The organism is Lentzea sp. JNUCC 0626 (assembly GCF_043632865.1).
Classification (GTDB): Bacteria; Actinomycetota; Actinomycetes; order Mycobacteriales; family Pseudonocardiaceae; genus Lentzea.
On the sequence record NZ_CP171635.1, the window covers coordinates 3717359 to 3830391 of the forward strand.

105 protein-coding genes, 1 tRNA gene and 2 pseudogenes (2 of these 108 running past the window's edge) are annotated in these 113033 nt (G+C 69.7%); 49 read left to right on the forward strand and 59 right to left on the reverse strand.

From position 1 onward, the window contains the following. Both JNUCC0626_RS15705 and JNUCC0626_RS15710 read left to right on the forward strand, forming a co-directional pair. On the forward strand, positions 1-305 hold the 3' portion of the coding sequence (locus tag JNUCC0626_RS15705; protein ID WP_394620494.1) for a MarR family winged helix-turn-helix transcriptional regulator. Its footprint begins 118 nt before the window's first position; 305 of the gene's 423 nt are visible here — the last part of the coding sequence; the start codon falls outside the window, past its left edge; its stop codon occupies positions 303-305. Beyond that, positions 305-973 (forward strand): CE1759 family FMN reductase, encoded by a 669-nt coding sequence (locus JNUCC0626_RS15710; protein ID WP_394620495.1) that lies wholly within the window; start codon positions 305-307, stop codon positions 971-973. The genes JNUCC0626_RS15705 and JNUCC0626_RS15710 overlap by 1 nt, the downstream gene beginning before the upstream one ends. 64 nt (positions 974-1037) lie before the next feature. On the opposite strand, the gene JNUCC0626_RS15715 is transcribed toward JNUCC0626_RS15710, so the two are convergent. Continuing rightward, positions 1038-1412: a YciI family protein gene (locus tag JNUCC0626_RS15715; RefSeq protein WP_394620496.1), complete on the reverse strand. Its 375-nt coding sequence runs from the start codon at positions 1410-1412 to the stop codon at positions 1038-1040. A 557-nt stretch (positions 1413-1969) separates the two neighbouring features. Next, a complete protein-coding gene (locus JNUCC0626_RS15720) occupies positions 1970-2221 on the reverse strand; it encodes a hypothetical protein (RefSeq protein WP_394620497.1) in 252 nt (83 codons plus the stop codon). A 105-nt stretch (positions 2222-2326) separates the two neighbouring features. Here JNUCC0626_RS15720 and JNUCC0626_RS15725 point away from each other — a divergent pair, with 105 nt between their 5' ends. Genes JNUCC0626_RS15725 through JNUCC0626_RS15735 form a run of 3 tightly spaced genes read left to right on the forward strand, consistent with a single transcriptional unit; the run spans position 2327 to position 4390 of the window. Continuing rightward, positions 2327-2743 (forward strand): XRE family transcriptional regulator, encoded by a 417-nt coding sequence (locus tag JNUCC0626_RS15725; protein ID WP_394622039.1) that lies wholly within the window; start codon positions 2327-2329, stop codon positions 2741-2743. A 4-nt stretch (positions 2744-2747) separates the two neighbouring features. Continuing rightward, entirely contained in the window at positions 2748-3221 is a 474-nt protein-coding gene (locus tag JNUCC0626_RS15730; protein ID WP_394620498.1) for a hypothetical protein, read from the forward strand. Then, positions 3218-4390, forward strand: a complete 1173-nt coding sequence (locus JNUCC0626_RS15735; protein ID WP_394620499.1) for an MAB_1171c family putative transporter — start codon at positions 3218-3220, stop codon at positions 4388-4390. Before JNUCC0626_RS15730 ends, JNUCC0626_RS15735 begins: the two co-directional genes overlap by 4 nt. Here JNUCC0626_RS15735 and JNUCC0626_RS15740 read toward each other — a convergent pair. The 4 genes and pseudogenes from JNUCC0626_RS15740 to JNUCC0626_RS15755 all read right to left on the reverse strand — a co-directional run. Further along, positions 4378-5922, reverse strand: a pseudogene (locus JNUCC0626_RS15740) (GMC oxidoreductase); the annotation flags it as partial. The gene JNUCC0626_RS15735 and the pseudogene JNUCC0626_RS15740 sit on opposite strands and share 13 nt — an antisense overlap. Then, positions 5919-6197 (reverse strand): hypothetical protein, encoded by a 279-nt coding sequence (locus JNUCC0626_RS15745; RefSeq protein ID WP_394620500.1) that lies wholly within the window; start codon positions 6195-6197, stop codon positions 5919-5921. The gene JNUCC0626_RS15745 and the pseudogene JNUCC0626_RS15740, both read right to left, overlap by 4 nt. A 73-nt stretch (positions 6198-6270) precedes the next feature. Beyond that, positions 6271-6603 (reverse strand): putative quinol monooxygenase, encoded by a 333-nt coding sequence (locus tag JNUCC0626_RS15750; protein WP_394620501.1) that lies wholly within the window; start codon positions 6601-6603, stop codon positions 6271-6273. 487 nt (positions 6604-7090) lie between these two features. Beyond that, on the reverse strand, positions 7091-7678 hold the full coding sequence (locus tag JNUCC0626_RS15755) for a DUF6928 family protein (RefSeq protein ID WP_394620502.1): 588 nt from the start codon (positions 7676-7678) through the stop codon (positions 7091-7093). 59 nt (positions 7679-7737) lie between these two features. Here JNUCC0626_RS15755 and JNUCC0626_RS15760 point away from each other — a divergent pair, with 59 nt between their 5' ends. Then, positions 7738-9702, forward strand: a complete 1965-nt coding sequence (locus JNUCC0626_RS15760) for a DHA2 family efflux MFS transporter permease subunit (RefSeq protein ID WP_394622040.1) — start codon at positions 7738-7740, stop codon at positions 9700-9702. Here the strand turns inward: JNUCC0626_RS15760 and JNUCC0626_RS15765 are convergent. Continuing rightward, positions 9699-12323 (reverse strand): AfsR/SARP family transcriptional regulator, encoded by a 2625-nt coding sequence (locus JNUCC0626_RS15765; protein ID WP_394620503.1) that lies wholly within the window; start codon positions 12321-12323, stop codon positions 9699-9701. The genes JNUCC0626_RS15760 and JNUCC0626_RS15765 overlap by 4 nt on opposite strands. 129 nt (positions 12324-12452) lie before the next feature. On the opposite strand from JNUCC0626_RS15765, the gene JNUCC0626_RS15770 reads away from it, so the two are divergent. Next, positions 12453-12824, forward strand: coding sequence for a hypothetical protein (locus tag JNUCC0626_RS15770; protein ID WP_394620504.1), 372 nt, complete (start codon positions 12453-12455; stop codon positions 12822-12824). 147 nt (positions 12825-12971) lie between these two features. Beyond that, positions 12972-14105, forward strand: coding sequence for an endonuclease/exonuclease/phosphatase family protein (locus JNUCC0626_RS15775; protein WP_394620505.1), 1134 nt, complete (start codon positions 12972-12974; stop codon positions 14103-14105). Here the strand turns inward: JNUCC0626_RS15775 and JNUCC0626_RS15780 are convergent. Next, a complete protein-coding gene (locus JNUCC0626_RS15780; RefSeq protein WP_394620506.1) occupies positions 14102-14392 on the reverse strand; it encodes a DUF1905 domain-containing protein in 291 nt (96 codons plus the stop codon). The genes JNUCC0626_RS15775 and JNUCC0626_RS15780 overlap by 4 nt on opposite strands. 11 nt (positions 14393-14403) lie before the next feature. Continuing rightward, a complete protein-coding gene (locus tag JNUCC0626_RS15785; RefSeq protein ID WP_394620507.1) occupies positions 14404-14928 on the reverse strand; it encodes a hypothetical protein in 525 nt (174 codons plus the stop codon). 85 nt (positions 14929-15013) lie between these two features. Here JNUCC0626_RS15785 and JNUCC0626_RS15790 point away from each other — a divergent pair, with 85 nt between their 5' ends. Both JNUCC0626_RS15790 and JNUCC0626_RS15795 read left to right on the forward strand, forming a co-directional pair. Continuing rightward, positions 15014-15565, forward strand: a complete 552-nt coding sequence (locus tag JNUCC0626_RS15790; RefSeq protein WP_394620508.1) for a TetR/AcrR family transcriptional regulator — start codon at positions 15014-15016, stop codon at positions 15563-15565. Positions 15566-15570: 5 nt separating this feature from the next. Beyond that, complete coding sequence (locus tag JNUCC0626_RS15795) at positions 15571-17742, forward strand: MMPL family transporter (protein WP_394620509.1); 2172 nt, start codon at positions 15571-15573, stop codon at positions 17740-17742. A 303-nt stretch (positions 17743-18045) separates the two neighbouring features. On the opposite strand, the gene JNUCC0626_RS15800 is transcribed toward JNUCC0626_RS15795, so the two are convergent. The 5 genes from JNUCC0626_RS15800 to JNUCC0626_RS15820 form a co-directional block, all read right to left on the reverse strand. Beyond that, positions 18046-18384: a DUF6292 family protein gene (locus tag JNUCC0626_RS15800; RefSeq protein WP_394620510.1), complete on the reverse strand. Its 339-nt coding sequence runs from the start codon at positions 18382-18384 to the stop codon at positions 18046-18048. Positions 18385-18463: 79 nt separating this feature from the next. Beyond that, positions 18464-19225: a TerC family protein gene (locus JNUCC0626_RS15805; RefSeq protein WP_394620511.1), complete on the reverse strand. Its 762-nt coding sequence runs from the start codon at positions 19223-19225 to the stop codon at positions 18464-18466. A 38-nt stretch (positions 19226-19263) separates the two neighbouring features. Next, a complete protein-coding gene (locus JNUCC0626_RS15810; protein WP_394620512.1) occupies positions 19264-20301 on the reverse strand; it encodes a sporulation protein in 1038 nt (345 codons plus the stop codon). 27 nt (positions 20302-20328) lie between these two features. Next, positions 20329-21426: a hemolysin family protein gene (locus tag JNUCC0626_RS15815; protein ID WP_394620513.1), complete on the reverse strand. Its 1098-nt coding sequence runs from the start codon at positions 21424-21426 to the stop codon at positions 20329-20331. Continuing rightward, positions 21423-22664, reverse strand: a complete 1242-nt coding sequence (locus tag JNUCC0626_RS15820) for a hemolysin family protein (RefSeq protein ID WP_394620514.1) — start codon at positions 22662-22664, stop codon at positions 21423-21425. The genes JNUCC0626_RS15815 and JNUCC0626_RS15820 overlap by 4 nt, the downstream gene beginning before the upstream one ends. A gap of 109 nt (positions 22665-22773) precedes the next feature. Between JNUCC0626_RS15820 and JNUCC0626_RS15825 the strand changes: the two genes are divergently transcribed. Together JNUCC0626_RS15825 and JNUCC0626_RS15830 are read left to right on the forward strand one after the other, a co-directional pair. Then, the gene (locus tag JNUCC0626_RS15825) at positions 22774-23169 is read left to right on the forward strand and encodes a MerR family transcriptional regulator (RefSeq protein ID WP_394620515.1); all 396 of its coding nucleotides are present in this window, start codon (positions 22774-22776) and stop codon (positions 23167-23169) included. A 58-nt stretch (positions 23170-23227) separates the two neighbouring features. After that, a pseudogene (locus JNUCC0626_RS15830) lies at positions 23228-24907 on the forward strand (dihydroxy-acid dehydratase); the annotation flags it as partial. A gap of 159 nt (positions 24908-25066) precedes the next feature. On the opposite strand, the gene JNUCC0626_RS15835 reads toward JNUCC0626_RS15830, so the two are convergent. After that, positions 25067-25249 (reverse strand): zinc transporter Slc39a7, encoded by a 183-nt coding sequence (locus tag JNUCC0626_RS15835; protein WP_394620516.1) that lies wholly within the window; start codon positions 25247-25249, stop codon positions 25067-25069. A gap of 113 nt (positions 25250-25362) precedes the next feature. Here JNUCC0626_RS15835 and JNUCC0626_RS15840 point away from each other — a divergent pair, with 113 nt between their 5' ends. The 5 genes from JNUCC0626_RS15840 to JNUCC0626_RS15860 are packed head-to-tail and all read left to right on the forward strand — an operon-like array spanning position 25363 to position 30274. Then, positions 25363-26928, forward strand: coding sequence for an ABC transporter substrate-binding protein (locus JNUCC0626_RS15840; protein ID WP_394620517.1), 1566 nt, complete (start codon positions 25363-25365; stop codon positions 26926-26928). Next, positions 26925-27905 carry an ABC transporter permease gene (locus JNUCC0626_RS15845; RefSeq protein WP_394620518.1) on the forward strand — a complete coding sequence of 327 codons (981 nt, stop codon included), beginning with the start codon at positions 26925-26927 and terminating at the stop codon, positions 27903-27905. The genes JNUCC0626_RS15840 and JNUCC0626_RS15845 overlap by 4 nt, the downstream gene beginning before the upstream one ends. Continuing rightward, complete coding sequence (locus tag JNUCC0626_RS15850) at positions 27898-28782, forward strand: ABC transporter permease (protein ID WP_394620519.1); 885 nt, start codon at positions 27898-27900, stop codon at positions 28780-28782. The genes JNUCC0626_RS15845 and JNUCC0626_RS15850 overlap by 8 nt, the downstream gene beginning before the upstream one ends. Next, positions 28776-29678, forward strand: coding sequence for an ABC transporter ATP-binding protein (locus JNUCC0626_RS15855; RefSeq protein WP_394620520.1), 903 nt, complete (start codon positions 28776-28778; stop codon positions 29676-29678). Before JNUCC0626_RS15850 ends, JNUCC0626_RS15855 begins: the two co-directional genes overlap by 7 nt. Continuing rightward, on the forward strand, positions 29672-30274 hold the full coding sequence (locus JNUCC0626_RS15860) for an ABC transporter ATP-binding protein (protein WP_394620521.1): 603 nt from the start codon (positions 29672-29674) through the stop codon (positions 30272-30274). The genes JNUCC0626_RS15855 and JNUCC0626_RS15860 overlap by 7 nt, the downstream gene beginning before the upstream one ends. Here JNUCC0626_RS15860 and JNUCC0626_RS15865 read toward each other — a convergent pair. The 4 genes from JNUCC0626_RS15865 to JNUCC0626_RS15880 all read right to left on the reverse strand — a co-directional run bounded on the left by JNUCC0626_RS15865 (position 30264) and on the right by JNUCC0626_RS15880 (position 33510). Next, the gene (locus tag JNUCC0626_RS15865; RefSeq protein ID WP_394620522.1) at positions 30264-30788 is read right to left on the reverse strand and encodes a class F sortase; all 525 of its coding nucleotides are present in this window, start codon (positions 30786-30788) and stop codon (positions 30264-30266) included. The two genes, JNUCC0626_RS15860 and JNUCC0626_RS15865, sit on opposite strands and share 11 nt — an antisense overlap. A gap of 1 nt (position 30789) precedes the next feature. Continuing rightward, positions 30790-31527 carry a DUF4397 domain-containing protein gene (locus JNUCC0626_RS15870; RefSeq protein ID WP_394620523.1) on the reverse strand — a complete coding sequence of 246 codons (738 nt, stop codon included), beginning with the start codon at positions 31525-31527 and terminating at the stop codon, positions 30790-30792. A gap of 82 nt (positions 31528-31609) precedes the next feature. Further along, positions 31610-32359 (reverse strand): hypothetical protein, encoded by a 750-nt coding sequence (locus JNUCC0626_RS15875; protein WP_394620524.1) that lies wholly within the window; start codon positions 32357-32359, stop codon positions 31610-31612. Positions 32360-32385: 26 nt separating this feature from the next. Further along, positions 32386-33510, reverse strand: a complete 1125-nt coding sequence (locus JNUCC0626_RS15880; protein ID WP_394620525.1) for a GAF domain-containing protein — start codon at positions 33508-33510, stop codon at positions 32386-32388. A 128-nt stretch (positions 33511-33638) separates the two neighbouring features. Between JNUCC0626_RS15880 and adh the strand changes: the two genes are divergently transcribed. The 6 genes from adh (at position 33639) to JNUCC0626_RS15910 (ending at position 39212) form a co-directional block, all read left to right on the forward strand. Continuing rightward, positions 33639-35162 carry an aldehyde dehydrogenase gene (gene adh / locus JNUCC0626_RS15885; RefSeq protein WP_394620526.1) on the forward strand — a complete coding sequence of 508 codons (1524 nt, stop codon included), beginning with the start codon at positions 33639-33641 and terminating at the stop codon, positions 35160-35162. Further along, positions 35162-35512: a DUF779 domain-containing protein gene (locus tag JNUCC0626_RS15890; RefSeq protein WP_394620527.1), complete on the forward strand. Its 351-nt coding sequence runs from the start codon at positions 35162-35164 to the stop codon at positions 35510-35512. The genes adh and JNUCC0626_RS15890 overlap by 1 nt, the downstream gene beginning before the upstream one ends. A gap of 183 nt (positions 35513-35695) precedes the next feature. Next, positions 35696-36550 carry a hypothetical protein gene (locus tag JNUCC0626_RS15895; RefSeq protein WP_394620528.1) on the forward strand — a complete coding sequence of 285 codons (855 nt, stop codon included), beginning with the start codon at positions 35696-35698 and terminating at the stop codon, positions 36548-36550. Then, complete coding sequence (locus tag JNUCC0626_RS15900) at positions 36547-37290, forward strand: hypothetical protein (protein ID WP_394620529.1); 744 nt, start codon at positions 36547-36549, stop codon at positions 37288-37290. The genes JNUCC0626_RS15895 and JNUCC0626_RS15900 overlap by 4 nt, the downstream gene beginning before the upstream one ends. Before the next feature lie 169 nt (positions 37291-37459). Continuing rightward, positions 37460-38731, forward strand: a complete 1272-nt coding sequence (locus JNUCC0626_RS15905) for a hypothetical protein (protein WP_394620530.1) — start codon at positions 37460-37462, stop codon at positions 38729-38731. A 94-nt stretch (positions 38732-38825) separates the two neighbouring features. Beyond that, positions 38826-39212, forward strand: coding sequence for an SgcJ/EcaC family oxidoreductase (locus tag JNUCC0626_RS15910; protein ID WP_394620531.1), 387 nt, complete (start codon positions 38826-38828; stop codon positions 39210-39212). 20 nt (positions 39213-39232) lie between these two features. Here the strand turns inward: JNUCC0626_RS15910 and JNUCC0626_RS15915 are convergent, their stop codons facing one another. The 3 genes from JNUCC0626_RS15915 to JNUCC0626_RS15925 all read right to left on the reverse strand — a co-directional run bounded on the left by JNUCC0626_RS15915 (position 39233) and on the right by JNUCC0626_RS15925 (position 42390). Beyond that, on the reverse strand, positions 39233-40252 hold the full coding sequence (locus JNUCC0626_RS15915; RefSeq protein ID WP_394622041.1) for a chitinase: 1020 nt from the start codon (positions 40250-40252) through the stop codon (positions 39233-39235). Between the two features lie 255 nt (positions 40253-40507). Next, the gene (locus tag JNUCC0626_RS15920; protein ID WP_394620532.1) at positions 40508-41449 is read right to left on the reverse strand and encodes an SDR family NAD(P)-dependent oxidoreductase; all 942 of its coding nucleotides are present in this window, start codon (positions 41447-41449) and stop codon (positions 40508-40510) included. Next, entirely contained in the window at positions 41446-42390 is a 945-nt protein-coding gene (locus JNUCC0626_RS15925) for an SDR family NAD(P)-dependent oxidoreductase (RefSeq protein WP_394620533.1), read from the reverse strand. The genes JNUCC0626_RS15920 and JNUCC0626_RS15925 overlap by 4 nt, the downstream gene beginning before the upstream one ends. Before the next feature lie 108 nt (positions 42391-42498). On the opposite strand from JNUCC0626_RS15925, the gene JNUCC0626_RS15930 reads away from it, so the two are divergent. After that, the gene (locus JNUCC0626_RS15930; RefSeq protein ID WP_394620534.1) at positions 42499-43056 is read left to right on the forward strand and encodes a TetR/AcrR family transcriptional regulator; all 558 of its coding nucleotides are present in this window, start codon (positions 42499-42501) and stop codon (positions 43054-43056) included. On the opposite strand, the gene JNUCC0626_RS15935 is transcribed toward JNUCC0626_RS15930, so the two are convergent. Then, complete coding sequence (locus tag JNUCC0626_RS15935) at positions 42992-43462, reverse strand: GbsR/MarR family transcriptional regulator (RefSeq protein ID WP_394620535.1); 471 nt, start codon at positions 43460-43462, stop codon at positions 42992-42994. The genes JNUCC0626_RS15930 and JNUCC0626_RS15935 overlap by 65 nt on opposite strands. Positions 43463-43527: 65 nt before the next feature. Between JNUCC0626_RS15935 and JNUCC0626_RS15940 the strand changes: the two genes are divergently transcribed. Genes JNUCC0626_RS15940 through JNUCC0626_RS15950 form a run of 3 tightly spaced genes read left to right on the forward strand, consistent with a single transcriptional unit; the run spans position 43528 to position 46702 of the window. Continuing rightward, the gene (locus tag JNUCC0626_RS15940) at positions 43528-44058 is read left to right on the forward strand and encodes an FAD-dependent oxidoreductase (RefSeq protein ID WP_394620536.1); all 531 of its coding nucleotides are present in this window, start codon (positions 43528-43530) and stop codon (positions 44056-44058) included. A gap of 11 nt (positions 44059-44069) precedes the next feature. Beyond that, positions 44070-45584: an alkaline phosphatase D family protein gene (locus JNUCC0626_RS15945; RefSeq protein WP_394620537.1), complete on the forward strand. Its 1515-nt coding sequence runs from the start codon at positions 44070-44072 to the stop codon at positions 45582-45584. Then, entirely contained in the window at positions 45581-46702 is a 1122-nt protein-coding gene (locus tag JNUCC0626_RS15950; RefSeq protein ID WP_394620538.1) for a hypothetical protein, read from the forward strand. The genes JNUCC0626_RS15945 and JNUCC0626_RS15950 overlap by 4 nt, the downstream gene beginning before the upstream one ends. Before the next feature lies 1 nt (position 46703). Here JNUCC0626_RS15950 and JNUCC0626_RS15955 read toward each other — a convergent pair whose 3' ends face one another. Beyond that, positions 46704-47744 (reverse strand): aldo/keto reductase, encoded by a 1041-nt coding sequence (locus tag JNUCC0626_RS15955; protein ID WP_394620539.1) that lies wholly within the window; start codon positions 47742-47744, stop codon positions 46704-46706. A 53-nt stretch (positions 47745-47797) separates the two neighbouring features. Between JNUCC0626_RS15955 and JNUCC0626_RS15960 the strand changes: the two genes are divergently transcribed. After that, on the forward strand, positions 47798-48187 hold the full coding sequence (locus JNUCC0626_RS15960) for a MerR family transcriptional regulator (RefSeq protein WP_394620540.1): 390 nt from the start codon (positions 47798-47800) through the stop codon (positions 48185-48187). Between the two features lie 10 nt (positions 48188-48197). Next, positions 48198-48863, forward strand: coding sequence for an MOSC domain-containing protein (locus tag JNUCC0626_RS15965; RefSeq protein ID WP_394620541.1), 666 nt, complete (start codon positions 48198-48200; stop codon positions 48861-48863). Between the two features lie 12 nt (positions 48864-48875). On the opposite strand, the gene JNUCC0626_RS15970 is transcribed toward JNUCC0626_RS15965, so the two are convergent. Together JNUCC0626_RS15970 and JNUCC0626_RS15975 are read right to left on the reverse strand one after the other, a co-directional pair. Next, positions 48876-49334: a hypothetical protein gene (locus JNUCC0626_RS15970; RefSeq protein ID WP_394620542.1), complete on the reverse strand. Its 459-nt coding sequence runs from the start codon at positions 49332-49334 to the stop codon at positions 48876-48878. 94 nt (positions 49335-49428) lie between these two features. Next, positions 49429-49842, reverse strand: coding sequence for a protein-tyrosine phosphatase family protein (locus JNUCC0626_RS15975; RefSeq protein WP_394620543.1), 414 nt, complete (start codon positions 49840-49842; stop codon positions 49429-49431). A 118-nt stretch (positions 49843-49960) separates the two neighbouring features. Here JNUCC0626_RS15975 and JNUCC0626_RS15980 point away from each other — a divergent pair, with 118 nt between their 5' ends. The 4 genes from JNUCC0626_RS15980 to JNUCC0626_RS15995 all read left to right on the forward strand — a co-directional run bounded on the left by JNUCC0626_RS15980 (position 49961) and on the right by JNUCC0626_RS15995 (position 54859). After that, the gene (locus JNUCC0626_RS15980) at positions 49961-50170 is read left to right on the forward strand and encodes a hypothetical protein (protein WP_394620544.1); all 210 of its coding nucleotides are present in this window, start codon (positions 49961-49963) and stop codon (positions 50168-50170) included. 1 nt (position 50171) lies between these two features. Beyond that, positions 50172-52700, forward strand: a complete 2529-nt coding sequence (locus JNUCC0626_RS15985; protein WP_394620545.1) for a histidine kinase — start codon at positions 50172-50174, stop codon at positions 52698-52700. Then, entirely contained in the window at positions 52697-53371 is a 675-nt protein-coding gene (locus JNUCC0626_RS15990) for a response regulator (protein ID WP_394620546.1), read from the forward strand. The genes JNUCC0626_RS15985 and JNUCC0626_RS15990 overlap by 4 nt, the downstream gene beginning before the upstream one ends. Before the next feature lie 189 nt (positions 53372-53560). After that, entirely contained in the window at positions 53561-54859 is a 1299-nt protein-coding gene (locus JNUCC0626_RS15995) for a tryptophan 7-halogenase (protein WP_394620547.1), read from the forward strand. On the opposite strand, the gene JNUCC0626_RS16000 is transcribed toward JNUCC0626_RS15995, so the two are convergent. Beyond that, positions 54822-55262, reverse strand: coding sequence for a VOC family protein (locus JNUCC0626_RS16000; protein WP_394620548.1), 441 nt, complete (start codon positions 55260-55262; stop codon positions 54822-54824). The genes JNUCC0626_RS15995 and JNUCC0626_RS16000 overlap by 38 nt on opposite strands. A gap of 103 nt (positions 55263-55365) precedes the next feature. Between JNUCC0626_RS16000 and JNUCC0626_RS16005 the strand changes: the two genes are divergently transcribed. Next, on the forward strand, positions 55366-56331 hold the full coding sequence (locus JNUCC0626_RS16005; RefSeq protein WP_394620549.1) for a helix-turn-helix transcriptional regulator: 966 nt from the start codon (positions 55366-55368) through the stop codon (positions 56329-56331). Here JNUCC0626_RS16005 and JNUCC0626_RS16010 read toward each other — a convergent pair. Then, positions 56285-56950, reverse strand: coding sequence for a Clp protease N-terminal domain-containing protein (locus JNUCC0626_RS16010; protein WP_394620550.1), 666 nt, complete (start codon positions 56948-56950; stop codon positions 56285-56287). The genes JNUCC0626_RS16005 and JNUCC0626_RS16010 overlap by 47 nt on opposite strands. A gap of 93 nt (positions 56951-57043) precedes the next feature. Between JNUCC0626_RS16010 and JNUCC0626_RS16015 the strand changes: the two genes are divergently transcribed. The 3 genes from JNUCC0626_RS16015 to JNUCC0626_RS16025 all read left to right on the forward strand — a co-directional run bounded on the left by JNUCC0626_RS16015 (position 57044) and on the right by JNUCC0626_RS16025 (position 61305). Continuing rightward, positions 57044-59110 carry a serine/threonine-protein kinase gene (locus JNUCC0626_RS16015; protein ID WP_394620551.1) on the forward strand — a complete coding sequence of 689 codons (2067 nt, stop codon included), beginning with the start codon at positions 57044-57046 and terminating at the stop codon, positions 59108-59110. 7 nt (positions 59111-59117) lie between these two features. Next, positions 59118-59855 (forward strand): SDR family NAD(P)-dependent oxidoreductase, encoded by a 738-nt coding sequence (locus JNUCC0626_RS16020; protein ID WP_394620552.1) that lies wholly within the window; start codon positions 59118-59120, stop codon positions 59853-59855. Between the two features lie 112 nt (positions 59856-59967). Next, on the forward strand, positions 59968-61305 hold the full coding sequence (locus JNUCC0626_RS16025; protein WP_394620553.1) for a glycosyl hydrolase family 18 protein: 1338 nt from the start codon (positions 59968-59970) through the stop codon (positions 61303-61305). On the opposite strand, the gene JNUCC0626_RS16030 is transcribed toward JNUCC0626_RS16025, so the two are convergent. Next, positions 61198-61596, reverse strand: coding sequence for a DMT family transporter (locus tag JNUCC0626_RS16030; protein ID WP_394620554.1), 399 nt, complete (start codon positions 61594-61596; stop codon positions 61198-61200). The genes JNUCC0626_RS16025 and JNUCC0626_RS16030 overlap by 108 nt on opposite strands. After that, positions 61597-61911: a DMT family transporter gene (locus JNUCC0626_RS16035; RefSeq protein ID WP_394620555.1), complete on the reverse strand. Its 315-nt coding sequence runs from the start codon at positions 61909-61911 to the stop codon at positions 61597-61599. Positions 61912-61962: 51 nt separating this feature from the next. On the opposite strand from JNUCC0626_RS16035, the gene JNUCC0626_RS16040 reads away from it, so the two are divergent. Further along, the gene (locus JNUCC0626_RS16040) at positions 61963-62835 is read left to right on the forward strand and encodes a 5'-nucleotidase (RefSeq protein ID WP_394620556.1); all 873 of its coding nucleotides are present in this window, start codon (positions 61963-61965) and stop codon (positions 62833-62835) included. Between the two features lie 5 nt (positions 62836-62840). On the opposite strand, the gene JNUCC0626_RS16045 is transcribed toward JNUCC0626_RS16040, so the two are convergent. The 4 genes from JNUCC0626_RS16045 to JNUCC0626_RS16060 all read right to left on the reverse strand — a co-directional run bounded on the left by JNUCC0626_RS16045 (position 62841) and on the right by JNUCC0626_RS16060 (position 69860). Continuing rightward, positions 62841-63248, reverse strand: a complete 408-nt coding sequence (locus tag JNUCC0626_RS16045) for a DUF2625 family protein (protein WP_394620557.1) — start codon at positions 63246-63248, stop codon at positions 62841-62843. A 59-nt stretch (positions 63249-63307) separates the two neighbouring features. Continuing rightward, positions 63308-68773 carry a carboxyl transferase domain-containing protein gene (locus JNUCC0626_RS16050; RefSeq protein ID WP_394620558.1) on the reverse strand — a complete coding sequence of 1822 codons (5466 nt, stop codon included), beginning with the start codon at positions 68771-68773 and terminating at the stop codon, positions 63308-63310. A 272-nt stretch (positions 68774-69045) separates the two neighbouring features. After that, entirely contained in the window at positions 69046-69537 is a 492-nt protein-coding gene (locus JNUCC0626_RS16055) for a Gmad2 immunoglobulin-like domain-containing protein (protein WP_394620559.1), read from the reverse strand. Between the two features lie 239 nt (positions 69538-69776). After that, positions 69777-69860, reverse strand: a tRNA-Tyr gene (locus JNUCC0626_RS16060). A gap of 146 nt (positions 69861-70006) precedes the next feature. On the opposite strand from JNUCC0626_RS16060, the gene JNUCC0626_RS16065 reads away from it, so the two are divergent. Further along, positions 70007-72568, forward strand: a complete 2562-nt coding sequence (locus tag JNUCC0626_RS16065; RefSeq protein WP_394620560.1) for an ATP-binding protein — start codon at positions 70007-70009, stop codon at positions 72566-72568. 50 nt (positions 72569-72618) lie between these two features. Beyond that, a complete protein-coding gene (locus tag JNUCC0626_RS16070) occupies positions 72619-72909 on the forward strand; it encodes a hypothetical protein (RefSeq protein ID WP_394620561.1) in 291 nt (96 codons plus the stop codon). Here JNUCC0626_RS16070 and JNUCC0626_RS16075 read toward each other — a convergent pair. The 4 genes from JNUCC0626_RS16075 to lnt all read right to left on the reverse strand — a co-directional run bounded on the left by JNUCC0626_RS16075 (position 72902) and on the right by lnt (position 76037). Further along, a complete protein-coding gene (locus tag JNUCC0626_RS16075) occupies positions 72902-73375 on the reverse strand; it encodes a TspO/MBR family protein (protein ID WP_394620562.1) in 474 nt (157 codons plus the stop codon). The genes JNUCC0626_RS16070 and JNUCC0626_RS16075 overlap by 8 nt on opposite strands. Positions 73376-73392: 17 nt before the next feature. Then, positions 73393-73680, reverse strand: coding sequence for a hypothetical protein (locus tag JNUCC0626_RS16080; RefSeq protein WP_394620563.1), 288 nt, complete (start codon positions 73678-73680; stop codon positions 73393-73395). Between the two features lie 61 nt (positions 73681-73741). After that, positions 73742-74506, reverse strand: a complete 765-nt coding sequence (locus tag JNUCC0626_RS16085; RefSeq protein ID WP_394620564.1) for a polyprenol monophosphomannose synthase — start codon at positions 74504-74506, stop codon at positions 73742-73744. Beyond that, positions 74490-76037 (reverse strand): apolipoprotein N-acyltransferase, encoded by a 1548-nt coding sequence (lnt, locus tag JNUCC0626_RS16090; RefSeq protein WP_394620565.1) that lies wholly within the window; start codon positions 76035-76037, stop codon positions 74490-74492. The genes JNUCC0626_RS16085 and lnt overlap by 17 nt, the downstream gene beginning before the upstream one ends. Before the next feature lie 37 nt (positions 76038-76074). On the opposite strand from lnt, the gene JNUCC0626_RS16095 reads away from it, so the two are divergent. The 3 genes from JNUCC0626_RS16095 to JNUCC0626_RS16105 all read left to right on the forward strand — a co-directional run bounded on the left by JNUCC0626_RS16095 (position 76075) and on the right by JNUCC0626_RS16105 (position 78398). Further along, a complete protein-coding gene (locus JNUCC0626_RS16095; protein ID WP_394620566.1) occupies positions 76075-77451 on the forward strand; it encodes a class I adenylate-forming enzyme family protein in 1377 nt (458 codons plus the stop codon). Between the two features lie 27 nt (positions 77452-77478). Continuing rightward, on the forward strand, positions 77479-78081 hold the full coding sequence (locus JNUCC0626_RS16100) for a TetR/AcrR family transcriptional regulator (protein ID WP_394620567.1): 603 nt from the start codon (positions 77479-77481) through the stop codon (positions 78079-78081). A gap of 122 nt (positions 78082-78203) precedes the next feature. Further along, positions 78204-78398, forward strand: a complete 195-nt coding sequence (locus tag JNUCC0626_RS16105) for a PspC domain-containing protein (RefSeq protein WP_394620568.1) — start codon at positions 78204-78206, stop codon at positions 78396-78398. Here JNUCC0626_RS16105 and JNUCC0626_RS16110 read toward each other — a convergent pair. Together JNUCC0626_RS16110 and JNUCC0626_RS16115 are read right to left on the reverse strand one after the other, a co-directional pair. Beyond that, on the reverse strand, positions 78361-78912 hold the full coding sequence (locus tag JNUCC0626_RS16110) for a hypothetical protein (protein WP_394620569.1): 552 nt from the start codon (positions 78910-78912) through the stop codon (positions 78361-78363). The genes JNUCC0626_RS16105 and JNUCC0626_RS16110 overlap by 38 nt on opposite strands. Before the next feature lie 91 nt (positions 78913-79003). Beyond that, a complete protein-coding gene (locus JNUCC0626_RS16115; protein ID WP_394620570.1) occupies positions 79004-79693 on the reverse strand; it encodes a phosphotransferase in 690 nt (229 codons plus the stop codon). 108 nt (positions 79694-79801) lie between these two features. Between JNUCC0626_RS16115 and JNUCC0626_RS16120 the strand changes: the two genes are divergently transcribed. Next, entirely contained in the window at positions 79802-80764 is a 963-nt protein-coding gene (locus JNUCC0626_RS16120; RefSeq protein ID WP_394620571.1) for a LysR family transcriptional regulator, read from the forward strand. On the opposite strand, the gene JNUCC0626_RS16125 is transcribed toward JNUCC0626_RS16120, so the two are convergent. Next, entirely contained in the window at positions 80712-81491 is a 780-nt protein-coding gene (locus tag JNUCC0626_RS16125) for a hypothetical protein (RefSeq protein WP_394620572.1), read from the reverse strand. The genes JNUCC0626_RS16120 and JNUCC0626_RS16125 overlap by 53 nt on opposite strands. A 262-nt stretch (positions 81492-81753) precedes the next feature. Between JNUCC0626_RS16125 and JNUCC0626_RS16130 the strand changes: the two genes are divergently transcribed. The 4 genes from JNUCC0626_RS16130 to JNUCC0626_RS16145 all read left to right on the forward strand — a co-directional run bounded on the left by JNUCC0626_RS16130 (position 81754) and on the right by JNUCC0626_RS16145 (position 87600). Next, entirely contained in the window at positions 81754-83811 is a 2058-nt protein-coding gene (locus tag JNUCC0626_RS16130) for a hypothetical protein (protein ID WP_394620573.1), read from the forward strand. Between the two features lie 74 nt (positions 83812-83885). Then, complete coding sequence (locus tag JNUCC0626_RS16135) at positions 83886-84440, forward strand: EF-hand domain-containing protein (RefSeq protein WP_394620574.1); 555 nt, start codon at positions 83886-83888, stop codon at positions 84438-84440. Position 84441: 1 nt separating this feature from the next. Beyond that, entirely contained in the window at positions 84442-85158 is a 717-nt protein-coding gene (locus tag JNUCC0626_RS16140) for a GNAT family N-acetyltransferase (protein WP_394620575.1), read from the forward strand. A 51-nt stretch (positions 85159-85209) separates the two neighbouring features. Beyond that, positions 85210-87600 carry an ATP-binding cassette domain-containing protein gene (locus JNUCC0626_RS16145; RefSeq protein WP_394620576.1) on the forward strand — a complete coding sequence of 797 codons (2391 nt, stop codon included), beginning with the start codon at positions 85210-85212 and terminating at the stop codon, positions 87598-87600. 4 nt (positions 87601-87604) lie between these two features. Here JNUCC0626_RS16145 and JNUCC0626_RS16150 read toward each other — a convergent pair whose 3' ends face one another. Continuing rightward, the gene (locus JNUCC0626_RS16150) at positions 87605-88021 is read right to left on the reverse strand and encodes an SRPBCC family protein (RefSeq protein WP_394620577.1); all 417 of its coding nucleotides are present in this window, start codon (positions 88019-88021) and stop codon (positions 87605-87607) included. Positions 88022-88195: 174 nt separating this feature from the next. Next, positions 88196-89329: a Glu/Leu/Phe/Val dehydrogenase dimerization domain-containing protein gene (locus tag JNUCC0626_RS16155; protein WP_394620578.1), complete on the reverse strand. Its 1134-nt coding sequence runs from the start codon at positions 89327-89329 to the stop codon at positions 88196-88198. A 93-nt stretch (positions 89330-89422) separates the two neighbouring features. Between JNUCC0626_RS16155 and JNUCC0626_RS16160 the strand changes: the two genes are divergently transcribed. After that, a complete protein-coding gene (locus tag JNUCC0626_RS16160) occupies positions 89423-90907 on the forward strand; it encodes an APC family permease (protein WP_394620579.1) in 1485 nt (494 codons plus the stop codon). Here the strand turns inward: JNUCC0626_RS16160 and rho are convergent. The 16 genes from rho to JNUCC0626_RS16240 all read right to left on the reverse strand — a co-directional run. Then, positions 90888-91913 carry a transcription termination factor Rho gene (gene rho, locus JNUCC0626_RS16165; protein WP_394620580.1) on the reverse strand — a complete coding sequence of 342 codons (1026 nt, stop codon included), beginning with the start codon at positions 91911-91913 and terminating at the stop codon, positions 90888-90890. The genes JNUCC0626_RS16160 and rho overlap by 20 nt on opposite strands. Before the next feature lie 240 nt (positions 91914-92153). Then, positions 92154-97136 (reverse strand): NACHT domain-containing protein, encoded by a 4983-nt coding sequence (locus JNUCC0626_RS16170; protein WP_394620581.1) that lies wholly within the window; start codon positions 97134-97136, stop codon positions 92154-92156. Between the two features lie 51 nt (positions 97137-97187). Then, positions 97188-98792 carry a thiamine pyrophosphate-binding protein gene (locus JNUCC0626_RS16175; protein ID WP_394620582.1) on the reverse strand — a complete coding sequence of 535 codons (1605 nt, stop codon included), beginning with the start codon at positions 98790-98792 and terminating at the stop codon, positions 97188-97190. Next, the gene (locus JNUCC0626_RS16180; RefSeq protein ID WP_394620583.1) at positions 98789-100774 is read right to left on the reverse strand and encodes an acetate--CoA ligase family protein; all 1986 of its coding nucleotides are present in this window, start codon (positions 100772-100774) and stop codon (positions 98789-98791) included. The genes JNUCC0626_RS16175 and JNUCC0626_RS16180 overlap by 4 nt, the downstream gene beginning before the upstream one ends. Further along, positions 100771-101937, reverse strand: a complete 1167-nt coding sequence (locus JNUCC0626_RS16185) for an acyl-CoA dehydrogenase family protein (protein ID WP_394620584.1) — start codon at positions 101935-101937, stop codon at positions 100771-100773. The genes JNUCC0626_RS16180 and JNUCC0626_RS16185 overlap by 4 nt, the downstream gene beginning before the upstream one ends. A 259-nt stretch (positions 101938-102196) precedes the next feature. Next, the gene (locus JNUCC0626_RS16190) at positions 102197-102550 is read right to left on the reverse strand and encodes a GntR family transcriptional regulator (protein WP_394620585.1); all 354 of its coding nucleotides are present in this window, start codon (positions 102548-102550) and stop codon (positions 102197-102199) included. 71 nt (positions 102551-102621) lie between these two features. Continuing rightward, positions 102622-102939, reverse strand: coding sequence for a hypothetical protein (locus JNUCC0626_RS16195; RefSeq protein WP_394620586.1), 318 nt, complete (start codon positions 102937-102939; stop codon positions 102622-102624). A 16-nt stretch (positions 102940-102955) separates the two neighbouring features. After that, the gene (locus tag JNUCC0626_RS16200) at positions 102956-104098 is read right to left on the reverse strand and encodes a nickel/cobalt transporter (RefSeq protein WP_394620587.1); all 1143 of its coding nucleotides are present in this window, start codon (positions 104096-104098) and stop codon (positions 102956-102958) included. Positions 104099-104323: 225 nt separating this feature from the next. Beyond that, positions 104324-105343 (reverse strand): tetratricopeptide repeat protein, encoded by a 1020-nt coding sequence (locus JNUCC0626_RS16205; RefSeq protein ID WP_394620588.1) that lies wholly within the window; start codon positions 105341-105343, stop codon positions 104324-104326. A 13-nt stretch (positions 105344-105356) separates the two neighbouring features. After that, positions 105357-106703 (reverse strand): DUF4331 domain-containing protein, encoded by a 1347-nt coding sequence (locus tag JNUCC0626_RS16210; protein WP_394620589.1) that lies wholly within the window; start codon positions 106701-106703, stop codon positions 105357-105359. 127 nt (positions 106704-106830) lie between these two features. Continuing rightward, positions 106831-107229 carry a hotdog domain-containing protein gene (locus JNUCC0626_RS16215; RefSeq protein WP_430623497.1) on the reverse strand — a complete coding sequence of 133 codons (399 nt, stop codon included), beginning with the start codon at positions 107227-107229 and terminating at the stop codon, positions 106831-106833. Further along, a complete protein-coding gene (locus tag JNUCC0626_RS16220) occupies positions 107226-107981 on the reverse strand; it encodes an OAM dimerization domain-containing protein (RefSeq protein ID WP_394620590.1) in 756 nt (251 codons plus the stop codon). The genes JNUCC0626_RS16215 and JNUCC0626_RS16220 overlap by 4 nt, the downstream gene beginning before the upstream one ends. Continuing rightward, on the reverse strand, positions 107974-109545 hold the full coding sequence (locus tag JNUCC0626_RS16225; RefSeq protein ID WP_394620591.1) for a lysine 5,6-aminomutase subunit alpha: 1572 nt from the start codon (positions 109543-109545) through the stop codon (positions 107974-107976). The genes JNUCC0626_RS16220 and JNUCC0626_RS16225 overlap by 8 nt, the downstream gene beginning before the upstream one ends. A gap of 3 nt (positions 109546-109548) precedes the next feature. Continuing rightward, a complete protein-coding gene (locus JNUCC0626_RS16230; RefSeq protein ID WP_394622043.1) occupies positions 109549-111096 on the reverse strand; it encodes an amidohydrolase in 1548 nt (515 codons plus the stop codon). Further along, a complete protein-coding gene (locus JNUCC0626_RS16235) occupies positions 111089-112099 on the reverse strand; it encodes an L-erythro-3,5-diaminohexanoate dehydrogenase (RefSeq protein WP_394620592.1) in 1011 nt (336 codons plus the stop codon). The genes JNUCC0626_RS16230 and JNUCC0626_RS16235 overlap by 8 nt, the downstream gene beginning before the upstream one ends. A gap of 70 nt (positions 112100-112169) precedes the next feature. Then, on the reverse strand, positions 112170-113033 hold the 3' portion of the coding sequence (locus JNUCC0626_RS16240; protein ID WP_394620593.1) for an alpha-amylase family glycosyl hydrolase. 645 nt of this gene lie beyond the right edge of the window; only the last 864 of its 1509 coding nucleotides appear in the window; its start codon lies off the right edge, out of view; its stop codon occupies positions 112170-112172.

A 113033-nucleotide genomic window follows, 5' to 3' on the forward strand; every position in this document is an offset into this window, starting at 1 on the left:
ACCAGCTGTCCAAATGCGACGGTCCACTCAGGATGAGCGAACTGAACCGCCACGTGCTGCTGAGCCAGCCGGCCCTCTCCCGCATGGTCGAACGCCTGGTAGAACGCGGCTACGTGGAACGCTGCCCCGACCAGGGCGACCGCAGGGGTGTGCGCCTGTCGCTCACCCCCGCGGGCCGCGCCACCCAGCGCCTGATCGGCCTCCCGCACGCCCGCAGCGTCACGCGCGCCCTCAGCGTGCTGTCACCACAAGAACTAGACCAGCTCGCCGCGATCACCGGCAAGCTCAGCCAGAGCGAGGAGTAATGGGCCAGAACTTCCAGCTGGTGGTGGTGTCCGCCGGCACCAGCGACCCGTCGTCCACCCGACTGCTCGCCGACCGCGTGGCCGGCCGAGTCACCACCCTCGCCGGCAAGAAGGCGCAGACCGTGGGCACGTCCGTGGTCGAACTGCGCGAACTGGCCTCCGAGATCGCCAACGCGCTGGTGTCCAACCACATCGGCCCCAAGCTGCAGAAGGCGATCGCCACCCTGCAACACGCAGACGCGATCGTGGCGAGCACCCCGGTCTACAAGGCGGGCGCGAGCGGCCTGTTCACGTCGTTCTTCCAGATCCTCGACAACGACCTGCTGATCGCGAAGCCGGTGGTGCTCGCCGCGACCGCCGGCACCGCCCGGCACGCACTGGTGGTCGACGACCAGATGCGCGGCCTGTTCGCCTACCTGCGCACCGTGGTGGTCCCGACATCGCTGTTCGCCGCGACCGAGGACTGGCAGGACAACGGCCTCAACAAGCGCATCGACCGCGCGGCCCTGGAACTCGTGGCGCTCATGACCTCGGGCTTCGAAAAGACCGTCCGCGACGAGTCGTGGGGCTCCTACCAGCACGAATACGGCAGCGCGGGCGGCACCGAACTGTCGATCGACCTCGACTCGGACCTGATGAAGCTGGCTGCGGGCGGCTCGGCCGGCTGACACTCCGCATCACGCGAGAGCTTCTCGCTCTCGCGTGATGCGCCCGGAGCGTGATCGTCGCGGACTACCGGGCCAGGTGGGCCTCGACGTCCTCGAACTCCACGACCTGCCGCACCTCGATCGACATCTCCTCGACGCCGACGAAGCAGGTGACGTACTCCTCCGCCACCGCCGTGGCAGCGGCCAGGTCCTCGGCGCCGATCAGCAAGAACCCGCCGACGACCTCCTTGGCCTCGGCGAACGGCCCGTCGGTCGACCGGACCGCAGCCCCACGCCGGCGCACCACCGCGCCGGTCGGCTGCACGCCCTCGGCGCCGAGCATCACGCCGTTCGCGGTGAGCTTCTCGACGAACGCGTTCATCCGTTCGACGAGCTCGGGCGTCGGCTCCCACGATGCCGGGTCGTCCTGCTGGACCCGGTGGATGAGCATGAACCGCATGGTCACTCCTCGTTGTCGACTGGCGGCGTGGATCACCGCCACCCCTGCGTCGATCGACGTCACGGAGCTTTCGACATTTCGGCCGTGATGGCCAGCCGAGATTTTCGCGGCCGCTCGTGCCCCTGCCCTGCGTCTTGGCGTGCGCGTGGCTGTTCGGCGACCTCTGCTGCGGGCAGGTCGTGTGGAATCCGCAGCTCTGGCGCATTTCGGCTTGGTCGGCCACGGGTCTGTCGACTCGGCCACGCGGTCTGTCGACATCGGGGCGAAGTGTTCTGTCGACGTCGGGCGACCCGTCCGGGGCTGTGCCGACCGCTCCCCGCGCGATTCCTCCTGACGCAACGCGCGGACCCCGGTTTTGGTTCCCGCTCTGTCCACAGGCTATCCGAGATCGAGTATCACCAGGTCAGCGCGACGCCAACCTGTGGACAACTCGCGATCAAGGAACGGCGACCAGCTCCCCATATCAAGGAACGGCGACCAGCTTCCCACCCGTCGGCTCCCGGCCGCTGGTCTCGACGGTGTGTGGTCATCGCGGTGGCGGCCGCGATCGCGTTGGTTCAGCGCGCGCAGCGCAGGCCCGCGTCCCCCGCGTAGCAGCCCGGTCCCAGCCGGGTCGCGTTCACGAACAGCAGCACGCACTCGTCGCTCGCGAACCCCGCGATCAACGCCCTCCGGCGTGCCATGTCCAGTGCCTCGCGCACCGCTTCCTCCGGCGTGTGCTCGTAGGACCAGCCGGTGAAGGCCTGGGCCTCGGTCACGTCCGGCGGATTGGTCACCACCTTCGCCATCTCCCGCTCCCCCTCGGTCATTCATCTCAGCTAACGTCAACGACCGTAAGTTGCACGGGCGAGCCGTGTCAATCCAAGATGAATGAGTTTCCCGATTGCGTTCATCTGAGCACACGGAAGGCGATGATGGCCGAGACACAGACGCTCGCCGAGCGCATCGACCGCCTGTTCCAGGTGGTGCGTCGGCCCAACGGGGAGCCGCACAGCCACGAGGAGGTGGCGCGGGCGTGCCGGGAGAGCACTGGAGAGACGTTTTCGGCGGCTTACCTGTGGCAGTTGCGGACGGGGCGCAGGGATAACCCCACGAAGCGGCATTTGGAGGCGTTGGCCGGGTTTTTTCAGGTTCCGCCTGCCTACTTCTTCGACGATGAACAGGGGAGGATCATCGCCGAGGAGCTGGAGTTGCTGGGGGCGTTGCGCAACAGTGCGGTGCGGGACCTGGCGTTGCGGGCGGTGACGTTGTCGGCGGAGGGGCTCGGCACCGTGGCCGACATCGTGGAGGCCATCGGACGGCGAGAGGCGCGGCGCGGCAAGGGGGAGTGAGCTGGTGCTGGGCAGGAGAACGGCGCTGTGGCGGCGGTGCGAGCGGATTGCGTCCACTGTGGACTTGCCTGATCCGTTCGACGTGCGCGCGGTGTTCGCGCGGATCGCGGAGCAGCGGGGACGGCCGATCGAGCTGATTCCGCTGCAGGCCCGGCCGGGGGCGCCGTGTGGGGTGTTGGCGGCGACCGATCGGGCCGACTACGTGTTCTACACGCGGGACACGTCGCCGTTGCACCAGCAGCACATCCTGTTGCACGAGCTGGGGCATCTGTTGTGCGGGCACGCCGAGGGGCAGGCGTTGTCGGATCAGGTGGCGGCGATGCTGACGCCCAACCTGCCGGTCGAGTTGGTGCGCAGGGTGCTGGGGCGCACGACGTATCTGTGGGAGCACGAGCAGGAGGCCGAGTTGGTGGCGTCGCTGATCGTGCGACGGCTCGGCCGGGGTGCGGACCCGCTGCGGTCGGCGTTCGGGTCGTGATCAGCTACCTCACCGCCGCGTTGCTCGCGGTGATCGGTTCAGCTCAGCTCACGACCACGCGAGGGCCGCGGCACCTCGTCACGTTCTTCTTCGCCATGGCGTTGAGTCTGACGATCTCGGCCGAGCCGACGGTGCGGATCATCGGTGTCGAGCACGTGTTGGTGTGCCGGGTCGTCACGAACATGATGCAGGTGCTCGCGGTGCACGCGTTGATGAAGCTCGCGCGCAGCACCCGTTCGCCGGAGCCGCGCACGCCGTGGTGGCCGCTCGTGCTGTGCTGGGCGGTGATGATCGTGTCCTGTGTGGACTTCGCGTCGGCTTACGGTGTGCAGGAGATGATCGCGTTCCAGTGGCGGCCCAGCGTGCTGCTCTACCAGGTGGCGCTGACGGGATATCCGGTCGGCTGCCTGGTCGTGTTCGTCGTGTCGCTGTCGCGCGACGCCGCTCGCCGTCCGCGCGGCACGTTCCGCGCCGGGCTGCACGTGATCGTGGCGGCCGCGGTGGCGACGATCGGGTGGGGGCTGTTCTCGGGGCTGCCTTCGGTGACGTTCGCGGTGACCGGGTTCGGGGTGGCGGAGTTCCTGCCGGTGTCGCGGAACATCGGGCTGGTGGCGATGACGTTGTGGGTGGCCGGCGCGGTGCTGACCGCGTGGGACGGCGCGGTGCGGCTGGTGCGGACGTGGCTCGGCATCCGCGCGGTGACGCCGTTGTGGAAGGCGCTGGTGGCCGCGCAGCCGCAGATCGCCCTGCCCGCGCGGCACGACCTGGAGTTCACGCTCTACCGGCGGCTCATCGAGATCCGCGACGGCCTGCTGGCGGTGCGCGCCCACGTGCCGCCGAACCTGCCGGACTGGCTGCGCTCCCCCGTCGACGGCCCCACCCGCGCCGCCGCAGAACTCGCCGCGGCGCTGGTGATGCGCGATGCGGGCCGGACCTGGGAGCAGCAACCGGCGCGGCAGGCCGGCGAGGAACCCAGCGTGGAGGCCGAAACGGCCTGGCTGGGCGCCGTGTCGTCGGCGTTCACCCGCTCCCCTGTCGTGCGGGAGGTGCGGCGGCGCGCGCCTGTCGTTGTGACGATCCGATCAGCGGTGCGCAGGGCGAGCGCGGCCATCGTGATCGACGGGTTGGACGTGCCGAGCGACGGCATGCTGCCGCAGCCCACCGCGTAGAGGTTCGGGTGGTCCCAGCAGCGTTGCCACTGGTCGACGACGGACGTGCGCGGCGAGGTGCCCATGACGTGCGTGCCGCCGCTGTGGCCCGCGCCCCAGTACCGCAGCGGCTCGCCTTCGTGCTCGAAGTACCTTTCGTCGTCCGGTTTGTAGGACGTGTAGTCGTCGGCGTTCAGCAGTGCGAAGAGGCTGTCCGAGGTGTGTTTCGCCGCTCTCAGGCCGTCTTTGACGTAGTCCGACAGTCCGTAGTGGACGGACGGGCGCGGGTTGCCCAGCACGTCGCGCTCGGGTGCCAGCGTGACGCGGTTGTGCGGGTCGGCCTCCTGCTCGATCTCGAACTGGAGGGTGAACTGGCGGCTGACGCGGTCCGCCACGGCTTCCCGGAGTGCCTTGCCGCGCAGGCCCGCCGCGACGAACTCGGCCGTGTCGGAGTCGGGGCTGCCGGCCGACCAGCCCCAGCCCCAGTTGCCGATCTCGATGCGGAACGGCGCCCGCTTCGCGCGTTCCGGGCCGTCGCGGAACGCCTCGATGCCCGTGGTGGAGCCGGGCCCGCGGAACGGGCCGATCGCGTGCGGCATCAACGCCCAGGTGAGCAGCACGGGGTGGTCCATGAGGTTGCGGCCGACCTGGTCGCTGCTGTTCGCGAGGCCGGACATGAGCAGCAGCTTGGCGTTCTCGATGGCGTGCGCGGCCAGCACCACCACGTCGGCTTCCGCCACGTGCTCGGTGTGCCTCGGCGACGTGTCGTCCTCGTAGCGCTGGTAGCTGACCTTGGTGATGCGCCCGAACTCGTCCGCGTGCACCCGGTTCACGACGCAGCGGGTGCGCAGTTCGACGGTGGCCGACCACTGGCTCTGCGTCTTGTGGGGCGTGTACTTGGCGTTCTCGGGGCAGATCGGCACACAGCTCGCGAATCCGGCGCACCGGTGACCCTGCGGTGCGTAGCCCGCGGTCGGGATGCCGTTCCTGGCCTGGGGTGTGCCGGTGATGCGCAGCACGCGACCGTCGACGCGCTGACCGTCCACAACGGACGCCACGACATGGTCGAGGAACGTGCGCGGCAGGGCGTGCATCGGGTAGCGGTAGTCGTCCGGGACGGGCAGGTGCTGCCGTTGCTCATCGGCGTCGGCCGCGATCCCGATCGCCCACTCGGCGGCGCGGTAGTGCGGTTCCAGTTCGGCGTAGCCGATCGGCCAGCTGCGGCCGCGGCCGAGGTCGGCGGTGTGGAAGTCCTCGGGCAGCATGCGGGGCGTGATGCCGGTCCAGGCCGTGCCGGTGCCGCCGTTGATCCGCAGGTAGGGGCTCGAGTAGTCGAACGGCCCGGTGTCGATCAGGTAGTCGCTCGACGGCGCGGCCGCGGTGGTGCGGTACGGCCTGAGCGGCGTCTTCGCCGTGGCGGTGCGGAACCGGGTGATCGCGTCGGCGTTGACCTCGGTGCCGGCCTCCAGGACCAGGACGCGGAACCCGTTGTCCCCCAGCACTTTGGCGACGAGAGAACCGGCGAACCCCGCGCCGACGACCACGGCCCTCATCTGGCTGACGTCCTGGGTCTCTGCTCCCAGCTGCCGAAGCCCGGTGGTCGCGTGCCGGGTGGAGCGACGCCCACCGCCTTCCAGGCCAGGCCCTCGGCGTAGGCGCGCTCGTCCGGGATCACCCCGCGCCAGACCCCGGTATACCAGAGCTGGATGATCTCTTCGTCGGGCGCGCCGTCGGCCAGTGCGCGGTAGGGCTCGACCAGGCCGGTCGACCTCAGCTCCTCCGCCGAGAACCCGGTCAGCTCGGCGGACAACTCCACGAAGGCGTCCATCGCGCCATCCTCTGCCGGGGCGGCGCCTGCACCAAACGATGCGGGCGAGGCTCACCCGCGTGGCGCAACGGGTTCAGCCTCGGGGCGGGACCTGCAGCTCGCCGAGCTCGTTCCAGTCGTCCTGGTCGACGGACTGGCTGACGATGCGCGGGGTTTCGGCGAGGTACTGGGGGAGTTCCTGCTGGGCGGTCTTGAAGTGCGCGGAGTTGACGTGGGCGCCGCCTGCGTCGCCGTCCCTGAAGGCTTCCACCAGGACGTATTCGTTCGGGTCGTCGAGGCTGCGGGACCAGTCGAACCAGAGGCAGCCGGGTTCGGCTCGGGTGGCCTCGGTGAAGCTGCGGCTGATTTCGGGCCAGGACTCGGCGTGGTCTGGCAGGACGCGGAACTTGGCGGTGATGAAGATCAAGGAGGCCTCCTCGCTGGTGCGTTCTTGGTCGACCCTAGTCCGGTTGCCGGGTCGACGACCTGTGGGCCGGGGGCGGGTCCGGTTGTGTGCGGGTGGTCGCGTTCCAGCGGGGTTGGTTGCGTTCTGTTGGTCGGGCTGCGGTTGCGAGGGTGGTTGCGCGGGTCGTGACGAAGTGAGCGGGGTTGCGATTGGGGCTTGACCTTGAGCCTCTGGCGGGATGCATTCGCGGCCTCAAGGCCGGGGTGAAAGCGCCCCGGCCGGACCGAGACAGGTTGGCATCCCGCCCCTCAAGGTCAAGCCCCAATCGCCAAGAGCGGTGGAACCGGCTGGCCAACCAGGTAGCAGCCCGTTCGGGCTCGCTTCGCTTCGCCACGCCAGGACTCGTAGGTGGGCGGCTTACGTCTTCGGCTGTCCGGCTGGCACCGCGCGCAGGGCTTGGGCGGTGGTCACCTTGCGTTCGCGACTGCGGTTGCGTGCGTCGCCTTGCTCAGGTTCTCGGCACCCACGAGCCGGCTGGGCCGAGGGTGAGGCGTTGTGGTCCCTGCGCTGCCATCTGCGCGACGATCGCCGCCATCTCGGCCTCCCGTTCGGCCTGGTCCGAGCGGATCACCCGGAAGCCGTGCATCACCAGGTCGCAGGACGACTCGGCGGTGAAGCCGAAAAGATCCAGAGCAATGGAGTCGGCGAGCTCGTAGGAGTCGTGGGACTCGGCGCTGTGCGAGCGGAGCAGGGTGCCGTCGGCGGCCCATTCGGCGTAGGCGAGCCAGCCCGAGCCCGAGTGCTGGGCGAAGACGGTCAGCGGGCGGTCCCCCGCGTACTCCAGGACGTGGTCGGGGGCCGGGACCGTGGCCAGGTCCTGGTCGCACACGATCGTGGCATCCGGGAGGACGGCCACGTAGGCGTGGCCGTCGGGTGGGTAGATGTCGTCCAGCAGGTCGCCGTCGTCGACCGGTTCGATGGCGCAGCCCGGGTGCAGCGCTCGGATCACCGCTTCTGCCGCTGAACGGTCCGGCGTGCCGCCGTGTTGGAGTGATCGTGCGTTGCCGAACACGACCATTGCCGCCTTGGCACCCACCTGTGTTCCTCCCCCTGCGAGGTCGTTCAACCTGCGCGATCATCGCCTGCGTGCCCGAGATGATCGACACCCGCAGGCGGAACCTGGTTGTTGCGGCCGTGCTGCTCGCCATGTTGCTGGCCGCCCTTGATCAGACCATTGTGTCCACAGCCTTGCCCACGATGGTGGCGGATTTGGGTGGTGGGGCGCACCTGTCGTGGGTGGTGACGTCGTACCTGCTCGCCGAGACGATCATGACGGTGTTGATCGGCAAGTTCGGTGATCTGTACGGGCGGAAGAACACGTTCGTCATCAGCGTCGCGTTGTTCCTGGTGGGGTCGTTCTTCGCCGGGTGGTCGGAGTCGATGGGGACGCTCATCGCGTTCCGGGCCGTGCAGGGGCTCGGGGCCGGTGGGTTGATGGTGACCTCCACGGCGATCATCGCCGATGTGGTGCCGTTGAAGGAGCGCGGGAAGTTCCAAGGGCTTGCCGGGGCCGTGTTCGGGGTGGCGACGGTGGCCGGGCCGTTGCTGGGTGGGTTGTTCGTCGACCACCTGAGTTGGCGGTGGGCGTTCTACGTCAACATCCCGCTCGGGATCGCGGTGGTGCTGGTGGCGTTGGCGGCGTTGCCGACGATCAGGACCGACGGGAAGCCGAAGATCGACTACGCCGGGATCGCGCTGATCGCGTTGGCGGCCACCGGGTTGACGCTCGTCACCAGTTGGGGCGGTACCGAGTACGCGTGGACCTCGCCGACGATCCTGTGGATGGCGGCCGGGTCCGTGGTGTTGCTCGTGGCGTTCGTGCTGGTGGAACAGCGGGCGGCCGAGCCGATGTTGCCGATGCGGTTGTTCCGCAGCCGGGTGTTCACGGTGTCGGGGATCCTGAGTTTCGTGGTCGGGTTCGCGATGCTCGGCGGCATCACGTACCTGCCGATCTACCTCCAGTACGTGCGCGGAGAGTCCGCCACGGCGTCCGGGTTGTGGATGTTGCCGTTGATCGCCGGGCTGATGGCCACGGCGTTGCTGACGGGCAACACGATCAGCCGGACCGGGCAGTACCGGCTGTTCCCGATCATCGGGTCCGTCGTGCTCACGGCCGGGTTGTTCCTGCTGTCCCTTTTGGACTCGGGGACGAGCTACTGGGAGATGGGCGTGTTCATGGCCGTGCTCGGCGCGGGCATCGGGCTGGTGATGCAGGTGCCGGTGATCGTCGTGCAGAGCACCACCAACTACAGCGACCTCGGCGTGGCCACGTCCGGCATCAGCTTCCTGCGGACGATGGGCAGCTCGTTCGGCGTGGCGATCTTCGGCACGATCTACGCCAACCAGCTGCCGAAGCACCTGGTGGTGCCGCAAGGGGTTGATCCGCGGGCCATCGCGAGTCCCGCCGCCGTGCACGCGTTGCCGGACGCGCTCCGGGCGCCGATCGTCGCCGGGTACGCCGAGACCGTGCAGATGATGTTCCTCATCGCCGCGCCGATCGGGCTGGTGGCGTTGCTGGTCGCGTTCTTCCTGCCGCAGGTGCAGTTGCGCGACACGTCCCGGGCGGCGGCCGCCGGCAACAGCGGGGTCGGCGAGAGCTTCGCGGCACCGCCGTCGAACTCCTACGACGAGCTGCGCAAGCTGGTGTCCACCGTGGTCGCGAAGTCCGGCGAGGACCCGGGGCCCGCGGTGCTGCGACGGTCCGGAGTGGACCTTCCGATCGAGCAGGCTTGGCTGCTGGGCCGCGTCTACAAGGCGTCGACCGACGACGGGGTGGCGACGCTCGAGGAGATCGCCGAGATGACGCACGTGCCCGGCGGCATCTTCGCACCGACCGCGCAGGAACTCGTGCGGTCCGGACTGCTCGCGTTCACCGACGACGGGTACCGGTTCACCGACCGGGGCGCCGAGGTGTTCGAGCAGCTCGTGCGGGCGTGGCGGCGCTGGCTGATCGACCAGTTGCAGGACTGGCACGAACCGGACCAGCGCGACTTCGCCCAGGCGCTCGACTCCTTCACCGACGAGCTGATCGAGAGCGGACGGCAGCTCAGCCGGGTTTAGAGCCGGGCGAGCAGGGCCGTGGCGTCCGCGTCACGGCCCTGCTCCCGGTACAGCTCCAGAGCGCGCTCCCACGTCTCGCGCGCCAGCTCCTTCTCCCCTGCCGCCGCGTGCACGTCGCCCAGATGTTCCAGCACGGTGGCCAGCTCGGCCGAGTTGTCCAGCTCCCGGTACAACGCCACGGCCTCGCGGTAGTGCGCGACGGCGTCGGTGTGCCTGCCGTCGTGGTGGGCGATGTGCGCGAGACTGTCCAAAGTGGCCGCCGACCCCTCGGCGTGCCCGAGCCTGCGGTTCAACGCCATGGCGTCCTCGCAGAACGTGCGGGCCTGCGCGTACCGGCCGAGGCAGGCGTAGCGCCAGCCGACCTCGTTCAACGACTCGGCCTCGCGGATCTCCTTGCCCGCCAGGCGGAACTGCTCCAGACCGGCGAGCGAGTGGTCGAGGGCCTTCTCCAGGTCGCCCTCGAACTCGGCCGCCCAGGCGATGGCCCGGTGCGCGCCGCCGTGCGCCTCGTGGTTGTCGGTCTCCCCGAACATCTCCAGGCTGCGCTCGAAGTGGCTGTGCCCGAGCGGTGACTGGCCCAGCTCGACGTAGTTGGCGCCCAGGCACATGTGCGCGGTGCCCTGCTTGAGCGAGTCGCCCAGGGCTTCCGCGGCGGACAGCGCGACCAGCCACGCCTCGGTGTCGTCGTGGGTGCGGCCGCGGCGGAGGTGGTAGTTGTTCAACGCCCGGCCGATCAGCCAGGCCACGGCGAACTCCTTGCGCTCCAGCGCATGGCGTTGCTCGGTGAGCAGGCAGGCGTGTTCGGCGTCGAACCACGCCATCGCCGCCGCGTTGCTGTCGAACGCCAGCGCGTGGCCGCTTTCGTGTTCCGGCAACACCTTGTGCGGTTCCAGCGTGAGCGCGGCGGCACGGGTGGTGGCGGCGTAGAAGTCGGCGAGCCGGGTGCCGGCGTCCGCGGACAGGTCCGCCGCGTACAGGCCGACGAGGTCGTGCATGCGGTAACGGCCCGGCACGTGCTGCTGCACGAGGTGCGCGTTCTCCAGTTCCCGCACCAGCATCCGGGTGCGCGACACCGGCCGGTCCAGCAGCGCGGCCGCCGCGGTGAGGCTCACGTCGGCGGTCTGCACGGTGCCGAGCAGGCCGAACGCCCGCGCCGCCTCGTCCGACAACGCCGCCACGGACCACGAGAACACCGCGCGCAGGTTCGTGCCGATCTCCCCCGCGTCGAGGGCGTCCAGCGGCTGGTCGCGCAGCTCTTCGGCGAACGCGGCCAGCGGGAAGTCCGGTTCCATCGCGGCACGCGCGGCGACGATCGACAACGCCAGCGGCAGCCCTCCGCACCAGCTCACCAGGTCCGTGACGACACCGGGTTCGGCCGCCACGCGGGCGGCGCCGAGCCTCGCGACCAGGAACTCGTGGGCCTCGGCGGGGTGCAGGACGTCCAGCGAGACGGAACGGGCGCCGTGCGCGGCGACCAGGCCCGCCAGTTTGAGGCGGCTCGTGACCAGCACCGTCGCGTCCGGGCCCGGCAGCAGCGGCACGACCTGCTCGGTGGACCGGGCGTTGTCGAGCACCACCAGCAGGCGCCTGCCCGCGACGACGCTGCGGTAACGGGCCGCCCGCGCGTCGAGTCCGGCCGGGATCGTCTCCTCCCCCAGCGCCTCCAGGAACTCGCGCAGCACCGTCTCCGGCGCCGTCGGCGGGGCGGACGGGTCGAAGCCGCGCAGGTTCACGTACAGCTGGCCGTCCGGGAACTCACCGAGGTGCCGATGAGCCCAGTGCAACGCCAGCGCCGTCTTGCCCATGCCGCCGGAGCCGCCGATCGCGGTGATCACGACCGTCCCGGACGAGCCGAGCGCGGCCAGTTCCCCGGTGCGGCCGGTGAACCACGGGTGCGGCGCGGGCAGCTGGCGCGGGCCGGGCGGCCGTTCGTCTTCGCTTTCGCTGCCCACGAGAATCCGCTGGTGCAGGTCCTGCAACGGCTTGCTCGGGTCGGCGCCGAGTTCGTCGGCGAGGCTGCGGCGCACGATGTCGTAGTGCCGCAACGCCTCCGCGTCGTTGCCGGTGCGGTGCAGGGCCAGCATCAGTTGCGCGGCAAGGCGTTCGTCGTGCGGCAGCGCGTCGGCCCGCAGCCGCAACGACGGCAGCAGCTCGGTGTGCCTGCCCTGGGCCAGCGCCACGTCGTTGCGGTCGAGTTCGGCGGCGAGGCGTTCGGCGTGCAGGCTTTCGCGTTGGGCGTCGAACCACGGGGAATCCAGCCCGTCGAGCGCCTCGCCCCGCCACAACGCGAGCGCGGAATCGAATTCCCGTTCCCGCACCAATGCCCGGAAGCGGAACAAATCCACCCGCGACGAATCCACTTCGAGGTGATATCCGGCGGGTGAGCGTTCGATGTCCAGATCGAGCACCTTGCGCAGTTTCGACACGTAGCCGTAGAGCGTCTCGCGTGCCCGCAGCGGTGCCCGCTCACCCCAGACCCGGTCGAGCAGCCGGTCGACCGGGACCGGCCGTCCCTCCTCCAGCAGCAGCGCTACCAGCACGGATCGTTGCCGGACGTGGCCGATCTCGACCACCTCGCCCCCGTGGCGCACCTCGACGGCGCCGAGCAGCCCGAACTCCAAGATCACCCCTCAGCCAGTGGATTCAAGGTTCATCCTAGGTTCGTCCTCGATCAAACGGGCAACGTCGTCGGCGGCGGGCCACCCGGCTCGCCGGGACATCTCCCGGAATCGAAGATCGAGGGGTATTTCGTGAAGTCTCGCAATCTGATCCTGGCCGCCGCGGGTCTGGGGCTCGCGCTCACCGGCATCGCGCCGGTGGTGGCCAGCGCGGAGACCTCCGGTGACGTGTCCGTCCAGGCGACCCACCGCAAGTCGGCCGCCTGCACCTCGCCGAGCGGCCAGAAGATCAACATCTCCTGGGGCGACGGCAGCGTCACCACGACGGTCTACTACAACAACCACTGCAACCAGGCTCGCGCGATCGAGCTGGAGTTCGTGCGGGAGAGCGGCGAGCGCTTCAACAAGTGCTTCGTCGCGCCGGCCAAGACGAAGAGCAGCAAGAAGATCGACAACGGCAACCCGAACAAGGTGTCGATCCTGAGCCGCTCCACCTGCCCGTGACCGGCAGGCGGTAGCCGATAGCTGGAGGGCCCCGCGAACAATCCGTTCCGGCAGCCCAGCCAAGCGGGGCTCTCCACCATCGGCGCAGCGAAAGATCACCCGAGCGGACCAGGGCGAACCCGTTCCTCCACATGCGACCCTGAAGTCGTGAGCACCACGCGAATCGGGTCGTTCAACGTGGAGAACATGTTCGAGCGCCCCAAAGTGATGGGCCGCAACGCGACCAAGCACGCGGCTCCGATCTTGGCCGCCCACGCCCGTTTCAACGAACTCATCGCCACCGAGACCTACACGCCGGAAGTCAAGGAAGAGCTCAAGGAACACCTGGCGACGCTCGAGTTGCTCAGGAGTGACCGGAGCAAGTACGCGATCCTGCGGCGCATCCGCGGCCGGTTCCTCGCGCGCCACCGCACCGGCGAAACCTCAGTCGTGGCACGCGGTCGCGAGTCCTGGGTCGGCTGGGTCGAGCTCACCACCGAACCCATCAGCGAACTCGCCACCCGCCACACCGCGCAGGTGATGCGCGACGTCGGCGCGGACGTCCTCGGCGTCGTCGAGGCCGAGTCGCGCGAACTGCTGCACATGTTCTCCACCAGCATGCTCAAGCACGTCGGCTGGACCCCGTACGAGGAGGTCCACCTGATCGACGGCAACGACGAGCGCGGCATCAACGTCGGATTGCTGACCAGAGAAGAACATCAGGTCATCACGATCCGCACGCACGTGTACGCGCGCGACACGTCGGGCGTCATCTTCTCCCGCGACTGCGCCGAGTACCACGTCCGCACGCCCGCCGGGCCCGAGGTCGTCGTGCTGGTGAACCACCTGAAGTCCAAGGGTTACGGCTCCCCCGGCGACCCGATCGGCGCCCGCCGCCGGTTCCGCCAGGCCGTCCGGATCGCCCGCATCGTCAACCGGCTGCGCGACGAGGGCCACGAGTACGTCGCCGTCGTCGGCGACCTCAACGACACCGCCGACAGCGAGTGCCTGCGGCCGTTGTTCCAGCGCACCGGCCTGCGCGACATCAGCGAACACCCGAACTTCGACTGGGACCACCGGCTCGGCACGTACCGGGGCGTGGGCGAGAAGGGCAAGATCGACTACGTCCTGCTCACGCCCGAGTTGTTCGCCAAGGCCACCGGCGGCGGCGTGTTCCGCAAGGGCGTGTGGCGCGGCCCGCGGACCAAGAACCGTTGGGACGTCTACGAAACCATGACCGACGAGGTGCACGCGGCGAGCGACCACGCCGCCATCTACGCCGACATCGACTGGTCGCTCTAGATCAGCTCGACCGTCACCTCGACCGTGTCGCCCGGGCCGACGTCGTTCTTCTTGCGCACGGCGGCTTTGACGGGCAGCACGTAGCAACCCGACTGCTTGTCCGGGAACACCGACGTCGACCACGTGCTCGCCCCGAGCGCGGCGCGGACCTTCACCGCGCCGAAGCCGGGGCCGGGCGCGGCGACGTCGCGGATCTGGTCGGAGACGTCCTCGGGGAGCGTCACGAACGTCCAGGTCTCGGTGCGGCGGGCGTCCCAGATCCAGAGTTCCGCGTCGAAGACGAACATCGCCCCATTCTTCACAGGGGCGCGCTGACGTGGAACTCGGCGTCGAACCGCTCGGCGAGTCGGTCACCCAGCCCGTCCGGCGCCCACTGCCGCACGAGGTCCAGGAACCCGATCAGGTCGCGCCGGACGCCTTCCAGGTGTCCGGGGACCTCGGCGAGAGGGATCTCGCAGGCGGGCTCGGCGGTGCGTTCGGCGTCCTGCCGCAACCGCGCCACACCGTCGCGGAACTCCAGCCCTGGGTCCGGGCTGTGCCCGAGCCACGGCTGCTCGCCGTCCACGAGCGACAGCCACTCACGCCAGCCCTCCAGGCCGGCGCAGCAGCCGGGCACCACCTGGGCGCCCGTCGCGGTGTCCCGCACGCGCAGCCCGCCTGCCACGACCAGGCATTTCTTCTCCAGCAACCCGGCGTACGACTGCGGGGAGCGGTTGTACTCGCCGATGGCCGCGAGCGCCGCGTCGAACGACGAGCGCGACATCTGCCCGGACAGCTCCACGTGACTCCCCGTCACCTCGACCACCGCGCGAAACTCGATCACTCCCCCATTATGGTGACGAAGGCCACCGACCATTTCGGTCGGTAAACCTACCGATCTGGTCGGTAAACGCCGTAAAGTCGGCTGCATGCCACGACAGCCCAGGACTGGGGTCGACGAGAACATCCTCGACGCCGCCGCCGCGCTCTTCGCGCGGCACGGCTTCGAGCAGACCTCGTTGAAGTCCCTCGCGGATGCCGTCGGCCTGTCCAAGGCCGGCCTGCTGCACCACTTCCCGAGCAAGGACGCTCTCTTCGAAGCCGCGTGGGAGCAGAGCCGCATCCTCACGCGACACGTCCTGGACCTGGTCAAAGACATGCCCGCGGGTCCTCAGCGGGACCGCCGCGCGCTGGAGCTGCTGGCTGACTACGCACTCGACCGGCCGGGCATGGTCGCCCTGCTGTTCCGGACGATGACGGCGCCGGGTGAGGACCCTCAGCAGGCGCAGGACGAGCTGCTCCTCAACGAGATGTTCGTCATCGACCCCACCAACGAACTGCCGCGCGCCATCCGGATCGTCGGCGCGTTGAGCGCCATGGCCGTGCTCACTCTTCTGGCCAACCAGGAGGGTGACAAGACGACGTGGCGTCCCTTGATCCTCGCTACCTGTTACGACGCACTCGGGCACCAGGAGGCCTGACCATCATGGCGAAACTGCTCTACAAACTGGGAATGGGCACCCACCGGCGCCGCCTTCCGGTCGTCCTGATCTGGCTGCTCGTGCTGATCGGCTCCGGCGTCGGCGCGTTCACGCTCGGCGGTGAGACGTCCAACTCGATGTCGATCCCCGGCCAGGAGTCCACGACCGCCCTGGAGCGCATCCAGGAGACGTTCGGCTCGGGTGAGACCGCGCAGGCCAAGGTCGTCGTGCAGGCGCCCAACGGCCAGCAGTTGCCGCAGCACGTCAAGGCGATCACCGACCTGGTGGCCGACGAGGCGGCGCTCAAGGGGGTCACGTCCGCGACCAACCCGCTGGACCCGGCCGCGCCGAGCGTCAACCGCGAGCTGACCGTCGGCTACAGCACCGTCACCTACGACGTGAAGCCCGGTGAGGTCACCGACGAGCAGCGCGCCGAGCTCACCAAGGCCGTCGACAAGGCGCGTGCGGCGGGGCTGACCGTCGAGCTCACCGGCACCGCGATGCAGGAGACGCCGCACGTCGGCGGCATCACCGAGGCCATCGGTGTGGTGCTCGCGCTGGTCGTGCTCGCGCTGACCTACGGCTCGCTCGTGACCGCCGGCATGAACCTGCTGAGCGCCGGCATCGGCGTCGGCATCGGCACGCTCGGCATCACCATCGCGACCGGGTTCATGGACCTGCAGTCGACCACGCCGATCCTGGCGTCGATGCTGGGTCTCGCGGTCGGCATCGACTACGCGTTGTTCATCATCAACCGCTACCGGCAGGAACTGCGCCGCGGCTCGGACGTAGGCCACGCCGTCGCGACCGCCGTGGGCACCGCCGGGTCCGCCGTCGTCACCGCCGGTCTGACCGTCGTCATCGCGCTGGTGGGTCTCGCGATCGCGGGCATCCCGTTCCTCACGCAGATGGGCGTCTCGGCCGCCGCCACGATCGTCGTCGCGGTCCTGATCGCGATCACGCTGGTGCCCGCGGTGCTGAGCATGCTCGGCCGCCGCGTGCTGACCCGCAAGGAACGCGCCGCGACCGCCGAGAACCCGGTGGAGCCGAAGGACCGCGGTGTCATCCGCGCCTGGGCCGGTGCGATCACCCGCAACCGCGTCGTCGCGCTGCTGCTGTCGGTCGTCGCGCTCGGCATCGTCGCGATCCCGGTGGCGTCCATGGACACCACGCTCATCCAGAAGCCGCCGGCCAACTCCACCCAGGAGCGCGCGGACCAGATCCTCGCGAAGGGCTTCGGCGAGGGCTTCAACGGCCCGATCATCGTCCTGTTCGAGGGTGACGGCGCCGCCGCGACGGCCACCAAGGCGTCCGAGCCGATCACGAAGCTGTCCGACGTCGCCCTGGTGACGCCCGCCCAGCCGAGCCAGGACGGCAAGTCCGCGCTCGTCACCGTGATCCCGAAGTCCGGCCCGGACACCGTGGAGACCGAGAAGCTCGTCGCCGACCTGCGCGCCGAACTGTCCGATGTGGAGGGTGGCAAGGCCTACGTCACCGGTGCCACCGCCGTCAGCGTCGACGTGGCCACCTCGCTCGACAAGGCGCTGCCGATCTACCTCGCGGTCGTCGTCGGCCTCGCGCTCGTGCTGCTGATCCTGGTGTTCCGCTCGCTGCTGGTGCCGCTGGTCGGCGTCCTCGGCTTCCTGCTGACGATCGGCGCGTCGCTCGGCGCCACGGTCGCGGTGTTCCAGTGGGGCTGGCTCGCCGACGCGGTCAACCTCGACGGCACCGGCCCGTTGATCAGCCTCACGCCGATCCTGGTGATCGGCATCCTGTTCGGCCTCGCCATGGACTACCAGATCTTCCTGGTGTCCCGGATGCACGAGGCGCACCACCGCGGCGCCAAGCCGATCGAGGCCATCACCACGGGCTTCCGCCAGGCGGCCCCGGTCGTCGTGGCCGCGGCGCTGATCATGTTCTCGGTGTTCGCGGGCTTCGTCCCGGCGGGCGAGCCGACCGTGAAGTCGATCGCGTTCGCCCTGGCCGTCGGCATCTTCGTCGACGCGTTCGTGGTCCGCATGGTGCTGGTGCCCGCGGCGCTCGCCCTGCTCGGTGAGCGCGCCTGGTGGCTGCCGAAGTTCCTGCGCTGGCTGCCGGAGCTCGACGTCGAGGGCACCGCGCTGGACGAGTTGGAGACCAAGAAGGACAAGAAGGACGAGGAGCCGGTCACCGTCTGACCAACTGCTCACCGAGGTCCGTCATGCCCGCGATCTGATCACGGGCATGACGGACCTTTTGGTTGTGTGGCAAGAGTTCGGCTCTCAGGGCAACAACCCGGCGGCTGGGCGACCGGCACCACCACGTTATCGGCGCCGGCGTCGGGGACGGCGAGTACGAGATCGAGTGCCCCGAGTGTGAGAGGTCGACGAACGCCCGTTGCGGCCCGCGGATCCCGCGACGTTGACCGGCCTCGGCCGCCGGGCCTGCGACCTCACCACCCAGCACGGCCAGGACGACACGGTGCTGCGGTACCTGTTCGGTCAGGCGACCTGTCCGGGGTGCGAGGCGGACCTGACGGTCTTCGACGAGCTGCTGGTCATCAAGTCGAGCTGACCGCGCACCCACCGCGCGACCGTGTGCGGTGGTGGTTCGACGGCTCCGCCGAGCCTGGCCACCACGGTCAGCTCCGCGCCGTTCTCGACGGCGAGCGCCCACCCGCGGCCCTCGGTCCACAGCAGGGCGACGTCGCCGGAGTGGCCGGGCAGAGAGCCGTCGACCGCGACGTACACCCGCAACGGCTTGAGGTTCTCGACGCACGAGGACTCGCCGCTCAACCCGAGCTCTCTCGTGACTCGCAGTGCGTAGTCAAGCGCCAACACGTCGCCCTCCGTCCAACCGGGGTAGCAACGCCGACTGCTTGACGCAGAGCGTGGCTACCCCAGTGGGCGGAACGCAAACTCAGTCGGCGCTCTTGGCCGAGTTCTTGACGTAGGTGCCGTGCAGCTCGACCGGCTTGTTGTTGCGCCGGGCGCGCATGCGCAGGTTCAGGAACTCCACGAACACCGAGAACGCGATCGGCCCGTACACGTACCCCTTCGGGATGTGCTGGTCGAAGCCCTCGGCGATCAGGCTGCCGCCGATCAGCAGCAGGAACGACAGCGCGAGCATCTTCACCGTCGGGTGGCGGTTCACGAACTCCGAGATCGCCTTGGCGGAGAACAGCATCACGACCATCGCGACGACCACGGCCGCGATCATGATGCTCAGCTCGTCGACCATGCCGACCGCGGTGATCACCGAGTCGAGCGAGAAGACGATGTCCAGCACCAGGATCTGCGCGATCACCGCGCCGAACGAGACGACCTTGCGTTCCTTGGAGTGGTCGGCGCCCTCGAGCTGTTCGTGGATCTCGAAGGTGGCCTTGCCGAGCAGGAAGAGCCCGCCCAGCAACAGGATCAGGTCACGTCCCGATATCTCCTGGCCCCACACCGTGAACAGCGGCGCGGTCAGCCCGATCACCCACGCCAGCGAGGCGAGCAGGATCAGGCGGGTGACGAGGGCCAGCGAGAGGCCCACGACCTGGGCCTTGCGCCGCTGTTCCTCCGGCAGGCGCCCGGCCAGGATCGAGATGAAGATGACGTTGTCGATGCCCAGAACGATTTCGAGCAGCAGCAGAGTCGCGAACGCGACCCACAGCTCCGGGCTCGTCATCCACTCCATCAACGGGTCCTTTCAGGTCGTGAGCTCGCCGAAACCGCTTACTCGCCCCCGAAGTCGTCGCCGCCGGAGTCCTCGAACATGTCGTCCATCATCTCGCCGACGACCATGCCGCCGACGACACCGGCGGCACCGGCCGCGATGACCGTGCCCATGCCGGGACCGCTGCGGTGGTGGCCGCCGTGGTGCCCGTGCTGGCCGTACGGGTCGTGGTGACCGCCGTGCTGCGGGTAGCCGTGCTGCGGCTGGCCGTAGCCGGGCTGGCCGCCGAACGCGGGGTTGTGGCCGCCGAACGCCGGGTTCGCGTGGCCGCGCTGGGCGATCTGCGCCAGCCAGCCGTTGATCGCGGACGCCCAGTCGGTGCCCTGCGCTTCCTGGTGCGTGGCGCGGAAGTGACCGAACGAGTCACCGCCGGACGAGAACATGCCGCCGCGCTTGTCGGCCTCGAGGATCACGTACAGCTCGTGCGGGGTCGCCACGAACGTGAGCTCGACCTGCTGGATCTGGCCCGCGAACTGGCCGGGCGGGAAGAACTCGATCTCCTGGTAGAAACCCAGCTCCTGCGGCACGCCGTGCAGGCGGCCGGCCTCGACGTCCGCGCTGCGGAACTGGAAGCCGAGCTGCCCGAACGCGTTCAGCACCGCGTCCTGCGACGGCAGCGGGTGCACCAGGATCGGGTCGAGGTCGCCCTTGTCCGGGGCGCCCGCGATCACGAGCTCGGTCCGCACGCCCACGGTCATGCCGGGCAGCTGGCCACCGCCGACCGCCGTGATCGGGGTCTCCCACGGGATCGGCAGCTGGAACGGCACCGAGACGGGCTGGCCCGCCGCGACCCGCACGCCCTGCGCCACGACGACCCGCAGGAACTCGGACACGCCGCCGTACTCGTGGTCACCGTGCTCGACCTCGACGCGGGTGACGAGCGACAGCACGACCTGGCCGATCTCGGCGTCCGCGCTGCCGCCCTGGATGCGCACCTGCCCGGTGACGACCTGACCGGGGGTGGCGTGCGGCGAGTCCAGGACGGTGTCGACAGACGGGCCGCCGACGCCGAACGCGCTGAGCATCCGCTTGAACATGTGCGTTTCCTCTCTAGGAAACTCCGGTCAGCGGACGCTGACCGGACGGGTGTCGGTTTCGTCCTCGAAGTCGCCGATCAGCTCTTCGAGGAGGTCTTCAAGTGCGGCAATACCAGTGTTTGACGGCCGCTCCTCCGGAGACGGCGGCTCGTTCGCCGGGAAGTCGGCCGACCGACGCGAACTCGCACTGTCCTCAGCGACCATGGCGAGCTGGGCGCGGGCTTCTCGCATCGCCGTCACGGCTTGGGCCACCGGCATCGACGCCGGAAGAGTGAGCACCGGGCCCATCAGCTCGCGGGCCGGGGGATTCTCGCCGCGGGCCGTGGCGCGCATGGCCTCGCGGATGTGCACCAAGCCCACGTAGGCGCCGTCGGCATCGACGACCGGGAAGCGCGACCGTCCACACTGGAGGCTGCGCTGCTCGATCTCCCGCGCGGTGACGTCCTCGGTGACCGTCGACGTGTCCGCGATCGGCACCATCACCTCGCGCACGGTCGTGCGCTGGACCTGGAGCATCCGCGTCAGCAGCCGCTGCTCGGCCTCGGGGATGAGGCCGTGCTCGGCGGACTGGCGCAGCAGCATCCGCAGGTCGTCCGGCCGGTGCGCCTGCGCCAGCTCGTCCTGCGGCTCCACCTTCAGCAGGCGCAGCAGGCCGTTCGACACCGCGTTCAGTCCACTGAGGAGCCAGCGGACCGAGCGGGCGAACGCGCGGAACGGCAGCGCCAGGATCAGCGCGGACTTCTCGGGGTGCGCGATGGCCCACGACTTGGGCGCCATCTCGCCGACGACCATGTGCAGGAACACCACCAGCACCAGGCTGATCGCGAACGCGATGCCGTAGGCGAACGCCTCCGGCAGACCCGTCCACGCCAGGGCCGGTTCGAGCAGGTCCGCGACGGCCGGCTTGGCCAGCGCGCCGAGACCCAGGGTGCACAGCGTGATGCCGAGCTGCGCGCCCGCGAGCATCAGAGAGAGCTCGCGGATACCAGCCACGGCGGCACGGGCCGCGCGGGACGTTTCGGCGGCCTGCTCCAGCCGGTGCCGCTTCGCCGCGATCAACGCGAACTCGGCGGCCACGAAGAAGCCGTTCAACGCCAACAGCAACACAGAGATCGCGATGCTCATCGGGACAACACCACCGTGTCGGGGACGTTGCGGGCGACGGTGGTGACCACCAGGCGCACGCCGTTCATCTCGATCTCGTCGCCGGCCTCGGCCACGCGGCCGAGCTGGTGCAGCACCAGGCCGGACACCGTGTCGTAGGCGTCGTCGGCGGGCAGTTCCACGCCGGTGACGTCCTCGACCTCGTCCAGCCGCATGCGGCCGGGCACGCGCCAGTCGTCGCCGACCTTCTCGATCATGGTGGCGACGTGGTCGTCCTCGTCGTGGATCTCGCCGACGAGTTCCTCGGCCAGGTCCTCCAGCGAGATCACGCCGGCGAACCCGCCGAACTCGTCGACCACGCAGGCGAGCTGGCGGCGTTCGGTGCGCAGGCGTTCCAGCACGGCGGGCAACGGCAGCGTCGCCGGGACCACGAGCGCGGGCGAGGCGATCTTCTCGATCGCCGTCGTCGAGCGCATCTCGGGTTCCAGGGTCAGCACCTCGCCGAGCCCCACGACACCGCGCAGGTCGTCGAGGTCCTCACCGACCACGGGGAACCGCGAGTTCCCGGTGTCCAGCAACGAGACCACGCGCGAGGCGGGCTCGTCGAACCGCACGGTGTGGACGTTCACGCGCGGCGTCATCGCCTGTTCCGCGACGAGTTCGCGGAATCCGATGCCGTGCTCCAGCAGCCGGGTCAGCTCGGGGTCCAGGTGGCCCTGCTCCCCCGCGTCCTCCACGATCTGCCGGAAGTCCTCGGGCGTCGCACCCTGCGGCAACTCCTCGACGGGCTCGATGCCGATCGCGCGCAGCAGCCGGTTCGCGGCGGCGTCGAACAACCGGATCACCGGACCGGCGATCTTGAGGTACACGAGGGTGGACCCGCTCAACGCGAGCGCGAGCTGTTCGGGCCGCGCGATCGCGAGGTTCTTCGGCAGCAGCTCACCGAGCACCATCTGCACGAACGTCGCGAACGCCAGCGCGATCACCATGGAGCCGGGGATGCCGAGGCCCGCGCCGAGCAACGGCTCGGCCACGTAACCCACGAGCAGCGCCGTCACCGTGATGCCGAACTGGGCACCGGACAGCATGAACGAGAGCTTCTGCGTCACGCGATAGGCACGTTCGGCGGCCTTCGAGCCACCCTCGGCCATCTGCTGCAAACGGCCGCGATCGACCGCCATGTACGCGAACTCCTGGGCAACGAAGTACCCGGTGGCCACCGTCAGCACCACGATGGCGAGCAAGCCGGATGCGATCAACAAGGCGCACCCGGCCCAGTACTACAGCCGTCTACATCGGCTTCTTCAGGCATGTTTCCAACAGTAGCACGTAGCACTGTATGGTTTGCGGAGACGGGAGGTGATCGTTGTGTCGGAAGCGCTGCTGAAGATCGGTGAACTCGCCGCACGGGCGGGCGTGAGCATCCGCACCGTCGACTACTACACGACGCTCGGCCTGATCAGCCCTGCTCAGCGCACCGCCTCCAACTACCGCCTCTACCGCGCGGACGACGTGGACCGCATCCACCTCGTACAACGCCTGGAGGTCCACGGTCTTCCCCTGGAGGACATCGCCCGCGCGTTCACGGCCGGTCCGGCCGACACGGCGGCGGTGCTGGGGCAGATCGACATGGACCTGCGCACGTTGCAGGAGTGCGCGGACGCGGCGTCGCCGGAGATGCACGGGCTGCTGTCGGTGATCGCCAACCGGGTGCACTCGCTGATCACCATCGCTTTGCAACTGCCGCCGGACCTCCCGATGTAGTTAGGTTCGGGGTGGACCGCGAGGAGGCGCCCCGATGGGACTGCGCAGCGAGCAGTAGTACGCCGGTGACGACCGCAACGCCTACATCCACCGCGCCTGGATGCGCCGCGGCGTCCCCTCGGACGGGTTCACCAGACCGCAGATCGCCATCGCCAACACCGCCTCCGACCTCACGCCGTGCAACGCGCACCTGAACGAGGTCGCGCAGTCGGTGTCCAACGGCGTGTACGAGGCCGGCGGCATCCCGCTCAACCTCCCCGTGGTGTCGCTGGGCGAGACCAACGTCCGCCCCACCGCGATGCTGTGGCGCAACATGGCCGCGATGGCCGCCGAGGAGATGCTGCGCGCCAACCCCGTGGACGGCGTGGTGCTGCTCGGCGGGTGCGACAAGACGATCCCGGCGTTGCTGATGGCCGCCGCGTCCGTCGACATCCCCGCCGTGGTGGTGCCGGGCGGGCCGATGCTGACCGGCACGTTCCGCGGCACTCCCCTGGGCTGCGGCACGGACGTGTGGCGCCTGTCGGAAGAGGTGCGCGCGGGCACGTTGTCGCAGGAGGCGTTCATCAGGTCCGAGTCGGCGATGATCCGCAGCCGCGGCCACTGCAACACGATGGGCACGGCGTCGACGATGGCGCTGGTGGCGGAAGCACTGGGCACCACGGTTCCCGGCGTCGCGGGAACTCCGGCGCCGGACAGCCGCCTGCTCGAAGCCTCGCACGGCACCGGACGGCTCGTCGTGGAGCTGATCGAGAAGGACCGCAGGCCCAGCACGTTCCTCACGAAGGCGAGCTTCCACAACGCGATCGTCGCGCTGGCGGCGATCGGCGGGTCGACCAACGCCGTGGTGCACCTGCTCGCGATCGCCGGGCGTCTCGGTGTCGACCTGACGCTGGACGACTTCGACCGCATCGGCTCCGGCGTGCCGCTGCTCGTGGACCTCCAGCCCGCCGGGCGGTTCCTGATGGAGGACTTCCACCGCGCGGGCGGGCTGCTCGCAGTGCTCAAAGAAGTCCGCGACCTGCTCGACCCCGACGGCGTCACGGTCACCGGACGGCCGCTGGTCGACCACCTCGACGACGCGCCGATCTGGGACCCCGAAGTCATCCGCACGCGTCAGGAGCCGATCATCGCCGAAGGCGGGATCGCGGTGCTGCGCGGCAACCTCGCGCCGTCCGGGGCGTTGATCAAACCGGCGGCCGCGTCCGCGCACCTGCTGCAGCACCGGGGCAGGGCCGTGGTGTTCGACAGCATCGAGGACTTCCACGCCCGCGTCGACGATCCCGATCTCGACGTGGACGCCGACTCCGTGCTGGTGCTGCGCGGGTGCGGGCCGCGCGGTTATCCGGGCATGCCGGAGGTGTCGAACATGCCGTTGCCGAAGAAGCTGCTGGAACAGGGCGTGCGCGACATGGTCCGCATCTGCGACGGGCGCATGAGCGGCACCGCGTACGGAACGGTCGTGCTGCACGTGGCACCGGAGGCGGCGGCGGGCGGGCCGCTCGGGCTCGTCCGGACCGGCGACGTCATCGTGCTCGACGTGGAGAACCGGCGGATCGACGTGGAGGCGCCGGACTTCCTCCAGCGCTCCCCCAGCCCGGCGATGACGGACGCCTTCGCGTCACCGAAGCGCGGCTGGGAACGGCTCTACGTCGACCACGTCCTGGGCGCGGACACCGGAGCCGACCTGGACTTCCTGATCGGCTCCAGCGGCAGCGAGGTCACGCGCGAATCGCATTAGGCCCTGTCCTGCAAGTCCGTTGGGCGACAGTAGCGGCCGAGGGAGCCGGAGACGGCACCGCCGCGACGCCCGAATACGCCCGGTATGAGGGCGTCGCGGCGGCGCCGTCTCCGGCTCGCTCGCCCGCGCCTCTCACCGAACGAACTTGCAGGACAGCGCCTAGTGCGAATGGTCGTGCTCTTCGACGTGTCCCGCGTCGTGCACGTGCGCGTGTGAGTGCGTCGAACCGCCGTGCGTGTGGGTGTGCTCGTGCTCCACGTGGTCGTGCGCGTGCTCGCCGTGCGGGTGCGTGTGAGTTACGTCGCCGTGGGTGTGTTCGTGAGTGTGTACGCCGCTGGTCATGGCGGAGATGCTGGCACGCCTCTGACCTGCGCGCAGTGGTGCCAGGTATTGCTTGTTGCAAGTTGCTTGCTGTTAGCTGCTCCCGGCAAGACGGACTTCCGGGGAGGAACTGCATGCGGCGAGTGGCTTTGGTGGCCCTGGTTCTGCTGGCGGGGTGCACCTCACCCGACGGCGAGACGACCGCTTCGGCCACGTCGATCGTGATCGGCGCGGGCGGGGAACCGGAGAACCTCAACCCCGTGCTCGGCTACGCCCCCGACGGCGCGGCCAAGATCTTCGACGGGCTCGTGGCGCGTGACGCGTCACTCGCGCTGAAGCCGGCGCTCGCGACCGAGCTGCCGACGGCCTCGGCGGACGGTCTGAAGTGGACCGCCAAGCTGCGCAAGGACATCACGTTCTCCGACGGCACCCCGCTCACCGCCGACGACGTCGTGTTCACCTACAAGTCCGTGGTGGACAAGAAGGTGAACTCCACGATCGCCTCGCGGTTCGACGCGCTGAGCGACGTCAAAGCCGTCGACCCGGCCACCGTCGAGTTCACGCTCTCCTACCCGTACGCGCCGTTCGCCCAGCAACTCGCGCTCGGCATCGTGCCCGCCGCGAAGCTCACCGGCCAGGACATCAACACCGCCGCGTTCAACACCGCCCCGGTCGGCACCGGCCCGTACACCGTCACCGAGTGGCGCAAGGGCGACCGGATGGTGTTGCAGGCCAACGAGAAGTACTGGGGCGGCGCGCCCGCGATCAAGTCCGTGACCGTCGTGTTCGTGCCCGACGACAACGCCCGCGCGACCCGGATGGCCGCCGGCGAGTTCGACGGCACGGTGCTGCCGCCCAAACTCGCCCAGACCTACCGCGACCGGTCCGGGTACAAGATCGTGCAGAACCCGTCAGCGGACTACCGCGGCCTCGGCATCCCGTCCGAGCTGCCGCTCACGTCGTCGCCGCAGGTCCGGCGCGCGATCAACCTCGGCATCAACCGCCAGGCCATGATCGACGCCGTGCTGGCCGGGTCCGGCAAGCCCGCCTCCACGCCCATCTCCCCATACCTGAAGGACTGGTACGACGAGGGCTCGGCGTTCACGTACAACGTCGCCGAGGCGGAGAAGCTGCTCGACGAGGCCGGTTGGCGCAAGGGCGCGGACGGCAAGCGCGCCAAGGACGGCCAGCCCGCCCGGCTGCCGGTGCTCTACCCCGCCCCGGACGTGCTGCGCAAGGAACTCGCGCTGGCCACGGCGTCCGACATCGCGAAGCTCGGCATCGACGCGCCGGTCGAGGCGACGACGTTCGAGATCATGCTGCAACGCCAGAAGGAAGCAGCGTCGGTGTGGGGCGGCGGCGACCCGTACGACCCCGACACCGCCGCGTACACGTTGCTGCACTCGCGCTACGCGGGCCAGCAGGGCTACGTGAACATGACGCTGTACAAGAACTCCACTGTGGACACCGCACTCGACACCGCGCGCCGCAGCCTCGACCCGGCCGCCCGCAAGAAGGCCTACGACGATTTCCAGAAGGCGTACTCGGCCGACCCGGGCTGGGCGTTCCTGGTGTTCCTCGACCACACGTACGTCATGCGGGACAAGTGGAACGGCCAGGAGACCCAGGTCGAGCCGCATGACCACGGCCTCGTGCACGCCGTGTGGTGGAACCTCGAACGCTGGACGCCCAAGTCGTGACGCGCGGCAAGGCGATCGGCCGGCTCGCGTTGCGGCGGCTGGCCTTCGCGGTCCCGGTGCTGCTGGTGGTGAGCTTCGCGTTGTTCGTGCTCGCGAAGCTCAGCCCGTTCGACCCGATCGAACGCTACTTCGGCGTGCGGATCATCGGCGCCTCACCGGAACGTGTGGCGCAGCTGCGCGAGAACTGGGGCGTCGACGAACCCGTCGTCTCCCAGTACTGGGCGTGGCTCACGCACGCCGTCACGGGTGACCTCGGCGACTCCCTGTCGTTGCAGCAGCCGGTGTCCGCCGTGATCGGCGACCGTCTCGGGTGGACGGTGCTGCTGGTGTCGGTCGGCTTCACGCTGGCGCTGGTGCTCGGTCTGCTGCTCGGCACGCTCGCGGCGTGGCGGCAGGGCTCGTGGCTCGACCGGTCGATCACCGGCGGCTGCTACGCGCTGGAGGCCGCGCCGGTGTTCTGGCTCGGGCTCGCCGTGCTCTACGTCTTCGCGTTGCAGCTGCGGTGGTTGCCCGGCGGTGGCGTGACGACCGGGTCGGCACCGCCGTCGGTCGGCGGGGTCGCGGTGCACATGGTGCTGCCGGTGACCGTGCTGGCGATCTCGCAGGCGCCGTGGTTCGTGCTGTTCGTGCGGCAGAACCTGCTCGAATCGTTCACGCAGGACCACGTGATCGGGGCACGGGCACGCGGCCTGCCGGACCACCTCGTGGTGTCCGGGCACGCGCTGCGCACCTCGCTGCTGCCGTTCCTGACGCTGCTCGGCGCCCGGCTGCCGGAGTTGATCACCGGCGCGTTGCTGGTGGAGACCGTGTTCTCGTGGCCCGGCATCGCCCGGGCGACCGTGGAGGCGGCGCTGAACGTCGACTTCGCGCTGCTCGGCGCGCTGACCGTGATGGCGACCGGCGTGGTGTTGCTGGGCAACCTGCTGGCCGACGTCCTGTACGCCCTGGCCGACCCGAGGGTGGCGCTCGATGGCTGACCTGACCTGGCGTCCCGCCCCGCGCAGCCGTCTCACGGCCGCGTCGCCGCCCCGCTCGCCGAAGTGGCGGCTGCTGCCGTCCGCGATCGTGCTCGGCGTCGTCGCGGTGATCGTGCTGGTCGTGCCGTTGTTCGTGGAGCTCAACGAGCAGTACGTCGACCTCGCGATCGCCAACCAGCCGCCGTCGGCCGCGCACCTGTTCGGCACCGACGAGCTGGGCCGCGACGTGTTGCTGCGCTGCGTCTACGCGTTGCGCGTCTCGTTGACGGTCGGTGTGGTGGCCGCGGTGATCTCGGCCGTCGTCGGCACCGCGGTCGGCGCGCTGGCGGGCTCGATCGGCGGCTGGTTCGACCGCGTGCTCATGCGGGTGGTCGACGCGATCGCCTCGGTGCCGCACCTGTTGCTGGGCATCGTGATCGTCGCGATCCTGCGGCCGAGCCTGCACGCCGTGATCATCTCGATCGCGCTGACGCACTGGCTCACGGCCGCCCGGATCGTGCGGTCCGAGGTGTTGTCGTTGCGCGGCAGGCCGTTCATCGACGCGGCGATCGTCGGCGGCGCCACCCGGTTCCAGGTGCTCACGCGGCACCTGCTGCCGAACGTCGCCCCGCAGGTGCTGCTCGCGACCACGTTGATGGTGCCGCACGCGGTGTGGCACGAAACCGCGTTGTCGTTCCTGGGCCTCGGGCTGCCGCCGCACGCGGCCAGCATCGGCAACATGATCAACGACGCCCAGCGCTCGTTGCTGCTCGGCGGCTGGTGGATGTCCCTGGCACCGGGCCTGATGCTGATCATCACGACGCTCGCGGTGTCCGGCGTGAGCGGCGTGTGGCGGGACCGGCTGAACCCCAAGCGGCGCACGGAGTTGACGTGGTGAACCTGGAGATCGACCGGGTGTCCGTGCGGTTCGCGCTGAAGAACGCGACCGTGCGGGCCGTGAACGACGTGTCGTTGCGGATCAGGCCGGGCGAGTGCGTGGCGCTGGTCGGCGAGAGCGGCTGCGGCAAGACGGTGCTGGCGTCGGCGCTGCTCGGGTTCCTGCCCGGCAACGCGGAAACGTCCGGCAGCGCGCGGCTCGGCGACGTGGACCTGCTCGCGGCGTCCGACCACGAACTGGCGACGACCGTCCGCGGCCGCAAGATCGGTCTCATCCCGCAGAGCCCGGCGAGCCACCTCACGCCCGTGCGCACCGCCCGTTCGCAGCTCGAAGAAGCCGCCCGGATCCTCGGCGGGGACGCTCTTCAGGCAGCGGAACGCGCTGGTCTGCTGCCCGAACACCTCGACCGCTACCCGCACGAGCTGTCCGGCGGCATGGCCCAGCGGGTCGCGAACGCCCTCGCCCTGGTCGGCAACCCGCCGTTGCTGATCGCCGACGAACCGACCACCGGCCTCGACCGCGACCTCGTCGACGGGCTGCTGGAGGAGTTCCGCCGGCTCGTGGACGACGGGCACGCCGTCCTGCTGATCACGCACGACCTGGCGGCGGCGCACAAGGTCGCCGACCGGATCGCGGTGATGTACGCGGGCCGGATCGTCGAGGTCGGCCCGGCGCACGAGGTGCTGGACAACGCGCGGCACCCGTACGCGCGCGGCCTCGCCAATGCTTTGCCGGAACGGGACTTCGTGCCGGTTCCCGGCCAGCCTCCCCTGCTCACCGACCTGCCGTCGGGGTGCGCGTTCGCCCCGCGTTGCGACCAGGCCACCGCGATCTGCGAGGACCGCCCCGTGCTGACTGACGACCCGCACGCCGTCGCGTGCCACCTGCCGTGCTGACCGGGACCGGCATCACCGCCGGCTACCGCGGCCCGGTGATCACCGACGTCGATCTCACCGTCCACCCCGGACAGACGGTCGGGCTGGCCGGGCCGAGCGGGTCCGGCAAGTCCACTTTGGCCCGTGTGCTCGCGTTGCTGCACAAGCCGTTCGCCGGGACCGTGCAGATCGACGGCGAGACCGTCACCGGGTTTCGGTTCCAGGCCCGGCAGCGCACGAAGATCGGTGTGCTGTTCCAGCAGCCCCGGCTGTCGGTCGACCCGCGGTTCACGTTGCGGCAGGCCATCGCGGCGCCGGGCGGTGACCGGGTGGACGAGCTGGCGGAGTTGGTGATGCTCACCGACGACCTGCTGGGCCGCCGTCCGCACGAGGTCAGCGACGGCCAGCTGCAACGCGCGTGCCTCGCACGGGCACTCGCGTTGAACCCTCGCTACCTGATCTGCGACGAGATGACGACGATGCTGGACGCGTCCACGACGGCCGCGCTGGTCGGCGTGATCCGCGAGTACCAACGTGAATCCGGCGCCGGAGTGCTCGCGATCTCGCACGACGCCACGTTGCTGAACCGGTGGGCGGACGAGACCGTCAGACTTTGAGCACCGCGTCCACGATGACGTTGTTCTTGTAGCTGCCCGCGGCCCGGTCGAAGTCGCCGCCGCACGTCACGAGCCGCAACTCCGACAGTGGCGTCGGCCCGTAGACGGCCTCGGTGGGGAACGCGGTCTTGTCCGTGGTGTGCGTGCCGCTGACGACGAACGTGAGCTTGCTGCCGTCCTCGCGTTCCACGAACACCTCTGCGCCAGGCTGCAACTCGGGCAACCGGAAGAACACCCCGGGCCCGGTCTTCGAGTCGACGTGCCCGGCGATCACCGCGGGCCCGGCGTCCCCCGGAGCGACCCCCTTGGCGAACCACCCGGCCTTGTCCGCGCGCGTCGGCGGTTCCAGCACCCCGGCCGAGTCGACCTTCAGCGACTCCAGCGTCGTGTCGACCCCGATCGACGGGATCAGCACCGTCACCGGCTCCGGCGCCTCGGCGTCACCGGGCCCCTTGACCACGTAGATCAGCGTGACCAGCACCGCCACACCCATCAGCAGCTTGCCCTTGGCCATGTCAGCCGAACCGGAACAACCGGCCGCGCACCGCGAACATGGCGACACCGACGATCAACGCGATCACCAGCGCGGTCAGCCAGTCCCAGCCGCCCGCCATGCCGCCGAACCCGGTCTCCTGCCCGCCGCTCGGCACGACCTCGGCGCCCTTGGCGTCGGTCCGCAGCTCGATCCGCCGCGCGTTGACCAGAAGGGAGTACACGCCCCCGGCTTCGAGCGGTGCGTCGAGCTTCGTCGAGTCCTTGCCCTTCTGGAGCACCTCGAGGGCGTCCGGACCGGGCGGCACCAGCACGTACCCGGTCGAGGAGGTCGGCTGCACACCCCGGTGCACCATCGTGGCGCCCCGCTGCAGGTCCGTCTCCGCGTCACCCGCGTTGATCACCCGGATCCGCGCCTGACCGTTCGGCGGCTGGCTGATGTCGTCGTCCAACGTCCTCATCGAGGACGCCATGTCGATGACCGTGTAGGCCTGCCCCGCCGTCGCCCGCACTGTCACGGACCGCAGCAGCGGACTCCCCGGTTCCGACATGCGGAACTCGACGACGTGCTCGCCCGGCTCGACCCGCCGGTAGTCCCAGAGCTCGGCGAAGTCGAGGGTGCCCAGCTTCGTTCCGTCGAGGACGGCGTCGACCCGCGCCTGGTCCATCGAGAAGTGCCCGAGGCGCACGTACGTACCCGTCGCGGCCTGCGCGGGCGTGGCGCTGAGCAGCAACAACAGCACAACGGCGAGCACTCGCACGCGGACCCCTCCCCTCACCGGACGCGCTCTAACGATAACTCCTGATCAGCGTCTGGTGAGGGTCGGTGGTCTTTGAGCTGCGCTAACTCCGGACGAACCGGTCTGTCACGTCCTCGCCGTCGGGCAGCACCGCGAACAGGTCCACCGGTGTCCGCTGCGAGACCATCTCGCTGCGGTGCAGCCGCTTGAGCTTGTCCCGCGCCACCACGACCCGCTCGCTCGGCGCCGACAGCACGAGCACCGGCACCGCGCCCTGGGCCACGTGCGCGGCCACCCGGTCGGTGTGCCCGCGCCCGAACTTGAGCACCTTGCCGTACCGCACGAGGTAGAGCAGGGACGTGTCGCCGCGCAGGCGCTTGAGGCGACTCACCTCGCCTGTCTCGTCGTCGCGGCCCCACGTGCCGTGCGACTTCGTCAGCCACCGGTACCCGGTCCACGGCAGGCCGTGCACGTCCGTCGCGAGCACCGTCCACCCCGGCCTGAAGTACTTGGCCAGGCGGATCTTCACGGTCGTCGCCGCGAGGAACTCGGAGTTCTCCCGCCAGGTGCCGTCGAGCTCCAGCCGGTGCGCGATCTTCTGCACGGCCGGGTCCGGCACCGACCTGTCGTCCAGGCACACCAGGCACCTCGTGCGCCAGCCGGCGCCGCACGACCGCGCGACACCGCACCAGCCGCACTGCTGGATCTGCACCTCGGCACCGCCCGGCCGGTCGTGCAGGACCTTCATCTGGTCCGCCACGATCAGCAGGCACGGCCCGCACAAAGCACACCACGCGACCTCGGTGACCTCTTTGCGCGGCAACCGGGTCATGCAGTTGATGCACTGCTTCACTGTCCGCCCTCCCCTTGCGGGAAAGCCTATTCCAGCGCCCTTCGCAGGCGCGAGGAGACGAGCGCGTGACGAGGATCGGTCACCGGGAGCAGCAGGTGCAGGCGTTCGAGCACCTCGACGTCCTCGCCGCTGTCCGCGAACGACAGCAACGCGTCGAGATCTCCCCGTTCCAGCACGCCCCTGCGCACCGCGGCGGCGAGGTCCACCCGTTCCTCGCGGACCACGGGCGCGTCCGAACGGGGCAGCAGATCGCCGCTGTAGTGCCGGGTGGCCTGGCCCGCGTCGCCGGTCCGCAGCGCCGTCCGCACGTCCAGGAAGTCGCCGCGCACCACCGCGTCGAGCCGATACGGCCTCGTCAACAGGACACCACCGAGCTGCGCACGCAGCCTGTGCAGCTCCGCGCGGACCGTGGTCGGGTTCCCACGTTCACCATAGAGCAACAACGCGAGTTGTTCCGCCGTGAGTCCCTTGGGGTGCAACGCGAGCGCCGTCAGCACCTCGGCGTTGCGCAGGGTCAGGGTGAGCGGCCGCCCGTCGAGGTCGGCGTTCAGCCCGTTGAGGAAGTTCAACGTCAGCACGTGCTGACGTGGCGCGAACTGCTTGAGGTGGTGCGTGGCGAGTTGGGCGGCGGCGGACACGAGCTGCGCGACGGCCGGGTGCATCGTCTTGAGCGGGCCGCTGACGTCGACGACCCCCAGCAATAACCCCGTGTGGGGGTCCAGGATCGGGCTCGCCGCGCACGTCCAGCCGTGGTAGGTGCGCACGAGGTGTTCGCGCGAGTGCACGGTGACGGAACGGCCGGTCGCGAGCGCGGTGCCCATGGCGTTCGTGCCGATGACGTCCTCGCTCCAGCGCGACCCCTCGGTGAGGTGGACGCGTTCGGCGCTGTGCCGCACGCCGTTGTCGCCCTCGCACCACAGGATGGTGCCGCGGGTGTCGGTGACGATCATGATCGTGTCGTCCATCGACAGCGTGTTCGTCAGCAACGGCACGGTGTGGGCGAGCGGGTGCGCGCCGCGCAGGTCCGCGATCTCGTCGGGCGCGTAGACCACCGGAGCCTCGTGCCGGTCCGGGTCGACGCGCGCGGCCAGGGAGCGCCGCCACGACTCGAAGATCACCGGACGTGCGGCACCCAGCTCGACTGGGTCCATTGGTCCAGGATGCAGGCCGTACCACGTGAGCGGCAAGCCTGCGGTTAGTCCTTTCGGATGCAACGTGCGTGAAACGTTGCCGGTTCTACGTTCGCCGCCTGTTCGCAACGACGCGGGAGGCAGGGCGCATGGCGAAGTACGCGGCTCCAGGACAACCGGACAGCGTGGTCACGTATCGCGACCGGTACGACCACTTCATCGGTGGCGAGTACGTGCCGCCCGCCAAGGGCCAGTACTTCGCGAACCCCACCCCGGTGACCGGTGAGGACTTCACCGAGATCGCCCGCGGCACCGCCGACGACGTCGAACGCGCGCTGGACGCGGCCCACGGCGCCGCCCACGCGTGGGGCAAGACGTCGGTCGCCGACCGCGCCAACGTGCTGAACAAGATCGCCGACCGGATCGAGGCCAACCTCGAGATGCTCGCGGTCGCGGAGACGTGGGAGAACGGCAAGGCCGTCCGCGAGACGCTCGCCGCCGACCTGCCGCTCGCGGTCGACCACTTCCGCTACTTCGCGGGCGCGTTGCGTGCCCAGGAAGGCGGCATCTCGCAGATCGACGAAGACACGGTCGCCTACCACCTGCACGAGCCGCTCGGCGTCGTCGGGCAGATCATCCCGTGGAACTTCCCGATCCTGATGGCGGTCTGGAAGCTCGCCCCCGCGCTGGCGGCGGGCAACGCCGTGGTGCTCAAGCCTGCGGAGCAGACGCCGGCGTCGATCCACGTCCTCATGGAACTGATCGCCGACCTGATCCCGCCGGGCGTGCTGAACATCGTCAACGGGTTCGGCGTCGAGGCGGGCAAGCCGCTCGCGTCGTCGCGCCGCGTCGCGAAGGTGGCGTTCACCGGCGAGACGACCACCGGCCGGTTGATCATGCAGTACGCCAGCGAGAACATCATCCCGGTGACGCTGGAGCTCGGCGGCAAGTCGCCCAACGTGTTCTTCGCGGACGTGGCGGCGCAGAAGGACGCCTTCTACGACAAGGCACTCGAAGGCTTCACGATGTTCGCGCTGAACCAGGGCGAGGTCTGCACGTGCCCGTCGCGGGCGTTGGTGCAGAGCGACATCTACGACTCGTTCATGGCCGACGCGGTGGAGCGCACGAAGGCGATCAAGCAGGGGCACCCGCTCGACACCGAGACCATGATGGGCGCGCAGGCGTCCAACGACCAGCTCGAGAAGATCCTGTCCTACATCGACATCGGCAAGCAGGAAGGCGCGCGCGTCCTGACCGGCGGCGAGCGCGCGGACCTCGGCGGCGAACTGTCCGGCGGCTACTACGTGACGCCCACGATCTTCGAGGGCGACAACAAGATGCGGATCTTCCAGGAGGAGATCTTCGGCCCGGTCGTGTCCGTCGCCCGCTTCTCCGACTACGACGACGCGATGAAGACCGCCAACGACACGTTGTACGGCCTGGGCGCGGGTGTGTGGTCGCGTGACGGTTCCGTGGCGTACCGGGCGGGCCGCGACATCCAGGCGGGCCGCGTGTGGGTGAACAACTACCACGCCTACCCGGCGCACGCGGCGTTCGGCGGCTACAAGCAGTCCGGCATCGGCCGCGAGAACCACAAGATGATGCTCGACCACTACCAGCAGACCAAGAACCTGCTCGTCAGCTACTCCCCGAACGCCCTGGGCTTCTTCTGATGCCCCGCGTCGACCTGACCCCTGAGGCCGCGGACGTGCTCCGCGGCCTCAGGGCCGACCACGGCGAGTTGATGTTCCACCAGTCCGGCGGCTGCTGCGACGGCTCCGCCCCGATGTGCTACCCGCTCGGGGAGTTCCGCACCGGCGGCTCCGACGTGCACCTCGGCGATCTCTCCGTGGACGAGTTCGTCGTTCCTGTGTGGATGTCCGCGGCGCAGTTCGAGTACTGGAGCCACACGCACCTGACGATCGACGTCGTGCCCGGCCGTGGGAGCGGTTTCTCGCTGGAAGCACCGCTTGGAATACGTTTTCTGGTGCGCTCCCGACTGCTGACGGACGAGGAGCTCTAGGTCGTGTCCCGAAAGTCCGTCCGGTGACAGGCGCGGGCGAGAGACCCGCAGTCGACATCGCCGCGTTGCCCTCATACCGGGCCGTATTCGGGCATCGCGGCGATGTCGACTGCGGGGCCCTCGGCCGCTACTGCCGCCCGACGGACTTTCGGGGCACGGCCTAGGCCCCACTAGTCTCTGCGCATGACCGTCCAATGCGGATGCTGCGGAGCCGAGATCACCTCTACGGACCGCATCGACTACAGGTTGAACCGTCCGGAGCAACTGCTCGGCGTGCCGGCCGACCAACTCGGCGCGCCCACCGGCGGCCTGCTCGTCGGACCGGACGGTGCCTCCTACCTCCGATGCCTGCTCCCGGTTCGGCTGACCGGCGGAACCGAGATCGTGTTCGGCGCCTGGACGAGAATCAGCAAAGTCGACGCGATGTACGCGCACGCCGTGTGGGACAACGACGAGCAGTACGCGAACCTGCGCGTCTCCGGCACGTTCGCGAACGTCATCAAGCCCTGGGACGTGTTCGGGACCGCTGTCGAGGCCACCGTCCTCAACACCGACGAGCTGCCGTACTTCACCTCGCACCCGTTGCTGGAGCGGGAATGGGACCGCGACGAGGTGCTGTGCCGCATCCGGCACCCGTTGCCCGTGCCCGTCCGCGAGACCCTCGGCGAGGTCTGGTCCATCGAACGCACCGAGGGCATGCGCTGCGTCGTGGACGGCCGCACGGTGAGGTTCACGAGCCCGGACCGCCGGGTCGCCCTCGACGTCTACGCCGACCTCACCGGCGGCAGCGTGAGCGACTTCCTCGGCGCGGTCCTCGACGGCTACCCCGCGAGCGCCGAGCACTCCGTCACGCACGACGGCCCGGAGTTGCGTCACGCGTTCTGGCTCAGCGAGGTGATCGACGGCCACGAGGAACAGGTCTTCCACGCCCACGTCGTCCGCCCCGGCACGATGATCTCCGTTCGCTGCGTCCACCGGTACCCGGTCGATCGCGCGTGGGCGCAGCACGTGCTCAACAGCGTCCGGTACGTCGGGTGACGGCCTGCGCCTGCTGCGGCGCCGAAGTCGACGAGTCCGGCGCCATCGACCTCGACCTCGGCCTGCCGCCCGGCGTCACGTCCCCGTCGTTCGCGGCCGGTGGCAACGTCCTGTTCGCCGGTTCCGACGCCTACGTCCGCTGCGTCCTGCCCGTGGAACTCACCGGCGACCTCGAACTGTGGTTCGGCGCCTGGATGCAGGTGTCCCCGGACCAGGCGCGACACGCGGCCGACGTCTGGGACGGCCCCGGCTACGCGTCGCTGAAGTTCACCGGCACGTTCGCCCACGACCTCAAACCGTGGGACGGCCTGCGCGGCGTACCCGTCACCGCCGAGGTCCGCGAGCCCGGCGACCTGCCCGAGTACGTCAGCCACCCGTTGCTCGGCACGACCGCGGACCGCGACGAGGTGCTCAGCGGCTACCTGGTCGCGTTGCCGATCTCGATCCGCCAGAAGCTGCCCGGCACGTGGAGCATCGAACGCACCGCGGGCCTCACCCCCGCACGTGCTGGAGGAGGGCCTGCGGTTCGCCGGTCCGGGCCGCGCGGTCTTCGTGGACGTCCGCCGTGCTCAGGGCACCCCCGCTGCCCAGTTCCTGGAGATGGCGCTCGACGGCGCGCCTGCCGTGCCGGAGTCCCAGCGGTTCTCCGTGCAGGACGGCGTGGAGTTGCGGCACGCCCTGTGGCTGGAGTCGGCGTCGGGGCAGCAGGAGTTCCACGGGCACGTGGCGCGGTTCGGTGAGATGCTCGTCGTCACGTGCGTGCACGATGATCCCGCTGACCACGCGTGGGCCCGGCACGTGCTCGACAGCGCCCACTTCCGGCGCGTGACTCGCTCGTAACGTCAGGGAAATCCCAAGTTTGTGTGAGTGAACTGGACCACTTATCCGGGCGGACTGACTATTCCCGCCATGAACGTCCTGCTGGCATTCGCACTCACCGCGAGTCTCACGTCGCCGGTGCACCTGCCTCCGACCGCACCGTGCCCGGAGAACGTCCCCGCCGGCACCACCTGTTACGAGGGCCGGGACCCCAACGGCGCGTACTACACGATCGCCGTGCCGAAGAACTGGAACAAGACGCTCGTCGTGCACTCGCACGGTGGCCCTGACCTCGGCGAGCCCACGCCGGAGCGCACCCGTGACGACCTGAACCGCTGGGCCGTCATGGTGAAGGAGGGCTACGCGTGGGCGGGCACCTCGTACCGGCGCGGCGGCTACGGCACGCGGATGGCCGCCGAGGACACCGACAACCTGCGCAAGATGGTCGTCGGCATGCTCAAGCCGTCAAAGGTCTACCTGCACGGCCAGTCGTGGGGCGGCAACGTCGCGGCCAAGACCATCGAGCTGTACAAGGGTTATGACGCCGCGTTGCTGACGAGCGGCGTGATGGCGGGCGGCACCCGCGGCTACGACTACCGCGTCGACCTGCGCGTGGTCTACCAGTACTACTGCGGCAACCACCCGCGGCCGTCCGAGGAGCAGTACCCGCTGTGGCAGGGCCTGCGTCCCGGTTCCACGATGACGACCGCCGGACTGCGCGGCCGCATCGAGGAGTGCCTCGGCGTCGCCGGCAGCCGCACGGCCGTGCAGCAGCAGAAGCTGAACGACATCCTCGCGGTCACCAAGATCCCCGAGGAGACCCTGAACTCGCACCTGAACTTCGCGACGTTCACGTTCCGCGACATCGTCCACAACCGACTGGGCGACCGAAACCCGTGGAGCAACAAGGGTGTCGTCTACAAGGGCTCGCACGACGACAAGGCCTTGAACGCCGGCGTCGAACGCTTCTCCGCCGACCCCGCCGCGCGTGCCGAACTCAGCTACGACAGCGACCTGACCGGCAAAATCAACATCCCCGTGCTCTCGGTCCACGCGATCGGCGACCCGACCGCGTTCGTCGAGCACGAGTCGGCCTACCGCGACACCGTGCTGAAGGCGGGCCGCTGGTACAACCTCGTCCAGACCTTCACGACCGAGGCCACGCACAGCGCGTTCAGCGACTCCGAGTACGCCGCGGCGATGCAGTCGCTGGCAGCGTGGGAGAAGTTCGGCCTGCGCTCCAACCCGTTCCTGATCTCGGCGGCCTGCCCGAGCCACGACCGCAAGTACGGCACGGGCTGCTTCTACAACCCCTGGTACAAGCCCGCTTCCTACGAGTCCAGGGTCGCACCCCGCAAGTGACCCTTCCTGTGGTCCGGCTCGCGCACCGTCCCCTCCTGGCGGTGCGCGAGCCGGGCCTTGACCTCCAGCGCGCTGGAGGTACGAAGCTCTTGTCATGAGCGATCTTTCCGACATCGAGAACCTCGTCGCCACCGTCCAGCACTCGCAGCAGAACGAGCTCGCCGAGGAGTTCATCGGCCTCTTCCGCTCCGACGCCGTCTGGACGACGGCACACGGCAAGCGCCTCACCGGCAGAGACGAGATCGCCTCCTTCACCCGCCAGGTCCTGCCCGGCGCGACGAAGGAGGCGACCGCCACCTACGAGGTGGCCCACGTCCTGTTCATCCGGCCCGACGTGGCGGCCGTCAAGATCCGCCAGCGTCCGGTCCGCCCCGACGGCACGGTGATCACCGACCAGAACGAGGGCTCACCGCTCTACATCCTGTCCAAAGAGGACGGTGCGTGGCGCATCGCCGCCGGCCAGAACACCATCGTTCTCTAGAGGTGTAGTTCGGAACGCGACTAGCGTCCCTGCAACGACTTCACCTTGTCGCCGAAGGTCCAGCTCTTGGAGCCGTCCCAGTTGATGGACCAGGTCATGAGCCCCTTGAGCTGGCCGCCGAAGCTGTTCCACGCCTGCCCGACCAGCGTCGGGTTCATGTAGCCGCCACCGGCCCCCGGCTGCGCGGGCAACCCGGGAACCTGCTTGTCGTAGGGCACCTTGATCGTGGTGCCCTGCACGACCAGCCCCTTGTTGAGGCACTGCGTCTGCGCCACGAACCCCTGCACGGTCCCGGCCGAGTAGCTGTCACCGGCGCAGCCGTACATGGACCCGTTGTAGTACTGCATGTTCAGCCACCACAACCGGCCGTTGTCCGCGTACTTCTTGATGATCGGCAGGTACGCACCCCAGATCGACCCGTACACGACACTGCCGCCCGTCACGTACGCGGTCTCCGGCGCCATGGTGAGCCCGAACCCTTGCGGCATCGCCGCCAGCACACCGTCGATGATGCGAATCAGGTTGGCCTGCGACGCCGACAACTGGTTGATGTTGCCGCTGCCCACCAGCCCGGTCTCGATGTCGATGTCGATGCCGTCGAAGTTGTACTTCTTGAGGATCGGCACCACCGTGGCGACGAACCGGTTGGCCACCGCCGCCGAACTCAGGTCGATCCCCGCCGCTGCCCCACCGATGGACAGCAGGATGGTGGCCCCGTTCGCCTTGGCCGCACACATCTCGGCCGGCGTCGCCACCTTCACGTTGGTGTCCATGCCGTCTTCCCACAGCACGGTGCCGTCGGACCGGATCACCGGGAACGCCGCGTTGATGACGTTGTAGCCGTGCTGCTTGATACGACTGTCCGTGATGGGCGTCCAGCCGAACGGCGGGTGCACGCCGTTGGACGCGCCGTCCCAGTTCTCCCAGTAGCCGTGCAGGACCTTGCCGGCTGGGCGGGGTTTGAGGGCGCAGGTGTCGGCGGCCTGGGCGGTGGTGGCCGGGACGAGCAGGGTGCTCATGAGCAGAAGCAGGGCGGTCATTGCCCTCAGCAACATGCGGGCAGACATTCGCTCACCTTTCGCTTACAGGCGGCGACCCTCAGTCATTGAACCACGAAATGGTCCAGACCTCTAGCAGCGTCGGGTGCCGGGAGAAGCGAGCGCTCGGAACGCGGCGTGCTGCAGGTGCGCGCTCAATGCCGGTGGCGGGCAGGCGCCAGGTCGTGGAGGCAATGGTGCTGTGCCTCCACGACCTGGCGACTCCGTGGCCTGGTGACTCCGCGCCGCCAGCTCCGGTCAGGCGTGGGCCAGGGCCCAGAGCGTTTCCTCGGTGTGCTTCCACAGGCCGGCGGCCGACTCCGGGTCCTGGGCGTAGGCGGCCAGACCCCGGACGTGGTTGTCACCGGTGGACGGCTCCGCCTCGTTGCAGTCCTCGAAGTACCTGCCCGAGATGCCGTCGAGCAGCGGGGTGGTCGCGACCACGAGGGTGGTCGCGGCGCCCTGTTCCGGGGTCTTGCGGCGGCGAGTGGTGGAACCGCTGCGGGCGATTGCGGCCTGGAGTTGTTCTTCGGTCAGGTGGCGCTGGAGGTTGGTGGCGATGCTCCCTGGCATCAGGGCGTTCATCGTGATGCCCTCGGAGAGCCAGCGCTTGCCCGCCTCGACCCCGAAGAGGATGTTCGCGGTCTTCGACTGGCCGTAGGCCTGCCAGCGGTCGTAGGCGCGGTGGGTGTAGTGGATGTCGTCGAGGACGACGTCGCTCATCAGGTGGGCCGAGGAGCTCACGTTGACCACTCGGGCGCCTTCGGCTCGCAGCGAGTTGAAGAGGCCTGTGGTCAGGGCGAAGTGGCCGTAGTGGTTGGTGGCGAACTGGAGTTCCCAGCCCTCCGGGGTGCGCGTCAGCGGGGTGGCCATCACGCCTGCGTTGTTGATCAGCAGGTGCAGCGGGCCGTCCCAGTTGCGGGCGAACGCCTTGACCGAGGCCGGTGAGGCCAGGTCCAGACGAGCCGTCGAGATGGTCTTGTTGCCGGTGGCCTTCATCAGGGCGGTGGCCACTCGTTGTGCCGCGTCCTGGTCTCGGGCCGCGATGGTGACTTCCGCGCCTGCGGTAGCCAGGGCGCGGACGGTTTCCACGCCGATGCCCGAGGCGCCGCCGGTGACGATGGCGCGGCGGCCCGTCAGGTCGTGCTGGGACGCCACTTCGAGGGCGGTCGTGTCGAAGCCGTAGCCGGTGGTGATCATGCTTGCACCTTCAGGGTTTCCTCGGAGAGCTTCCACAGCTGGGCGGCGTGCTCCGGGTCGGTGGCGTAGGAGGCGAGGCCGTTGGTCATGCCGGGCTCGTTCGGGACGGCCTCGTTGCAGTCCTCGAAGTAGAGGCCCGAGCGGCCTTCCACCAGAGGCGAGACGGCGAGGACCAGCGTGGTGGCCGCGCCCTGTTCGGGGGTCTTGAGCTGGAGCGGGTTGTCTCCGCCGCGCAGGCGGATGCGCGCCTGCATCTCCTCCTGCGAGATGTGGCGCTGCAGGGCGGTGAGGATGCCGCCGGGCATCAGGGCGTTCATCGTGATGCCGTCGGACGCCCAGCGCTTGCCCGCCTCGACGCCGAAGAGGACGTTCGCGGTCTTCGACTGGCCGTACGCCTGCCAGCGGTCGTACTCGCGGTGCGCGTAGTGGACGTCCTCGAAGACGACGGGGCTCGAGAGGTGGCCGGCCGAGCTCACGTTCACCACGCGGGCGCCCTCCGCGCGCAAGGCTCCGTGGAGCCCCAGCGTCAGCGTGAAGTGGCCGAAGTGGTTCGTGGCGAACTGGAGCTCCCAGCCCTCCGCCGTGTGCGTCAGTGGCGTGGCCATGACGCCCGCGTTGTTGATCAGCAGGTGCAGCGGGCCGTCCCACGCGGACGCGAAGGCCTTCACCGACTCCTGCGACGTCAGCTCCAGCGGAGCAACGTGAACCGCCTTGTTGCCGGTGGACGCCGTGACGTCCGCGGCGACCAGCGCGGCCGCCTCGGCGTTGCGAGCAGCGATGGTGACCTCGGCCCCGGCGGCGGCGAGAGCCCGCACGGTCTCCACGCCGATGCCCGACGCCCCACCGGTGACCACGGCGCGACGGCCGGACAGGTCGACGCCCTCGACGACTTCGAGAGCAGTGCTCCCGAACCCGAACGGGGTGGTGATGCGCTCACTCATCTGATTTCCCCAACCTGTGTCGTACACTGAAACGGAGGTGCCTCCGGTTCGAGTTCCACCGTAAACGGAGGGGCCTCCGTTTCGCAAGTGACGTACCCCATAGGAGTGATGAACGTGCGTGCCGACGCGGTCCGGAACCGAGGACTGCTGATCGAGGTGGCGCGAGACGCGTTCACCCATCGGAAAGACGCGACGCTCGGCGCCATCGCCAAGGAGGCGGGCGTCGGCATCGGCACGCTCTACCGGCACTTCCCCACCCGCGAAGCGCTGATCGAGGCCGTCTACCGCACCGAGCTGGAGAAGCTCTGCGACGCCGCGCCCGACCTGCTCGAAACCCACTCCCCCGAAGCCGCGCTGCGGGAGTGGATGAACCGCTTCATCACCTACATCAACGCGAAGCACGACCTCAAGGACGCGCTCCAGGCCGTGATCGCGCTCGGCGTCAACCCGTTCGAGCACAGCCGCGCGGCACTGGTCGAGGCCATCACCCTGCTGCTCGCGCCGCTGCAGGCCACCGCCCAGCCGCTCGACGTGATGACGCTCGTGGTCGCCGTCTCCCAGAACGACGACAAGGATCAGGCAGAGAGGCTCCTCGACCTGATCATGGCCGGGATCCTCCACGGCGCTGAGCTTCGAACCGCTCGACCAGCACCGGCGCCTCGTTGAGCAGGAACTCGTAGAAGTCTCGCATGTACTCGAGCCGGTCGCGCGCGCGACCGGCCCCCACCGCGTCGACCCCCTCGTCCACGGCGCGCAACACCTCGTCGACCACCGAGTGCTGCCGGGTGTAGAGCGTCGTCCAGGCGTTGTCGCGCATCCGGAAGTGCTCCCGGCGACTACCGGCGACGTGGACCCGCTCGATCAGCCCCATCTGCGCGACCATCCGGACCGCACCGGACACCGACCCCGCGCTCACCCCGAGCTCGGACGCCAGGTCGGCCGCCGTCAGCGTCTCCTGCTCGGAGAACAGGAACGCCGCCAACGCGCGCGCCCCCATCCGCTGCATCCCGACGCCGACCAGCGTGAGCGCCAGCCGCTCGGCCGCCTCTTTGCGCTCTGTCTCGCCCGTCACAGGCACCCTGTCTTCAGAAATTTCTGAACGTTCGCTAGCCTCAATCCTAGGGGAAGGGGCTGGTCATGGCCACAGGACTCAGCGGCAGAGCACTCGTCGTCGGCGCCGGGGTGGCCGGCCTCGCCACCGCGCTCAGGTTCGCCCGCAGCAAGTGGGACGTCACGGTCCTGGACCACGGCACCCAGCCACCGGTCCCGATCACCGGCCCCGACCGCCACGCCGCGCGCAGGCTCGCCGCACTCCCCCACGGCCTGCACTACGAGACCCGTACGAGCCGGGTCACCGGCCTGCACCCCGACCGCTTCGGCGTCACGGTCACCTTCCACGACCACGAGGACGAGTGGTTCGACGTCGTCGTGTGCGCCCACCCCTGCTGCGAGGCGGAACGATTACCGGGCCTCTGCCTGGAAACGTGGTCGCGCGACCACATCGCCCTGCTCTACCGCGCCGTCCGCGACACCGGCCTGCCACTGAGCGCCGCCGAACTCCTCGCCGACGCGTTCGACATCCACACCGACGACCGCACGGCTTTTGCTTGGTGGGAAACCACTCTGAAGCCACACACGATTAGGCGGGCCTTTACCCGCGTTCGGTAAGCCTGCGTGTCATGACCACGTTACGGAGACGCACGTTCATCGTGGGCGGCCTCGCTGGCGCGAGCGCCGGGGTCCTCGCCCCCAGTCTGGCCAACGCGATCGGCTACCCGTTCACCCTGGGGGTCGCGTCCGGCGAACCGGCGGCGGACGGGTTCGTGATCTGGACCCGCCTCGCCCCCAACCCCCTCAACGCCGACGGCCTCGGCGGCATGCCGAACACCACCACCGCGGTCGAGTGGCAGATCGCCACCGACGAGCGCTTCACCGCGATCGCCCGCACCGGCACGTTCACCACCACCCAGGCGAGCGCCCACTCCGTGCACGTCACCCTCACCGGCCTCGAACCGGGACGCGAGTACTGGTACCGCTTCCGCGCCGACGGCCACATCTCCCCCGTCGGCCGCGCCCTGACCGCACCGGCCGTCGGCACCCAGCCCGCACTGACCATGCTCTTCGCCTCGTGCTCGCACTACGAGGAGGGCTACTTCACGGCCTACCGCCGGATGGCCGAGGAGCACCCCGACCTGATCCTGCACCTCGGCGACTACATCTACGAGGGCGCCGCCACCACCACGAAGGTCCGCAAGTTCGCCCCTGCCACGGAAATCAGCACGCTCGCGAACTACCGCGTCCGGCACGCCCAGTACAAGACCGACCCGGACCTGCAGGCCGCCCACGCCACCGCCCCGTGGCTGGTCGTCTGGGACGACCACGAGGTCGAGAACAACTACGCCAACCTGGTCCGCAACGACAGCAGCCCGGCCGGTGACTTCAAGGCCCGCCGCGCCGCCGCCTACAAGGCCTACTACGAGCACATGCCGCTGCGCAGCGCCCAGGCCCCGACGAACGAGAACATGCTGCTGCACCGCAGGGTCCGCTGGGGCAGCCTCGCCACGTTCCACCTGCTCGACACCCGCCAGTACCGCGACGACCAGGCGTGCGGCGACGGCACCAAGGTCTGCCCGGGGGCTGACGCCGCCGCCCGCACGCTCACCGGCAACGCGCAGGAGACGTGGCTGACCGACGGCCTGCGGCAGAAGCTCGGCACGTGGGACTTCCTGGGCCAGCAGGTGTTCTTCGCGCAACGCCTCGCCGCCGCCGACGGTTCCAAGAGCATGGACTCCTGGGACGGCTACACCTCCAACCGCGCGCGCATCCAGAACGCCTGGGACACCAACGGGAACAAGGGCACGGTCGTGCTCACCGGCGACGTGCACCGCAGCTGGGCCGCCAACCTCATGCAGAACTACGGCACCCAGAACCGGATCATCGGCACCGAACTCGTCACGACGTCGGTCACGTCCGGCGGTGACGGCAACGCCGCCGACAACAGCCTCAACCCGACGCTGAACCCGCACGTCAAGTACTTCAAGAACCTGCGCGGCTACGTCAAGACCCGCACCACCTCGACGCAGATGAACGTCGACTTCCGCGCCGTCGACAAGGTCACCGTGCGCGACTACCCGGTCAAGACCGTCGGCAGCTACGTCGTCGAGGCCACCAACCCCGGATTGCAGGCACCGTGAAGACACTCCTGATCGCGAGCCTCCTGCTGGCACCCGCCCCCATGACGTGGTCCACGGTCAACAGCGACTCGACCGGCGACCAGGACAACGCGTCCGTCTCGGCCTCGCGCAACGGGTACACGGCCGTCGTGTGGGAGGACGACCGCGACACCACCGCTCCCGAGGACCCGGTCCACTCCGACATCTGGATCCGCCTCTTCAAGGAGGGCGCGTCGGTCTACGAGAAGAAGATCTCCACCGGCGGCACCGGCACGTGGCGGCACTGGCAGCCGGACGTGTCGGTGCGCGAGGACGGCAGCGCCGTCGTCGTGTGGTCGGAGGACCCGGACGGCAACGGCTACTACAACATCGCCGTCCGCAACGTCAGCGCGTCCGGCACCGTCTCGGGCACCGGCACGGCCAACGCCAACTCCGACGGCCAGCAGTACTTCCCCAGCGTGGCAGCGGATCCGGACGGCCCGGGCTTCGCGGTCACCTGGGAGGACAAGCAGGGCACCGCCGCGCCGACCGTGCGCGTCAGCATGTTCGCGTCGATCAGCTCGAAGTCCTACGAGGCACTGGTCAACAACGCCGGTGGCACGCACGCCAAGCCGCAGGTGGCGATGGGCGCGGCGGGCAACGCCGTGATCGTCTGGGAGGCCGACGCGAACGTCGCCCGCAAGACCGTCACCCCGTCCGGCACCGTGAAGCAGGCGCAAACCACGACGGGGCAAGGAAAACGCCCCGCCGTGGCGGCCAACTTCAACGGCGACTTCGCCGTCGCCTGGGAGCAGTCGGGCGTCCGCGTCCAGTCGTTCACGGCCGCAGGAGTCTCCCGCGGTGCCGTGGCGAGCACGACCGGTGCGGACCCGCAGATCGGCATCGACGACCAGCTCGGCGTCGCGGTGACCACCGCCGAGGCGCAGGACGTCCACACGAGCGTCTACAACCCCGACGGCAGCACGACCGGCCGTCCCGCCCGTCAGCTCACGGTCTCGAACGCCACCGGCAGGCAGGACGAACCCGCCGTGGGCGTCGACCCGTGGGGCCGGATCACCGTCGTCTACACCGACGACAACGACGGCAACGGCTTCGACCAGATCTACCTGGGCACCGGCCTGAGCACCCAGCAGTGGTGACTCAGCGCTGATCGAGCGGCCTGCGCCGCTGATGGACCTCCGTCAGCGGCGCGGGCTTCCAGAACCCGTTGGGGTCGTAGGTGTCCACGCCCGGCGGCACGATCTCGTCGATCCGGTCCAGCACGTCGTCGGTGAGCACCAGCGAAGCGCCCTCCAGCAACGACTCCAGCTGCTCCATCGTGCGCGGCCCGGTGATCGCCGACGTGACACCGGGGTGCGTCGTCGCGAACGCGATCGCGAGCGCCGGCAACGACACGCCCATCTCGTCGGCGAGCTTCGCGAACTGCTCCACCGCCTCGAACTTGGCCGCGTTGCGCTGCATCGACTCGTCGAACCGCTCGGGGTTCAGCGACGCCCGGAACGCCTCCGGCGACGCCCCCTTGCGGTGCTTGCCCGTCAGGAACCCGCCGCCGAGCGGGCTCCACACCAGCACGCCCATGCCGAGCCGCTGCGCCGTCGGCAGCACGGCCCGTTCGATCCCCCGCGCCAGCAACGAGTACGGCGGCTGCTCGGTGCGGAACCGCATCAGCCCGCGGTTGTGCGCCACGTGGTGCGCCTCGACGAGCTCCTCGGCCCCGAACGTCGAGCATCCGAACGCCCGGATCTTGCCTACCCGCACCAGATCCGTGAGCGCGGACAACGTCTCCTCGACGTCCGTGCGGTAGTCGGGCCGGTGCACCTGGTAGACGTCGATCCAGTCGGTGCCGAGCCGCTTCAGGCTGGCCTCGACGGCGCTGATGATGTAGCGGCGTGAGTTGCCGCTGCGGTTGCGGCCCTCCCCCAGCGGGAAGTGGAACTTGGTGGCCAGCACGACGTCGTCGCGCCGGTCTTTCAGAGCCTTGCCGACGATCACCTCGGAGTCGCCCGCCGAGTACATGTCGGCGGTGTCGACGAAGTTGATGCCCGCGTCGAGGGCGCGGTGGATGATCCGCACGCCCTCCTCGTGGTCGGCGTTGGCGACGGAGCCGAACATCATGGCGCCGAGGCAGTGGTGACTGACCTCGATGCCGGTTCCCCCGAGAACGCGATAGCGCATGTTCATGCGGCGAACCTATGAAGTAGAGCCGACTCTAGGTCAAGCCTATGCTCGCAGGCATGGGGTTGAGCATCGGACAGGTCGCGGAACGCACCGGGCTGAGCGTGCACGCGCTGCGCTTCTACGAGAAGGAAGGCATCCTCGCGCACCAGGTCCACAGAGGACCGGGTGGCCGCCGCGTCTACCAGCAGCAGGACGTCGACTGGCTGCGCATGTGCATCATGCTGCGGATGTCCGGAATGCCCGTGCCGGAGATCCGCCGCTACACCGAGCTGGTGCGCCAGGGCGACGGCAACGAGTTGCAGCGCCTCGACATCCTCAAGGAGCACCAGGAACGCGTCCGCCAGCAGATGGTCCAGCTGCAGGAGTGCATGGACCTCATCACCTACAAGGTGGGCAAGTACCAGGACTACGTGAATTCCATCGCGACCAGGGCCGTCGGCCAATAACCTCGGTGCCATGCCCGTCGTGCTCTCGTTGAACGTCGCCCAGAAGACGATGCCGGTCGACTACGCCCGCACAGGCGTCACCGGCATCGACAAACGTCCCGTGGACGGGCCGTTGCTGGTCAGCCCCGTCAAGCCTCGGGGCGAGGAGGGCAGCGGCGTCGCGGGCGACGCGATCGGCGACTGGACCGTGCACGGCGGCGAGTACCAGGCGGTGTACGGCTACGCGCGCGAGGACCTCGACTGGTGGCAGTCCGAGGTCGGCGCGGAGTTCCACGCGGGCCAGTTCGGCGAGAACCTCACCACTCAGGGCGTCGACCAGACGAACGCCCTGGTCGGCGAGCGCTGGCGGATCGGCACTGCGGTGCTGGAGGTCGCGGGGCCGCGCATTCCGTGCCGGACGTTCGCGGCGTTCCTCGACCAGCGCGGCTGGGTCAGGCGGTTCACCCAGCAGGTGCGGCCGGGCGCGTACTTCCGCGTCCTCGAAGAAGGTCTGATCGGGCCGGGCGACGAGATCTCCGTCGTGCACCGGCCCGACCACGACGTGACGGTCGCGTTGTTCTTCCGCGCCGTGACCACGGAGGCCGCGTTGCTGCCCCGGTTGCTCGACGCCGGCGACTCGGTGCCGCCGGAGGTCGTCGAGCTGGTGCACAAGCGTTCCGCGGTCGACACGCGCTGACCGCGGCCGGCTTCAGGTCCGCCTGCGGCGCGCGATCTCGCCGGAGAGCCGCCGCACCTGGGTGGGATCCGCGTCCCTGGCCAGGGCGACGCAGTGGTCCATGACGGCAGGCCGGTAGCGCACCGGCAACGTCTGCCCCGGTGCGAGCCGGGTGAGCTCGGTGATCGTGAGGGTTTCGTCCGCGATGCCGCGGAACGAGAGGCCGTCGGCGGTCTCCACGTCGAACATCAGGACCACGCGCGGATTGCTGTTGACCTCCCGCCAGTCGACGAGAACGCCGAGCGCGAGCACCCCGGTGCGCAGTTCCGCGTCGCGCTCCTGCGCGTCAGCGCTCAGGAACGGGTTCGGGGCGACGCCGGGGAAGTCGGGCCCGACGCCGAGCGATTCCCGGCTCAGGTCGGGCCTGAGCTGCTCCATCATTCCGCTCACGTCGTTCAGGCCGTTGAGCTTCTTCTTGATCCACCTGAGCACCCTGCCCCCCTTGGCGGTGTCTGACAATTCCGTCGGGCGACAGTAGCGGCCGAGGGATCCGCGCCTGTCACCAAACGAAATTGTCAGACACCGCCTAGCCCTGGACCGCCGGGAAGTTTCGCACCCAGCGCTTCTGCCAGGGCGTCTCCACCGCACGCTTGTGGTAGTTGGCGCGCGTCCACGCGACCGCGTCGGCCGCCGGAACGCCCGCCAGCACGGCCAGGCACGAGATCACCGTGCCGGTCCTGCCGACGCCGCCGCTGCACGCCACCTCGACCCGTTCGCCGGACAACGCGCGGGCGTGCAGCGCGTGGATCACCGCGACCGCGGCGTCGTGATCACGCGGAAGGCGGAAATCAGGCCAGTCGATCCAGTCGTGCGGCCACGGCACGTCGACGGGCTTCGGCTGGAGGTACACCCCGTACTGGGGATGCGGCTCCACGATCCTGCCGTCGCGCAGGCCACGCCCCGTGATCACCGCGCCGTCGGGTAGCTCGATCGTCTTCATGAAACGGTCCCCCACTCAGTCGTTCCGGACGTGTCCGGTGAACTCGGGGCACCCGCGCCCGGATTACTCCGTTCGTACTAGTCTCGCCGAGTTCGCCGAAGAGTCGAAGGTGGTGGCGGTGCGACGGGGCGCCAGGAACGATCAACGGTTCACCGGGCTCACGATCCTCGCGGCCACGACCGGACTCGTCCTGTTTCTACCGCCCCTGCTGACCGCCGCGAACACCGGGGGCACCGTCGCGGGCGTGCCGGCGGTCGCGGCGTACCTCTTCTGCGCGTGGCTCGTGGTGATCGCGCTGGTCGCGGTGCTCGTGCGGCGGTCGGGCTGACGTGCTCCAGACCTGGTTCCTCGTCACGGTCTCCGTCGCCTACCTGGCCGTGCTGTTCGCGATCGCGTTCTACGGCGACCGCAGGGCCGACGCGGGCCGCAGCATCGTCGGCCGCGGCACGATCTACGCCCTGTCCCTGGCCGTCTACGCGACGTCGTGGACCTACTACGGCAGCGTCGGCCGTGCGGCGTCCACGGGCGTGAGCTACCTGTCGATCTACCTCGGGCCGACGATCATGCTCGCGCTCGGGTGGCTGGTGCTGCGCCGGATCATCCACATCAGCCACCGGCACCGCATCACGAGCCTCGCCGACTTCGTGTCCGCCCGCTACGGCAAGAGCGTGCGCCTCGGCGGGCTGGTCGCGGCCATCGCGGTGGTGGGTGTGGTGCCGTACATCGCGTTGCAGCTCAAGGCGGTCTCCACGACGTTCGAGATCATCCGCCGTGCGCCCGCCATCACGCCGTCGTCCTCGCTCGGCCAGGTGCCGGTGCTGGAGGACACCGCGCTGTACGTGGCGTTGCTGCTGGCGGGCTTCACGATCCTGTTCGGCACCAGGCATCTCGACGCCACCGAACGCCACGAGGGCATGGTCACCGCGATCGCGTTCGAGTCCGTGGTGAAGCTCGTGGCGTTCGTCGCGGCGGGCATCACCGTGACGTGGGGGCTGTACGACGGGTTCGGCGACCTGTTCGGTCAGGCGTTGGACGCGGGCCACGCCGAGTTGTTCACTCTCGGCGACTCGACCGGCACGTGGGTGTGGCTGAACGTGTTGTCGCTCTTCGCGATCGTGCTGCTGCCGCGCCAGTGGCAGGTCGGCGTCGTGGAGAACGTGGACGAGCGGCACGTCAAGCAGGCGATGTGGATGACTCCGCTCTACATGTTGCTGATCAGCGTGTTCGTGCTGCCGATCGCGGCGGCGGGCCTGCTGCGCTTCGGTGACGGCGCGGAGGCGGACACGTTCGTGCTCACCGTGCCGATGGCGGCGGGCTTGGATGCGTTGGCGCTGCTGGTGTTCGTCGGCGGGCTGAGCGCGGCGACCGGCATGATCATCGTGGAGACCGTGGCGTTGTCGACGATGGTGTCGAACTCGATCGTCGTGCCGATGCTGCTGCGCCGCGGCTACTCGGGCCGTCTCGCGCGGCTGATCCTGGTGACGCGGCGGCTGTCGATCGTCGGCGTGATGCTGCTCGGCTACGCGTACTTCCGGCTGGCGGGCGAGAGCGCCGCGCTGGTGTCGATGGGGCTGGTGTCGTTCGCGGCCGTCGCGCAGTTCGCGCCCGCGATCCTCGGCGGCCTGTACTGGAAGGGCGGCACCCGCGACGGCGTGGTGGCGGGGCTGGTCGCCGGGTTCGGCGTGTGGACGTACACGTTGCTGCTGCCCAACTTCGCGGCCACCGGCTGGGTGCCGACGGCGTTCCTCGAGCACGGGCCGTTCGGGATCTCCGCGTTGCGCCCGGAACACCTGCTCGGCGTGGCGGGCATGGACAACATCAGCCACGGCATGTTCTGGAGCATGCTGGTGAACGCGGGCTGCTACGTGGTGGTGTCGTTGCTGGGCCGCCCACAGGCACGCGAACAGGCGCAGGCCGTGCTGTTCGTGGACGCCCTGAACGACCCGACGCGCCCGCGCCTGTGGCGCAGCCGGGTGCCGGTGTGCGCGCTGTACGAGGTGCTGGCCCGCTCGCTCGGCCACCGCGCCGCCGCGAAGGCCCTGGGCTCCGCAGACTTCTCGTCCACAAAGGACGCCGACCCGGAACTGGTGCACCACGTGGAAACCGTGCTCACCGGCGCCGTCGGCGCGGCGTCCGCGCGGATCATGCTGACCTCGATCGCCGGCGAGGAACAACTCGGCGTCGAGGAGGTGATGGAGATGCTCGACGAAGCCTCGCAGGTGGCGGCCCTGGAAGAACGCCAACGCCTGGCGCGCGAACTCCACGACTCGGTGTCGCAGTCGCTGTTCTCGATGACCCTGCACACCAGAGCCGTCGAACTCGCGCTGCAGAAGCAGGGCGGCGACCCCGACGGCCCCGTCGCGCGCGGCATCACGTCGTTGCGCGGCCTGACCCAGGACGCCCTGGCCGAGATGCGCGCGTCGCTCTTCCAACTCCGCCCCGACGGCCTGCGCGAGGACGGCCTGGCCGAAGCGATCCGCAAGCAGTCCGCCGCGATCGCCTCCCGCGAGGGCGTCACGATCGCCGTCGAGGCACCCGGCTACCGCCTCGGCCTGGACGACCGCGCCGAGTCCGAGCTGTTCCGCGTGGTGCAGGAAGCCGTGCACAACGCCGTGAAGCACGCCAGCCCGCGCCGCATCACGATCACACTGCTCGAAGAGCACGACGGCGTGATCGTCGAGGTGGCCGACGACGGCACCGGCTTCGACCCGTCCGCTCCGCGCGCGAACGGCATGGGCCTCGTCAGCATGCGCGAGCGGATGAAGCGGATCGGTGGCGGCCTCGTCATCGACAGCGGCCCGGCCGGATCCACGGTCCGCGCGGTGCTGCCCCCGGCGACGGCAGGAGCACGACCATGACCCCCTTCGCCCCTCTGCCCCCGCTGGACACCGCGATCCCCATCAGGGTGTTCCTCGTCGACGACCACGCGGTGGTGCGCTGCGGCATGCGGGCGTTCTTCGAGATGCTGGACGACATCGAGGTCGTCGGCGAAGCAGGCGACGGCGAAGCGGCCCTGGCGGCGCTGGCGTCCCTGGACGAGCTACCGGACGTGGTCCTGATGGACCTCCTCATGCCCCGCCTGGACGGCATCAGCGCCACCAGGGCCATCAAACAGCTCTACCCGCAGGTGGAAGTGGTCGCGCTGACGTCGTTCTCCGAAGCCGAACGCGTCCACGTGGCCCTCGAAGCAGGCGCTGCCGGCTACCTGCTGAAGGACGCCGAGGCAGACCAGGTGGGCGCCGCGGTTCGGGCGGCGACGCGCGGCCAGGTGCACCTCGACCCGGCGGTGGCCCGCACGCTCACCCGATCGCTGGCCGCGCCGCAGCGTTGTTCGCTGACGCCTCGGGAGCAGGAGATTCTCGTGCACGTGGCGCACGGCAGGTCGAACCGGGACATCGCATCGGCCCTGGTGATCTCGGAGCGGACGGCGCGCACGCACGTGTCGAACGTGCTCGGCAAGCTGGGGCTGGCGTCGCGGACGCAGGCGGCCTTGTGGGCGGTGCGGGAGGGGCTGGTGAACGACGCCTGACCAGCGCGCGGGCGCTTGGGCCTGGGTGGAGATCGCGGCGAGCAGGGGCCGCCGGGTTCCGGGACTGCAGGCTCGGCAGGCGGAGGCTGGTGCCGCGCACACCGGACTCCCGGCGGGGACGTTGGGTCCCGGGAACACGGGACTCTTGGCGGGTTCGCTCGGGGCGCGGGCTCTGTCAGAGTGGCCGCCATGTACTCCGACCGGGCGCTGGTCATCGGGGCCGGCTTCGCGGGACTGCTGGCGGCGCGGGTGCTGGCCGAGTCGTACGGCGACGTCGTGCTGGTCGAGCGCGAGGTGATCGGGCCCGGGTTTCGGGCCGACCTGCCGCAGGCGCATCTGTTGTCCGCGCCGGTCATGGGGGTCGTGGAGGCGCTGTTTCCCCGGCTCGGGCTGGAGTGGGAGGACGCCGGGGCGGTGCGGGCCGATCTCGGGAGTGATCTGCTCGTGCGGTTGCCGGGTGGGTGGGCTCCTCGGGAACACATCGGGGTCGAGGTGCTGGCCGCCAGTCGCGGGGCGGTCGAGCTCGGGATTCGGCGACGGCTCGGGCGGTTGGCCAACGTGTCCGTTGTGGACGGTGTGGTGGTCGACGGGCTGTTGCACGATCGCGGGACGGTCACCGGGGTGCGCGGGTGGCGCGGGGATCGGCCGTTCACCGACTACGCGGATCTGGTGGTGGACGCGTCCGGGCGGGACGGGAAGCTCGTGTCGTGGCTCGCGGAGTTCGGGGTGCGGTGTCCGGCGCCGGTGATCGTCAACGGACGGGTGGCGGTCGCGTCGCGGCTGTACGAGGTCAATCGGGATCTGGGGCTGGACTGGAAGATCGCGTGCGAGGTCACGCGCGCGCCGTTGGCTCGGCGTGGGGCCGTGGTGTCCTCTGTGGACGGACTGCGGTGGCTCGTCACGCTGGTGGGCGCGGACGGGGACGTGCCGCCGGTGGACGAGGACGGGTTTCTCGACTTCGCGACGAGCCTGCGGTGCCAGGAGGTCGCGGAGATCATCAAGACGGCCGCGCCGGTCTCGGAGATCCGGGGCGCCTCGAACCTGCGGAGCCGCTCGAACCGCTTCCACCAGGTGACGGACTGGCCGCGCGGGTTGCTCGCGCTGGGGAACTCGGCGGTGTCGCTCAATCCCGTGCGCGGGCACGCGTTGACGCTCGCCGCGGTGAACTGCGCGGACCTGCGGGCGTTGGGGCGTGAGCACGACCTCGCGCAGGAACCGCCGGTGTTCCACCGCGCGGTCGCCAGGGCCGCGCGGATTCCCTGGCAGGCCACCACTTCGGCGGATCTCGGCTGGCAGTCGAAGAAGCTGCCGGCCCGGACGCGGGTGGCGCGCTGGTACGCCGACCGCCTGGTGCGCGCCGTTCCGGAGAGCCGGCGGGTGCACCGGGCGTCGGTGCGGGTGGCGCAGATGCTCGATCACCCGGTGCGGTTGTTGCGGCCGGGCGTGCTGGTCACGGCGTTGACGCGGGGCCGGTCGGACCAGGCGTGACGCGCGGGCGACGTTCTTCGGCGATCGCGAGGTAGTGGACGTTCGTCATGACGCCCAGGATGTTGCCGAACGGGTCGACGACCGACGCCGTCACGAAACCCTCGCCGCGCACCCGCGGTTCGTCGTGGACCTTCGCCCCCAGTGCGAGCAACCGGGCCAGCGTCGCGTCCAGGTCGTCCACGGCCCAGTAGAGGATCTGGCCCGCCGGGCCGTCGGACGGCGTCACCTCGAAGCGCCGCTGCACGATGCCCAGTTCCGCCTGGAAGTCGCCCAGCCGGAACTCGACGTAGGCGAGCACGCCGTCCGGGGTGCTCCGCTCGAAGTAGGCGTCGACGCCCAGGAACGCCGCGTACCAGTCGCGTGCCTCGGTCAGGTCGTCGGCGAAGTAGGACACGGTCGACATGCCTCGCAACATTGCTGCCTCCGGAAACTTTTTGGGCGGTGTGGTTTTAGCTTCGGCCGTAAAGTGCTCATCTTGTGAGCACTTTTCTCGGGAACCTGGAGACATGCGCGCAGACCGTCTAGTCGCCACCCTGTTGCTGATGCAGGCCAGGGGCCGGGTGACCGCCGCCGAACTCGCCGCGGAGCTCGAGGTCTCCATCGCGACCGCCCGACGTGACCTGGAAGCCCTGTCCGCGGCGGGGGTACCCGTATACCCCCAACCGGGGAGAGGCGGGGGCTGGGCGCTCGTCGGTGGTGCCCGCACGGACCTGAGCGGGCTGACGTCGGCCGAGGCGCAGGCGTTGTTCCTGGTCGCGGGACCTGCGGCGACGGTGGCGCCGGAGATCAAGTCGGCACTGCGCAAGCTGGTCCGCGCGTTGCCGCAGACGTTCCGGGCGGAGGCCGAGGCCGCCGCCGACTCGACACTCGTCGACACCGCCGCGTGGGGCGAGGACACCCAGGACCGGCCCGCGCTGGTCAAGGGCCTGCAACTCGCCGTCGTCAAGCAGGTGCGGGTGCGGCTGACCTACCAGAAACGGGGCGAGGCACCGAAAGGGCGCGAGGTCGACCCCTGGGGGCTCGTCGACAAGGACGGCACCTGGTACTTCATCGCCGGCACCCCGGACGGCCAGCGGACGTTCCGGCTCGATCGCATCCTGGGTATGACCCTCACCGGCACCCCAGCCCGGCGACCAGCGGACTTCACCCTGACCGGGGCGTGGGACGAGGTCGTCACCGCCGTCGAGGAGAAGCGTTCGGAGACGGCGACGGCCGTGCTCGTGCCGACGAGGTTCCTGAAGGTCTTCCAGCACATGCACGGCCGCCACTGCACGGTCGTCGAGGACCTCGGTGAGCGCACGAAGGTCGAGCTGACGGCACCGACGGCGCTCGACCTCGCCCGCAACGTCGCCGGGTGGGGCGGGCTGATCGAGGTCGAGTCGCCGGACGTCCAGGAGCACCTGGCGCGCATCGGAGCCGAGCTCGTCAGCCGATACCCGCCTGCTGCTCCAGCCGCGTCAGCCGAGTCATGATCATCTCCAGCACCTTGGCCGCGTCCTGGCCCGCCTTCTGCTGCTTCTGCAGGTGGATGATGCCCGCGAGCGCCGTCTGGACGGCCCGGCGCGTGCCCTTGAGGTCGGCGCCCTGGTCGCGCAGTTCCTGGCCGCCGGTGCCGTTCGGTTCGGCGAGGATGCCCAGCAGCAGGTGCTCGCAGCCCAGGTAGTTGTGGCCGAGCGCGATCGACTCGGTCACCGCGAGTTCGAGCGCGGCGGCCGCGTCGTCGTCGATGCCGGTTTTCCGGCCGAGGTCCACGGGAATGAAAGTGGCGAGACTGTCCGGGTTGATGTCGATCGCGCGGAGCACGTCGAGCGCCAGGTTCCCGTCTTCCCGGACGATGCCGGCCAGGAGGTGCGTGGTGCCGATCTTGACGCCTTGGGCGAGCTCTCCGGCTATCTGGAGCGCTTTCCAGGCTCGTTCGGTGACCTGCGGGAAGTTCTCGCGTCTGAGATCGGTGACCGTGAGCCCCCTGATCGCGACGATCCGCTTCACGGAGCCTTCGAGCGCGCGCTGACAGATCGCCGAGACGGGGATGTTCATGTCCTTCACGGACTCCGCCAGCTCGTCAGGGAGGTACACGTTGATTTTCGGCATAACCCCATATGTACCCCCATATAGGGTTACAGTCAACGCCCAACGCCACAACCGTCACACTTGTGAGTGATCAGAGGGGACGGGTGCACAACCGTGGAGGAGAGCAGCAGGCTCATCGGGAGCCGCTACCAGTTGAAGCAGAAGGTCGGCCAAGGCGCGATGGGAGTCGTCTGGCAGGCCTACGACGAGCAGCTCCACCGCGTCGTCGCCGCCAAGGAACTGCTCGCGCTGGACGGTCTCGACGACGCCAGGGTGGATCGTGCGAAGGCCAGAGCCATGCGCGAGGCCCGCCTCGCCGCCCGGCTCGAGCACCCGAACGCCATCCGCGTCTACGACGTCGTGGAGGAGGACGGCAGGCCCTGGCTGATCATGGAGTACCTCCCCTCCCGCAGCCTCGCCGCCGTGATCACCGAACAGGGCACACTCCCGCCGCGCGAGGTGGCCCGCATCGGCTGCTACACCGCCGCCGCACTGGCCGCCGCGCACCGCCACGGCATCCAGCACCGCGACGTGAAGCCCGGCAACGTGCTGATCGGCGACCAGGAAGTCAAGATCACCGACTTCGGCATCTCCCGCGCCACCGGCGACTCCACCGCCACCGCGACGGGCACCGTCGGCACCCCCGCCTTCTTCTCCCCCGAGGTGGCCCGCGGCGAGGACGCCGGCCTGCCCTCCGACGTGTTCTCCCTCGGCGCGACGCTCTACAACGCCGTCGAGGGCGGCCCGCCCTTCGGCACCGCCGACAACCACCTCGCGATGCTGCACCGCGTGGCCGGCGGCTCGATCATGCCGCCCGCCAACGCGGGCCCCCTCCTGTCCCCCGTGCTGTTCCGCCTGCTCGCGACGGACCCCGCGCGGCGCCCGAGCATGCAGGAGGCGGTGCACCTGCTGGCGGCCGTGGTCAACGAGACGCCACCGGTGTCCGAGGCGACGGTGATCATCCCGGCGACGGTGCAGCTGCCGGTCGAGGCGCAGCCGGAGGAGAAGGCCAAGCAGGAGTCGGCGGCTGCGGCGGCCGGACTGGTCGCGGGTGCCGCGGCGGCCGAGGCTGCCGGGCTGGTGAGCACGCCTGGGCCGGGAGCGGCGGCCGAGGCGGGTGCGGCAGGCACGGCGGCCGAGGCAGGTACCGCGAGCACGGCAGGTGCGGCCGACTCGACGGATGCGGCAGGCGCGGCGGCTGGAGCGGCCGAGGCCGCGAAGGGGGCCGGGCAGGGGGCCGATGCGGGGAACCCGTCGGCCGGACCGGCAGCGGAGAAGGCGGCTGCCGAGAAGGCAGACGCTGGGGAAGTCGCGGCCGAGAGCTCAGCGGCGAAGGCAGTGGCAGGCAGCGCAGCCGCCGAAAAGGCAGCCGCCGAACGAACTGCTGCCGACAAAGCAGCCGCCGACAAGGCAGCAGCAGACAGGGCCGCGGCCGAGCGAGCAGCAGCCGAGCGGGCGGCTGCCGACAAGGCAGCGGCCGAGCGCGCCGCCGCGGCGGCCGCGAAGGCCTCAGCCGCGACCAAGGTCGCCTCGCCCTCCGTGGCCACGCCTGTAACCCCTGTCAGCACCCCACCCGGCCCCCCGACGGACCAGGACGGGGAGCGGCGGAAGTTCCCACTCGTCCCCATCCTCATCGTGCTGCTGGTGATCGCGGTCGGCGTCGGCTCGTTCCTGTTGTGGCCCAAGGGCAGCGGCAACAACAACGCCAAGTCGCCGGAGAGCAACGGTCAGACGGGCTCCACCACGACGGGTCAGACCACGGGGCAGACGACCGAGCAGTCCCAGCCGCAGCAGCCGGGCAGCAGTCAGACGCAGCCCCCGCCGAACACCGAGACGCAGCCGCCCGCCAACACCCCGAGCCAGCCGCAGGCTCCTGCCGGTCCGAAGAACGCGCAGGAGGCGATCACCGCCTACTACGCGCTCATCCCCGGCAACCTGCAGGAGGGCTACTCGCTGCTCACGGACCGGTTCAAGGCGTCCAAGGCGGGGTCCTACGACGCGTACCAGCAGTGGTGGAGCAAGTTCTCCAGCGTGCAGGTCTCGAACCCCGTGCCGCAGGGCGACAACGGCATCACCGTGACGCTCACGTACTTCAAGGGCGGAGCCGTCGACCGGGTCGAGCCGGCGACGTTCACGTTCGTGCAGCAGAACGGCAAGTGGTTGATCGACAGTCAGGCATGATCGTGGCATGACCCGACGCGCACTCGTCACCGGAGCATCCCGCGGCATCGGCGCCGCGATCGCCCACGCACTCGCGGACAGCGGCCACCGGGTCGCGGTGCACTACCGCTCCGGGGCCGAGGAAGCGAAGGCCGTCAGCACCGCGCTGTCCGGGGACGGGCACGTCACCGTGCAGGGTGACCTCGGCGCGAACCAGGCCGAGAAAGTCGTGAACGAGACCGTCGAGAAGCTCGGCGGTCTCGACGTCCTCGTCAACAACGCGGGCGTCTACTTCCTCCACCCCATCTCCACGACGAGCTTCGAGGAGTGGCAGGAGGCGTGGCGGCGCACCATCGAGCTCAACCTCTACGGGCCCGCCGACCTCGCCTGGCACGCCGTGCGGCACATGGGGCCGGGGGCCAGGATCGTCAACGTCGGGTCGCGGGGTGCGTATCGGGGTGAGCCTGATGCCCCCGCTTACGGAGCGGCGAAGGCCGGGCTGCACGCGATGACGCAGTCGCTCGCGCAGTCGTTGGCGCCGCAAGGGATCGCGGTCGCGGGCGTGGCGCCGGGGTTCGTCAACACCGAGATGGTCACCGAGCTCATGGCGGGACCGGCGGGGGACGCCATCCGCGCGCAGAGCCCGTTCGGGCGCGTCGCCGAGCCCGAGGAGGTCGCGTCGGCGGTGGCGTGGCTGGCTTCGGAGAAGGCGACCTGGGCCAGTGGCACGATCATGGATGTGAACGGGGCCTCTCACCTGCGCTGACAGGGACATCGCCGACCGGAACGAGTTCCGGTCCCTAGTTGATCTTCCAGCAACCGGTCTAGACCACTAACGTCGCGGTGGGCGCTCGACGAAGTGGAAGGCCTCCCCTGCAATGCGTTCATTCCGCTCACGCCTCGGTGCCGCCGGCCTTGCGCTGGCCGCCGCCGCGGCGACTTTGACAGTCATGGCGCCTGCCGCGCAGGCCGCCTACCCGGCCGGGTTCAAGAGCGTCGGCTACATGCCGTCGTGGTCCGGCGATGTGAACACGCTTCCGTACAACAAGCTGACGCACATCAACTACTCGTTCGTGCTGCCGAACGGCAACGGGACGCTCCAGGGCGTGCCGGACCCCGGGAAGCTGCAGACGCTCGTGAGCCGCGGTCACGCCGCCGGCGTGAAGGTCTCGATCGCGATCGGTGGCTGGAACAACGGCAACGACTCGGCGTTCGAGCAGCTGGCCGGCAACGCCGGTTCGCGGACGACGTTCGTGAACAGCCTGGTCAACCTCGTCAACCAGTACAACCTCGACGGTGTCGACATGGACTGGGAGTACCCGGACCCGGGCCAGTCGGCGAACAACTACACGGCGATGATGCGTCAGCTCGGCACTGAGCTGCACAACCGCGGCAAGCTCCTCACCGCGGCGGTCGTCAGCGAGGGCGGCACGGCCAACGGCGTTCAGCCCGAGGTCTTCGGCATCGTCGACTGGCTGAACATCATGGCCTACGACGGTGGCAGCCCCCACGCGAACTACGACTGGTCGATCAACTCGGTGAACTTCTGGAAGGGCCGCGGGCTTCCCGCGAGCAAGGCCGTTCTGGGCGTTCCGTTCTACAGCCGGCCGACCTACATCTCCTACCGCGACATCGTCGCGGCGGACCCGGCCAACGCCAACCGCGACACCTACAACGGCAACTCCTACAACGGCTTGCCGACGATCCGCCGCAAGACGCAGTGGGCGCTGTCGAACGCGGGCGGCATCATGAACTGGGAGCTCTCCCAGGACACGACCGGCAGCACCAGCCTGCTCAACGCCATCTGGGAGACCGCCGGCAACGGCAACCCCCAGCCTCCGACCGGCGGCACCATCACCGGCTTCGGCGGCAAGTGCGTCGACGTGGCAGGGGCGAACTCCGCCAACGGCACCGCGGTGCAGCTCTACTCCTGCAACGGCACCAACGCTCAGCAGTGGACCCGCAACGGCAACACGTTGCGCTCCTTGGGCAAGTGCCTCGACGCGTCCGGCACCGCCAACGGCGCCGTGACGCAGCTGTGGGACTGCACGGGTTCCGGCAACCAGAACTGGACGCTGGAGTCCAACGGCCAGCTGCGCAACGCGGCGTCAGGACGTTGTCTCGACGCCACCGGCAACAGCTCCGCCGACGGCACCCGTCTCCAGGTCTGGGACTGCTTCGCCAGTGCCAACCAGCGCTGGGCCATCAACGCCTGATTTCAGGAACTTCAGGCCGATGACGCAGGCGATGATCCCGGTGAGGAACACGATCTTCCACGCGGAGACCACCTCCTCGCCGGTGATCATCGCCCACGTCACGGTCAGCGCGGCGCCGATGCCGACCCACACGGCGTAGGCGGTTCCGATCGGAATGCGTTTCATGCCATAGGAAAGCCCGACCATGCTCAGCGTTCCGGCGACCAAGAAGAGGACATAGGCCTCTTTGGACAGTGCCGTCGCCCAGACCGCTTCGAGCACAGCGCTTCCCAGCAACACGGCCCAGTACATCTAGCTCACCACCTTCAGGCCCACGACGCAGCCGACCAGGGCCGTCAGCACCAGTGCGCGCTTGACGTCGAGCTTCTCCTCGCGGCGCAGCACCGCGACGAGCACCGTGAGCACGGCTCCCACGCCGACCCACACCGCGTACGCCGTGCCGACCGGGATTCCCCGCATCGCCCACGCGAGGCCGACGACGCTGGCCGTCATCGACACGGCGAACACCACCACCGGCCACGGCCGGCGGAAACCCTTCGACGCCGCGAGCGCCGTGGCCCACACGGCCTCCAGCACCCCGGACGCGATCAGCACCACCCAGTACATTGGTACGACCGTACCAGAAAAACCCGCAGCGGGCGTCTACGATCACGTGATGTGGCTCCCAGCCTGGAAAACCTGCTGGTCGTAGGCGTCGCGTCGAGCGCCCTGTTCGACCTGTCCACCTCGGACGCCGTGTTCGCGTCCGAGGGCAAAGAGGCCTACCGGGCCCACCAGGAAGCCCACCTCGCCGACCCGTTCGCGCCGGGCGTCGCGTTCCCGTTCCTACGCCGCCTGCTCGACCTCAACACCCTCGCACCGCTGGTCGAGGTGATCGTGCTGTCGCGCAACTCCCCCGACACCGGCCTGCGGATCCTGCGGTCGGCCGCCCACCACGGCCTGAAGATCAGCCGGGCGATCTTCACCGAGGGCCGCGCGCCGCACGAGTTCATGCCGGCGCTGAACATGTCGTTGTTCCTGTCCGCCAACGAGAACGACGTCCGCAAGGCCACCCTCGCCGGCATGCCCGCGGGCCAGGTGCTCACGTCGTCGTTCCAGGACGACGACGATCCGGCGCTGCGGATCGCTTTCGACTTCGACGGCGTGCTGGCGGACGACGCCTCGGAACGCATCTACCAGGCCGGCGGGCTCGACGAGTTCCAGCAGCACGAGGCGTCCAACCTCGTCACGCCGCTGGATCCGGGGCCGCTGCGGAACTTCCTCGCGGGCGTGAACCGGATCCAGCGCCACGCCGAGGATCGCGTTCGCGTGTCGGTGGTGACGGCCCGGTCGGCTCCGGCTCATGAGCGGGCGATCAACAGCCTCAAGGCGTGGGGGCTGACGGTGAACGACGCGTTCTTCCTGGGAGGGTTGAAGAAGGCGCCGATCCTGGACGTGTTGAAGCCGCACATCTTCTTCGACGACCAGCGCGGGCACCTGACGCAGACGGTGCCGTGCGTGCACGTGCCGTTCGGCGCGATCAACGAGTAGTCAGCTCACGCATCGGGATGGTCCTGCGGCTGGTGCTGGCGAGGTCCTCCCTCCCTTCCTTCGACCACAACGGCGGGAAGAACGACAGCCCGTCCCGAAGTAGACGACCTGCCCCGGCTCACCGGGACGGCCGAACCGCGCGGGGTCCACGCCGTTCCAGACGAACTCGCCATCGCGCCACCGGACCCGCCGTAGACGCGCAACCAGCCGTCGGCCAGGACCAGGCCGCCACTGTTGAGCACCACGGCGCCCAGCAACGACCGCGCGGTCACCTGCAGTTGCAGCAACGCTGAACGGCACGCGTCGGCATCGGGAGGAAGCACCACACAGGAGGTCGACCCCTCGGCGACGGCCTCCAGCACGAGCGGCCAGCCCGGATCGTCCACATCGGTCAGTTCGGTGATGTCCCACACGAAGATCCCCCAAAGAAAAGGCCCGGCCATCCGAGGACGACCGGGCCTGATCCCAGGGGTTACTTCGCGAGACCGTCCTCGATCGCCTTGATGATCGCGGGACGCAGCTCCGCGGCCGAGATGATCGCGTCGACCGCGCCCACCTCCACCGCGCGCTGCACGCTGTGCACGCGGTCGAACTCGGCGGCCATCTCGTTCAGCTTCTCGGTCCGCACGGACTGACGCACCGAGGCGAGCTCGCCGGTCAGGGCCGAGCGTTCGGCACCGGAGGCCTCGGAGACCGCGGACTCCAGCTTCTTCACGCGCGGGTCGTTGGCCGTGCGGCCGTCGACCTCGCGGGCGAACACCACGGCCGCGGCGGGGGCACCGCCGATGACCGAGGCGAAGGAGCCCTCGACGGCGAGGACCGTCATGGACGGGTTCAGGGCCTTCGAGAAGACCACGAACGCGCCGCCGTGGTAGCGCGAGATCACGGTGAAGACGATCGGGCCTTGGAAGTTGACGATCGCGCGGCCGATCTCGGCGCCGTACTCGAGCTGCAGTTCGCGCATCGACTCCGGGGAGCCGTCGAAGCCGGACAGGTTCGCCAGCACCACGAGCGGCCGGTTGCCGGAGGCCGCGTTGATGGCGCGGGCCGCCTTCTTCGACGACTTCGGGAACAACGTGCCGGCGGTGTAGGTGTCCGGGCCGTCGGTGGGCGGGAAGCCGGTGCGGGCGACGCCGCGCGACTCGACGCCCAGCAGCGTCACGGGGATGCCGCCGAGGTGCACGTCCTGGACGACGGCGGTGTCGGCGTCGGCCATGCCCGCCCAACGCTCCAGCACCTCGTGGTCCTGGTCGGACAGCGCGCGCATGACGGTGCGGATGTCGAACGGCTTCTTGCGGTCCGGGTTCGACTCCACCGAGAAGATCTCGCCGACCGTCGTGAACGGGCTGTCGCCGACCACGTGCGGGAACGACGAGACGTCGCGGGCAGACGGGTCCGAAGTGGACACTCGACGCGGACCGGCCTCACCGGGAGCGATGTAGCTGTGCTCGTAGTGCGCCAGCAGGACGTCGAACGCCGACCGCAGGTTCGGGGCCCAGTACTGCGCCTGGCCGTTCGGGCCCATGACGCGGTCGTAGCCGCCGATGCCGTAGTTGTCCTCCGCCGAGACACCGCCGGAGAAGTCCAGGGCCTGCTTGCCGGTCAGCACCATCGCCGAGTCCGGGGTCATGACCAGGATGCCCTTGGTGTGCATGAGCATCGTGGCTTCGGCGTTCCAGTACGGCTGGGCGCCGACGTTGATGCCGTTGACGACGACGTTGATCTCGCCACCGTCCTGGGTGAACTCGACGATCCGCTTCAACGCGGCCGCCACCCAGTCCATGTTCTCGACACCGGAGCTCATCGAGATCTTCGCGCCGGACGAGAGCGAGAACCACTCCAGCGGCACGGTCAACGACTCGGCCAGGTCGATCGCGTGGATCACCCGCGAGCACTCGGGCTCGGCCAGCGCGCCCAGCGACTTGGTCGGGTCGCCCAGCAGCACCACGCGCTTCATGCCCTCGGGGTACGCCGGGGTCGGCGTGGTCACCACACCGACGACGATGCCCGCCTTGTTGCCACCACGCGGGCGGTCGACCGGCATCAGCGCGCCGTCGACGACATCGTGTTCCACGAAGGACCCGCCGTCGCCGACGAGCATGTCGACCAGCTCGTACGGGTAGATCGTGCCGCGGGACTGCGCGCGCAGCACGTTCTGGCGGTAGTCGTCGAGCGGCTGGATCGGGTCGGACGGCGGCTGCACGAACGAGAACCGCACGCCGGAACCGGCGTCGTTCGCGATCCGCACACCGATGTCGGAGAGCTCTCCGGTCGCCGGGTCGCGGCGACGCGCCAGGAACAGGACCTCTTCCAGGTCCAGACCGGCGGTCGTCGGCAGCACGCGCTGACCGATCGCGTCCAGGTCCTTCGACCCGAGCTCGGTCGGCGGCCACGCGTAGAGCACCACGCGGTTCGTGGCGAGACGAGTACGCCCACCAGACTGCGCACGAGCCCGGCGGATGCCGTCCAGACAGGTCGCCAGGACGTCCTCGGCGGCGGGCAGGGCGACGATGCGGCCCTCGTCGTCGCGCAACGGCGTCAGGTCGCGGACCTGACCCAACGCGACGAGGCGCTCGTCGGACTTGTTCGCCTTGGCCACGGCGCGGAACAGGTACACGTCTTCGTCCACGGAGGTCAGACGCGTGAGGTCGAACTCGCGCAGCCGTTCGAGCTGCATGCGTTCGGCGATGCGCGGGTGGAGCCCGCGCACCAGCCTCTCCTCCGCGAACCCGTTGGAAGACGGGCGGAACGTGAAGTGGTGGTGCATCGACTCGCCGAGCCGGCCCGCCACCGTGGTGGTGACGCGGGTGATCGTCGGCGGCAGCTGGTGCGCGGCCAGCGCCGAACCCAGCGCGGCCGCCATCTCGTCCTGATCGGACGGTCCGTCGGTCCACTTGACGTAGAGGTCCGCGACGACGGCGCTGCCGTTGCCGTGCTTGACGACCTCGCCGACGGCCTCGGTCAGCGACGCGAACTCCACCGCGGTCGAGATCAGGCGGGTCTGCTCCGGCGCGTTCTCCGCGAGGAAGAACGCCCCTTCGACGCGCGGGTTCTCCAGCGCCTTCTTGGTGTAGTAGCGGCGGGCCAGCACCTCCAGCAACGGGGTGTTGTCCGCGCCGGGCTTGCCGATGCGCTGGCCCAGCAGGCGCACCAGCGGTTCGGCCGACGCGACCATCGCCGCGATCCGCTCCTCGCGGTCGGCGGCGGCGGGCTGCCCGTCGAGGTAGATCAGGTGCTTGCGGACCTCGGTGTGCACGCGGGCACGGGTGCGGCGCACCAGCGGCTGCGCGAACCAGGTGAACACGACGCTGCGGGCGAGGTCGGCCACCGCCGGGTAGCGGACCTGCGTCGCGGCGATGATGTGCTCCAGCACCAGGCCGATCTGGACCCGCTCGGCCTCGACCGGCGGCGCCTCCTGCACCCACTGGCGCAGCAGCGTCGTCGCCACGGCCGCGTCGAACACACCGCGGCGCAGCGCCACGAAGATCCGGAAGACGGCCTGCTCCAGCTCCGGCGTGCGGTCGAGCTCGGTGATGCCGTAGTGGCCGATCACGCTCTGCAGACGGGCCCGGAATCCCTCCGGCAGCGCCGCGCGGTCCGCGTCCAGCGTCTTGAGGTACGTGTGGAAGTGCTCGCGCGGAGAGTGGATGTGGTTCTCCGGCTTGGTCTCCTCACCGGCCGGACGGTTGCGCGAGAGGTCGCACAGGTCGGCGAAGATGCCGAGCAGCTTCGCCTCCTGGACGAGCGGCCGCTCGTCCAGGTCCTCCCGCGCGCCCATGTAGGCCTTGAGCACGCGATCGGTCTCGCCCGCGGTGGTGTCGAAGCCCAGCAACAGGTTGCGCAGGTCGTCCAAACCGTCGGCGACGAGCTCCTCCGGCCGCACACCGGTGCGCGGCGCGGGCAGTTCCAGCTCGACGGACGAGTCGGACTTCGCGACCTCCTCCGCGCCTGCCTCGTCCTCGATCTCCTCCAGCTTGAGCAGCGCTCCACCGGCGGGGACCTGGGTGCCGACGACGACGTTGAGTTCCTTCAGGCGAGCACGGAACGGCGCGCGCAGCACCGTCTCCATCTTCATCGCCTCGAGCACGAGCACGGGTGCGCCGGCCTCGACCTCGGCACCGACCGCAAGCGGCGTGGCGACGACCAGCGCGGGCATCGGCGAGCGCAGGACACCGCCCTCGTCGCGGGTGACGCGGTGCGTGACGCCGTCGACCTCGACCTGGTGGACGGGGCCGTGCGTGCCGGTGACGACGCGGAACCGCGCGCCGTTGACGGTGATCTGCCCGACGTGGTGGTCGAACCGCTCGACGTCGACGTCCGCGGTCAGCACGGTCTCGGAGTCCGCGGCGGACACGCCGACGCGGTAGCTCGTGGCACCGACGCGGGCGACGTTCACGACGTACGGCGTGCCGCGGAGCACGAACTCCAGCTTGACCGCGCCCTCGTGGTTCGTGCGCGGCTGACCGCCCCGCGACGACGCCAGCAGCTCGGAGCGGTTGATCTGCTCCTCGTCCTCGTAGACCTCGATGCCGGCCGCGGCCAGCGCGATCGCGGAGTGGCGGTGCGAGATCAGGCCGCCGTCGGCACGCACGCGGTCGATCCACGACGTGTCGGCGCTGCCGTCGATCACGGCGGGCTCGTCCAGCAGGTCGAGCACGAAGCTCTTGTTGGTCGTGCCGCCCTCGATGATGACCGTGGTCTCGGCCATCGCGCGGCGCAGCTTGCCGAGCGCCTCGTCGCGGTTGCGGCCGTACGCGATGATCTTCGCGATCATCGAGTCGAAGTCGGCCGGGATCTGCGAGCCCTCCGCGACACCGGTGTCGACGCGGATGCCGGGACCGGCGGGCAGTTCGAGACGAACGATCGTGCCGGGGCACGGCGCGAAGTCGCGGTCCGGGTCCTCGGCGTTCAGGCGCGCCTCGACGGCGTGGCCGAGCTCGACGGGCTTCTCGCCCTCGAGCCTGCCTCCACCGGCGACGTGCAGCTGTGCCTTGACCAGGTCGAAGCTGGTGGTGATCTCGGTGATCGGGTGCTCGACCTGAAGTCGGGTGTTGACCTCGAGGAACGCGAAGAGCTTCTCACCGGGGTGGTAGAGGAACTCGACGGTGCACGCGCCGCGGTAGCCCACGGCGTTCGCGAGCCGCTCGGCCGACGACTTCAGCTCGTCGACCTGGTGCTGCTCCAGCACGCAGGACGCCGACTCCTCGATGATCTTCTGGTTGCGCCGCTGCACCGAGCAGTCGCGGACGCCGAGCGCCCACGCCGTGCCCTGGCCGTCGGCGATGACCTGCACCTCGACGTGCCGGGCGCCCGTGACGAGGCGCTCCAGGAACATCACGCCGGAGCCGAACGCGCGCGCCGCCTCCATGCTGGTGCGGTCGAAGTTCTCTTCCATCTCCTCGGGAGACGTGATCTTCCGGATGCCGCGCCCACCACCACCGGCGGTCGCCTTGAGCATCAACGGGTAGGTGACCTCCTCGGCCACCTTCAGGGCGTGCTCGAGGTTGTCGACAGCGCCGCGCGACCACGGCGCGACGGGGACCCCGACCTCCTCGGCGATCAGCTTGGAGCCGATCTTGTCACCGAGTTTGCGCATGGCCTCGGCGGACGGGCCGACGAACGTGACGCCGACCTTCTCGCAGAGTTCGGCGAACTCGGGGATCTCGGCGACGAAGCCCCAGCCGACCCACGCGGCATCGGCCTTCGTCTCGACCAGAGCGGTCTCCAGCACCTCCAGGTTGAGGTAAGGACGATCCGCCGCCAGACCGAGGTTGTAGGCGAGGTCGGCTTCCCTGACGAAGGGCGCCGACTTGTCGACATCGGTGTACAGGGCAACGGTCTCGATCCGTTCCCCTGACTCGGCGGCGAGCTCACGGACGGCGTGGATCAGCCGCATTGCGGCTTCCCCGCGGTTGACGATCGCTACACGACTGAACAACGACTTGGCTCCTCGCGGACAATACGACCTCAGCGGCAAACGCCGCCCAATCGGTGTACACACTCTCGTCTACTACCCGGTAGGAAAACCGCTAGATCGAAGCGAGTTGAGCAGCGTGGTTTGTATGAAACCAACAAGCCACCAGGTCCTCGGCACAGTCTCGCTTGAGCCCCGTGGCACAGCTCACCACGCGTGGTGGCGGTGCGCTCACGAAGGGGTTCGGGCGGGTCCTCCCCCGTGTCCGCTTCGGGAGAGGACCGCGGCGCCCAAGATCAGGACTGCGGGATCCTGATCACGGTCCCCGGCGTGATGACGTTGGGGTTGGTGATCACGTGCGGGTTGGCGCGCACGAGCCGCGTGTAGAGGTTGCCGGCGCCGTAGAAGTGCGTGGCGATGCCCCACAACGTGTCGCCGGACTTGATCTCGTACTCCTGGTAGACGCGGTAGCCGGGCACGATCCGCGGCCCGTAGACGACCGGCACGATGACCTTGTCGACCTCGGAGCCGTCCTTCGGCGAGACCCAGAAGACCTCGACGAAGAGCCGGTCGAGCGCGAACGACGCCCCGGACACGTCGGCCCGCACCTGGAACTGGCCGTGCCCGCCCGTGCCGTCACCCGCCATGAACGTGCCGGTGACCTCGTCGTGGCCCTCGTGGATCCGGTAGCCGAACTGGGCCTCGAACGCGCCACCCGCGGTGCCCGCGATGTGCACACGGCTCCCGACCAGACCTTGCGGCCGGGGCTGCTGGATGTCGATGGACATGATTCCCCTTTCTCCACCTGTCAATCGAGGCGGGAAGGGGTGTCGTTGCCCGGGGTCACCCCGGTGGCGCAACGGCCAGGGCGTGCCCCGAAAGTTCGTCCGGTGGCAGGCGCGGGCGAGAGACCCGCAGACGGCGCCGCCGCGATGCACTCATACCGGGCGTGTTCGGGCTTAGCGGCGGTGTCGTCTGCGGGGCCCTCGGCCGCTACTGCAGCCCGACGAACTTTCGGGACACGCCCTGGTGGTGGAGGTCGGAGTCGAACCGACTGTGCGCGAGGCTCCCGTTTTACAGACGGGCGGGGCTCCACAGCCCCATCTCCACCATGGTTGCCCTGAGCACGACGACGTGCCCTGAGCTGGGGAGATACCTCGGATATCGGCGCATGCGGACTACTGTGCCCGATCTTGGCGGCGGCCCGCGACCGATTTACCGCCGAAACGTGCCCGGCGGCGGACGCGATATCCAGGCGTGCAGGTCGTGGGACGGGTCCGCGAACTCGCCGCGGCGCGGTCGTGGCTCGCTGCGGAGACCGGACGGCTGGTGCTCTGCGGCGGTGAGCCGGGCATCGGCAAGACGCGGCTGGCCCAGGAGCTCGCCGGGCACGCCCTGGCGCTGGGCCGCCAGGTGGTGTGGGGGCACTGCGTCGAGACGGCCGGGGCGCCGGCGTTCTGGCCGTGGCGGCAGGTGCTCAAGGCCGTGGGAGCCGACCCCGACGTGGTGCTCGCGCACGACGCCGAGGTGCCGCAGGACCGGTTCCGGGTGTTCGACGCCGTCGCGGCCGCGCTGGACCGCGACGGGCTGGTGGTCGTGGTCGAGGACGTGCACTGGGCCGACGAGGCGTCGCTGCTGGTGCTCGCCCACCTCGCCACCCGGCCGCGCGGGCTGCTGTTCGCGACGTTCCGCGACCCGTGCCCCGCCGTCGCGGACCTGATGCGCTCGGCCGAGCGGATCGACCTGCACGGGCTGTCCGCCGACGACGTCGCGCGGCTCGCCGGGGCCGAGCACGTGGCCACGATCATGGAGCTGACCGGCGGGAACCCGTTGTTCGTCACGGAGATCGCCCGCGCTATCGCCGACGGCACGTGGCGCGCGGACCAACCGCCGCGCAGCGTCCGCGACATCGTCACCGCCCGCCTCGCGCGGCTGCCCGGCGACACCGGGGAACTGATCAGGACGGCAGCACTGATCGGCCGCGACTTCGACGTCGACCTGGCGGTGGCGGCCTCGGGAGTGCCGATCAGCGCGCTGGACGGGGCGGGGACGCTCCTCGACTCGACCGGGCACCGGTTCGCGCACGCGCTGACCAGGGACGCCGTCGAGGCGTCCCTGTCTCCTGCCGACCGCCGCGCGCGGCACCGCCGGATCGCCGTGGAGATGGCGGACAGCACGCACTACGCCGACGTGGCCCGGCACTGGAAGGCGTGCGGTGAGAACGAGAAGGCTCACGAGTGGACGATCCGGGCCGCGCGGGACGCCGTGACCCGGCTCGCCTACGAGGAAGGCGTGCGCCTCTACCGGGCGGCAGCGTCCATCGAGGACGGTCACGAGGTCCAGGTGGCGCTGGGCCGGGCCGCGTACTTCGCCGGTGACCTCGCGGGGTGCGTCGCGGCCGCCCAGCGCGCCGCCGAACTCGCCGACACGCCCGAGCAGATCGCGGAGGCCGCGCTGGTGCTCGAGGCCGCCCCCGGTGCCGGTGTCAACGCGATCGCGACCCCGTTGTGCGACAACGCACTCCGGCACGAGGTCAGCGCACCGACCCGCGCCCGGCTGCTCGCCCAGCGCAGTCATCTCGCCTTCTACCAAGGCGAACAGCACAGGCTCGACGCGCTCAGCCGGGAGGCACTCGCACTCGCTCGCGGGGACGATCGCGCGCTGGCGGAAGCGTTGCACGCCAGGCAGGAGGCGTGCCCCGGACCGTCCGGCCGCGCCGAACGGCTCGAGCTCGCCACCGAGATGATCGCGCTCGCCCACCGCACGCACAGCCCGCGCGGCGCGATGTGGGGGTCGCTGTGGCGGGTGCACGCGTTGATCGAGAGCGGCGAACTCGCTGCCGCGCAAGAAGAACTCCCGGCCCTTGCGAGAGCCTGCGACCGGGTCGGCGGCCAGGTCCCGCTGTGGCACCTCGACGTCGTGACGGCGTGCGTCGCGCAGGCGCAGGGCCGGTTCGCGGAGGCTCAGGAGATCGGGCGGCGCGCCTACGACCGGATGCGGGTGATCGAACGCGAACCGGCGTCCGGCGCCTACTTCGCCTTGCAGTGCGGGCTTTCCTGCCACCTGCACCCCACCGAGGACGGCCTCGCGCTGGCCCGGCACTTCCACGACCCGCCGCCGCGGTTCCGGCTGATGTCGAAGCTGACGCGGGCGTTCCTGTTGCTGCGCGCGGGGTTGCGGGACGAGGCCCTGGAGTTCTACCGGCGCTGCGGGCCGATCGCCGAGTGGGACCTGCCCGCGTTCTTCGTGTTGCCCGGCCTGGTCGACGCCGTGCTGGTGACGTCCGGGCTCGGGCTCACCGACGACCTGCGGCTGATCCTGCCGAGGCTCGCCGCGTTCCGGGGCGAGCACGCGGCGGGCAACGGCGTCGCGTACATGGGCCCGGTGACGCTCGCGCTGGGCCGCGGCCACCTCGCCCTCGGCGAGCACGAGCAGGCGATCGTCGACCTCACCGCCGCCGTCGACGAGGCCTCCCGGGCGGGCGCGCCGGCGTTCGCCGCCGAGGCCCGCCGGCACCTCGCCGCCGCGTTGCGCGCGTCCGGCCGGGACGCCGACGCCGTGCACCGCGCCGCCGACCACACGATCCGCGCGCTGGGCATGACCGCGTTCAGCACGACCGAGCTGAGCAGCCGCGAGCACGAGGTCGCCGCGCTCGTCGCCCAGGGCCTGACGAACCGCCAGATCGCCCGCCGCCTGGTGATCTCCGAGCGGACCGCCCAGAACCACGTCCAGCACGTCCTGACCAAGCTCGGCTTCCGCACCCGCAGCCAGATCGCGGCGTGGATGAGTACCGCACCGAGTACTCCGGCGGATGGCTGACCTGCGCGAACTGCCTACCTTCGGATCAGACGACCTGAAGGAGGCCTCCCATGTGGCTCACCATCGCGACCCCGCCGATCACCTCGCTCGACCAGCTCGACCAGGTGATGGGCGCGGCCACCCCCGACGGCCTGCGCGCCCGCTACGCCTGCCGGGCGGGCGACGAGTTCCGGGTCGTCGCCGTCTGGGAGTCGAAGGAGCACGCCGACCGCTTCTTCCGCGAGGTGCTCGGCCCGATCCTGGCCCGCGTGCTCGGCCCCGAACCGTCCGGCGCTCCCGCGATGACGGGCATGGAGGTCCTGAGGGAGTTCGTGCCCAGCCAAATGAATGGTGTCAGTTGAGGACGGCGATCGACAGGTTCAGGGCCGCCGCGAAGCTCACCCACGCCAGGTAGGGCACGAGGAGCAGACCGGCGGCCTTGTTCCGGCGCCAGAACACCACGATCAGGGCGGCGATCGACAGCCACAGCACGATGATCTCCGCGAACGCCGGCCAGAACCAGCCGAGCCCGAAGAACAACGGCGTCCAGGCCGCGTTGAGCACGAGCTGCGCGCCGAACAACGTCAGCTCGCGGCGGTCGGCCCCGGCACGCCACGCCAGCCAGCCGGCGGCCGCGATCATCACGTAGAGCGTCGTCCACACCGGACCGAACAACCACCCCGGCGGCGCCCAGGCGGGCTGCTCCAGCATCGCGTAGGTCGACCCGGCCGACACCGAGAACAGCGAGCCCACCACGGCCGTGACCAGCACGGCTCCCGCGAACAGCCCCAGGGCGCGGACGGGGTGCCGTTCGGATACGAGCGTCATGCCGTGGTGGTACCCGTTCAGCGGCCGGGCAAAGCACGCACGATGCCGAGCACGGCCGCGCGACTGGGCCGCCGCCGTTCGCCAGGCCCGAGCAAAGCGAGCTCGTCGACCAGCACGGCCTCGCGGATCGCCGCGTCGTGGCCCGGCAGTTCGGCGCGCAACGCCTCCACCAGCCGTCCGCGCAACGCCCGGCCCAGCGGGTCGTCGGTCGGCAGCAGCCGCCAGTGCGCGTCGAGGATCCGGGACGCCACGGACTCGCCACCGACCGCCCAGAGCAGGCGGATCATCCGGTCGGCGAGGCCCACGGCTCCCACAGTGCGGTCCGGCGGTCGCGCTCGCAACCGCCGGACACGCCAACAGGAGCTACTACTTCTTGCCGGTGAACAGCGCCTTCACCTGGTTGCCGCGCCTGCGCAGGCCCCACTTCGTCACACGGATGAGTGCCTCGCGGACGATGTTGCCGCTCATCTTCGACTCGCCGAACTCGCGCTCGAGGAACGTGATCGGCACCTCGCGGACCCGGAAGCCCAGCTCGATCGTGCGCCACAGCAGGTCGATCTGGAAGCAGTACCCCGCCGACGCGACCGACGCGAGGTTCAGCTTGCGCAGGGTGTCCGCGCGGAACGCCCGGAAGCCGCCGGTCATGTCGCGCACGTTCGCGCCCAGCGCCAGCCGCGAGTAGAGCGAGCCGCCCAGCGAGAGGAACTTGCGCTGCGCGGGCCAGTTCACGACCTCGCCACCCGGCACCCAGCGCGAGCCGAGCACGAGGTCGGCCTGCGGCAGCGCGTCGAGCAGCCGGTGCAGTTGCTCCGGCGCGTGCGAGCCGTCGGCGTCCATCTCGCAGATGACGCCGTAGTCCCGCTCCAGCGCCCAGTTGAAGCCCGCGACGTACGCGGCGCCCAGACCGGCCTTCTCGGTGCGGTGCATCACGTGGACCCGGTCGTCAGCGGCCGCCATCTCGTCGGCGAGCTGGCCGGTGCCATCGGGGCTGCCGTCGTCGACCACCAGCACGTGCACGTCGGGCAGTGCCGTGTGCAGCCGCTTGACGATCTTTCCGATGTTGTCCCGCTCGTTGTAGGTCGGGATCACCACCAGCACCTGCCCGAGTTCCTGGTCAGGCTGCCGCGCCATTCGAGTCCTTCCGTCGTCGGGTGAAGCCCAGCGCCAACGCCATGAGGCCCGCAGCGGCAATCACCCACTCGGGCCAGGCTCCTAGCCAAGTCGCCAGCGTAGTCTGTGACCGCAGCGGCAGTGTCGCGACCAGGGCACCGGGCTCGAAAAGCCCAGTCTTCTGAGTGACGGAACCGTCAGCTTCGACGATCGCGCTGACCCCTGAAGTGGCGGCCACCACCACCGCTCGTCCGTGCTCCACGGCCCTCACCCGGGACATGGAAAGCTGCTGGTAGGTCATCTCCGTGTAGCCGAACGTGGCGTTGTTCGTCGGGATCGCGATGATCGTCGCGCCGGCCGTCACCGTGTCGCGCACCACTGAGTCGAACGCCACTTCGTAACACGTGTCAATCGCGACCTTCGCGGGCCCCATGACGAAACCCTCGGGGTCGGTGCCCGGCTGGAACACCCCCGCCCGGTCCACCGTGGACGAGAAGAGCCGGAAGAACGACCGCATCGGCATCGTCTCGCCGAACGGCTGGAGCTTGCGCTTGGTGTAGGTGTCCGTCGGCCCCTTCTCGGGGTCCCAGAGCACCACCTGGTTGCGCGGCAGCCCGTCGTTCTTGTCCACGACGACGGCGCCCACGGCGATCGGCGCCTTGATCGCCTTCGCGGCCTGGTCGATGCGGGCGGCGGCGTCGGGGTTGCGGAACGGGTCGATGTCGGAGGAGTTCTCCGGCCAGATGACGACGTCGGGCTGCTTCTGCTTGCCGGCCTTGACGTCGTTCGCGAGCTCGATCGTCCGGTTGACGTGGTTGTCGAGCACCGCGCGGCGCTGGGAGTTGAAGTCGAGCCCGGCGCGCGGCACGTTGCCCTGGATCGCGGCGACGGTGACGGTCCCGGCGGACGCGTCCACCCCCACCGGCACCACGAGCCCCGCCACCACCGGCACAGCGACCAGCGGCAGGCCGAGCTTCCAGTTCCTGACCAGCCAGAACAGCCCGAACCCGGTCAGCACCACCCCGAACGTCAGCAGCGGCGCCCCGCCCAGCGACGCGAGCGGCAGGAACCACCCCTCCGGCTGCCCGAACGCGATCTTGCCCCAGGTGAACCCGCCGAACGGCACCAGCCCGCGCACCCACTCGTCGGCCACCCACAGGCACGCGGCCCACAGCGGCCACCCCGGCACGCGCGAGACGAACGCCATCGCGGCCGTGCCGAACGCCATCATCACCGCGCACACGAGCGCCAGCGGCAGCCACGCGATCAGGCCGACGAACTCCCCCGTCCACCGCAGCAACGGCACCATGAACCCGAGCCCGAACAGCAGCCCGTACCCGAATCCGGCGCGCGCACGCTTGTCGTAAATCACATACGCGAGGAGCGCGAAGCCCACCGGCGCCAGGAACCACAGCGGCCGGGGCGGAAAGCTCAGGTAGATCAGCACACCGCCGGTGACGGCGAGTGCGGCGCGCGTGACGAACGGAACGCTCAGCTTTCGCCTGCGCGCGGGCAATTCCGGCGATTCCGGCGCGATGGGGGGTGCGACCACCCGATCAGCGTACGAGGCCCAGGAGTACACAGGGTGTATGACCTACGTCGATCTTGTGCTGGAGCGACTGTCCACAGAAGACGAACGCGAGGCCTTGATCGGCGGCGACACCAGACTCACCCGCGCCCAGGCCCGTGACCTGCTGTTCCGACTCGCCGACGGCCTGGTCCAGCGCGGCATCGGCCCCGGCGACGGCGTGGCCGCGTACGTCGGCAACACCCCCGAGGCCGTCCTGCTCGTCGCCGCCGTCCACCTGCTCGGCGGCCGCCTCGTCTACGTGCCGCCGGAGCCCGGCCCGAGCGAACTCAAGGCGTTGATCGAACGGGCCGAGGTGTCCGGTGTCGTGGTCGACCCCGCCTTCAGCACCCTGCTCGACGGCTGGGACCTGCGGGACCTGCCGGGTGATCCGGTCGAACGCACGCCGGCGCCGAGCTTCACCACGGTCATGTACACCGGTGGCACCACCGGCCTGCCGAAGCTCGCGGTCCACCGCTCCGACCGCCGCTGGGAGGCGTTCCGGGCCATGCCGCCGTCGAACGTGCTGAGCAACACGCTCATCACCCACGGCAGCGGCGCCGCGGCCGCGCAGATGGCCCTGACCACCGGGTCGAAACTGGTGCTGGGGCCGTCGACGTTCGACGCCGGCACGTTCTGCCGCCTCGCCCGCGAGGAGCAGATCACCACGACCGTGTTCGTGCCGCCGATGATGTACGAGGTCCTCGACCACCCGGACTGCCCGGGCCCGCAGTTCGGCACCGTCATCGTGGGCGGGTCCGCGCTCGCCCCTCAGCGGCTGCGTCAGGCGATCGAGACGTGGGGCCCGGTCGTGCACCAGACCTACGGCATGACGGAGGCCCTCTCGATCACGACCATGCCCGCCACGTCCGTCGACTTCGAGCGGCCGGACACGATGCGGACGGTCGGCAAGGCCAACCCCGTGCTGGAGGTCGAGACGCGTGACGGCGACGTGTGGGTGCGCGGGCCGTTCGTGATGCAGGGCTATTGGGGCGAACCACCGTTGAGCGAAACGGCCGACGGCTGGTTCAACACCGGCGACATGGGCTACTTCGACGACGACGGCTACCTGTACCTCAACGACCGCAGCAAGGACGTCATCGTCACCGGCAGGACGTCCGACAACGTCTACTCACGGCTGCTGGACGACTTCCTGGTGACGTTGCCCGGTGTCAAGCAGGCCGCGGCGGTCGCCCAGCCGGACGAGGCGCTCGGCGAGGTCGTGCACGTTTTCCTGGTCACCGAAGGACCGGATGTCGATGTCGACAGAATTCGCGCTTCGGTGGTGGCCGAACTGGGTGAGCTCTACCAGCCCAGAGGGGTCACGGTCGTGGACCGGTTGCCCCTCACGAAGATAGGAAAGGTCGACAAGCGCAAGCTTCGTTCCCTGTTTCGGTAAGGTCTGGCCAAACCCAGGAGGTGACGGATGCCCCGTCCAAGCGTGGAAGCCGAACGCAAGGCGCAGATCCTCGCGTCCACCTGCAAGGTGATCGCGGCCGAGGGCTTCCGGCATCTCCGGGTCTCCGACGTGGCCAAGGACGCCGGTGTCTCCGGCGGCACGGTGCACTACTACTTCGAGACCAAGCGCGAACTCACCGACGCGGCGTTCGAGCACTGCTTCGAGATCTCCGTGACGCGGCGGCGCTGGATCCTCGAGTCCGACGAGCCGCCGTTGTCCCGGCTGCGCATGGTGGTCGAGTCGTACCTGCCCGAGGGCGCGGAGACCGTCGAGGCCTGGAAGGTGTGGGCCGAGCTGTGGGTCGAGGCGATCCGCAACCCGGAGCTGCAGGAGCTCAACGAGCGCTTCTACGGCGAGTGGCGCGACATCGTGGCGAGCATCTTCCGCGACGGTCAGGCCTCGGGTGACCTCGTCACGTCCGGCGAGCCGCTGGAGCTGGCGAACATGATGGTCAGCATGCTCGACGGGCTCGCGTTGCAGGTGCTGGCGGGGTCGCGGGCGATGACGGTCGACACGATGCGCACGACGTGCCTGCGGTTCGTCGACCAGCTGTCGACCGCGTCCGTCTAGACGTTCGATGTGCCCGTTCTGTTGAGCGGGAAATCCCCGGTCTCGCGTGACGTCGATCATCGGGGTTCAACCAGGGTTCGTCCCCGATGCAACAAATGCGCGAAACTGGGCATCCTTGGTGCATGACCACGACAGTTGCTTTGAGCAGGCCCAGGACCAACCGGATGATCGCGGGTGTCTGCGCGGGGCTCGCCCAGCGCTGGGGGATGAAGGCCGGCACCGTGCGCCTTCTGTTCCTGCTGTCCTGCCTTCTGCCCGGACCGCAGTTCGTCGTCTACATCATCCTCTGGGTGATGCTGCCCGACCGCGGCTACTGATCGGCTCGCCGCCGGACTTCTCGAACAGCACGGCCTCGGGCAACCCCACGCGGGTGCCGTCGCCGAGGCTCCTGTTCGACGTCCACAGCTGAGACCGCAGGGCCTCGTTCTCGACGGACAGGACGTCGGCGTTGTGCCGCATCGGCTCTCCGGTGCCGCGCCGCCAGTGCGCGACGTCCGTCCAGAACCGCTCGACCTCGTCCCACACGTCGAGGGTGCGCGGCCCGAGGGCCATGCGGATCTCCTGCGTCGTGAGGACCTGCTCGAGGCCGTGCGAGGCGAGGTTCTGGAAGTCCTCGACGAGTTCGGCCACGAGCCCGTGGTTGGCGTCGTCGGCGAGCAGCTTCTCCGCCACGCGCGCGACCGTGGGCAGCACGTCGTCGGGCGCCGTCCGTTGCGCGGCCACGTAGGCCGTGATCATGGCGGCGCTCGACTCGCTGCGGTCGTCGAGGTGCTTCCAGCCGTACCCCGACGCGTCGACCAGCTTCTGCGGCGCGGACCTGCGTCCCCACATGTGCTTCTCCCCCCGGCTCAGTCCGGTTGGGATCATCTCATCCGGACTCTACGAGTTCGTCGCCGAGGGTGTCTGAGCGCTCGCGCGCTGTTCAGATGTTGTTGTCGAGCACGTGGACGCGCTCCCTCAGCCAGCCGATCTCGCACGCCAGCCAGGAGTCCGGACCGAGGACGCGCCCGGCGCGTGCGTGGAAGTCCCGCTCGGCCTCGACCCGCGCGAGGACGCGGTGCCCGAAGTTCTCACGGTCCTGCAGGCCGTACTCGTCGAGCAGGACGCGCACGAGTGCGAGCTGGTGGTCGAGGTCGTGCGCGATCTCGACGCCGAGCAGCCACAACCAGGCAGCGTAGGCGAGATCGCGTGCGCGCGGACCAGGTGCTGCCTGGTCGAAGTCGAACGCCGCCACCGGAAGCCCACCCGCGAACGTCACGTTGAGCGGGGAGAAGTCGTTGTGGCACACGGTTTCCTCGCCCTGGGCGAGTGGCGTCCCCGCGGTCGCGTCGTGCAGCCGGCGCAGCAGCCCTGCCACGGCGGCGATCTGATCGCGGGACCAGTCCCTGGCCCGGAACTCGGTGCGGGTCTCGCCCTGCTGGAAGCTGAGGATCTCGCGTCCCCGGTCGTCGACGCCGAGCAGTTTCGGCGCCACGTCGAGGTCGTCGAGGTGCCGCAGCAACCGGTGCACGAACGGCGAGTGCGGGCCCACCGGCCGTCGCACGGTGTCCCCCACGCGCACGACGCCCTTCGTCATCCGGCCACCCGTCAACGGGATCTCGACGCTCGTCACTCGAACTCCTCCTGGTTGTCCTATCGTCGGTGCGCGCCACATGAGATCGGTTCGCGCGAGGCGCTGTCCAACAACCGACACGCGTCGACGAACAACCAGGAGTTGTGGGTGGAGCTGGACCTCGGTGCCGTCAGGGCCTTCCTCGCCGTGGTCGACGACGGGCACTTCACCGAGGCGGCCGACCGCCTGGGCGTGTCCCAGCAGGCGGTGTCGAAGCGGATCGCGCGGCTGGAGTCCGATCTGGACGTCGCGCTGCTGACCCGGTCGCGCACCGGGGCCGTGCCGACCGAGGACGGGTCGGCGTTCCTGCCGCACGCGCGGGCGTTGATCGGCCTCGCCGACCAGGCCACCGCGCTGCTCCGGGCACGCCACCGGCCGTTGCGGATCGACGTGCTGGCGCGGGTGGCGGCGCCGCTCGACGTGGTCAGGGCGTTCTACGAGGCGGGCGGCGTGGACGTGGACATCGTCGTCTCGCGCGGTGCCACGCCCCGGCACGTCGCGCTCGCCGACGGGTCGGTCGACGTGGCGTTCGGCCGCGCGACCGGAGAACTGCCGGGCATCCGGCGCGTCCCCGCCTGCCTGGAGCCGATCCCGATCCTGGTGAGCCGGCGGCACCGGCTGGCCCGGCGCAGGTCGGTGCCGATGGCGGAGCTGGCGGGGGTGACCGCGTGGATGCCGGGGTGCGGCGGCGAGAGCGAGTGGGCCGACTACTACCGCCGCCTCGGCGCCGAGTTCGGCGTCACGATCGACACGTCCGGGCCGGTGTTCGGCGGTGAGCACGTCATGGACGAGATCGCCGCCTCGCCGGAGCTGATCACGTTCGGGACCACCCGGCAGTTCCCCGCGCACCCGGACGTGGTGCAGGTGGCGGTCACCGGCCCCACGCCCGTCTACCCGTGGTCGCTGCTGTGGCACGAGGCCAACCGCCACCCGGCGATCGGGCCGCTGGTCGCGCACGTGCAGGCCCGCTACCGGCCGTTCGACCCGCGCACCCAGTGGCTGCCGGACCGCGCGTTGTTCAGCGGTTCTCGTCGATCGGGATCCCGGCCAGCTCCTCCGACAGGCTCGTGAACGACTCCGGCTCCACCCTGAACCACCCGTCGAACGGCTGGGTCATGCCCGTGCACAGCACGCAGACGAACGCGAGCACCGCCGCCGTCAGGCACATCTGCAGGATGTGGCGCTTGCGCGCGGTGAACCCGATCAGCAGGGGGAACACGATCATCGCGACGGCGCCCGCGATCGTGCCGATCAGCATGATCCGGCCGGTGTTGTCGAGGCCGCTCGCGGAGTCCAGCCGGTCGCGCCGCAGGTCGGTGACCTCGCGCAGGCGTTCCAGGGACCGTTCGCGGGCGCTCTTCACCTGGTCCGGGGACGACGGCAGGGACAGGACGTCGGCGTGCAGCGAGTTGAGGGTCGCGGTGGTGGCGTCGTCGGACTCGCCGACCGCGAGCTTCGGCCATTCCTTGTCCGCCACCAGTTTCGGGTAGTCGGTGAGCAGTGTGCGGATCTGGTCGCGTTGCGGCTGCGGCATGACGGCGGTCTGCCAGTAGACGTCGGCGACGGCGGCGGCCTCCTTCGCGGCGTTGTCCTCGGCGGCGCCGCCCTCCTCCCAGACGATCACCACGTAGAACGCCAGGGCCACGATGAACAGGCCGCTGATCACCGCGCCGAGGAAGCCGCGCGAGTCGGCGTCTCTGTCATCGGCCTGCTCGTGAGCGCGGGAACGCCCGAACAGCAGGAAGGCGATCGCCGTGACGACCACCGACGCGAGCACGATGACAACACCGGTCCACATGGCCTCCATCTCCCCACAGCGGACACCGTTTGACCACCAACACCACGCTTCCCGGCACTCTTCCCCGCCCATCAAGAGCAACGGGGTGTTGATCAAGCACACAGCACGTCCACATCGGAGCGTCTGGCGTGAAGTCGTTGACACGAACAGGAGAACCGATCGCGGCCGTCCTCAACGGAGAGTGAGCAAGGAGTGAACTCCGTGCGGTGACAAGCACCCGCAGGCGTGCCAACCTGTGCCGACCCCGACCGGAAGGCGTGGCATGCGTGTCCCGATCCTCATCGCCGTCGTGCTGCTGGTGCCGCTGTTCACGCCGGGGCCACCGGTGGCCGCGGCCGAGGTGTGGCGCACCCAGTTCGACGAGGCGGTGTACGGGGACGTCGCGGTCGTGGGCAACTCCGTCGTGACGTGCCCGACGGCCGAGCAGGCGGGACCGCACCCGAAGTTCCCGCCGCAGTCCTGTGTGGACGCGCTGGACCGCAGGGGTTCCGGGCTGTCCGCGCTGAACAACGGCCACCGCATGTCGTGGCTCGACGCGGACACCGATCCGGCGACGTACAACTCGTCGACCGCCCAGCTCACCATCCCTGACGGCGCGTCGATCGCCTACGCCAAACTCGGCTGGGCGGGCAGCGCCACCTGCCGCGACGGTGTAACCCCACCCGGCACCCCCAGGGACCCCGTCACGTTCAACGGCACCCGCGTCTCCCCCGCCACGTTCACGATCGACGCGCCGGACGACCTGGCGCACACCGACAACGCCTTCTACAGCGCCGAGGCCGACGTCACGCGGGCGCTGACGAGCGGCACCGTGACGGTCGGCAACGTCTGGGCGCCGCAGGGGTTCGACTGCTTCGGCGGCTGGTCGCTCACGGTCGTGTGGAAGTTCGCCGGTGCCACCGCCGCCGCGCCCGCCAAGCGGCACGTGGCGGTGCACGGCGGACACGTCCGGCTGCCCACTCAGAAGCCGGTGCTGACCACGCCGATCGCGCCGACGCACCCCACGGGCGGGGTCATCCGGATGGGGATCACGGCGTACGAGGGCGACTGGGCGACCGACGGCGACCAGATGCTGGTCAACGGCTTCCAGGTCGGCGGCCGCAACGCGTTCACGTCGTTCGCGCAGGGAGCCCCGCACCCGAACAACATGAGCGTCGACGCGCGGGTCGTGACCGTCGGCGAGAACGTCCTCAAACCCGGCACCAAGAGCGCCGAGCTGGGGTTCAAGCGGGCCGACGACGCGTTCCTCGTGCAGAGCGTCGCGTGGTCGTTCCCGCTGCCCGAGCTCACCCTCGCCGTCGCCCCGGAGAGTCCGGCCGCGCACGCCAAGGAGACCGTGACGCAGACCGCGACCGTGACGAACGTCGGGGACGCGCCCGCCGCCGACGTCACGGTGTGCGGGAAGCAGGTCGGCACGATCGCGCCGCGCGCGACGGTGCAGCAGGCCTGCACGACCACGGCCGCGGACGACGACTACCCGGCAACGGTCGCGGTCAGCGGCACGAGCCTCGCGGGCGATCCACTGGCGGCACAGATTGCCTCGACCGTGGACGTACTGCACCCGGCGTTGCGCGCGACCACCACCACCGACCCGATGACCGCGGTGCCGGGGCAGGCGGTCACGTTCACGACGACCGTCACGAACACCGGCGACACCCCGCTCTTCGGCCTCACCGCGAAGACGGGTGCCCCTTGTAACCCCATGCAGGGTCAGCTCGACCCCGGTGCGTCGTCCACGGTGGACTGCACGGCACCGGCCGGCGACGAGAGCGGCGCGCTGACCGCGACCGTCACCGCCGCGGACCGGATCGGCGGCAAGGTGGAGGCCACGGCGTCGGTGCAGGTCAAGGTGATCTACCCGCGGCTGACGATCACCGCGGCCTGGTCGAAGGACCGGGCGCGCGACGGCGAGGAGATCACGGTGACCGTCACCGTCGGCAACCCGTCCGACCTGCGGATCGCCGACGTCCGGGTCGAGGGCGAGCCCGCCGCGTGCCGCCGCGCGTTCCCCGCTCTCGAACCACGGCAGCGCGTCACCTACACGTGCCTCGCCACAGCCCCGTTGAACTCGCGGTTGACGGTGTCCGGTGCCGGCACGAACGTCGCCATCGGCGAGAGCGCGCTGGTGCGGGTCGAGTCGCTGTCCGCCCCGCTGCCACCCCTGCCGGAACCCCCGGCGCCGGACGTGCCGCAGCCGCCGAAGCCCGTCGCGCACGTGGAACAGGTTTCGAAACCTGCCGTCGGCGGTGTCGCCGCGGTGATCGGGATGATCGGGATGGTGGTCGTGGCCAGCGCGTTCTCCGGTCTCGGGCGTCGCTGAACACCGGGCGAACGACCCGGCACAACGTGAACCCGGGCGTGTCGTTTCGGAGCCGGATGCGGTAGAAGGGTCGTGTGGAGATCACCGCCTTCCTCGAACGCAAGCTCGCCCGCCGGTTCCGGACCTACGACACCGACGGCGACGGCTTCATCGAGCGGGAGGACTTCACCCAGGCGGGCGAGCGCACCACGAAGGCGTTCGGGCTGGCCCACGACGACCCGAAAGCCGTGCGGTTCCACGGAATGCTGCTCGGGCTGTGGGAGCACCTGGTGTCGGTGACCGACCAGGACCGCGACGGCCGGATCAGCGCCGAGGAGTACCAGAAGGCGTTCGCGAACGGGTTGCTGGAGACACCCGAGTCGTTCGACGAGGGCTACGTGCCGTTCCTCGACGCCGTGATGGCGGTGGCCGACGAGGACGGCGACGGCAGACTCACGCTGGAGGAGCACGTGAAGTGGACCGGCGCGTTGATGGGCCTGTCCGAGGGCGACGCGCGCGGCATCCACGACCTGCTGTCCGACGAGGACGGTCTGCTGTCCACACAGGCCTTGCTGGCGGCGATCCGGGAGTTCTACTTCTCCGAGGATCCCGCCGAGGCAGGCAACTGGCTGCTGGGGTCGTTGGACTGACGTGCTGCTCAAGACGCTGCAGGAGCACGCGGCCCGCGCCCAGCCCGCCGCGCACGTCGAGGAGGCGGGCGGCTGGTGGCTGCGGCACTCCCCCGGCGACGCCTGGTGGGTGAGCGCGGTGCTGCCGCACGACCGCGAGGACCGGGTCGCGCGGGCCGAGGAGTTCTGCGCCGAACGCGGCGCGCAGGTGCGGTTCCAGATCACGCCGGGCGTGTGCGCGGAGGACCTCGACGAGACGCTCCACACCAGGGGTTACACCCGGGGTCATGACATGTCGCTGCAGATCGCGTCGACGGCGGACGTGCTGCGGCAGTCCGACTCGGACGCGGGCGAGGTGACGGTCCGGCCGACCGACGAGTGGCTCGCGGCGTGGCAGGCGGTGACGACGCGGGACGTCAGTGCCGAACGCGACCTGCTCAGCCGCGTCGAGCACCCGTCCGCCTACGCGTACGCCGAGGTCGACGGCCAGGTCGTGGCCGTCGGGCGGGCGGTGACCGAACAGGGCTGGGCCGGCGTGTTCGGCATGGCGACCCTTCCGCACGCACGCGGTCAAGGCGCCGCACGGTCGGTGCTCGCCGCGTTGGCGTCGTGGGCGGCCGCGCGCGAGGCGAACCACATGTACCTGCAGATGGAGAAGGCGAACACCACGGCGTTCCGGCTCTACGAGCGGACAGGGTTCCGCGAGGTGTGCACCTACCACTATCGAATTCGTGGATGACCAATCACGAATCAAGAAGCACGAGCGAGGCGCGCGAGTTAGTTTTGCGCCATGACCAGGACGGCACCGCACGACGCGGACACCCACGACCTGATCCGCGTGCAGGGCGCGCGGGTGAACAACCTCCGCGACGTCGACGTGGAGATCCCGAAGCGGCGGCTGACGGTCTTCACCGGTGTCTCCGGCTCGGGCAAGAGCTCGCTGGTGTTCGGCACGATCGCCGCGGAGTCGCAGCGGCTGATCAACGAGACCTACAGCGCGTTCATCCAGGGCTTCATGCCGACCCTGCCGCGCCCGGAGGTGTACCTCCTCGAGGGCATCACCACGGCGATCCTGGTGGACCAGCAGCGGATGGGCGCCGACCCGCGCTCGACCGTCGGCACCGCGACCGACGTGAACGCGATGCTGCGCATCCTGTTCAGCCGCCTCGGCGCGCCGCACATCGGTGGCCCGCAGGCGTTCTCGTTCAACGTCGCCTCGATCTCCGGCGCGGGTGCCGTGACGATCGAGAAGGGCGGCCAGAAGGTCAAGGAGCGCCGCGAGTTCTCCATCACCGGCGGCATGTGCCCGCGCTGTGAGGGACGCGGGCAGGTGTCCGACATCGACCTGACCGAGGTCTACGACGAGTCGAAGTCGATCATGGAGGGCGCCATCAAGGTGCCCGGCTACAACGTCGACAACCAGTGGACCGTGCAGACGTTCGCGCAGTCCGGGTTCATCGACCCGGCCAAGCCGATCCGCAAGTACACCAAGAAGGAACTGCACGACTTCCTGTACCGGGACCCGATCAAGATCAAGGTCAACGGCATCAACCTGACCTACGAGGGCCTGATCCCCAAGCTGCAGAAGTCGATGCTGTCGAAGGACCGCGAGGCGCTGCAGCCGCACATCCGGGCGTTCGTGGACCGCGCGGCGACGTTCGGCACCTGCCCCGACTGCGGCGGCACGCGGCTGACCGAGGCGGCGCGGTCGTCCAAGATCAAGGGCGTGTCCATCGCGGACCTGTGCGACATGCAGATCACCGACCTCGCCGACTGGATCCGCGGGGTGAAGGACAAGTCCGTGGCGCCGTTGACCGACAAGCTCGCGCACACGCTGAACTCGTTCGTGGAGATCGGTCTCGGCTACCTGTCGCTGAACCGGCCCGCGGGCACGTTGTCCGGCGGTGAGGCGCAGCGCGTGAAGATGATCCGGCACCTCGGGTCGGCGCTGACCGACGTGACGTACGTGTTCGACGAGCCGACGATCGGGCTGCACCCGCACGACATCGAGCGGATGAACAACCTGCTGCTTCGCCTGCGGGACAAGGGGAACACGGTTCTCGTCGTCGAGCACAAGCCGGAGACGATCGCGATCGCGGACCACATCGTCGACCTCGGCCCCGGTGCGGGGCGCAACGGCGGCACGATCTGCTTCGAGGGGTCCCTCGAAGGGCTGCGCAAGTCCGACACCGTGACCGGGCGGCACCTCGACGACCGGGCGTCGTTGAAGGAGCTGGTGCGGGAGAAGACGGGTGTGCTGGAGATCCGCGGCGCGTCCGCGAACAACCTGCGCGACGTGGACGTCGACGTCCCCCTCGGGGTGCTGACCGTGGTCACAGGTGTGGCCGGGTCGGGCAAGTCGTCGTTGATCCACCAGTCGCTGCCGCGCGACTCGGGTGCGATCGTGGTCGACCAGACGCCGATCAAGGGATCGCGGCGGTCGAACCCGGCGACCTACACCGGCCTGCTGGAGCCGATCCGCAAGGCGTTCGCCAAGGCCAACGGCGTGAAGCCCGCGCTGTTCTCGGCGAACTCCGAGGGCGCGTGCCCGAACTGCAACGGCGCCGGTGTCGTGTTCACCGACCTCGGGATCATGGCGACGATCGAATCCCCTTGCGACGTCTGCGAGGGCAAGCGGTTCGACCAGGCCGTGCTGGAGTTCAAGTTCGGCGGCCGCGACATCTCCGAGGTGCTCGCGATGCCCGTCGCCGAGGCCGTGGAGTTCTTCGGTTCGGGCGAGGCGAAGACGCCCCCCGCGCACGCGATCCTGCAGCGGCTCAACGACGTCGGCCTCGGCTACCTGTCGCTCGGCCAGCCGCTGACGACGCTGTCCGGCGGTGAGCGGCAGCGCCTGAAGCTCGCCACGCACATGGCGGACAAGGGCGGCGTCTACGTGCTGGACGAGCCCACGACCGGTCTGCACCTCGCGGACGTCGAACAGCTCCTCGGGCTGCTCGACCGGCTCGTCGAGGCGGGCAAGTCGGTGATCGTGATCGAGCACCACCAGGCCGTGATGGCGCACGCCGACTGGATCATCGACCTGGGCCCCGGCGCCGGGCACGACGGCGGCAAGGTCGTGTTCGAGGGCACGCCCGCGGACCTGGTGGCCAAGCGGTCGACGCTGACCGGCGAGCACCTGGCCGACTACGTGGGCGCGCCCGCCCGTCGCAAGAAGCGCTGAGCCGTTACTCGGCCGCCTTCTTGATGGAGGCGGCCTCGGCGGCCACGTAACGCCTGGTCATCGACCGGGTGAGCAGCCAGCCGAAGCCGGCCAGCGGGCCGGTGAGCAGCAGGCTGAGGGTGAGCCGGGTCCCGTTCTCGTGCGGTTCGACGAGGTGCTCGGCGCTGATCGTCACGCCGGGCGACTTCGACACCCACGTGAACGACCGGTTCTCCGTGAGTTCCGTGACCGTCCACACCGCCTCGGACAGCTTCGGCTGTTTGAGACGGGTGCGGGCGCCGACGTGCAGAGGACCGTCGTCGAGGCGTTCTGCGGTGGTCACGGTGGGGATGTGCTCCGGCCACCGTTCGACGTCGGCGAGCACCGCCCAGACGCGTTCGGGCGGTGCCGCGATCGTGGAGATGTTCTTGAGGCCCGGCATGCTTCCGGAGTCTAGTGCCGCGTCAGCCGACCTCCGCCGCGTCTTCGCCGCTCAGCGGGCCGCCTCGCGGCACCGGCCCCGCGCCCCGGTACAACCAGTACAGGGACGCGGGGCCGGCACCACGCTGCGACCGTCTGAACGCCGAACACGGGGCAAAGGCCGGCTGACGCGGCACTAGAACCGCTTTTCGATCTCCTGCACCGCTTTCCCGGCGATGTTCCTGGCGGCTTCCCGCGGCGAGGTGCCTTCGGTGAGGACCTTGGTCGTGAGCGCGCGCATGCTCGTGCGGATCTTCTCGAACGCCGAGTCGGCCGTCGGGTCGATGTCGCCGAACAGGGTCCACCACCACCAGGAGTTGGTGGCGGAGTTCGCGACGACGTCCGGGATGATCAACGCGTGGATCTCGGCTTCGGCCTCCTGGGTCACCGGCATGTTCGCCGCCTCGACGATCAGCTTGGCGTTGACCTGGTGCGCGTTGGCGGCGTTGATCGCGTAGCTGGTGGCGGCGGGGACGAGGACGTCGGCTTCGATCGTGAGCCAGCTGTCGCGGTCCCGTTGCCGGTCCTGCGCCCGGAGCTTCGTGCGGTCGATGGCGCCGTGCGCATCCCTGGTCAGCAACAGGGTTTCGACGTCGAGGCCGTCCGGGTTCGCGACGACGCCGTGGACGTCCGCGAGTCCGACGACCTTGACCCCGGCCTGGGCGAGGTAACGCGCGGTCGCGCCGCCCATCGAGCCGAAGCCCTGCACGAACGCCGTGGGGTTGTCCAGGTGGAGATACTCAGCACCCGTCAGTGCGGCCTGGGCGACGCCGTAGCCGCCGACGAGTTCGTCCAGGCTGACGCCGTCGACGGTCACCGCGAACGCGTCCTTCAACCGTTGCCGGGCTTTCTGCTCGTCGTCCAGCAACGGGTAGACGGCCTGGATGGACGACTGGAGCCCGATCTTCGCGATGGCCTCGTCGATCGTGGACTGCCGCAGCCCGAGGTCCTCCCCCATCGTCCAGAAGCGTTCGATGTAGGGGGACATGGCTTTGAGGTACGCCGTGAGGACGTCCTTCGCCCTCGGGTCGTAGGGGTCGAAGTCGATGCCGCCCTTGGCACCGCCGAGCGGGACGTACTTCGCGTGCGGGTCGTAGTTGAGGGCTTCCTTCGCGGTCATCCCCTCGGCCAGGCCGCGCACCTCGTCCATCGTGCAGCCCGCGCGCATGCGCAGTCCCCCACTGCTGACCCCGCGCACCAGCCGGTCGATCACGAGGTAGCCGCGCGCCTGCGTGGCCGGGTCGGTCCAGGCGACCTGGAGATAACTCATCGAACACACCCCCTTGACTTCAGCGTATGACCGCGGTCACATAGGCCGTCCCGAATAACTGACTGGCGAATCAGTTAACCATCTGGAGGGCCCGTGAGCGAGGTACAGCCTCTCAGCGGAAACTGGCTCGACGAACGCACGCACCTGCGCAAGTCGCTGCGCCGCACGGACGTGACGTTCTACCTGCTCTGCACCCTCGTCGGCCTCGACACGATCGGCAGCGTCGCCGCCAGCGGGCCCCAGGGGCTCGTGTGGATGGTGATCCTGGCGGTGGTGTTCTTCCTGCCGTACGGGTTCCTGACCACCGAACTCGGCACGGCGTTCCCGGTCGAGGGTGGGCCGTACGTGTGGACGAAGCTCGCTTATGGACGGCTCGCGGCCGGCGTGAACCAGGTCCTCTACTGGCTGTCCAACCCGTTGTGGATGGGCGGGACACTGGCGATCATCGCCGTGACGACGTTCGAGACGTTCTTCCTGCCGCTGGGCGTGGTGGGCAAGATCGTCGCGGGCCTCGTGTTCATCTGGATCGGCGTCGCGGCCGTGGCGGCGTCGCTGCACGTCGGCAAGTGGGTGCCCATCGCCGGTGCGTACGCGCGCATCGTGCTGCTGGGGTTCTTCATGATCTCGGTGGTCGTGTACGCGGTGAAGAACGGCGTACAACCGTTGTCCGGCACCGACTTCATCCCGACCTGGTCCGGGTTCGTGGTGCTGGTGCCCGTACTGATCTTCAACTACGTGGGCTTCGAACTGCCGTCCACCGCGACCGAGGAGATGACGGATCCGCAGCGCACCGTGCCGTTCGCGATCCTGCGCGCCGGCGTCTCGGCGTTCTTCCTCTACGGTGGCCCGATCCTCGGCATCCTGCTGGTGGTGCCCGCCGCGCAGATCCAGGGGCTGGGCGGGTTCATCGACGCGGCCAAGCAGGTGCTGACCGTCTACGGCGGCTCCGTGGCCGCGGACGGGACCGTCACGCTGACCGGCGCCGGTGCCGTGCTGGGCAGCGTGTGCGCGGCCGGACTGATCATCGGCGTGCTGACGTCCGGTGTCTCGTGGGCGATCGGTGCCCACCGCGCGCAGGCCGTGGCGTGTGCCGATGGTGCCGGGCCTGCGTATCTGGGCCGGCTCTCCGAGAAGCACGGCACGCCGATCCGCGTGAACGTCCTTTCGGGAGTGTTGGCGTCCGTGGTTCTGGTGACGGCGTTGAACCTCACCGGCGGCGACTCCGAGAAGTACTTCACCGCCGGGCTCGCGCTGGTCATCTGCACGACGTTCATCAGCTACCTGCTGACGTTCCCGTCGATGCTCGTGCTGCGCCACCGGATGCCGGACGTGGACCGCCCGTTCCGGGCGCCTTTCGCCTGGCTGGTGACGATCCTGACGACGGGCCTGGTGGCGTTCACCGTCGTGGTGCTGATCTGGCCGTTCGAGCTGCCGTCGGCGTTCGAGGGGCAGCGGACCGAGTACACGCTCTCGCAGGTGGTGCCGCTGCTGATCGTGATCGGCATCGGTTTCCTGTTCTACGCCTTGGGTTCCCCGACCCGGGAGCGCGACCGGGAACTCACCTCGACATCTGCATGAGGAACTCCGCGTTGCTCCGGGTCTTGCGCAGTCCGTCGACGAGCACGTCGATCTCCCGGTCTGCCAGGGCCCGGCGCACCGCGTCCATGATGGCCATTTCCTGGGGCGACACCAGGAGTTCCGCCTTGCGCGTGCTCGACTGGACGAGGTCGATCGCCGGGTAGATCCGGCGCTGGGCGGCCTTGCGGTCGAGCTTGAGCTCGGCGTTGCCGGTGCTCTTGAGCTCCTCGAAGATCGCCGTGTCCGCCAGCGACCCGGTCTCCACCAGCGCGGTGGCGAAGATCGTGAGGCTGCCACCGTCCTCGATGTTGCGTGCCGCCCCGAGGAACTGCTTCGGCGGCGTCAGCGCCCTGGCGTCGATGCCACCGCTGAGAATCCGGCCGCCGTTGGGCTGCGCGAGGTTGTAGGCCCGGCCCAGCCGGGTGAGCGAGTCGAGCAGGATCACCACGTCCTGGCCGTCCTCGACGAGCCGCTTGGCCCGTTCGACCGCCAGTTCGGCGACCCGGATGTGCTCGTTGGGATGCTCGTCGAAGGTGGAGGTGAACATCTCCCCCGGGATGGTCGTCCGCATGTCGGTGACCTCTTCCGGCCGTTCGCCGACCAGTGCGACGATGAGGTGCACCTCGGGGTTGTTCTTCGCGATCGCCTGCGCGATCTGTTGCAGCACAATGGTCTTGCCTGCCTTGGGCGGCGCGACGATGAGCGCCCGTTGCCCCTTGCCGACCGGCATGACCAGGTCGATCGCCCGGCTGGTGAGCTCTTCGGGATCGTGCTCCAGCCGCAGCCTTTCGTTGGGATAGAGCGGCGTGAGGTCCTCGAACCGAGGCCTCTTGTGCGGCGCGCGCCCGTTGACCGTGTCAACGCTCACGAGCCTGTCGTTCTCGGCCTCCCCGCTGATCCGGTCGCCGCGCCGCAGGTCGAACTGCCGCACGAGCGCCTGCGGAACCTGAGCCCCGCCAACGAGAAATGCCTTGTTGTTGCGTACGTCGAGTACACCGATGTCCATCGGTACTGTCCTTTCAGGAGGGTTGCTCGAATTGCGCCTCGTCGACTCCGCTCGCAGGGCCCCTGTGGCCGTGCCGATTCCGGAGGAGAGCGCTTCGAATACAGGTCCGCCAGCGTGAGAAACTGGAGGGTCTTCGCTGCGGATCTCGGATGGTCCAGCAGCTGAGCCGGTCCTACGTGCGCTGAGCCGCGCACCGCCGGTATGAACGAACCATAGCAGAGAACGTCAACCGCGCACGTGTTATTCCGAGCACGTGTCCCTCAACCGGACCAGCAGCGCCCGCGCGTCCTCCCGCATCAACGCGCTCCACAACGCCAGATCCCGCGCCGCGTTCTGCCTGACGTGCCGCGCCACCCGTTCGTCCCACGCCACCGACCGCGCCACCACAGCCGCCCACTCCCGCTGGTCGTGCCGCAGGCCCACCGCCACCCTCGCGCACCGCATCCGCACCACCGGGTCGCTCTCACTCGCGGCCAGCGCTCGCAACGACTCCACCGCACCCAGCCGCTTCAACACCTCCACTCGCCGCACCGGGCCGGCCAGCGCCGCAAGCTCCGTGAGCGTGGCCATCACCTCCCGCCGCGACGTCCGAGCCGCCTGCAGGAGCGCCACCGCCGCCTTGGCCCGAACCAGCACCGGCAGCCCGTCGTCCGCCATCATCACCCGCGCGATGGCCGCCGCCTGCTTCCGCCCCATCTCCCCGAACTTCAGCAGGTGCCCAACAGACCGAACCCGCAACGCAGGACGCACAGCACCGTCCATCGCTACCTCCGCAAGCACTCGCACGCCGGCAACGCGGTCCTCTCTCGTGCAGGTCCTGAGCACTTCCGCCGCCCGCGTCCGCTCGACCAACTCGCCCGTGTCCCTGATGCGGCGCAGCGCTTCGATGTCCTCACAGGCCATGAGCCCGTCAATGCGATGCAGCCACGACGACGCCCCATGCCACACCTCACTCGGCACGGCGACGTTCAGAGCGCTGAGCACCTGGGCTGCCTGCCACCGATCTCGCTGCGACAGACTCACGTCCAAGGCCTCGTCGCGCACCTGCCACCACTGCGCCTCGCCCATCCCGGCGAGCGCCTTCCGCGCGAACCAGCCCTGCTGCCGTTCGAGCACCGCGACAGCCTCAGCGTGGTAGGTGAACGAGACGCCCAACAACGCGACCGCCGCACGAACACGTTCCCGCTTGGACGTTTCGGGCGCGGCGATGACATCGCGGATCTCCGCCACCGCCTCGTCGCGCAACGGCAGATCGTCCCACTGGTCTGCGACCGGCACCCGGTGCTCGATCGAGATCGACCTGATGTGCAGCCGCGTACGTTCGAGATCCGTGCGCACCGTCCGGTCCAACGTGGCAACGAGCGGCTGCCAGTCCTCACCCAGGACGTCAGGCCCGTGCAGGACCTCGATCACGGCCCGCCGGTACCGGTCCGAGCGCGGGCGGAGCAGGGTGTCCAGCTGCCGCAACGTCTTCGCTCGCTCGGCCGCGGCAACGCCGGGATCCACCGCCAACCGCCACAGGGCCTCGGTCGAGAACGACCAGGTCCTCCTGTCCAGCTTGGCCAACGCACAGGCCGCCTGTCCGCGCTCTTCGACCGGCACATCGGCGTCGTCCAGCACAGCACGGTGGAAGGCGAGTGCCTCCGGTGCCGCGAGACTGAAGTACGCCGCTTCTCGTGGGCTGTGCCCCAGCGTCGCATCCCGCGCGATCCGGTGAAGTTCGTCCGCGTCCCCGAGTGCGGTGGCCGCGGAAATGCGCTGGGCCACCGCCGTTGCACCGGAAGCCAATTGGACACGGAACCTCTCGCTCAAGTCCACACCGGACGAAAGCAGGTCAACGACCAGGATCTGCAACCGTTCGAAGAAGAAGTACCTCGCGGCGGACGCGACCAGGTCCGCCGCGAACTCCAGGTGATCAGGCGCGAGCCGGACCGCCGCCTCCGCGCGCTGCGCGGGATCGGCGCCGGGGAACTCGGCCAGGCGCCGCAGGGCCGCCACCGTCTCCGGTTCTCCGCTGTGGCCGAGCACGTGCAGTGCCTGGAGCGCGCTCCACCTGCGCTCGGCAGAGATGCGGCTGTCGCCGAGCACGGTGTGCAGTGCCCGAGCCAGCTCCCCGCGCGGTCCGGGACCGTTGCTGGAGTGGTAGGTGACGATGTAGACGAAGTCGGTGATCATCGGCTCACCTGTGATCATCCGACTCAGCGCGGCGGCGGACTCGCGGTCGAACCGGGCTGCCAGCACGCTGAGCCCGCTGGCAGCCGTGATGCGGGCGCGCATGGAGCGGCTGCCGTCGCGGACAGTCGCCCGCAACACCTCGACCGCCTCACCCACCCGCGCACCGTCCAACCGCGCCACGGTCGCCGCGAGTGCCTGCATGACGTCGGAGTCGTCCGACCGGGGGTGTTCCAGCAGCGCTGCGAGCGCCTCGTCACTCACTCCAGTGCGAGCCAGTTCGTAGAACGCCCGTGGTTCCTCGGACCACATCTGCCGGAGTCGCGCGATCGCTTCGGGGTGGAAGTCCGGCCCGGAACTGATCAGTGTGCCCGCAGCCCGGCACCGCACCTCGGCGGCGACCGCGTTCTCGGCGAGGAGATCGCAAAGTTCGGCGATCGCGCGCGCTCGATGCGGTTCGCCGAGCCGGACCAGTTCGTCGAGCACTGTGACGTGGTCGTGGGAGTAACGCGGCGGGCTGGACGCCAGCAGGGCCTCAGCCGCCTCATTCCGGTACGCGGGTCCGACACGACCCAAAGCCGCGGCGGCCCGCGCGATGTTGTTCCAGTTCTGGTGGCGCTCGGAGAGCATCGTCCTCAGCTCGGCCAGAGCCGCATCACGTTCCTGCTGGTGGGTCACCATGCCCCCGAGCAGGATCGACTTTCCAATCGTACTGCCCGAGTTCGCGGCCATCGTGGCGAGCAGCCGGCCTGCGGTGCGGCGATGCTGCGCCCCCAGTTCGCTCAACGCCCGTGCCGCGCTGTTCTGCTCTCCCCCGAACAGGCGGCGGTCGGTGACGCGCTCGGTGAGCACGGCGGCTGCCTGTTCGAGGTGCGCAGGGCTGATCGACGCCAGCCCGAGCGCCGCGCTGTCCCAGCAGTGCGCGGTTCCTGCCGCACCGCGCAGGACCACCAGGAAGTGATGCGCGCAGAAGTCGGCGAACTCGGGGCTGATCTCCAGCAGACCTGTTGCAGCTTCCGCGATGTAGTCCGGACGTGAGTCCTCATCGGACAGAACGCGGACGAGCGACTCAGTCGCGAACCCGCGTGCCGCACCCTCGAACGCCGCCAACAGCACTGCGGCAATTCGTATGGATGTGCCGTCGGCGTTCGGATCGGCGAGCACCTCGCGCAGGCCTCGTTCGGCGGCGTCACGTTCGTGGGATCCGCACTGCGCAAGCGCTTCCGCGGCCTTGAGCCGGTCGCTCACCAACGCCCGCGGCTCGTCCACCAACTGGCGCAGGAACCTCGTCGCCTCCGCGCTGTGCGGGCCGCGCACCCGGATCGCCAGTGCGGCAGCGCATTCCGCCCGTGACCGGGTCGGGGCGTCGCTCTGATGCATCACGCCGCTCAGCCACGGCACGAGGTCGGGGTAGCGGGTCGCCCGGGTCGCCTCGCTGAGGATCTCGGGTGCGTCGGCGTGCGTGGTCATCGCCCAACTTCGCACCGTGGCGAGGAACGACTCCGGTGAGGCGGGCAGGTGGTGGGCCAGCAGGCGGGCAGCCAGCAGGTGCTGGGACGCATCGCCCTTGTGCAGCCAGGCGAGGAGGCGGTCGGCTTCGGCAGGGTGCAGGCGGGCGTGGTGCAGCAGGACGGCTCGGGCGAAGCGGCCCGACTCGCGGGCATCCGCTGCGTGCAGCACGTCGGCGAAGGCGTCCGGGCAGAACTCGGCCGGGAGTTCGCGGGCGCGCGAGGTGGCGGCCAGGTGTTCGGCGAAGCTCTGGTGCAGGAAGTGGAGGTCGTCGCCGCGCAGGATGAACGGGCCCACCGAGAGCAGGTAGTCGGCCAACTCCTCGGGCCACACATTGTGGCCGACGAAAGCGCGTGCGGCGGGCAGCAGCGGGAGTTCGGTTTCGAGCCTGACGCGCGCCAGGTGTTCGAGGAGGTTCTCGCGGTCGAAGCGGTCTGGTTGGTCGCGGCGGATGTGGGCCAGGTAGGTGTCGTAGAGCGAGTACTGGTTGCCGGGCAACGGGTCTGCGCGGTACTCGCCGTAGATGATCGCGGCGATGGTGGCCAGGAGCGGGACCTGGAGGAGTTCGTCGAGGTGGGCTTCGCGGATTTGGCGCAGGAAGCGGTCGGCGTCGTCGTCGGGGAACCAGTTGGTGGCGAAGCGGCGCAGGGCCGTGGCGTCGAAGGGCTGGATCTCGTAGCGGACGGCGTGGACGCGGTGCAGGGCGGCCAGTGCGCCGCCTTCGGTGGGGCGGGTGGTGAGCAGGAGGCGGTACGCGTCGTCGGAGGCCCGGGAGGCCAGGGCGTTGACCAGGCGGAGGCGTTGGTCCGCGTCGGAGACCTCGTCCAGGCCGTCCACGAGCAGGAGCCAGCGGCATCCCATCGGGCGGGTGGTGAACAGGTCCTGGTCGACGGGTTCGAGCAGGAGTTGGCCGTATTCGGCGGCGGCGCTCTCGGCCAGTGCCTGGGCGAACGGCAGGTCCAGGCGGGCGGCCAGGGCTCGGGCGGTGATGCGCAGAGGCACCACGGGTTCGGTCAGCGGGGCCGTGTCGGTGCGGGTCTTCCAGTGCTGGGCTATGTCGGCGGCCAGGCGCAGGGTCAGGGTCGACTTGCCGAGGCCGGGGCCGCCGGTGACGACCAGGTGGTCGTCGGTGTCGAGAGCGGTGCTCATCGCTCTCGACGGTGGGCGGACGGTGATGCGCACGGCCGGGCGGGCCGGGGTTTCGAGCAGCCTGCCGTCGTCGTCCAGGACGGGGCCCTGACGGGGTGTCTCGGGTTCGTCGACGGTGTTGCCGAGGTCCTGGCGGACGTAGACGGTGTCCAGTGACGGTTTGCGGGCGCCCGGCAGGCGGTACGGGGTTTCGTGCGCGGCGTGGAGTTGGGCCCACAGCAGCGACTTGATCTCCGGCGGCGGTTCGGGGGCGTCGGTCCAGGTCGTCGGCGGGTCGTGGGCCACCCTTGGGGTCTTGCCCGGGTGGACGTGCACGTCGCCGTGGATGTGCTGGGCCTGGAACACCGTGCCCGTGACGTCACCCGTGCCGAACCCCAGGTCGTCGCGTGCCATCCCGGGATGATCCCACGTCGTGCAGGGCCGTTTTTGGCCAAAACAAGGACGTCAGGCGCCTGCCAGGTCTCCGGTCACGTGGATCACCGTCGGGCGGTCCGCGGTGAACGACTTGCGCAGCGCCGTCGTGAGCCTGTCCTCGTCGTCGACGGTGACGCCGTGGCAATTGAGGCCGTGCGCCACCTTCACGAAGTCGACGCCGGGGAGGTTCACGCCGTGCACCGGTTCGCTGCGGTCGACCATCTCGCGGCGGATCTCGCCATAGCCGCCGTTGTCGGCGACGATCACCGGCAGCGGCAGGCGTTCCTGGGCCGCGGTCGCGAGTTCGGCGAGGGTGAACATGATGCCGCCGTCGCCGTGCAACGCCACGACCTGGCGCTCCGGGGCCGCCATCTTGGCTCCGATGGCCGCCGGCAGGCCGTAGCCGAGGGTGCCGAAACCCGTGGGGTACAAGAAGCTCGCCGGGCGGTCGAGCCTCAGGTTGGACAGAGCGCCGTAGTAGCAGGCCATCGCGCTGTCGCCCGCGATGATGGCGCCGGGAGCCAGGGCGTCGGCCAATGACCCCACCAGGGGTAGCCATGGGGTGCCTTGGGTTCTGGCCTGTGCGGTGAAGAGCTGGCGCCAGCGGTCGGCACGGGCGGTGTCGACGGTGGCGGCCGGGTTGCCCAGGCGTTGGTTCAGCTCCGCGACCGTGGCCTCGGCGTCACCCACCAGCGGGTAGTCGGGTAGGGCGTTGGTGATCATCTGGGCCGGGTCCACGTCGACGCGGATCAGGTCGCCGGGGAACGTCAGCGGGCCGTTCCAGAGGTCGGTGGAGGCCAGTTCGGTGCCGATGGCGAGGACAGCGTCGCACTCGGCCACGAAGTCCGCCACCGCCTCGTGGTGCAGGCCCGCGCCGATGGACAGGGGGTGGTGTTCGGAGACGATTCCCTTGCCGTTGGCCGTGGTCACGACCGGGGCGCCCAGGCGTTCGGCCAGCAGCGTGATCTGCTCCGCCGCGGCCTTGGCACCGCCGCCGATGATCATGCCCGGTGCCACGGCGGCGTTGAGGCGCTTGGCAGCGGCGGCGATCGTCACGGCGTCGGCCGGCGGATGCGCGAGCACCAGAGGGGGTACCTCTACAACCCCGTCCAGGGCATCAATCAGGTCCAGCGGGATTTCCAGGTGGGCAGGCCTGGGACGGCCCGAGGTCATGTGCGCGAAGGCCTGCGCCACCGCCAGGGGGATCTCGGCGACGCTCTGGACCCGGTTCGAGTAGCCGATCACGGCTTCGAGCGCGACGCTCTGGTGTCGCACCTCGTGCAGGGTGCCGTTGCCTCGGCCGGGGTGCCGCAACGGCATGCCCGGCGAGATGAGCAGGACGGGCACCGAGTCCGAATAGGACTGCGTCACGGCGGTCATGGCGTTGAGGACGGCCGGGCCGCTGGTGGTGAGGCAGACGCCGGGTTTGCCGGTCACGCGGGCGTAGCCGTCCGCCGCGAAGCCCGCGCCCTGCTCGTGCCGGGGCGTCACGTGCTTCACGTCGTGGTCGGCCAGCGCCCGGTAGATGCCGAGGTTGTGGGTGCCGGGGATGCCGAAGACCAGTTCGGTGCCATGGGCCACCAGGGCACGCACCAAGGCGTCGGCGCCGCTGAGGCGAGGTGGGGTCGTGCTCATGCCACGCGTTGTCCGCTCGTGTCGTTCGCTTCGCTGGAGGGGATGATCAGCGCGTCCACCGCCAGGACGCCGTCCGGGCCCACGCGCACGGGGTTGAGCTCGATCTCGGCCAGGTCCGCTCTGGCCGCCAGCGTCTCGGAGATCTGGGCGATCACCTCGGCCAACGCTGCCACGTCGACCGGCGGGGCGCCACGCGCGCCTGACAGGAGAGGGGCAGAGATGAGGCGTGCCAGCATGGTCATCGCCGTGGCGGGGGTCACCGGGGCGAGTTCGACGGCGGTGTCCCTCAGCAGTTCGGCGTGGACACCGCCCGCGCCGACGAGGACGACCGGGCCGAACGAGTGGTCGCGCTTGGCGCCGATGATCAGCTCGACGGTGTGGTCGCGCCCGTCCATCTCCTCCAGGACGTACGTGCCCGGTCCGAGCCTCGCGCGCATCTCGTCGAACGCCGCCGCGGGGTCCGCGAGGTTGAGCCGCACGCCGCCGTGCTCGCTCTTGTGCGCGAGCCAGTCGGCCTTGAGCGCGAACGGTCCGGTCAGCGGTGTGGCCGTCAGGTCGGCGGCGGACGTCACGGCGTGGGCCTGCGGGAACCGCACGAAGTCCAGCAGATCGCGGGCCGCGAGGTATCCCGGCCGGTACGCGGTGGTGGTCGTGGCCCGGGGAATCTCTGCCGCGACGTGCCTGTTCAGGCGGTGTGCGTTGCCCAGAGCGGCCATCGCGCGTTCGATCGTGTGCTGGACGGGAACGCCGCCCGCGCGCAGCACCCGGACGGCGGCGGAGTCCGCGCGCATGCTGTGCACGAGCACGGGCACGCCGGTTTCCCTTGCCAGCGCGCAGATCCTGGACGCCACGGTCACCTCGGCCGCCTCCAGCGACGGGGTGTCCTCGCCGTAGCTGCCGAAGTACCCGGACAGCACCACGGTGTCGATCTCACCGCCGCGCGCCAGCACCTCGACGGCACGCGCGTAGTTCCCGAGGTCCTGCTCCCCCGCGCCGGCGAGGTCGATCGGGTTGCGCACGGACGCTCCAGCGGGCAGACCGTCCACAGCGGACAGCTGCGGCACCGCGAGACCCTCCGCCACCGCGAGGTCCGCCGCGATCGCGCCCTGACCACCCGAGTCGGAGATAACCCCCACCCTGCCCCCACCCGGCACCCCAGTGGTCAGCACGGACGCCAGGTCGACCAGGGCCGCAGGCGTCGTCACCCGGACCGCGCCCACCCGGCGGCAGGCGGCGTCCACGACGTCCAAAGAGGACGTGAGCGCACCGGTGTGCGTGCGTGCGGCCTCCTGAGCGGCGAGCGAAGAGCCGACGGTCAGCAGCACCACCGGTTTCCCGGCCGCGCGCAGCTCCGCCATGACCGCCAGGATCCCGGGGCCGAAGCTCTCCAGGTACAACCCCACGACGGTGGTCAGATCGTGGGACACCAGGTCCCGCAACGCTTCCGCGGCCGTCACGTCGGCCTGGTTGCCGACCGACACGAACCTGCTGACGCCGATCCCCGTCGTGGCCGCGAGCCCGGCGATCTCCAGCCCGACCTGCCCGCTCTGCGACACCACCCCGAGCGACCCGGCCTGGAATCGGCCCCACGCGAGGTGCAGTGACGTCGCCGCGTCGAACACACCCAGGCAGTTGGGGCCCAGCAGGCGTGCACCCGCCTCGCGGATGCGGCCGACGACCGCCTCGTCGATGCCGGCGGGGATGCCGACGAAGCCGCGCACGCCAACGGCCAGCGCCTCGTCCACCACGGCGGGCACGTGTGCGGCGGGCACGGCCAGCACGACCAGTTCGGGAGCCTCGTCCAGTTCGGAGAGCGAGCGGACCGTGGGCCGTCCGAGCACGGCGCCGCCACCGCGGTTGACCAGGTGCACCGCACGGCGTTCGTGGCCGTCGAGGGCACCGCGCGCGAGCCAGTGCCCCCACTTGGCGGGGTCGTCGCTGGCGCCGACGACGGCGACGGACGCGGGATCGGAGAAGATCATCTGACACCGAGGCCGCGGGAGATGATCAGGCGCTGGATGTCCGAGGTGCCTTCCTCGATCTCCTCGAGCTTCGCGTCGCGCATCCAGCGTTCGACGGGGTATTCACGGGAGTATCCGTAGCCCCCCAACGTCTGCACGGCGGCGTGCGTGCACCACATGGCGTTCTCGGAGCCGACGAGCTTGGCCATCGCCGACTCCTGCGCCACCGCCTGGCCGTCGTCGTAGAGCGTCGCCGCCCGGACGGTGAGCAGGTGCGAGGTGTCGACGCGGGTCGCCATGTCCGCGAGCCGGAACGCCACGGCCTGGTGCTGGATGATCGGCTTGCCGAACTGCACGCGTTCGGTGGCGTACGCGGTGGCGAAGTCCAGTGCGGCGCGGGCGAGTCCGGTGGTGGCGGCGCCGATCAGGATCCGGGAGGCGTCGAAGGTCCGCATGAGTCCCGCGAACCCCTGCCCCTCCTCGCCCAGCCGGTCCGCGACGGGCACGCGCACGTCGTCGAGGAACACCTCGGCGTTGACGATCGCGCGCTGCCCCATCTTCTGGAACGGCGGCCCGACCGTGAGCCCCGGCGCGGACCGAGGCACGACGAAAGCCGTGACACCACGGGACCTCAGCGCCGGATCGACGGTCGCGAAGATCACGAACGTCTCGGCGTACGGCGCGTTGGAGATCCACGTCTTCTGTCCGTTGAGGACGTACTCGTCGCCCTCGCGCCGCGCCGAGGTCTGGATGCTCGCCGCGTCCGATCCGCTGCCGGGCTCAGTCACGGCGACGGCGGTGAGCGGCGGGGTCGTTCCGGAGAGCGGCGTGAGGAACCGTTCCTGCTGCTCGGGCGTGCCGAGGTGTTCGATCGGGGCGCTGAAGAACCCGTTGGAGGTGACCAGGTTGCCGATGCCGATGTCGCCGTGGCACAGCTCCTGCTGGATCAGCACCTGGGTGAGCAGGTCGGTGACGCCCCCGCCGCCGAACTTCTCCGGCAGCATGAACGACGTCAGCCCGAGCGCCGCCGCCTTCTCCCACACGTCGAGCGGCGATTCCGTGTCCGCCTCGTCGACGGCACGCCCGCGCGGCCGGATCTCGCGCGCGGCGAACTCCCTGGCCAACTCGACGAACTGCTGTTGCTCGGCCGTGAGCCGCAGGCCGTCGCGGACGGTCCGCCCCATCTCGCACCCCTAAATTGACTGACGAATCAGTTATTCACGATCCACGGGGCAGCCTAGCTCTGTCAAGACGCCTCATGAGGTTCGCGAACGGGTGACTACCAGGGCGGATGCGATCACTCGCCTGGAGCAGCGGGGCAACTCGCGGTACGACGGGCGACGCACACGGCTTCGTGATCACGCCGGCGGAGGGCGTGATCACGGTGGTGACCTATGTGGAACGTCGCGGTTCTCAAAACCGCGCTATACCCGGAAGAGTGATCTAGGTGCGCAGCGCCGCGCGCACGATCTCCAGCGCCTCCTGCGGCGCGAGCCCCAGCTCCGCGGACATCGACGCGTAGTGGGCAGCCGCCGCACGAACGCGTTCGCGGTTGCTGTCGCCGTTCGCGCTGACCACCGTGCCGGCCCGGCCCCGCGTCTCGACGAGACCGGCTTCTTCCAGCTCACGGTAGGCGCGCGCCACCGTGTTGACCGCCAGACCGAGGTCTTTCGCCAGGGCCCGCACCGTGGGCAACTTGGCGCCCACGGGCAGCTCCCGGTTCGAGATGGCGTGTGCGTAGTGCACGCGCACCTGCTCGTACGGAGGTGTGTCCCCCTGGTGGTCGATCTTCACCACGCCGCATCCTCCCCGCATGTAGCTACTTCTGTATTGACCAACGGGAGAAGGCGGCGGAGGTTGCGGTCAATTCAGCGCAGATTCTTCTGCTCCGCCCCCATCCGCACGTACAACTCACGCCAGCCCTGGTCGGCACCGGTGGCGGCTTTGCCGTCGCAGTACGGCTTCGCACCGTTCGAGGTGTAGTAGCGCAGGATCGACAACGACACCACGGTGTCCCAGTTCCCCTCGTCGAGGTACTCCTCCCCCGGCGTCTGCTCCTGGTGCTTCATGCAGGAGATGTCGGTCTGCTGTTCGTCGTCGAACTGCGCGGTGGCCGCGGGCGGTGCGCTGCACGCAGCAGTGCACGCGGCGAGCGCGAGGACGGCCAGCACGATGAGCTTCTTCATGGTCTCTTCTCCTTGTTCATCCGGCCAGCGCACGGGTGGCGAGGCCGAGGCCGACCAGCGTCACCAGGGCTGCGGTACCCAACGGGGTGAAGTTCGTGAGGCTGCGGAAGCGAGCGAGTTTCGGGCTCAGGCGGGGGCTCAGGCGGTCGCGCAGGGAGACCAGCAGGAGGCCGGCGGCGGTGAGGGTCGCGGCCATGCCCAGGCCGTAGGCGAGGACCAGGAGGACGCCGAACCAGGTGCGGCCCAGGGCGATCGCGCCGAGGAGGACGACCAGGGCGGACGGGGACGGCACAAGGCCTCCGGCGACGCCCATGCCGATGAGGCCCGCACGGCGATGGCGGCGCTTACGCCCGTGGCCGTGCCCATGCCCATGCCCGTGGCCGTGGCCGCGTGTGTGGGCGCTGTCGTGTGCGTGCCCATGGCCGTGTCCGTGGTCGTTCGCACCGCGGCCGCGCGACCTCAGCGCCGAGCGCAGCAGCACTCCCCCGACCACCGCCACCAGCAGGCCGCTCACCACCCCCAGCCACCGCAGCACCGACTCCCCCGCGATCGCACTGGACGCGCTGATCAGCAGCCCCAGCACCAGAACCCCGGCCGTGTGGGTGACTGTGACGGTGGCGCCCACCAGGAACGCATCGCGCCGCGTCCCCCGTGAGCCCGCCAGGTAGGCGGCCATCAGGGTCTTGCCGTGGCCGGGCAACGCCGCGTGCGACGCCCCCAGCACCAGCGACAGCAGGATCGCGCCGATTCCCACGACCGGGGTCAGGTCGCCCACGAAGCCGACCGCCGACCTGGTGGCATCGCCCAGCACCCCAGGTGGGGTTACGGGTGACCCCTCACCCGGTTGGGACACGAAACGCACGGCTCGCACGTCCAGCGGTGACGAGAGCAGGTCGTCCGGGTAGGTGCGCAGTTCGTTCGTCACGGACTCGGTCGGGGCGCCGGACACCGACACGTCGACGCCTACGACGGTGATCTCGCGCCAGCCCGGCTTGTCCTTCAGGTACGAGTCGCTGAACGTCACCTCCACCTCGCCGCGTGACGGCAAGAACGCGGTGTACTCGCAGGTCAGGCGCATGGTCGGCAGGCCCGCCTCTCCGGGAGGGCGGACCACGTCGGCGTCGCGCACCTCGAAGGTCAGCGGCTTCTCGTCGGCCATCGCGGCCAGCGACTTCGCGCGTTCCGTGCAGCGTTTGCGGGGGGTCCACGAACTCGCGGTCCTGCAGGGTGGGGATCTCCGCACTGTCCACAACGGACCGGAGTTCGATGCGGTCGGCGAACACGCGCAGGCCGTCGTAGTGGTTCACGCTCAGGTTGCTCAGCGGGTGCGCGGCGGCCACGCCGGCGGTGGCCAGCAGCGCGAAGAGCGTCAGCAGGAAGATCCTCATCGCAGGCTCCCCTGGATCGCGGCGCGGTGCCGCAGCACCGACGGGTCGCGCCAGCCACCGGCCACCGCGCGGTCCGAGTACGGCAGCGCCTCGGCCGAGCGCTTGTTGACGTGCAACGCCCACGCCAGCGCGTCGGCCGTGAACACGGTCTGCCGCTTCGCCCACTCCTTCTCGGCGAAGCGCAACGCCTCGACGGGATCGCCGTGGTCTGCGGAGATCAACGCCGCCGTCAGGTCGTCGCCGCCCAAGCGCAACTGCTGCAACGCGAGGTCGTACTGCGCCCGCGCCTCGGCACCGCGGCCCGCCGCGTCCAACGCCTCGCCGTAGCGGACGAGGTGGTCCGGCGACGGCGCCTTGGCCACCAGCGACTGCAGGGTCTCCAAAGACTCGGCCCGACCGGCCAGCCGGTCCAGCAACGTGCGGCAGAACGCGATCTCCTCCGCAGACGACGCGGAGTCCACAGCGCGTTCCAAGGCACCGCGCGCCTCGTCCAACTGGCCGCGCAACTCGAAGTGGTACGAGGCGCGGGTGAACGACGCGACGCCGGGACGCAGGTCCAGCATCCGTTGCAGCGCAACGGAAGCACCGGCATCATCACCGAGCTGGGTCAGCGCGTCGACCAGCACCCCGTAGCCAGGAGCGGAATCCGGCGCAGCGGCGACCGCGCGCTGACCCCACTCCCGAGCCTCAGCGAACTCGTGCCGGGCGTTCGCCAACGCACCACGGCCGACATAAGCCTCGCCGTTGCCGGAAGGCTTGAGCCGCAACGACTCGGTCAGAGCTTTCTCGGCACGGGCGTAGTGCTGCGGGTCGAAGGTCACCCGCGCGAGCTCGACGTGCACCACACCGAGCTGGGCCCAGGAAGCCGCGTCCTGGGGTGTGCGGCGGAGCTTGGCCTGCAACGACTCGGCGTTGCGCACCAACGAAGAGGGCTGCTCCCCAGGGACCGCCGCCTGCGGCGAAGCGCAGGCGGCGGTCGTGAAGAGGGCAGCCAGCAGCGGAAGAAGTTTCCACATCTGGATGCACCCCTCAGCGGGAGTTGACGGCCCGGTTGCTCGGCAGGCCGACGTACGGGAAGCGGTCACCGAAGCGAACGTCGTTGCCGTTCACCCGGTCACCCTTGGCGAGCGCCGGCACGAGCTTGCCGGTCAACGCCGCTCCGACCACGGCCTGGATCGAGATGTCCACGACGTCGTCGGTGAGTCTGCGCCCGTTCGGGAACCCCTGCAGGTCGCCCGCGAGCACGCCGAGGCGGTTCGGGTCGCGGGTCACCGGCGTGGACATGTTGAGCCGCAACATCTCCGCCGGCTGGAACTTGCGCGGGTTCACGTCGGCGTTGTTCAGCTGCGAGTTGAGGTCGGCCTTGATCGGGCCGCCCGCCTTCGTGGTGATGCCGGTCAGGAAGATCTCCACGAGGTCGTTGCGCGGCGTCTTCGGCGCGGGAATGCCGTAGATCGCCTGGATCAGCCGCGCCAACTCGGGATCGTTCACCCGGTCCAGCAACGCCTGCACTCGCGCGTCCCCGACCGGTTCGAGCCCGTTGAACGCGTCCTTCAACGGAGCGGACGACACCACCTCGTTGACCAGCGGATTCCCCAAACGCGACACCTGCACGAAGTTGCCCTGCGGCGTCGCCTTGCCGGGGTCGAGCTTCAGCGTGCGGCGCTCGGTGTCGCTCCACACGCCGATCACCGGGTTGCGCTTCGGGTCGCCCTTCAACGCGAGCATCGTCTTCGGCACCTGCAGGGCGATGGTGTTGACGTTGTACCCCATCAGGGTGTCCTGGTTGACCTCCTTCAGGTTCCCGCCGTACAGCAGGTCGAACACCCGCAGGTCCAGGAAGAACGAGTCCTCGGACGGTCCGACGTAGACCTGCCCGCCACCGGGGATCTTCACGGTCGCCTGGTCCCGGATCGCCCGGAAGTCGGGGAACGACGCGGGCCCGGTGTTCGACGGCGCCGCCCGGCCACCGCGCACCAACGACGTCGTGCGCCCGGGCTCGATGAGGTCGATGTTGTAGTTCTGGCGGAACAACAGGTTCTCGTCGTTGATCGACGTCACGGGCCCGTTGTTGTAGAGAAACGTGTTGCTGCGCCGGTCATCCGTGGTGAACGTGATCCGGAACGTCTTGTCCGGCACCGCGTCGCCGTCCGCGTCGACGTTGATGTCGTACCGGGCGTCGGTGGCCCACGGGTAGTAGTTGGGGCCGCCGTTGGGTTCCTGCAACCCGAACCAGTTCGCGATCACCGTGACGGTGTCGGGTCTGTTCGGGCTGGTGAAGGCGTACACGTCGGTGTTGTCGACGGCCGGGTCGGCCGCGATCAGCGGTGCCTCGCGGTGACTGGACGCCTGCGCCGCCGGAATCGCGGCGGCCACGGCGACGACGGCCGCGGCGATCGCACCCCGGCGTAATCGCTGCTTGTGCTACTTGGCATGGTCCTGCTCCCTTCCCACGGCGGGGATTCGAAGCAGGACGCCAACCGGTTCGGACTAAATTTTGGAGTTATTCCGCGGCTTTCGGCGCGACGACCGTGCCGCGCGCCCGCGTTACGACGATCGGCTCAGCGAGCACATCGGCCGCCGATGGACCGCGTTCGGGCGCGGACCGGCACACCACGCGCGCCTCGAACTCGATCTCCCGCGACCGCTTCCCGATGCGCACCAGCGTCGCGGAGGCCTCGATGACGTCACCGGCCTGGATCGGCGCGATGAACTCGACCGAGCTGTACCCCGCGAACAGCCCCTCGTCGGCATCGGTGTGGATCAGCAACTCCGTCGCCACGTCCCCGAACATGCCGAGCCCGTAGGCGCCGTCGACCAGGTTGCCGCCGTAATGCGCGTGCGAATGCGGCACGTACCGGCGGTGCGTCACCACGAAACCCTCGACCAAAGCTCCGCTCACGCGGCGACCCCCTTCTTCTCCTGCATCGCGTGCACCAGGTAGCTCGCGACCTCACCGGGCGTGGTACCCCGGCTGAACACCCGGTCAACCCCCAGTTCGCCCGCCATCAACGGGTCGAAGCGCGGACCGCCCGCCACCAGCAACGGTCGCCGGTCGCCCATCGCCTCGCGGAACGCCGCCGACATCTCCTGCGTGTTCAGGATGTGCGCGTCCCGCTGCGTCACGACCTGCGAGATCAGCACCGCGTCGGCCTTCTCGGACCGAGCCGACCGCACCAGTTCCGGAACGGAGACCTGCGCGCCGAGGTTCACGACCTTCAGCTCGCGGTAGTACTCCAGGCCCTTCTCGCCGGCGAACCCCTTGATGTTGAGGATCGCGTCGATGCCGACGGTGTGCGCGTCCGTGCCGATGCATCCGCCGACGACGACCAGCTTGCGCCGCAACACCTTCTTCAACGCACTGTTCACTTCGGACGGTGACAGCAGCGGGTACTCGCGCTCGACGACCTTGACCTCGTCGAGGTCCACCAGGTGCTTCACCGAGCCGTAGACGACGAAGAACGTGAAGTCGTCGCCGATGGGGTTCGAGTGGACCACCATCGCGGGGTCCATGCCCATCTTGTTCGCGAGCTGCAACGCCGCGCCGTCCGCCTTGGGACCGAACGGCACCGGCAGCGTGAACGACGTCTGGATCATGCCGTCGCCGGTGGTGTCCCCGTACGGCCGCACGTACTTCTTCGCCGCCTCAGCCATCGTTCGCCTCCAGCATCTCCGAAGCCGGGTTGAAGTACGCCTCGGCCTTCTCGACCACGCCGTCCGCGCCCTTGCCCTTGTCCGCCGGGCGTTTCATCAACCCGAACGTGCCGTCGGCGATCGCGTTCAGCAGCCCGTCGTCCACGATCCGCTCCAGCAGGTCGACGGCCTCGCCGAGCACCTGGTGCGCGCGTTTGACGATCAGGCCGTCCGGCGACGGCTTGAAGTCCTCGGCGAGGCTGCCCGCCGCGTTCAGCACGTACCGGACGTTCTTCAACGCCAGGTCGCGGTCCGAGAGGAACGGCGTCACGACCGCCTCGGTCATCATGCCCACCAACAGGATCGACTGTCCGGTCAGGACACCCGCGAGGTTGAAGAACCCGTCCAGCAGGTAGCCGTCGAACACGTCGCCGGTCATGTGCTTGGTCGGCGGCATCCACTTCAGCGGCGCGTGCGGGAAGAGTTCGCGGGCCAGCAACGCGTGCGCGAGCTCGAGCCGGAACGAGTCGGGCACCTTCGGGTTGATCTCGAACGCGTGCCCGAGGCCCAGCAGGTGGTCGGGCAGTCCCGCCTCGTGGGCGAAGTGCTCGTTGAGCAACTGGGACACGGTCACGGTGTGCGCGGCGTCGACGGCGTCCGCGGTGGTGAGGTAGTTGTCCTCACCGGTGTTGATGATGATGCCCGCGCGGGCGTGCACCTGCCGCGAGAACCGCTGGTCCACGAACGTCCGGATCGGGTTGATGTCGCGGAACAGGATCCCGTACATCGAGTCGTTCAGCATCATGTCGAGGCGCTGAAGTCCCGCCAGGACAGCGATCTCCGGCATGCACAGGCCGGACGCGTAGTTGGTCAGCCGCACGTACCGGCCGACCTCCTTCGACACGTCGTCGAGCGCCGCTCGCATGATCCGGAAGTTCTCCTGCGTGGCGTACGTGCCCGCGAACCCGTGGTGCGTCGCGCCTTCCGGCACGTAGTCGAGCAGCGACTGGCCGGTCGAGCGGATCACCGCGATGATGTCGGCACCCGCGCGAGCCGCGTTCTTGGCTTGGACGACGTCCTCGTCGATGTCGCCGGTCGCGACGATCAGGTAGATCCACGGCCGTTGCGCGGGATCACCGAGCTTGGCGACGAGCTTGTCGCGCTGCACCTTGTTGCGGTCTACCGTCTTCAGTCCCTTTGAGACAGCCGACGTCGAAGCTTTCCGCGCCGCCGTCAGGTCCTTGCCGGTCGGGATCGTGAACTGGATCTGGCCCGCCGCAACAGCTTCCGCGAGTTCCGTCAACGAGCCTAGGTCGTGCTGCCGCAGCGCGTGGAACGCCGGTAGCACCACGCCGTGCTCCAGCCCGCACTGCTCGCGCACGGTGTCGATCACGCGGTTGACCCACGGCACGTCACCGGCGCGGTGCGTGGAGTCCGCGCCGGTGATGCCCGCGAGACGGAGGGTGGCGCGCTCGACGGCGACGGTCGTGTGCGCTTTCGCAAGCGACACCACCGGTTCGGCCGCCCGCGCCGCGAGTCCGCGCGCGGTGGCGACCACCGAGGGGTCGAGGTCGAGCAACGCCATCGGTCACTTCCTCTCGTAGATCGTCCGGCCGTTCAGGACGGTCCGCACGCAGACGGGCGCGGGGCCGGTGAGGTCGGGCAGTCCGGGCACGCCCGAACGCGGGTCGGTCGACCAGCGCTGCACGCGGGCGTCGGACCCGGCGACGACGAGGTCACCGGTCTCCCACACCGCGTACGTGGCGGGCGCGCCGGGCTGCAACGTGCCGGTCAGGCCGTCGTTCACGCCCGCCGCCCGCCAGCCGCCGCGGGTGTGGGCGGTGAACGCGGCGCGCGGCGAGATGCCGTGGCCCTCGGTGCGGTGGTGCACGGCGGCCTTCACGGTCGCCCACGGGTCGATGGCAGTCACCGGGGTGTCCGAGCCGAACGCCAGGGCCACACCCGCGGCAGCGAGTTTCGAAAAGGGGTTGAGCCCCACTCCGCGCTCAGCCCCGAGGCGCTGGACGTACATCCCGGCCGGACCGCCCCACTCGGCGTCGAACAACGGCTGGACGGACGCGATGACACCCCACCCGGCCAGTTGCGCGGCCTGCTCGGGCGTCACCATCTCGACGTGTTCGAGGCGGTGCCGCGCGGACGCCAGCGACGGCGTGCCGATCGCCTTCTCCGCGAGCGCGAAACCCTCGATGACAGCGGCCATGCCGGCGTCGCCGATGACGTGGAACCCCGCCTGCACCCCCAGCTCGTCGCACCGGATCAGGTGGTCGGCGATCCGGCGTCCGTCGAGGTAGAGCGCCCCGGACGTGGCGGCGTCGGCGTAGGGCTCGGTCAGTGCGGCCGTGCGCGAACCGAGGGCGCCGTCGACGAAGTGGTCCCCGGCGAGGCCGCGCACTGGAACGTCGGGCAGGTCGTGCGCACCCCAGTAGGCCACCACCTCGGGCCCCTCGGTGTGCGCGAGGAGTTCGCGCAGGTCGTCCTCGCCGGAGATGTCCGGACCGGCGCACTCGTGCACGGACGCGATGCCCATGGACGCAGCGTGACGCAGGAACGCCAGTTGCGCGGCTTGACGTTGTTCGGACGTGATGGCGGCTTTCGCCGTGCCGCGCACGTGGTGGTGGGCGGCACGCGAGAGAGGACCGTCTTCTGAGTAGCCATCGGCGCCACGAGCCTCTTCGGTGACCAGGTCCGAGGAGACCAGCGCCGAGTGCACGTCGATGCGCGACAGGTAGACCGTCTTGCCCTGCGCGGCCTCGTCGATCTCGGCCCGCGTGGGCGGCCGGTTCTCGGCCCAGCGCGTCTCGTCCCACCCATGACCCCACACGAGGGGCCCCTCGGCGGCGCGGACCTGGGCCAGCAGGTCGTCGACCGAGGACGTCCTGGTCAGGTCGAGGCCGGTCAGCAGCAGGCCGGCGGACGTGGCGTGCACGTGCGCGTCGACGAACGCGGGCGCGACGAACGCGCCGTCCAGCTCGATGACCTCGGCGTCCGGGTGCAGCGCGTGCCCGACCGAGTCCTGTCCGATCCACACGACGACGCCGTCCGTGACGGCCATCGCCGTCGCATCCGGTGCGTAGATGCGGCCGCCGACCAAAAGTTGCGTACTCACGTCACGCAGTCTGCCGTTGCTCGAACAGGGCCCGCACACCCGCCCGGGTCCGGACCAGGTCCAACGCGAACTGGGCGTGACCAGGCACATAGCCGTTGCCCACGATCATCTCCACGTCCGCCGCGAGCCCCTCCGCACCGAGGGCGGCCGCGCTGAACGAGGTGGCCATCGAGAAGAAGATCACCGTGCCGCCGTCCGCGGTCGCGAGGATGGCGCCGTGCTCGCATCCGGGCACGTCCACACACACGACCGTGACATCGACCTGCTTGCCCACCGCCTCGGCGACAGCGACGGGGTTGCGTGCGTCGGCGATCACGACCTCGTCGGCGAGCCCGGACTCACGAACCTGCGCGGCCTCACGTTCCGTGGGCACCAATGCGACGAGACGCGACGCACCTGCCTGACGCGCGGCCGCAAGAGAGAGCGAACCGGACTTGCCGCCACCGCCAAGCACGAGCACGGACCCACCGGGGTGCCTGCGCACCACGCGGTCGGTCAGCGCCGGTGCACCGCACACGTCGAGCACGGACAGCGCGAGTTCGTTCGACATGTCGTCCGGCAGCACGGCCGCGATCGACCGGCCGAACAGCACGGCGGTCCCCTGGCACGGCACCTGCTCGTCCTCGCCGTCCCAGTCCTTCAGGTCGTCGGTGATCTGGAGAGGCGTGAGCGTGAGACTGACCAGCGTCGCGATCCGGTCGCCGGCCTTGAGCCCGAGCGGCGACTCCGGCCCTGCTTCGAGGACCGTGCCGAGCAGCATGCCGCCCGACCCGGTGACCGGGTTCTGCATCTTGCCGCGCTCCGCGACGATGTCGAGAACGGCCTGCCGGACCTTCTCGCCGCTGCCGTGCTGCTCCCTGAGCTGCCGGAACGACGCCGCGTCGAGGTTGAGGCGCTCGACCGAGACGATCACCTCGTCGGGCGCGGCAGCGGGGTTCGCGTCGAGCCGCCACGCCTGCTGCGGCAGTACCCCGGCCGGTTCGAGGACGCGGTGCAGTCCGTACGCGCTCACGCGAAAATCCTTCGGTCGACGACGCTGTCTCGAAGATATCTTCACGCGAACCGTAAAGATTGCGCAAGCATCACTCGACGGTCAGGCGGTACCAACGGCAGTCGTAGGGCGCGAGAGCCACCTTCGCACCGGTCTTCGCCGGCTTCACGTGCTCGCCGGTCAGCACGTTCGTGAGCACGCCCTCCGCCGGCACCCGCACGGTGATCTCCTCGTCCGCGAAGTTGTGCACGACGATCACCGCCCCGCCGTCGCAGTCGGCGCGATGGGCGAACACGCGCGGATCGCCGACGTCGAGCACCTTCACCTCACCCCACGCCAGCTCGGGGCACTCCCGGTAGCACTCGGCCAGCCGCCGCATCCAGGTCAGCAACGAGTCGGGGTCATGCCGCTGCTCCCCCGCAGCACCCCAGTCCATCGGCACCCTCACCGCCAGCCTGCCCTCCAGCGCGAGGTCCTCCTCCAGTCCGATCTCCTCGCCGTAGAACAGCACCGGTGTGCCCGGCAGGCTGAAGAGCAGGCTGTAGACCATGCGGACGCGACGCTGGTCGCCGTCGAGCATGCCGGGCAGCCGTCGGCGCAGACCGCGGCCGTAGAGCTGCATCTCCGGTTTCGGGCCGAAGGCGTCGAAGACCTCCTGACGTTCGTCGACCGGCAGCTTGTCGAGCGTGAGTTCGTCGTGGTTGCGCACGAACGTCGCCCAGTGGCCGTCGCGCGGCGGCAGCGGGCGTTCCTGCAACGCCTTGGTGAGCGGTCCGCTCGACTGCCGGGCGAGGGCGAGGAACATCGCCTGCATACCGACGAAGTCGAAGCACATGGTCAGCTCGTCACCGACGCCCTGACCGTAGAACGCCATGATGTCCTTGTACGGCAGGTTCACCTCGCCCAGCAGCACGCCCTCGCCGTTGCGGCGGTTGAGGAACGCGCGCAGGTCCGT

Bases quoted from the DNA above. Each gene is read 5' to 3' on its own strand.
- JNUCC0626_RS15720 (WP_394620497.1), bottom strand. From the start codon at position 2,221: ATGACCGAGGGGGAGCGGGAGATGGCGAAGGTGGTGACCAATCCGCCG.
- JNUCC0626_RS15960 (WP_394620540.1), top strand. From the start codon at position 47,798: ATGGGGTTGAGCATCGGACAGGTCGCGGAACGCACCGGGCTGAGCGTG.
- JNUCC0626_RS15925 (WP_394620533.1), bottom strand. From the start codon at position 42,390: ATGAGTGAGCGCATCACCACCCCGTTCGGGTTCGGGAGCACTGCTCTC.
- JNUCC0626_RS16030 (WP_394620554.1), bottom strand. From the start codon at position 61,596: ATGTACTGGGCCGTGTTGCTGGGAAGCGCTGTGCTCGAAGCGGTCTGG.
- JNUCC0626_RS16000 (WP_394620548.1), bottom strand. From the start codon at position 55,262: ATGTCGACCGTGTCCTACTTCGCCGACGACCTGACCGAGGCACGCGAC.
- JNUCC0626_RS16185 (WP_394620584.1), bottom strand. From the start codon at position 101,937: ATGGGGCGGACCGTCCGCGACGGCCTGCGGCTCACGGCCGAGCAACAG.
- JNUCC0626_RS15910 (WP_394620531.1), top strand. From the start codon at position 38,826: ATGAGCGATCTTTCCGACATCGAGAACCTCGTCGCCACCGTCCAGCAC.
- JNUCC0626_RS15890 (WP_394620527.1), top strand. From the start codon at position 35,162: ATGCCCCGCGTCGACCTGACCCCTGAGGCCGCGGACGTGCTCCGCGGC.
- JNUCC0626_RS15780 (WP_394620506.1), bottom strand. From the start codon at position 14,392: ATGTTCGTCTTCGACGCGGAACTCTGGATCTGGGACGCCCGCCGCACC.
- JNUCC0626_RS16205 (WP_394620588.1), bottom strand. From the start codon at position 105,343: ATGTGGAAACTTCTTCCGCTGCTGGCTGCCCTCTTCACGACCGCCGCC.
- JNUCC0626_RS16100 (WP_394620567.1), top strand. From the start codon at position 77,479: ATGCCCCGTCCAAGCGTGGAAGCCGAACGCAAGGCGCAGATCCTCGCG.
- JNUCC0626_RS15995 (WP_394620547.1), top strand. From the start codon at position 53,561: ATGTACTCCGACCGGGCGCTGGTCATCGGGGCCGGCTTCGCGGGACTG.
- JNUCC0626_RS16130 (WP_394620573.1), top strand. From the start codon at position 81,754: ATGCGTGTCCCGATCCTCATCGCCGTCGTGCTGCTGGTGCCGCTGTTC.
- JNUCC0626_RS16025 (WP_394620553.1), top strand. From the start codon at position 59,968: ATGCGTTCATTCCGCTCACGCCTCGGTGCCGCCGGCCTTGCGCTGGCC.
- JNUCC0626_RS15710 (WP_394620495.1), top strand. From the start codon at position 305: ATGGGCCAGAACTTCCAGCTGGTGGTGGTGTCCGCCGGCACCAGCGAC.
- JNUCC0626_RS15915 (WP_394622041.1), bottom strand. From the start codon at position 40,252: ATGACCGCCCTGCTTCTGCTCATGAGCACCCTGCTCGTCCCGGCCACC.
- JNUCC0626_RS16055 (WP_394620559.1), bottom strand. From the start codon at position 69,537: ATGTCCATCGACATCCAGCAGCCCCGGCCGCAAGGTCTGGTCGGGAGC.
- JNUCC0626_RS15955 (WP_394620539.1), bottom strand. From the start codon at position 47,744: ATGAACATGCGCTATCGCGTTCTCGGGGGAACCGGCATCGAGGTCAGT.
- JNUCC0626_RS16010 (WP_394620550.1), bottom strand. From the start codon at position 56,950: ATGCCGAAAATCAACGTGTACCTCCCTGACGAGCTGGCGGAGTCCGTG.
- adh (WP_394620526.1), top strand. From the start codon at position 33,639: ATGGCGAAGTACGCGGCTCCAGGACAACCGGACAGCGTGGTCACGTAT.
- JNUCC0626_RS16155 (WP_394620578.1), bottom strand. From the start codon at position 89,329: ATGAGTTATCTCCAGGTCGCCTGGACCGACCCGGCCACGCAGGCGCGC.
- JNUCC0626_RS15745 (WP_394620500.1), bottom strand. From the start codon at position 6,197: ATGGACGCCTTCGTGGAGTTGTCCGCCGAGCTGACCGGGTTCTCGGCG.
- JNUCC0626_RS16145 (WP_394620576.1), top strand. From the start codon at position 85,210: ATGACCAGGACGGCACCGCACGACGCGGACACCCACGACCTGATCCGC.
- rho (WP_394620580.1), bottom strand. From the start codon at position 91,913: ATGGACATCGGTGTACTCGACGTACGCAACAACAAGGCATTTCTCGTT.
- JNUCC0626_RS15905 (WP_394620530.1), top strand. From the start codon at position 37,460: ATGAACGTCCTGCTGGCATTCGCACTCACCGCGAGTCTCACGTCGCCG.
- JNUCC0626_RS16110 (WP_394620569.1), bottom strand. From the start codon at position 78,912: ATGTGGGGACGCAGGTCCGCGCCGCAGAAGCTGGTCGACGCGTCGGGG.
- JNUCC0626_RS15990 (WP_394620546.1), top strand. From the start codon at position 52,697: ATGACCCCCTTCGCCCCTCTGCCCCCGCTGGACACCGCGATCCCCATC.
- JNUCC0626_RS15940 (WP_394620536.1), top strand. From the start codon at position 43,528: ATGGCCACAGGACTCAGCGGCAGAGCACTCGTCGTCGGCGCCGGGGTG.
- JNUCC0626_RS15760 (WP_394622040.1), top strand. From the start codon at position 7,738: ATGATCGACACCCGCAGGCGGAACCTGGTTGTTGCGGCCGTGCTGCTC.
- JNUCC0626_RS16170 (WP_394620581.1), bottom strand. From the start codon at position 97,136: ATGGCACGCGACGACCTGGGGTTCGGCACGGGTGACGTCACGGGCACG.
- JNUCC0626_RS16150 (WP_394620577.1), bottom strand. From the start codon at position 88,021: ATGCCGGGCCTCAAGAACATCTCCACGATCGCGGCACCGCCCGAACGC.
- JNUCC0626_RS16095 (WP_394620566.1), top strand. From the start codon at position 76,075: ATGACCTACGTCGATCTTGTGCTGGAGCGACTGTCCACAGAAGACGAA.
- JNUCC0626_RS15895 (WP_394620528.1), top strand. From the start codon at position 35,696: ATGACCGTCCAATGCGGATGCTGCGGAGCCGAGATCACCTCTACGGAC.
- JNUCC0626_RS15930 (WP_394620534.1), top strand. From the start codon at position 42,499: ATGAACGTGCGTGCCGACGCGGTCCGGAACCGAGGACTGCTGATCGAG.
- JNUCC0626_RS15790 (WP_394620508.1), top strand. From the start codon at position 15,014: ATGCCACGACAGCCCAGGACTGGGGTCGACGAGAACATCCTCGACGCC.
- JNUCC0626_RS15865 (WP_394620522.1), bottom strand. From the start codon at position 30,788: ATGGCCAAGGGCAAGCTGCTGATGGGTGTGGCGGTGCTGGTCACGCTG.
- JNUCC0626_RS15715 (WP_394620496.1), bottom strand. From the start codon at position 1,412: ATGCGGTTCATGCTCATCCACCGGGTCCAGCAGGACGACCCGGCATCG.
- JNUCC0626_RS16035 (WP_394620555.1), bottom strand. From the start codon at position 61,911: ATGTACTGGGTGGTGCTGATCGCGTCCGGGGTGCTGGAGGCCGTGTGG.
- JNUCC0626_RS15920 (WP_394620532.1), bottom strand. From the start codon at position 41,449: ATGATCACCACCGGCTACGGCTTCGACACGACCGCCCTCGAAGTGGCG.
- JNUCC0626_RS16220 (WP_394620590.1), bottom strand. From the start codon at position 107,981: ATGGCTGAGGCGGCGAAGAAGTACGTGCGGCCGTACGGGGACACCACC.
- JNUCC0626_RS15975 (WP_394620543.1), bottom strand. From the start codon at position 49,842: ATGAAGACGATCGAGCTACCCGACGGCGCGGTGATCACGGGGCGTGGC.
- JNUCC0626_RS15850 (WP_394620519.1), top strand. From the start codon at position 27,898: ATGGCTGACCTGACCTGGCGTCCCGCCCCGCGCAGCCGTCTCACGGCC.
- JNUCC0626_RS15805 (WP_394620511.1), bottom strand. From the start codon at position 19,225: ATGGAGTGGATGACGAGCCCGGAGCTGTGGGTCGCGTTCGCGACTCTG.
- JNUCC0626_RS15795 (WP_394620509.1), top strand. From the start codon at position 15,571: ATGGCGAAACTGCTCTACAAACTGGGAATGGGCACCCACCGGCGCCGC.
- JNUCC0626_RS16005 (WP_394620549.1), top strand. From the start codon at position 55,366: ATGCGCGCAGACCGTCTAGTCGCCACCCTGTTGCTGATGCAGGCCAGG.
- JNUCC0626_RS15945 (WP_394620537.1), top strand. From the start codon at position 44,070: ATGACCACGTTACGGAGACGCACGTTCATCGTGGGCGGCCTCGCTGGC.
- JNUCC0626_RS15835 (WP_394620516.1), bottom strand. From the start codon at position 25,249: ATGACCAGCGGCGTACACACTCACGAACACACCCACGGCGACGTAACT.
- JNUCC0626_RS16070 (WP_394620561.1), top strand. From the start codon at position 72,619: ATGTGGCTCACCATCGCGACCCCGCCGATCACCTCGCTCGACCAGCTC.
- JNUCC0626_RS16200 (WP_394620587.1), bottom strand. From the start codon at position 104,098: ATGGCCGACGAGAAGCCGCTGACCTTCGAGGTGCGCGACGCCGACGTG.
- JNUCC0626_RS15965 (WP_394620541.1), top strand. From the start codon at position 48,198: ATGCCCGTCGTGCTCTCGTTGAACGTCGCCCAGAAGACGATGCCGGTC.
- JNUCC0626_RS15810 (WP_394620512.1), bottom strand. From the start codon at position 20,301: ATGTTCAAGCGGATGCTCAGCGCGTTCGGCGTCGGCGGCCCGTCTGTC.
- JNUCC0626_RS16075 (WP_394620562.1), bottom strand. From the start codon at position 73,375: ATGACGCTCGTATCCGAACGGCACCCCGTCCGCGCCCTGGGGCTGTTC.
- JNUCC0626_RS15815 (WP_394620513.1), bottom strand. From the start codon at position 21,426: ATGAGCATCGCGATCTCTGTGTTGCTGTTGGCGTTGAACGGCTTCTTC.
- JNUCC0626_RS16225 (WP_394620591.1), bottom strand. From the start codon at position 109,545: ATGGCGTTGCTCGACCTCGACCCCTCGGTGGTCGCCACCGCGCGCGGA.
- JNUCC0626_RS16195 (WP_394620586.1), bottom strand. From the start codon at position 102,939: ATGAAGAAGCTCATCGTGCTGGCCGTCCTCGCGCTCGCCGCGTGCACT.
- JNUCC0626_RS16085 (WP_394620564.1), bottom strand. From the start codon at position 74,506: ATGGCGCGGCAGCCTGACCAGGAACTCGGGCAGGTGCTGGTGGTGATC.
- JNUCC0626_RS16105 (WP_394620568.1), top strand. From the start codon at position 78,204: ATGACCACGACAGTTGCTTTGAGCAGGCCCAGGACCAACCGGATGATC.
- JNUCC0626_RS15840 (WP_394620517.1), top strand. From the start codon at position 25,363: ATGCGGCGAGTGGCTTTGGTGGCCCTGGTTCTGCTGGCGGGGTGCACC.
- JNUCC0626_RS16125 (WP_394620572.1), bottom strand. From the start codon at position 81,491: ATGTGGACCGGTGTTGTCATCGTGCTCGCGTCGGTGGTCGTCACGGCG.
- JNUCC0626_RS16175 (WP_394620582.1), bottom strand. From the start codon at position 98,792: ATGAGCACGACCCCACCTCGCCTCAGCGGCGCCGACGCCTTGGTGCGT.
- JNUCC0626_RS15725 (WP_394622039.1), top strand. From the start codon at position 2,327: ATGGCCGAGACACAGACGCTCGCCGAGCGCATCGACCGCCTGTTCCAG.
- JNUCC0626_RS16020 (WP_394620552.1), top strand. From the start codon at position 59,118: ATGACCCGACGCGCACTCGTCACCGGAGCATCCCGCGGCATCGGCGCC.
- JNUCC0626_RS15880 (WP_394620525.1), bottom strand. From the start codon at position 33,510: ATGGACCCAGTCGAGCTGGGTGCCGCACGTCCGGTGATCTTCGAGTCG.
- JNUCC0626_RS16180 (WP_394620583.1), bottom strand. From the start codon at position 100,774: ATGATCTTCTCCGATCCCGCGTCCGTCGCCGTCGTCGGCGCCAGCGAC.